The sequence below is a fragment of the Stenotrophomonas sp. STEN014 genome (assembly GCF_056760315.1).
In genome coordinates this window covers 1-114,362 of record NZ_JBRREN010000001.1, presented here as the reverse complement: position 1 = coordinate 114,362, position 114,362 = coordinate 1, and the positions used below count along the sequence as shown (strand labels likewise).

Annotated in this window: 93 protein-coding genes (1 of these 93 running past the window's edge); 41 read left to right on the top strand and 52 right to left on the bottom strand. The window is 67.6% G+C overall.

Annotated elements, in window-relative coordinates:
- Together ACVOMC_RS00465 and ACVOMC_RS00460 are read left to right on the top strand one after the other, a co-directional pair.
- Positions 1–871 carry the 3' portion of a TIGR00266 family protein gene (locus tag ACVOMC_RS00465; protein ID WP_481522409.1) on the top strand. Its footprint begins 143 nt before the window's first position, so the window shows 871 of its 1,014 coding nt (coding positions 144–1,014); its start codon lies beyond the left edge, outside the window; it ends in the stop codon at positions 869–871.
- A 76-nt stretch (positions 872–947) separates the two neighbouring features.
- Positions 948–1,982 (top strand): patatin-like phospholipase family protein, encoded by a 1,035-nt coding sequence (locus tag ACVOMC_RS00460; RefSeq protein ID WP_481522408.1) that lies wholly within the window; start codon positions 948–950, stop codon positions 1,980–1,982.
- A 46-nt stretch (positions 1,983–2,028) separates the two neighbouring features.
- Here ACVOMC_RS00460 and ACVOMC_RS00455 read toward each other — a convergent pair whose 3' ends face one another.
- Positions 2,029–2,514 carry an Lrp/AsnC family transcriptional regulator gene (locus ACVOMC_RS00455; protein WP_054660213.1) on the bottom strand — a complete coding sequence of 162 codons (486 nt, stop codon included), beginning with the start codon at positions 2,512–2,514 and terminating at the stop codon, positions 2,029–2,031.
- Positions 2,515–2,647: 133 nt separating this feature from the next.
- Between ACVOMC_RS00455 and phhA the strand changes: the two genes are divergently transcribed.
- Positions 2,648–3,538, top strand: coding sequence for a phenylalanine 4-monooxygenase (gene phhA, locus ACVOMC_RS00450; RefSeq protein WP_054660215.1), 891 nt, complete (start codon positions 2,648–2,650; stop codon positions 3,536–3,538).
- 87 nt (positions 3,539–3,625) lie between these two features.
- Here the strand turns inward: phhA and dmeF are convergent, their stop codons facing one another.
- Positions 3,626–4,576, bottom strand: a complete 951-nt coding sequence (gene dmeF / locus ACVOMC_RS00445; RefSeq protein WP_481522407.1) for a CDF family Co(II)/Ni(II) efflux transporter DmeF — start codon at positions 4,574–4,576, stop codon at positions 3,626–3,628.
- A 62-nt stretch (positions 4,577–4,638) separates the two neighbouring features.
- Here dmeF and ACVOMC_RS00440 point away from each other — a divergent pair, with 62 nt between their 5' ends.
- The 5 genes from ACVOMC_RS00440 to ACVOMC_RS00420 all read left to right on the top strand — a co-directional run bounded on the left by ACVOMC_RS00440 (position 4,639) and on the right by ACVOMC_RS00420 (position 9,508).
- Positions 4,639–4,911 carry a metal/formaldehyde-sensitive transcriptional repressor gene (locus tag ACVOMC_RS00440; protein ID WP_057505709.1) on the top strand — a complete coding sequence of 91 codons (273 nt, stop codon included), beginning with the start codon at positions 4,639–4,641 and terminating at the stop codon, positions 4,909–4,911.
- 96 nt (positions 4,912–5,007) lie between these two features.
- Complete coding sequence (locus ACVOMC_RS00435) at positions 5,008–5,736, top strand: DUF3348 domain-containing protein (protein WP_481522406.1); 729 nt, start codon at positions 5,008–5,010, stop codon at positions 5,734–5,736.
- Between the two features lie 10 nt (positions 5,737–5,746).
- Positions 5,747–8,140: a DUF802 domain-containing protein gene (locus ACVOMC_RS00430; RefSeq protein WP_481522405.1), complete on the top strand. Its 2,394-nt coding sequence runs from the start codon at positions 5,747–5,749 to the stop codon at positions 8,138–8,140.
- Positions 8,141–8,145: 5 nt separating this feature from the next.
- A complete protein-coding gene (locus tag ACVOMC_RS00425; RefSeq protein ID WP_481522404.1) occupies positions 8,146–8,793 on the top strand; it encodes an OmpA family protein in 648 nt (215 codons plus the stop codon).
- Positions 8,783–9,508, top strand: coding sequence for a DUF2894 domain-containing protein (locus tag ACVOMC_RS00420; protein ID WP_481522403.1), 726 nt, complete (start codon positions 8,783–8,785; stop codon positions 9,506–9,508). The genes ACVOMC_RS00425 and ACVOMC_RS00420 overlap by 11 nt, the downstream gene beginning before the upstream one ends.
- An 87-nt stretch (positions 9,509–9,595) precedes the next feature.
- Here ACVOMC_RS00420 and ACVOMC_RS00415 read toward each other — a convergent pair whose 3' ends face one another.
- Positions 9,596–10,300 (bottom strand): pirin family protein, encoded by a 705-nt coding sequence (locus ACVOMC_RS00415; protein WP_481522402.1) that lies wholly within the window; start codon positions 10,298–10,300, stop codon positions 9,596–9,598.
- Between the two features lie 179 nt (positions 10,301–10,479).
- Here ACVOMC_RS00415 and ACVOMC_RS00410 point away from each other — a divergent pair, with 179 nt between their 5' ends.
- Entirely contained in the window at positions 10,480–10,878 is a 399-nt protein-coding gene (locus tag ACVOMC_RS00410) for a hypothetical protein (protein WP_481522401.1), read from the top strand.
- A 14-nt stretch (positions 10,879–10,892) separates the two neighbouring features.
- On the opposite strand, the gene ACVOMC_RS00405 is transcribed toward ACVOMC_RS00410, so the two are convergent.
- From ACVOMC_RS00405 to ACVOMC_RS00365, 9 genes are all read right to left on the bottom strand, one after another.
- On the bottom strand, positions 10,893–12,092 hold the full coding sequence (locus ACVOMC_RS00405; RefSeq protein WP_481522400.1) for a GDSL-type esterase/lipase family protein: 1,200 nt from the start codon (positions 12,090–12,092) through the stop codon (positions 10,893–10,895).
- Positions 12,093–12,178: 86 nt separating this feature from the next.
- Positions 12,179–12,817 (bottom strand): RpiB/LacA/LacB family sugar-phosphate isomerase, encoded by a 639-nt coding sequence (locus tag ACVOMC_RS00400; protein ID WP_481522399.1) that lies wholly within the window; start codon positions 12,815–12,817, stop codon positions 12,179–12,181.
- A 72-nt stretch (positions 12,818–12,889) separates the two neighbouring features.
- The gene (kduD, locus tag ACVOMC_RS00395) at positions 12,890–13,645 is read right to left on the bottom strand and encodes a 2-dehydro-3-deoxy-D-gluconate 5-dehydrogenase KduD (RefSeq protein WP_054658439.1); all 756 of its coding nucleotides are present in this window, start codon (positions 13,643–13,645) and stop codon (positions 12,890–12,892) included.
- Between the two features lie 214 nt (positions 13,646–13,859).
- A complete protein-coding gene (locus tag ACVOMC_RS00390; protein WP_241772641.1) occupies positions 13,860–14,945 on the bottom strand; it encodes a LacI family DNA-binding transcriptional regulator in 1,086 nt (361 codons plus the stop codon).
- 15 nt (positions 14,946–14,960) lie between these two features.
- The gene (locus ACVOMC_RS00385; protein WP_481522398.1) at positions 14,961–16,550 is read right to left on the bottom strand and encodes a family 43 glycosylhydrolase; all 1,590 of its coding nucleotides are present in this window, start codon (positions 16,548–16,550) and stop codon (positions 14,961–14,963) included.
- 88 nt (positions 16,551–16,638) lie between these two features.
- Entirely contained in the window at positions 16,639–17,922 is a 1,284-nt protein-coding gene (locus ACVOMC_RS00380; RefSeq protein ID WP_054658435.1) for a TRAP transporter large permease, read from the bottom strand.
- Between the two features lie 3 nt (positions 17,923–17,925).
- On the bottom strand, positions 17,926–18,462 hold the full coding sequence (locus ACVOMC_RS00375) for a TRAP transporter small permease (RefSeq protein WP_054658433.1): 537 nt from the start codon (positions 18,460–18,462) through the stop codon (positions 17,926–17,928).
- 11 nt (positions 18,463–18,473) lie between these two features.
- Entirely contained in the window at positions 18,474–19,478 is a 1,005-nt protein-coding gene (locus ACVOMC_RS00370) for a TRAP transporter substrate-binding protein (protein WP_481522397.1), read from the bottom strand.
- A 34-nt stretch (positions 19,479–19,512) separates the two neighbouring features.
- Complete coding sequence (locus tag ACVOMC_RS00365; RefSeq protein ID WP_481522396.1) at positions 19,513–20,340, bottom strand: 2-keto-4-pentenoate hydratase; 828 nt, start codon at positions 20,338–20,340, stop codon at positions 19,513–19,515.
- A 131-nt stretch (positions 20,341–20,471) separates the two neighbouring features.
- Here ACVOMC_RS00365 and ACVOMC_RS00360 point away from each other — a divergent pair, with 131 nt between their 5' ends.
- The 4 genes from ACVOMC_RS00360 (at position 20,472) to ACVOMC_RS00345 (ending at position 24,671) form a co-directional block, all read left to right on the top strand.
- Positions 20,472–21,470, top strand: a complete 999-nt coding sequence (locus tag ACVOMC_RS00360) for an alpha/beta hydrolase (protein WP_481522395.1) — start codon at positions 20,472–20,474, stop codon at positions 21,468–21,470.
- A complete protein-coding gene (locus ACVOMC_RS00355; RefSeq protein WP_481522394.1) occupies positions 21,467–23,068 on the top strand; it encodes a carboxylesterase/lipase family protein in 1,602 nt (533 codons plus the stop codon). The genes ACVOMC_RS00360 and ACVOMC_RS00355 overlap by 4 nt, the downstream gene beginning before the upstream one ends.
- Positions 23,069–23,076: 8 nt before the next feature.
- Positions 23,077–23,946: a rhamnogalacturonan acetylesterase gene (locus ACVOMC_RS00350; protein ID WP_481522393.1), complete on the top strand. Its 870-nt coding sequence runs from the start codon at positions 23,077–23,079 to the stop codon at positions 23,944–23,946.
- Between the two features lie 80 nt (positions 23,947–24,026).
- Complete coding sequence (locus ACVOMC_RS00345) at positions 24,027–24,671, top strand: cysteine dioxygenase family protein (RefSeq protein WP_481522392.1); 645 nt, start codon at positions 24,027–24,029, stop codon at positions 24,669–24,671.
- A 52-nt stretch (positions 24,672–24,723) separates the two neighbouring features.
- Here the strand turns inward: ACVOMC_RS00345 and ACVOMC_RS00340 are convergent, their stop codons facing one another.
- From ACVOMC_RS00340 to ACVOMC_RS00325, 4 genes are all read right to left on the bottom strand, one after another.
- The gene (locus ACVOMC_RS00340) at positions 24,724–28,461 is read right to left on the bottom strand and encodes a LamG-like jellyroll fold domain-containing protein (RefSeq protein ID WP_481522710.1); all 3,738 of its coding nucleotides are present in this window, start codon (positions 28,459–28,461) and stop codon (positions 24,724–24,726) included.
- An 87-nt stretch (positions 28,462–28,548) separates the two neighbouring features.
- Positions 28,549–29,628: a pectate lyase gene (pelA, locus tag ACVOMC_RS00335; protein WP_481522391.1), complete on the bottom strand. Its 1,080-nt coding sequence runs from the start codon at positions 29,626–29,628 to the stop codon at positions 28,549–28,551.
- 181 nt (positions 29,629–29,809) lie between these two features.
- Complete coding sequence (locus tag ACVOMC_RS00330) at positions 29,810–32,971, bottom strand: TonB-dependent receptor (RefSeq protein WP_481522390.1); 3,162 nt, start codon at positions 32,969–32,971, stop codon at positions 29,810–29,812.
- A 264-nt stretch (positions 32,972–33,235) separates the two neighbouring features.
- On the bottom strand, positions 33,236–35,986 hold the full coding sequence (locus ACVOMC_RS00325; RefSeq protein ID WP_054659144.1) for a TonB-dependent receptor: 2,751 nt from the start codon (positions 35,984–35,986) through the stop codon (positions 33,236–33,238).
- A gap of 270 nt (positions 35,987–36,256) precedes the next feature.
- On the opposite strand from ACVOMC_RS00325, the gene ACVOMC_RS00320 reads away from it, so the two are divergent.
- On the top strand, positions 36,257–37,279 hold the full coding sequence (locus tag ACVOMC_RS00320) for a sugar kinase (protein WP_057505719.1): 1,023 nt from the start codon (positions 36,257–36,259) through the stop codon (positions 37,277–37,279).
- A complete protein-coding gene (gene eda / locus ACVOMC_RS00315; RefSeq protein ID WP_481522389.1) occupies positions 37,266–37,904 on the top strand; it encodes a bifunctional 4-hydroxy-2-oxoglutarate aldolase/2-dehydro-3-deoxy-phosphogluconate aldolase in 639 nt (212 codons plus the stop codon). Before ACVOMC_RS00320 ends, eda begins: the two co-directional genes overlap by 14 nt.
- A gap of 27 nt (positions 37,905–37,931) precedes the next feature.
- Here the strand turns inward: eda and ACVOMC_RS00310 are convergent, their stop codons facing one another.
- A complete protein-coding gene (locus tag ACVOMC_RS00310) occupies positions 37,932–38,330 on the bottom strand; it encodes a hypothetical protein (protein WP_481522388.1) in 399 nt (132 codons plus the stop codon).
- An 86-nt stretch (positions 38,331–38,416) separates the two neighbouring features.
- A complete protein-coding gene (locus ACVOMC_RS00305) occupies positions 38,417–40,549 on the bottom strand; it encodes a TonB-dependent receptor family protein (RefSeq protein ID WP_481522387.1) in 2,133 nt (710 codons plus the stop codon).
- 175 nt (positions 40,550–40,724) lie between these two features.
- Here ACVOMC_RS00305 and ACVOMC_RS00300 point away from each other — a divergent pair, with 175 nt between their 5' ends.
- Entirely contained in the window at positions 40,725–41,927 is a 1,203-nt protein-coding gene (locus ACVOMC_RS00300; RefSeq protein WP_481522386.1) for an amino acid aminotransferase, read from the top strand.
- Between the two features lie 139 nt (positions 41,928–42,066).
- Here the strand turns inward: ACVOMC_RS00300 and ACVOMC_RS00295 are convergent, their stop codons facing one another.
- A complete protein-coding gene (locus tag ACVOMC_RS00295) occupies positions 42,067–43,299 on the bottom strand; it encodes an MgtC/SapB family protein (RefSeq protein WP_481522385.1) in 1,233 nt (410 codons plus the stop codon).
- Between the two features lie 168 nt (positions 43,300–43,467).
- Between ACVOMC_RS00295 and ACVOMC_RS00290 the strand changes: the two genes are divergently transcribed.
- Positions 43,468–44,478, top strand: coding sequence for a class 1 fructose-bisphosphatase (locus ACVOMC_RS00290; RefSeq protein ID WP_481522384.1), 1,011 nt, complete (start codon positions 43,468–43,470; stop codon positions 44,476–44,478).
- 69 nt (positions 44,479–44,547) lie between these two features.
- Here ACVOMC_RS00290 and ACVOMC_RS00285 read toward each other — a convergent pair whose 3' ends face one another.
- The 5 genes from ACVOMC_RS00285 to ACVOMC_RS00265 form a co-directional block, all read right to left on the bottom strand.
- Positions 44,548–45,645 (bottom strand): PA0069 family radical SAM protein, encoded by a 1,098-nt coding sequence (locus ACVOMC_RS00285; RefSeq protein WP_481522383.1) that lies wholly within the window; start codon positions 45,643–45,645, stop codon positions 44,548–44,550.
- A gap of 64 nt (positions 45,646–45,709) precedes the next feature.
- Positions 45,710–46,723 (bottom strand): HlyD family secretion protein, encoded by a 1,014-nt coding sequence (locus tag ACVOMC_RS00280; protein ID WP_481522382.1) that lies wholly within the window; start codon positions 46,721–46,723, stop codon positions 45,710–45,712.
- 12 nt (positions 46,724–46,735) lie between these two features.
- Positions 46,736–46,945: a DUF1656 domain-containing protein gene (locus ACVOMC_RS00275; protein ID WP_054660780.1), complete on the bottom strand. Its 210-nt coding sequence runs from the start codon at positions 46,943–46,945 to the stop codon at positions 46,736–46,738.
- Positions 46,935–49,097 carry an FUSC family protein gene (locus ACVOMC_RS00270; protein WP_481522381.1) on the bottom strand — a complete coding sequence of 721 codons (2,163 nt, stop codon included), beginning with the start codon at positions 49,095–49,097 and terminating at the stop codon, positions 46,935–46,937. The genes ACVOMC_RS00275 and ACVOMC_RS00270 overlap by 11 nt, the downstream gene beginning before the upstream one ends.
- Positions 49,094–49,609 carry a MarR family winged helix-turn-helix transcriptional regulator gene (locus ACVOMC_RS00265; RefSeq protein WP_481522380.1) on the bottom strand — a complete coding sequence of 172 codons (516 nt, stop codon included), beginning with the start codon at positions 49,607–49,609 and terminating at the stop codon, positions 49,094–49,096. Before ACVOMC_RS00265 ends, ACVOMC_RS00270 begins: the two co-directional genes overlap by 4 nt.
- Before the next feature lie 86 nt (positions 49,610–49,695).
- Between ACVOMC_RS00265 and cls the strand changes: the two genes are divergently transcribed.
- The 3 genes from cls (at position 49,696) to ACVOMC_RS00250 (ending at position 52,289) form a co-directional block, all read left to right on the top strand.
- The gene (gene cls / locus ACVOMC_RS00260) at positions 49,696–51,156 is read left to right on the top strand and encodes a cardiolipin synthase (protein WP_481522379.1); all 1,461 of its coding nucleotides are present in this window, start codon (positions 49,696–49,698) and stop codon (positions 51,154–51,156) included.
- Positions 51,157–51,228: 72 nt separating this feature from the next.
- The gene (locus ACVOMC_RS00255) at positions 51,229–51,525 is read left to right on the top strand and encodes a hypothetical protein (protein WP_481522378.1); all 297 of its coding nucleotides are present in this window, start codon (positions 51,229–51,231) and stop codon (positions 51,523–51,525) included.
- Entirely contained in the window at positions 51,522–52,289 is a 768-nt protein-coding gene (locus ACVOMC_RS00250) for a pyridoxine 5'-phosphate synthase (protein WP_481522377.1), read from the top strand. The genes ACVOMC_RS00255 and ACVOMC_RS00250 overlap by 4 nt, the downstream gene beginning before the upstream one ends.
- 664 nt (positions 52,290–52,953) lie before the next feature.
- Here the strand turns inward: ACVOMC_RS00250 and ACVOMC_RS00245 are convergent.
- The 11 genes from ACVOMC_RS00245 to dnaA all read right to left on the bottom strand — a co-directional run bounded on the left by ACVOMC_RS00245 (position 52,954) and on the right by dnaA (position 65,938).
- Positions 52,954–53,364 carry an ExbD/TolR family protein gene (locus ACVOMC_RS00245; RefSeq protein WP_054659085.1) on the bottom strand — a complete coding sequence of 137 codons (411 nt, stop codon included), beginning with the start codon at positions 53,362–53,364 and terminating at the stop codon, positions 52,954–52,956.
- A 3-nt stretch (positions 53,365–53,367) separates the two neighbouring features.
- Positions 53,368–53,793 carry an ExbD/TolR family protein gene (locus ACVOMC_RS00240; RefSeq protein ID WP_054659087.1) on the bottom strand — a complete coding sequence of 142 codons (426 nt, stop codon included), beginning with the start codon at positions 53,791–53,793 and terminating at the stop codon, positions 53,368–53,370.
- Positions 53,794–53,839: 46 nt separating this feature from the next.
- Complete coding sequence (exbB, locus tag ACVOMC_RS00235) at positions 53,840–54,583, bottom strand: TonB-system energizer ExbB (RefSeq protein WP_054659089.1); 744 nt, start codon at positions 54,581–54,583, stop codon at positions 53,840–53,842.
- A gap of 90 nt (positions 54,584–54,673) precedes the next feature.
- Positions 54,674–55,345: an energy transducer TonB gene (locus ACVOMC_RS00230; RefSeq protein WP_481522376.1), complete on the bottom strand. Its 672-nt coding sequence runs from the start codon at positions 55,343–55,345 to the stop codon at positions 54,674–54,676.
- Between the two features lie 146 nt (positions 55,346–55,491).
- Entirely contained in the window at positions 55,492–56,682 is a 1,191-nt protein-coding gene (locus ACVOMC_RS00225; RefSeq protein WP_481522375.1) for a tetratricopeptide repeat protein, read from the bottom strand.
- A 156-nt stretch (positions 56,683–56,838) separates the two neighbouring features.
- Positions 56,839–57,663: a M48 family metallopeptidase gene (locus ACVOMC_RS00220; protein ID WP_481522374.1), complete on the bottom strand. Its 825-nt coding sequence runs from the start codon at positions 57,661–57,663 to the stop codon at positions 56,839–56,841.
- Positions 57,664–57,716: 53 nt separating this feature from the next.
- Positions 57,717–58,565, bottom strand: a complete 849-nt coding sequence (locus ACVOMC_RS00215) for a CPBP family intramembrane glutamic endopeptidase (RefSeq protein WP_481522373.1) — start codon at positions 58,563–58,565, stop codon at positions 57,717–57,719.
- 71 nt (positions 58,566–58,636) lie between these two features.
- Positions 58,637–61,096, bottom strand: a complete 2,460-nt coding sequence (gene gyrB, locus ACVOMC_RS00210) for a DNA topoisomerase (ATP-hydrolyzing) subunit B (RefSeq protein ID WP_481522372.1) — start codon at positions 61,094–61,096, stop codon at positions 58,637–58,639.
- 110 nt (positions 61,097–61,206) lie between these two features.
- Positions 61,207–62,307 (bottom strand): DNA replication/repair protein RecF, encoded by a 1,101-nt coding sequence (gene recF / locus ACVOMC_RS00205; protein ID WP_481522371.1) that lies wholly within the window; start codon positions 62,305–62,307, stop codon positions 61,207–61,209.
- Between the two features lie 827 nt (positions 62,308–63,134).
- A complete protein-coding gene (gene dnaN, locus ACVOMC_RS00200) occupies positions 63,135–64,235 on the bottom strand; it encodes a DNA polymerase III subunit beta (RefSeq protein ID WP_057506194.1) in 1,101 nt (366 codons plus the stop codon).
- Positions 64,236–64,609: 374 nt separating this feature from the next.
- On the bottom strand, positions 64,610–65,938 hold the full coding sequence (dnaA, locus tag ACVOMC_RS00195) for a chromosomal replication initiator protein DnaA (protein WP_481522370.1): 1,329 nt from the start codon (positions 65,936–65,938) through the stop codon (positions 64,610–64,612).
- A gap of 253 nt (positions 65,939–66,191) precedes the next feature.
- Between dnaA and rpmH the strand changes: the two genes are divergently transcribed.
- From rpmH to ACVOMC_RS00155, 8 genes are all read left to right on the top strand, one after another.
- Positions 66,192–66,332: a 50S ribosomal protein L34 gene (gene rpmH / locus ACVOMC_RS00190; RefSeq protein WP_006404565.1), complete on the top strand. Its 141-nt coding sequence runs from the start codon at positions 66,192–66,194 to the stop codon at positions 66,330–66,332.
- Positions 66,333–66,337: 5 nt separating this feature from the next.
- Positions 66,338–66,829, top strand: a complete 492-nt coding sequence (gene rnpA / locus ACVOMC_RS00185; RefSeq protein ID WP_481522709.1) for a ribonuclease P protein component — start codon at positions 66,338–66,340, stop codon at positions 66,827–66,829.
- Positions 66,829–68,535, top strand: a complete 1,707-nt coding sequence (yidC, locus tag ACVOMC_RS00180) for a membrane protein insertase YidC (RefSeq protein WP_481522369.1) — start codon at positions 66,829–66,831, stop codon at positions 68,533–68,535. Before rnpA ends, yidC begins: the two co-directional genes overlap by 1 nt.
- A gap of 88 nt (positions 68,536–68,623) precedes the next feature.
- Positions 68,624–71,311, top strand: coding sequence for a polysaccharide deacetylase family protein (locus ACVOMC_RS00175; RefSeq protein WP_481522368.1), 2,688 nt, complete (start codon positions 68,624–68,626; stop codon positions 71,309–71,311).
- Positions 71,312–71,314: 3 nt separating this feature from the next.
- Positions 71,315–72,664, top strand: a complete 1,350-nt coding sequence (mnmE, locus tag ACVOMC_RS00170; RefSeq protein WP_481522367.1) for a tRNA uridine-5-carboxymethylaminomethyl(34) synthesis GTPase MnmE — start codon at positions 71,315–71,317, stop codon at positions 72,662–72,664.
- 45 nt (positions 72,665–72,709) lie between these two features.
- On the top strand, positions 72,710–73,102 hold the full coding sequence (locus ACVOMC_RS00165) for a VOC family protein (protein WP_481522366.1): 393 nt from the start codon (positions 72,710–72,712) through the stop codon (positions 73,100–73,102).
- 217 nt (positions 73,103–73,319) lie between these two features.
- Positions 73,320–74,933 carry an ATP-binding cassette domain-containing protein gene (locus ACVOMC_RS00160; protein ID WP_481522365.1) on the top strand — a complete coding sequence of 538 codons (1,614 nt, stop codon included), beginning with the start codon at positions 73,320–73,322 and terminating at the stop codon, positions 74,931–74,933.
- A gap of 131 nt (positions 74,934–75,064) precedes the next feature.
- Positions 75,065–76,135: a glycerophosphodiester phosphodiesterase family protein gene (locus ACVOMC_RS00155; RefSeq protein WP_481522708.1), complete on the top strand. Its 1,071-nt coding sequence runs from the start codon at positions 75,065–75,067 to the stop codon at positions 76,133–76,135.
- Positions 76,136–76,170: 35 nt separating this feature from the next.
- Here the strand turns inward: ACVOMC_RS00155 and ACVOMC_RS00150 are convergent, their stop codons facing one another.
- Together ACVOMC_RS00150 and ACVOMC_RS00145 are read right to left on the bottom strand one after the other, a co-directional pair.
- Positions 76,171–76,962 carry a rhomboid family intramembrane serine protease gene (locus tag ACVOMC_RS00150; RefSeq protein ID WP_057506187.1) on the bottom strand — a complete coding sequence of 264 codons (792 nt, stop codon included), beginning with the start codon at positions 76,960–76,962 and terminating at the stop codon, positions 76,171–76,173.
- Between the two features lie 97 nt (positions 76,963–77,059).
- A complete protein-coding gene (locus ACVOMC_RS00145; protein ID WP_054659568.1) occupies positions 77,060–78,016 on the bottom strand; it encodes a TerC family protein in 957 nt (318 codons plus the stop codon).
- A gap of 280 nt (positions 78,017–78,296) precedes the next feature.
- On the opposite strand from ACVOMC_RS00145, the gene ACVOMC_RS00140 reads away from it, so the two are divergent.
- Positions 78,297–79,466 carry a class I SAM-dependent rRNA methyltransferase gene (locus ACVOMC_RS00140; protein ID WP_054659570.1) on the top strand — a complete coding sequence of 390 codons (1,170 nt, stop codon included), beginning with the start codon at positions 78,297–78,299 and terminating at the stop codon, positions 79,464–79,466.
- A gap of 286 nt (positions 79,467–79,752) precedes the next feature.
- Positions 79,753–80,994 carry a dipeptidase gene (locus ACVOMC_RS00135; RefSeq protein WP_481522364.1) on the top strand — a complete coding sequence of 414 codons (1,242 nt, stop codon included), beginning with the start codon at positions 79,753–79,755 and terminating at the stop codon, positions 80,992–80,994.
- A gap of 205 nt (positions 80,995–81,199) precedes the next feature.
- On the opposite strand, the gene ACVOMC_RS00130 is transcribed toward ACVOMC_RS00135, so the two are convergent.
- From ACVOMC_RS00130 to ACVOMC_RS00115, 4 genes are all read right to left on the bottom strand, one after another.
- Positions 81,200–82,633 carry an amino acid permease gene (locus tag ACVOMC_RS00130; RefSeq protein WP_481522363.1) on the bottom strand — a complete coding sequence of 478 codons (1,434 nt, stop codon included), beginning with the start codon at positions 82,631–82,633 and terminating at the stop codon, positions 81,200–81,202.
- 148 nt (positions 82,634–82,781) lie between these two features.
- Complete coding sequence (locus ACVOMC_RS00125; protein ID WP_481522362.1) at positions 82,782–83,141, bottom strand: DUF488 domain-containing protein; 360 nt, start codon at positions 83,139–83,141, stop codon at positions 82,782–82,784.
- Positions 83,142–83,167: 26 nt separating this feature from the next.
- On the bottom strand, positions 83,168–83,791 hold the full coding sequence (gene leuE, locus ACVOMC_RS00120) for a leucine efflux protein LeuE (RefSeq protein ID WP_057506184.1): 624 nt from the start codon (positions 83,789–83,791) through the stop codon (positions 83,168–83,170).
- 15 nt (positions 83,792–83,806) lie between these two features.
- Positions 83,807–83,986 carry a hypothetical protein gene (locus ACVOMC_RS00115; protein WP_481522361.1) on the bottom strand — a complete coding sequence of 60 codons (180 nt, stop codon included), beginning with the start codon at positions 83,984–83,986 and terminating at the stop codon, positions 83,807–83,809.
- 62 nt (positions 83,987–84,048) lie between these two features.
- Between ACVOMC_RS00115 and ACVOMC_RS00110 the strand changes: the two genes are divergently transcribed.
- Entirely contained in the window at positions 84,049–85,620 is a 1,572-nt protein-coding gene (locus tag ACVOMC_RS00110) for a DNA recombination protein RmuC (protein WP_481522360.1), read from the top strand.
- A 153-nt stretch (positions 85,621–85,773) separates the two neighbouring features.
- Positions 85,774–86,319, top strand: a complete 546-nt coding sequence (locus ACVOMC_RS00105; RefSeq protein WP_481522359.1) for a glutathione peroxidase — start codon at positions 85,774–85,776, stop codon at positions 86,317–86,319.
- Between the two features lie 78 nt (positions 86,320–86,397).
- On the opposite strand, the gene ACVOMC_RS00100 is transcribed toward ACVOMC_RS00105, so the two are convergent.
- The 6 genes from ACVOMC_RS00100 to ACVOMC_RS00075 form a co-directional block, all read right to left on the bottom strand.
- Entirely contained in the window at positions 86,398–87,402 is a 1,005-nt protein-coding gene (locus ACVOMC_RS00100; RefSeq protein WP_057506182.1) for an MlaA family lipoprotein, read from the bottom strand.
- A 1-nt stretch (position 87,403) separates the two neighbouring features.
- Positions 87,404–87,712, bottom strand: a complete 309-nt coding sequence (locus tag ACVOMC_RS00095; protein ID WP_057506181.1) for an STAS domain-containing protein — start codon at positions 87,710–87,712, stop codon at positions 87,404–87,406.
- Positions 87,702–88,370, bottom strand: coding sequence for an MlaC/ttg2D family ABC transporter substrate-binding protein (locus ACVOMC_RS00090; RefSeq protein ID WP_057506180.1), 669 nt, complete (start codon positions 88,368–88,370; stop codon positions 87,702–87,704). The genes ACVOMC_RS00095 and ACVOMC_RS00090 overlap by 11 nt, the downstream gene beginning before the upstream one ends.
- The gene (gene mlaD / locus ACVOMC_RS00085) at positions 88,367–88,888 is read right to left on the bottom strand and encodes an outer membrane lipid asymmetry maintenance protein MlaD (protein ID WP_054660674.1); all 522 of its coding nucleotides are present in this window, start codon (positions 88,886–88,888) and stop codon (positions 88,367–88,369) included. The genes ACVOMC_RS00090 and mlaD overlap by 4 nt, the downstream gene beginning before the upstream one ends.
- Before the next feature lie 100 nt (positions 88,889–88,988).
- Positions 88,989–89,738: an MlaE family lipid ABC transporter permease subunit gene (locus ACVOMC_RS00080; RefSeq protein WP_481522358.1), complete on the bottom strand. Its 750-nt coding sequence runs from the start codon at positions 89,736–89,738 to the stop codon at positions 88,989–88,991.
- Positions 89,738–90,526, bottom strand: coding sequence for an ABC transporter ATP-binding protein (locus ACVOMC_RS00075; RefSeq protein WP_481522357.1), 789 nt, complete (start codon positions 90,524–90,526; stop codon positions 89,738–89,740). The genes ACVOMC_RS00080 and ACVOMC_RS00075 overlap by 1 nt, the downstream gene beginning before the upstream one ends.
- 226 nt (positions 90,527–90,752) lie before the next feature.
- Between ACVOMC_RS00075 and recC the strand changes: the two genes are divergently transcribed.
- The 5 genes from recC to ACVOMC_RS00050 all read left to right on the top strand — a co-directional run bounded on the left by recC (position 90,753) and on the right by ACVOMC_RS00050 (position 101,036).
- Positions 90,753–94,112, top strand: a complete 3,360-nt coding sequence (recC, locus tag ACVOMC_RS00070) for an exodeoxyribonuclease V subunit gamma (RefSeq protein ID WP_481522356.1) — start codon at positions 90,753–90,755, stop codon at positions 94,110–94,112.
- A complete protein-coding gene (locus ACVOMC_RS00065) occupies positions 94,109–97,756 on the top strand; it encodes a UvrD-helicase domain-containing protein (RefSeq protein ID WP_481522355.1) in 3,648 nt (1,215 codons plus the stop codon). The genes recC and ACVOMC_RS00065 overlap by 4 nt, the downstream gene beginning before the upstream one ends.
- Complete coding sequence (gene recD, locus ACVOMC_RS00060; RefSeq protein ID WP_481522354.1) at positions 97,753–99,687, top strand: exodeoxyribonuclease V subunit alpha; 1,935 nt, start codon at positions 97,753–97,755, stop codon at positions 99,685–99,687. Before ACVOMC_RS00065 ends, recD begins: the two co-directional genes overlap by 4 nt.
- Positions 99,688–99,823: 136 nt before the next feature.
- Entirely contained in the window at positions 99,824–100,423 is a 600-nt protein-coding gene (folE, locus tag ACVOMC_RS00055) for a GTP cyclohydrolase I FolE (protein ID WP_054660942.1), read from the top strand.
- Positions 100,424–100,589: 166 nt separating this feature from the next.
- Positions 100,590–101,036 carry an MAPEG family protein gene (locus ACVOMC_RS00050; RefSeq protein WP_481522353.1) on the top strand — a complete coding sequence of 149 codons (447 nt, stop codon included), beginning with the start codon at positions 100,590–100,592 and terminating at the stop codon, positions 101,034–101,036.
- A 65-nt stretch (positions 101,037–101,101) separates the two neighbouring features.
- Here ACVOMC_RS00050 and ACVOMC_RS00045 read toward each other — a convergent pair whose 3' ends face one another.
- From ACVOMC_RS00045 to ACVOMC_RS00030, 4 genes are all read right to left on the bottom strand, one after another.
- A complete protein-coding gene (locus tag ACVOMC_RS00045) occupies positions 101,102–104,029 on the bottom strand; it encodes a TonB-dependent receptor (RefSeq protein WP_481522352.1) in 2,928 nt (975 codons plus the stop codon).
- Between the two features lie 218 nt (positions 104,030–104,247).
- Positions 104,248–104,991: an SDR family NAD(P)-dependent oxidoreductase gene (locus ACVOMC_RS00040; protein ID WP_481522351.1), complete on the bottom strand. Its 744-nt coding sequence runs from the start codon at positions 104,989–104,991 to the stop codon at positions 104,248–104,250.
- Between the two features lie 105 nt (positions 104,992–105,096).
- Positions 105,097–106,692 (bottom strand): EAL domain-containing protein, encoded by a 1,596-nt coding sequence (locus ACVOMC_RS00035; protein WP_481522350.1) that lies wholly within the window; start codon positions 106,690–106,692, stop codon positions 105,097–105,099.
- Positions 106,693–106,809: 117 nt separating this feature from the next.
- Positions 106,810–107,586, bottom strand: coding sequence for a sulfite exporter TauE/SafE family protein (locus ACVOMC_RS00030; RefSeq protein WP_481522349.1), 777 nt, complete (start codon positions 107,584–107,586; stop codon positions 106,810–106,812).
- Between the two features lie 92 nt (positions 107,587–107,678).
- Between ACVOMC_RS00030 and ACVOMC_RS00025 the strand changes: the two genes are divergently transcribed.
- The 4 genes from ACVOMC_RS00025 to ACVOMC_RS00010 all read left to right on the top strand — a co-directional run bounded on the left by ACVOMC_RS00025 (position 107,679) and on the right by ACVOMC_RS00010 (position 112,614).
- Entirely contained in the window at positions 107,679–108,074 is a 396-nt protein-coding gene (locus ACVOMC_RS00025; protein ID WP_481522348.1) for a YchJ family metal-binding protein, read from the top strand.
- 62 nt (positions 108,075–108,136) lie between these two features.
- Positions 108,137–109,432, top strand: a complete 1,296-nt coding sequence (gene egtB / locus ACVOMC_RS00020; protein ID WP_481522347.1) for an ergothioneine biosynthesis protein EgtB — start codon at positions 108,137–108,139, stop codon at positions 109,430–109,432.
- Complete coding sequence (egtD, locus tag ACVOMC_RS00015) at positions 109,429–110,403, top strand: L-histidine N(alpha)-methyltransferase (RefSeq protein ID WP_481522346.1); 975 nt, start codon at positions 109,429–109,431, stop codon at positions 110,401–110,403. The genes egtB and egtD overlap by 4 nt, the downstream gene beginning before the upstream one ends.
- A gap of 60 nt (positions 110,404–110,463) precedes the next feature.
- On the top strand, positions 110,464–112,614 hold the full coding sequence (locus ACVOMC_RS00010; RefSeq protein ID WP_481522345.1) for a lytic murein transglycosylase: 2,151 nt from the start codon (positions 110,464–110,466) through the stop codon (positions 112,612–112,614).
- Positions 112,615–112,686: 72 nt separating this feature from the next.
- Here ACVOMC_RS00010 and ACVOMC_RS00005 read toward each other — a convergent pair whose 3' ends face one another.
- On the bottom strand, positions 112,687–113,877 hold the full coding sequence (locus ACVOMC_RS00005) for a benzoate/H(+) symporter BenE family transporter (RefSeq protein ID WP_481522344.1): 1,191 nt from the start codon (positions 113,875–113,877) through the stop codon (positions 112,687–112,689).
- Between the last annotated feature and the right edge of the window lie 485 nt (positions 113,878–114,362).

Here is a 114,362-nt window from a genome sequence, read left to right as displayed (position 1 = left end):
GTTGCCCGAGTTGGGCGGCCAGGCCGCGCCGCCGCCGATGCCGCCGCCGCTGGGGGGCAGCCGCCCGCGCGCCGACGACATCGACTTCCGCATCGTCGGCCATGAGATGCAGTTCGTCGAAATCGAGCTGGATCCGGGCGAAAGCGCGATCGCCGAAGCCGGCGCGCTGATGTTCAAGGATGCGGCGGTGCAGATGGACACCGTGTTCGGCGACGGCCGCCACGAGGGCCAGGGCGGCGGCTTCATGGACAAGCTGATGAGCGCCGGCAAACGCGTGATCACCGGCGAAAGCCTGTTCGCCACGCTCTACACCCACACCGGCCAGGGCAAGGCGAAGGTGGCCTTTGCCGCGCCCTATCCCGGCACCGTGCTGCCGATGAAGCTGGACGAACACGGCGGTAAGCTGATCTGCCAGAAGGACAGCTTCCTGGCCGGTGCGCGCGGCGTGCAGGTCGGTGTGCAGCTGCAGCGCAAGGTGATGACCGGCCTGTTCGGCGGCGAGGGTTTCATCATGCAGAAGCTCGAAGGCGATGGTTGGGTGTTCGTGCATGCCGGTGGCTGCGTGGTCGAACGCGAACTGGCTGCCGGCGAGCGGCTGGATGTGGATACCGGCTGCGTGGTCGCCTATCACGCCAGCGTGGACATGGACGTGCGCCGCGTGGCCGGCATCAAAAGCATGGTCTTCGGTGGCGAGGGCGTGTTCCTGGCCACCCTCACCGGACCGGGCAAGGTGTGGTTGCAGTCGCTGCCGTTCTCGCGCCTGGCCGGTCGCATGTTCGCCGCCGCGCCGCAGGGCGGTGGCCAGAGCCGCGGCGAAGGCTCGGTGCTGGGCGGCCTGGGGCGGCTGCTGGACGGCGACAACCGGTTCTAAACGGGGAGCACGGGGGCCGGCGTCGGCAAGGCGCGAAGCGCTATGCTGGCGCCCTTTCCGACGCCCCCTGTTAATCATGAAAGCGCGCACTTCCCGCCTGCTGCTGTCCCTTTCCCTGCTTGGCCTGCTGGCCGCCTGCGGCGGTGAGAACGTCAAACCCGCCGCACCGGCGGTGGCCGCGCCGGTGACCCCGGTCAAGCCGGTGAAGATTGGCGTGGCGCTGGGCGGCGGCGCGGCCAAGGGTTTTGCCCATATCGGCGTGATCAAGATGCTTGAGGCCAACGGCTTCGAGCCGGTGGTGGTGTCCGGCACCAGCGCCGGCAGCGTGGTCGGCGCGCTCTATGCCAGCGGCATGAACGCGTTCCAGATGCAGCAGAAGGCGGTGGCGCTGGATGAAGCCAGCATCCGCGACATCCGACTGTTCTCCGGTGGCCTGGTGCAGGGCCAGAAGCTGCAGGACTACGTCAACACCCAGGTCGGCAACAAGCCGGCCGAGCAGCTGAAGAAACCGTTCGCCGCGGTCGCCACCCAGCTGGAGACCGGCGACCGCGCGGTGTTCGTGCGCGGCAATGTCGGCCAGGCGGTGCGCGCCTCCAGCTCGATTCCCGGCGTATTCGAGCCGGTCAGCATCGGCGGCAAGACCTTCGTCGATGGCGGCGTGGTCAGCCCGGTGCCGGTGGACGCGGCACGCCAGCTCGGTGCCGAGTTCGTGATCGCGGTGGATATCTCCAGCCGCGCCACCGGCCAGCGCCCGAGCGGCCTGCTCGGCGCGGTTGGCCAGTCGATCACCATCATGGGCCAGCGGCTGGGCGAGCAGGAACTGGCGCGCGCCGATGTGATCATCCGCCCGCAGGTGCTGGATATCGGTGCGGCCGATTTCGAGCAGCGCGGCCGCGCCATTCTGGAAGGCGAGAAGGCCGCCATGGCGGCGATGCCGCAGATCCGGGCCGGGGTCGCCCGCCTGCAGCAGGCGCGTGTCGCCAGCGCACGCAGCGCCGATGCCCGCGCCGCGGCGCTGCAGGCCGAGGCCGTGCAGCGCTGCCAGGACAGCCGCTCGCGCATCGACAAACTGCGCGGCAAGGAAAAGGATTGCGGCGAGCAGGCGCGCTGAGTCCAACCGCCGGCGGGGCGATCATGTGCGTCCCGGGTACCGCCGCTCAGCCCCGTCCCAGCTGTGACAGTGGCAGCGCGCGGAATTCCTTCACCGCGCGCAGCACGAAGCTGGAATTGACGTCGGCCACACCGGCGGCGTTGAGAAGCTTGTCCAGCAGGAACGCGGAGAAGTGGTCCAGATCGCGCACGTAGACGTGCAGCAGGTAATCCATGTCGCCGGTCAGCGCGTGGCAGGCCACCACTTCATCCCACAGCAGCACCGCCTCGACGAAGTGGTCGATCGCCTCCTTTCCATGTTTGGACAGCTGCACCCGTACGAACGCTTGCAGTCCCAGCCCGATCGCGCGCGGCTCCAGGCGGGCGCCGTAGCCGCCGATCACCCCTTCGCTTTCCAGCCGCTGGATCCGGCGCAGACACGCCGACGGTGAAAGGTTCACCAGGGCCGCCAGCTCGGCGTTGGTGGCGCGGCCCTGCTGCTGGATTTCGGCCAACAGCCGAAGATCCGTTCGGTCAAACATGACTGGACCCATCTTTGTTGCTCCGCAACATTGGATACGCGCAACAATATTGCGTCACAAAGCCGCAGGGTCGCAACTTTGCACACCTGTTGCGCGGCCTCGTCCCTACCATCGATGGATTCCCTCGTTACCCGGAACCACCGTCATGGAAGCCACCCCGCGCCGCGTCGAACACCAGCAGACCGACAAGGGTTACGTGCCGGTCTATACCACCGCGGTGGTGGAGCAACCCTGGGACGGCTACAGCGCCGATGACCACGCCACCTGGAGCACCTTGTACCAGCGCCAGCGCGAGCTGCTGGTCGGCCGTGCCTGCCAGGAATTCCTCGATGCCCAGGACGCGATGGGCATGAGCGCGCACATGATTCCGCGTTTCGACCAGCTCAACGAAGTGCTGGGTGCGGCCACCGGCTGGACCCTGGTCGGGGTCGAAGGCCTGCTGCCGGAGCTGGATTTCTTCGACCATCTGGCGCACCGCCGCTTTCCGGTGACCTGGTGGATCCGTCGGCCGGACCAGATCGACTACATCGCCGAACCCGACCTGTTCCACGACCTGTTCGGCCATGTGCCGCTGCTGATGAACCCGGTGTTCGCCGACTACATGGCCGCCTATGGCCGTGGCGGCGTCAAGGCGCATGCGATCGGCCCGGACGCACTACAGAACCTGACCCGGCTGTACTGGTACACAGTGGAATTCGGCCTGATCAATACCGCCGATGGCCTGCGCATCTACGGCGCCGGCATCGTCTCGTCGAAGGGCGAATCGCTGTACTCGCTGGAATCCGCCGCGCCCAACCGGATTGGCTTCGACCTGGAGCGGATCATGCGCACCCGCTACCGCATCGACACCTTCCAGAAAACCTACTTCGTCATCGACAGCTTCGAGCAGCTGATGGCGGCGACCGGACCGGACTTCACCCCCATCTACGCGCGTCTGGCCGATACCGCGCACCTGCCGGCCGGCCAGGTGCACGAGGGCGATATCGTGTTCCAGCGCGGCAGTGGCGAGGGCTGGGCCGAGGGCGGCGACGTCTGAGACGTCTTGCCCTTCGCGCCGCAACGGAGCAGCCGCCCCGGGCGGCTGTTCGGTCTCAAGCCACGCGATGCACGCCGCCGGCAGAGCTCACCCCGCGGCGTGGCGCACCTCCACCGTCACATGCACGATTTCCTCGTGGACGGACAGCGCGCGGTGGAAGGTTTCCGCCGCAATACCCGGCACGGTGACCACCTCCATTGCGCAGGCGAAACGGCCACGGCCGACCTGCCAGACATGCAGATCGGCCAGCCGCGCCGGCACCGCGCCCTGCTCCACCGCCTCGCGGATCTCGGCCACCACCGGGGCGTCCATTTCCGCATCCAGCAGCACCCGGCCGGTCTGGCGGATCAGGCCAACGGCCCACACCGACACCAGCACCGCGCCGACGATGCCCATCAGCGGGTCCAGCCATGAAGCGCCGAAGTACAGGCCGCCCAGCAGCGCGATGATCGCCAGCACCGAGGTGGCCGCATCGGCCAGCACGTGCAGGTAGGCCGAACGCTGGTTGAGGTCATGGTGATGGCCGTGGTGGTGGCCATGATCGTGGTGATCGCCATGGGCGTGGTCATGACCGTGATGGTGCTGGTCGCGCAGCCACCAGGCGCACAGCAGGTTCACCGCCAGCCCCACCACGGCGATGGCGATGGCCTGCGGGTAATGGATAGGGCTGGGCTTGAACACGCGCGCGATCGACTCGAACGCCATCAACCCGGCCACGCCCAGCAGCAGGATCGCACTGGTGTAGCCGGCCAGGATCTCGATCTTCCAGGTGCCGAAGGCGAAGCGCGGATCGTCGCGGTAGCGCCGCGCGCAGGCATAGGCGAACGCGGCCAGGCCCAGCGCCAGCGCATGCGAGCTCATGTGCCAGCCGTCGGCCAGCACCGCCATCGAGTTGAACCACCAGCCGCCGGCGATCTCCACCCCCATCATCAGCACGGTCAGGATCATGGCGCGACGGGTGTTCTTTTCGGCCATCGGATTGCCTTCGCTGAAGGCATGGCGGTGGCGGCGGGCGGCGGCAAGGGCGTCCAGGGACATGACGGCGGCTTCGGAGAAAAGTGGCGCGCATCATATACCCCCCATGGGTATATGATGCGCGCATGGCCCATATCCAGCGCGACAGGAAGAAACTGCTCACCCGGGTGCGCCGCATCGCCGGCCAGGTGGCGGCGCTGGAACAGGCGCTGGAGACCGGCGACGACTGCGATGCGGTGCTGGTGCAGATAGCCGCGGCCAAGGGCGCCATGCACGGGCTGATGCTGGAGGTGATGGCCGGCCACCTCAGCGACCATCTGGTGGCCGAACCGGATCAGGCCCGGCGCGAAGCCGAGGCCGCGGTGCTGCTGGACCTGCTCAAGCGCCATGCCCGCTGAATGCGGCCTTTCGCGCGGCCGGTGCCGCCGCTGAACCGGGCCGGTCCGGCGGTGCGGGGCCGGCCATGTAAAATGCCCCGTTTTTAGTCAGGAACCATGGCGAAAGCTTCCCAACGGGCGTCCCTGCAAGGCCCGGCGTTCATCCGCCTGCTGGCGCGCTTCGCGGACGCGGAGCTTTCCCGTGCGCCGCCGGCCCTGTCCGAGCGGCTGAACCAGTGGTTCGACTGGAACCGGGCGATCACGCTTTCCAGGGCCCTGGAGGGCCGGCTTCCGGCGGCGCTGGACGGGCCTGGTTTCGACAGCCATGAAGACGCCGAGTGCGCGCGGCTGCGGGCCACGCTGCTGGACACGATCCACGCGGGGCTGCCGGCGACACCGGCCCGACGCATCGGCGCGGCCGAAATCCAGACCCATGGAGCCTACGCGCCCTACCACCAGCACTACCTGGGCGTGCAGCGCTCGATGCAGATCACCACGGGCACCCTGCGTGGACGCCTGCGCGACATGCTCGCGCTGCAATCGCCCGCCAAGGCACGGCTGGCCGAAGTGGACGCGGTGATGGAGGCCACCCTGAGCCCGCGCGAGCACAGCCTGCTGTCGCGCGTGCCCGCCCTGCTGGGTATGCATTTCTCCCGCCTGCACGATGCCTGGCGGCACGACCTGGCGGCCCCTGCTTGCCCCGATATATCCGAAGATGCCGCAGCGGTGCCGTGCGGCCCCTGGCTGGCCGTGTTCGAACAGGACCTGCGCACTGCGCTGCTGGCCGAACTGGATGTCCGTTTCCACCCCATTGAAGGCCTGCTTGCAGCGCTTCGTAGCCGGTAAACCGAACCTCATGTCCAAGACCTTGCTCCGTGTCGCCGTATTTGTTGTCGGTCTGCTCGCCATCTGCTGGATCGGCGCGGGCTATGTCACCAGCAATCTGCTGGGACTGGGGATCACCGCGGTGATCGCCGCCTGCTATCTCGCCGGCGCACTGGAGCTGCGCCGCTACCGGCAGGCCACGCTTACCCTGGAGCAGGCCCTTGCCGATGTCGCGCCGGCCCAGTCCGACCTGGGCGCCTGGCTGGCACGCCTGCATCCGGGCCTGCGCAACGCAGTACGGCTGCGCGTGGAAGGCGAACGCGTGCCGCTGCCGGCACCGGCGCTGACCCCGTATCTGGTCGGTCTGCTGGTGTTGCTGGGCATGCTGGGCACGCTGCTGGGCATGATGGCGACCCTGCGCGGTACCGGCCTGGCGCTGGAAAGCGCGACCGATCTGGAAGCCATCCGTGGCTCGCTCGGGGCGCCGGTCAAGGGTCTGGCATTCGCCTTCGGCACCTCCATTGCCGGTGTCGCCGGTTCGGCCATGCTCGGCCTGCTGTCAGCGCTGTGCCGGCGCGAACGCGTGGACGCGGTGCAGCGCCTGGACCTGCAACTGGCCACCGCCCTGCGTCCGTACTCGCACGCCCACCAGCGCGAAGAAGCCTTCCGCCTGCTGCAGCAGCAGACCGGCTTGATGCCGGCCCTGGTCGATCGCCTGCAGTCGATGATGGCCACGCTGGAACAGCACAACCTCAGCGCCGCCGAACGTCTGGCCAGCAGCCAGCAGGAGTTCCACCGCCGCACCGAAGCCAGCCATCTGCAACTGGCCAGCTCGCTGCAGCAGTCCCTCACCGCCGGCATGGCCGAGAGCGCCAGGACCGTGGGCAACGCGCTGCAGCCGGTGGTGGAAACCACGCTGGCCGGGCTCGCCCGCGAAACCGCGGCGATGCAGGCCAGCGTCAGCCACGCCGTGCAGCAGCAGCTCGATGGTCTGGCCGGCAATCTGCAGGCCACCACCCGCGCGGCCGCCGAGACCTGGAATGCGGCCACACAGCAGCAACAGCAGACCAATGATGCGTTGCTGCAGCACCTGCGCGACAGCCTGCAGCAGTTCACCCAGACCTTCGCGCAACGCTCCGACGATCTGCTGGCCAGCGTGTCGTCGCACCTGCAGCAGAGCAGCCAGGCCACCACGCGGGCCTGGAACGAATCGCTGTCGCATCAGCAGGACATCAACAAGCAGCTGGCCACGCGCAACGAGCAGGCCCTGACCCAGGTGGCACACAGTTTCGAACAGCGCGCCAGCGCGCTGCTGGAAGTGATGCGGCACTCGCATGCCGAACTGCAGGCCACGCTGGAAGCGCGCGATCAGCAGCGCCTGACACAGTGGGCCGACAGCTTCGCTGCGATGACCGCCACGCTCGACCAGCAGTGGCAGCACAGTGGCGAGCAGATCGCCAACCGCCAGCAGGCCATCTGCGACACCCTGGTAAAGACGGCCGGCGACGTTTCCGCCCAGCTGCAGGGCAACGCGACCGACACCCTGGCCGAGCTCTCGCGCCACGCGCAGCAGCTCACCACCGCGGCGGAACGTTTCGATACGCGCACCGGCACCGTGCTGGACGCGATGCAGCAATCGCATGGCCAGCTGCAGGCCACGCTGGAAGCGCGCGATACGCAGCGTCTGGCGCAATGGTCCGAGGCCCTGTCGGCCATCACCACGACGCTGAGCCGGAGCTGGCAGCAAAGCAGTGACCATGTCGCCAGCCGCCAGCAGGAGATCTGCGACACGCTGGCGCGGACCGCCAACGCGATGTCCGAGCAGTCACAGGCACATGCCCGCGACACCATTGCCGAGATTTCGCGCCTGGTACAGAGCGCCTCCGAAGCCCCGCGCGCGGCCGCCGAAGTGGTGGCCGAGCTGCGCCAGAAACTGTCCGACAGCATGGTGCGCGATACCGCCATGCTGGAGGAACGCAGCCGCCTGCTAGCCACGCTGGAAACGCTGCTCGATGCGGTCAACCATGCCTCCACCGAACAGCGCTCCGCGGTGGAGGCGCTGCTCAGCACCTCGGCCGATCTGCTCGAACGCGTCGGCAGCCGTTTCTCCTCCCAGATAGAAAGCCAGACCGGCAAGCTCGACCATGCCGCCGCACACGTCACCAGCAGCGCGATGGAAGTGGCCAGCCTGGGCGAAGCCTTCGGCACCGCGGTACAGGTGTTCGGCAGCTCCACCGAAGCATTGAACGCGCGCCTGCAGGGGATCGAATCGGCACTGGAGAAATCGCTCACCCGCAGTGACGAGCAGCTCGCCTACTACGTCGCCCAAGCGCGTGAAGTGATCGATCTGAGCATGCTCTCGCAGAAGCAGATCATCGGTGAGCTGCAGCAGCTGACCGGACAGCGCGCCGCGGTCGGGGCATAAACCGGATGAGCGACGAGATCGAGCTCGATTCCGAATCCACCGCCACCACCTGGGCCGCCTTCGGTGACCTGATGTCGGTGCTGCTCGGTGCGTTCGTGCTGATCCTGGCCGGTGTGATCGGCATCCAGTTGCAGCTGTCCCGCCAGCTGGATGAGGAGGTCAAACAGCGCCAGGCTGAAGCGGCCAAACTCAAGACGCTGGAGCAGGCTCTGGCCGCCCCCCTGGCGGCCGGCCGGGTGACCGTGATCAACGGCCGCATCGGCATCAGCGGCAGCGTGCTGTTCGCGTTGAACTCCGACCAGTTGCAGCCTGACGGCCGCGCGCTGCTGCAGAGCCTGGCTGCGCCGCTGCGCGACTATCTGGGCACGCGCGAGGAGGTGCTGATGGTCAGCGGTTTCACCGATGATCAGCCGGTGCGGGTGAGCAACGGCCGTTTTGCCGACAACTGGGAACTGTCCGCCGCACGCGCCCTGACCGTGACGCGCACCCTGATCGCCGACGGGGTGCCGTCGGCGTCGGTGTTCGCTGCCGCATTCGGCGCCGAACAACCGGTCAGCTCCAACGCCGATGAAGCCGGGCGGGCCAGGAACCGGCGCGTGGAGATCGCGCCGATTCCGCGCCCCAAGGTGGACAGCACCGGCAATGGCCGATAAACCGACCTCACCGTGGCTGCAGCTGCAGGCGTGGCGCGAACAGGGCGCCGACCGCATCGATCCGCTGCGCTTCAGCCTCATCGACGGCCTGGCACGGCGCGCGGCAGCGCACGACGGCCAGGTCACCCAGCTGCTGCACGCGCGACTGGCGCAGCTGGTCGCCGACTATGCCCGCGTCGTGGCGGCCTCGCCACCGGCCACGGCGGCGGTGAATACCGGCATGAGCCCTCCCACGCCACTGCGTGCGCTGCTTGCGCATATCGGCGGTGCGGCGCAACCGGCGCTGTCGGCCTGGCCACCCCGTACAGCGGCGGCACCGGCGGGTGCCACCACCGCCACCGCGGCGGCCACCACGGCGCGGGAACCGCTCGCGGTGCTGGACGAGTTCCAGCAGCTGTGGGGCCGCATCCGTATCGACAGCCTGCTGCGGCAGTCGCAGGAGGCGATCTCCGAAGACGCCGGTCCGCTGCACTCGAGCGTGCTGCTGCACCGCGCGATGACGCTGATGCGCGATATCTCGCCCGAGTACCTGCAGCACTTTCTGGCCTACAGCGATGCGCTGTCGTGGCTGGAGCAGCTGCATACCGCTGGCGGCGCGCAGGGCGCGGAGCCGGCCCGTACCGGCACCGCCCGCAAGGCCGCGCGCCGTTCCGCTCCGCGTCGCCGCAAGGCGTCTGCGGCGGCGGAACAGATCCCGGACGCAGCGCCGGAGTGACGTCCGCTGGGAGGCCTGCGGCAACCGGCAGACAGACGGCGCGGTGTCCCGCGCCGTTGTCCTGGTGCCCCGGGCAATGCCCTGTGATCAGGCCGCGGTATCGACCAGCACCAGCTCGGCATCTTCCAGCGCGCGCACCACGATCGTGTCCACGCCGCTGATCGCGGCGCCGTCGCGGGCCTCGATCAGCACGCCGTCGACTTCGACCTTGCCGGTGCTCGGCACCAGGTAGCCGCAGCGGCTGGCATCGCTGAAACGGTATTCGGTGCTCTCCCCGGCCTTGAGCGTGGCGCCGGACACCCGCGCGTTGGCCCGGATCGGCAGCGCCTCGTCATCGCCGGGCAGGCCGCTGGCCAGCGCCACGAAACGGCCGGAACGCTCACCGCGCGGGAACGGCTTCGCGCCCCAGGCCGGGGTACCGCCGCGCTGCTCCGGGAAGATCCAGATCTGGAAAATGCGGGTGATGCCCGGCTCCTGGTTGTACTCGGCGTGGCGGATGCCGCTGCCGGCACTCATCACCTGCACATCGCCGGCCACGGTGCGGCCGCGGTTGCCCTGGTCGTCCTGGTGGCTGATCGCGCCTTCGCGCACGTAGGTGATGATCTCCATGTCCGCATGCGGATGCGGCGGGAAGCCGGCGCCGGCGGCGATGGTGTCGTCGTTCCACACCCGCAATGCGCCCCAGTGCATGCGCGCCGGATCGTGGTAACCGGCAAACGAAAAATGGTGCTTGGCATCGAGCCAGCCGTGATTGGCTCCCCCAAGGCTGGCGAACGGGCGACGTTCAATCATGGCGTGCTCCTGTGGAACGATGGCTGTGAGGGGAGCAGTCTAGGGCGCGGTGCGTCCGGCAAAAACGCGCCCGGCGGCAAAGGATCATTTCCCTTTGCGAGATGATGTGCCGGACCGGCGGGACGCCTCACCGGCGCCGGTAGTGCCGCCCGGCCCTGCCCGCTCTGGGATCCGCCCGCATGCGCCCGGCACATGATCGCGACGAAACCTTGCTGCGCGAAGCCGCCGCCACTCGGCAGCGCGGCAGCGAAACCGTCGGTGGCCGGCGGTTCCCGACCGACCGGCGCCTGCACGTCATCGCGCACGGGTTCAATGGGAAAACCGGGAAAACCGGGATTCCGCTGGCGGACATCCTCCGGCGGCGGCGGTGCTGGACCCGGCTGTTCAATGTGGTTCCGCTGCTGCTCCATTCGCTGGCAATGGAAACCGGCGACGGTGCTGGGCACTGTTTTGTGCCTCAGGGCCGCAAACCCTGGGCCCGGGCGATCCAGGGCACTGCTGCAACGGCAGGCAGTTTGAACAGTGCGGCCACCGGCGCGAGGTGGTCACGCAAGCGTGGCGTTGCCGGCGCAGCCTGAGCGCTGCGCCGGTCTCAGCGCGGCGCGATCGCCGGATAGGCCAGCAGCAGCACCAGATCCGCCTCGCCGTGCTGCTGCAGTGCATGCGTGCTGCCGGCGCGGGTCAGCAGCGCGTGACCCGCGCCGACGTCATAGTGCGTGCCATCGAGCACATAGCGGCCACGGCCGCTGACGATGTAGTAGATCTCGTCCTTGTGCTGCGGATGCAGGCCGATGCCGGCGCCTTTGTGCAGCACCCGCTTGCGCAGCACGAACGGCAGATCGGCCACGTCGGCAAAGAACGAATAGGCGGTGGTCGGACCGGCGCCGCCGTGCGGACCGGGTTGTTCGCGGGCGATGTCCTGTTCACGGATCACCTGTGAGCCGTGCGGGTTCGTCACCTCGATCTTCGGTACTGCTGCAGGCGAGGACAAAGCCAGGGCGGTTGCAGCGCTGCGGGGCGCTGTCGTTGTCGGCGACGAGGTGACCGCACCGCAATCGATATCGCGCTTCAGCATGGCCTTCATTTCCGGCTGCAGCTCCACCCAGCCCCGCATCACCAGACAGGCCACCGCGGTGGCACCGGCCGCGCTGAAATGGGTGCCATCGGCCTTGCCCTGTTCGGGCACGAACATGAAGTACGGCTGCGCGCCCTGCTCGCCCAGCGCGCGGATCCAGGCCATCGAGCTGGCATTGAGATCGATCAGCGGCACATTCTGCTCGCGCGCCAGCCGCTGCATTGACCGGGTGTAAAGCCCATGGGTGTCCAGCAGCGCGCCGAAGTCGTACAGCAGCCGCGCGACCGGGGTTATCAGCACCGGCGTGGCGCCCTTGGCACGCGCGGTTGCCACATAGCGCGACAGCAACGCCGGGTAGTCGGTATCCGGATCGGTGTACCGCGTGGGGTCCTCGAACTTGGCGTCGTTGTGGCCGAACTGGATCAGCAGCACGTCGCCGGGCCGCAGTTCCTTTTCAATGGCCTGCAGGCGCCCTTCATTGAGGAAGCTGCGCGTGCTGCGCCCGCCGATGGCATGGTTGCGTACCTGCCACTGCCCCGGGTCCAGCCAGCTCTGCAGCATCTGCCCCCAGCCGGCCTGCGGCGCGCGCTCCGGGCCATACGTGGCGGCGGTGGAATCGGCGGCGATAAAGACCCGCTGCGCGGGAGGGGCGGCGCTGGCGAGGCCGGCCAGCGACAGCAGCGCAAGCAGCAAGGGGACGTGGCGTTTCATCGGCATGGGCTCCGGCGGTGGAAGGTGAAACAACAAGGGCGCCGTTGGGCGCCCTTGTCTGCCCTGCAAGGGCGATACAGCTGCGGGCCGGCTTACTTGCCCAGCACGCCCTTCACGTAGGCGACGATGTCCGCGTCCTGCGCGTTGTCGAAGAACGCCTTCTGGAAGCGCTCGCCACCGACGGCCTGCTTCACCAGCTCCGGGTCGATCGCCTTCAGGCCTTCGATGAAGTCCTTCGAAGCGCCCTGCTTGACCTGCGCCAGGATGCCGGCATTGGCCATCTGCGATTCGCGACGCTCGGCCGGGTACCCCTGGCCGCGCTCACCGGCGAACGCTTTCTCGAAGATGTAACGGATGTTGATTTCCGCGCCCCAGCCGAAGCCCTTGGCGAACGGCAGCGCCAGCGCATTGCCGCTGTTGACCTGGGCGAACAGGAACGCGTCGGTCGGCTCGATGCAGTAGCCGCAGAACACGCCCGGCCATGCGTTGAGCGACATCATCGCGCCCTGGCCGGTACCGCAGCCGGCGACGACGAAATCCACGGCCTTGGAATTCAGCAGCAGCGCCGCGCAAATGCCCAGGTGGATGTAGGTCAGGCGGTGGTCGTTGTCACCGTCCATGCCGACGTTGAACACGGTGTGGCCCTGCGCGGCAGCCACCGTGTTGAGCTGTTCCAGCACCACCGGGTTCTTGGCGGCCTGGCTGAACTCCTGCATCAATGCGATTTTCATTGCGGAACTCTCTATTCAGTACGGGATTGCATGAAGCGTGCACGGCGGCGGCCAGCACGCGGGAAACGGGAATCAGCGCGCCAACCAGCCGCCATCAACCGGGATGATCGCGCCATTGACGTAGTCCGAGGCGCTGGACGCCAGGAACACCGCGGTGCCGCCGAGGTCTTCCGGCTTGCCCCAGCGACCGGCCGGGATGCGGTCCAGGATCGCCTTGTTGCGGTCTTCATCGGCGCGCAGCTGCGCGGTGTTGTCGGTGGCCATGTAGCCCGGGGCGATGGCGTTGATGGTCACGCCCTTGCCCGCCCACTCGTTGGCCAGCAGGCGGGTGATGCCGGCGATGCCGCTCTTGGAAGCGGTGTAGGACGGCACCCGCACGCCGCCCTGGAAGGACAGCATCGAGGCAATGTTGATGATCTTGCCGCTGCCCTGGGCGATGAAATGCTTGCCGGCGGCCTGCGACATGAAGAACGCGGACTTGATGTTGACGTTCATCACGTCGTCCCAGTCCTTCTCGCTGAAGTCCACCGCGTCGGCGCGACGGATCAGGCCGGCGTTGTTGACCAGGATGTCCAGCCGGCCGAGGCCGGCGAGGGTTTCGGCCACCACCCGCTCGACCGGCTCGATGCTGATCAGGTTGGCCTCGATATTGAGGAAGCGGCGGCCCAGCGCACGCACCTTCTCGGCGGTTTCATCGGCCGGCACGATGCCCGCGCCGGCGATGTCGGCGCCGGCGGCGGCCAGTGCCAGCGCGATGCCCTGGCCCAGGCCGGTATTGGCGCCGGTGACCAGCGCGACCTTGCCTTCAAGACTGAATGGATTCGTCATGGTGTTCCTCTCCCTGAAGCGGTGGTTCGGGTTCTTGATGCCGGCGGGGTCGCCGGAGGGGGTGCGCCGGCATTGCAGCCGCCGGTGCGGGCGTAGGCCAGGGCCTGACGGTGAGGTTCCGGCCCGTTCGTGGCCATTCTAGCCAATTATGGAAACCGGTGTCATTTTGCAGCGCAAGATCGCACAAATCCATTGAAAACAAACTGTTGGGGGTTCAGTCCTGCGGCGGCTGGCAGGAATCGCGCACGATCAGGTGCGGACGCACACTGGCCATCGGCAGCGGGCTGTGGCCCTCGGGCTGGATCAGCATCGCGGCCGCTGTTCTCCCGGTGTCACGGGTATTGCGGCGCACCGAGGTCAGCGACGGCCACAGCCGCGAGGCCAGCGGGCTGTCGTCGTAGCCCACGATCGACAGTTCCCGGGGAATGCTGATGCCGGCGCGCATGGCCACCTTGTACACGCCGGCGGCCATTTCATCGTTTCCGGTGAAGATCGCGGTCGGTCGCTGTTTGCCCAGCAACAGCTTCTCGGCCGCGGCCACACCCGATTCGAAGGTGTAGCCGGCCTCGATGATGCGCGCCGGCGGCAGTTCGATGCCGCGGTTGTGCAGGGCCTCGATGAAGCCGGCGGTGCGTTCGTGCGCCGAGCGGTAGGCGGTCGGGCCGGTGATCAGCGCGATGTCGCGATGGCCCAGCGAGAGCAGGTAGTCGGCCGCCTCGGCCGCGCCATCGCGGTCGTGGGTGATCACCATCTGCGAGGTGTCATCCAGCGGCAGTGCGGCGATGCGGGTGAAGCGGCAGCCGATCTCCTCGAGCATGTCCGCCAGCGCCTGGTCTTCGGAGGCACGCGGCACCAGGATCACCCCATGCAGCTTCTGCTGCTGCACGAAACGCTTCACGCCTTCGATATAGCCGGGACTGCGCGTATCGCACGGATGCACCACCAGCTCGAAGCTGGAGCCGCGCAGCGCGTCCAGCGCACCGTTCTGCATGTCCACCACGTACTGCGCGGTGGGGTTGTCATAGACCATGCCGATCAGGAACGAGCGCCGGAACGCCAGCCCGCGGGCCAGCGGATCGGGCGCGTAACCGACCTCGCGCATCAGCGCCTCGACCTTGTCGCGGGTGTCTTTGCGCACCAGCGGCGAGTTGTTGATGATCCGGGACACCGTCTTTTTGGAAACCCCGGACAGCCGCGCGATGTCATTGATCGTGGCGGGTCGTCCTACCGGGCGGGAGGTGGGGTCGGTGTCGGCTTTCTTGCGCAAGGCGATGTCCTTGAAACCGTTCAATACAGGCATTCTAGCGATCCGCGTTCAATCAAGAGCGCGGTAGCGGAACTGGCGGAAGTGCACCTTGCCGTCCCCCGCGGCGTAGATCGCCGGCTTCAGGGCAAGGAAGCCACCGGAGACATTGTGATGGTAGCCGGAGACTTCCATCTGAACGGGATACTTTTCCCAGTTCGTACCGTCGCGGGAGCTGTGCACGGTGAGGATATGGCGGTTGTTGGTGACCCGCAGCCACAGTTTGCCGCCGGTGGCACTGGGCCGGGGCCGGGTGGGGCGCTCATCGCCGTAGCGGTGCAGGATGAAATCCTCGCCGTTGCTGCCGACCCCGGCATACAGGCGGTCGCTGTAGAACAGCAGCGCGCCGCCGAAGGCGCCCGGTTCGATCTCCATTTCCACCTCGAACTGGTAGGCCACATCCCCGGCGATGGCGGTCAGCGGCGAGGCATCGCGCGGGGTGCGGCCCTTGCCCTGCAGGGTCAGGCCGTCCTTGCCGAAGCCCAGCCGCTGGTACTCGTCCTGCGCCGGGTTGAAGAACGACCACTGCGCGCCGAGCGTGTCGCCGCGGAAGTCGTCCGACAACGCCATGCCATGGGCCTGCGACTGGCCGGCCGGCTTGGCCAGCGGACGGCCCAGATCGCCGCCCTTGGCCACGAACCAGCCGTCCTTTGTCCATTCGATAGGCTCCAGCAGCATCTGCCGGCCCAGCGTCCAGTAACCGTTCTCGTAGCCGTGATAGACCATCCAGTCGCGGCCGTCCGTGCCTTCGACAATCGTGGCGTGGCCGCGCGACCACCACGGCTCGGCGCGGCTGACGGTGCGCGTGATCGGATTGTGCGGCGAGTTCTCCCATGGCCCGTGGATCGAACGCGAACGCGCGGTGATCACCATGTGTCCGGTCGGCGGGCCGGCGGTGCCGCCCACCGCGGTGGTCATGTAGTACCAGCCGTCGCGGAAGCTGATCTTCGGGCCTTCCTGGGCGTAGGCTTCCACGTCCCAGCTTTGCGGATAACGCCAGCCGTCATAGACGTGCTTCGGTTGCCCGACCACGCTCAGGCCGTCGTCGGCCAGCTGCACGTAATCACCGCCGGACAGGAACAGGTAGCGCTTGCCGTCTTCGCCCACCGCGTGGCCCGGGTCGATGTACTTGCCCAGGCCGATCTCGACCGGCTCGCTCCACGGGCCGCGGATGTCATCGGCCCACACCACCCAGTTGCTGCGCAGGTTGCCTTCGGTGCCGCCCACGCGTGCCGGGAAATAGATGAAGTAGCGGCCCTGGTGCTTGACGATGTCCGGCGCCCAGATCGAGCCGACATTCGTGCGGATCGCATGGCCCAGCGGCTGCCAGTTAACCAGGTCGCGCGAGTGCCAGATCGGCAGGCCGGGATAGGCATCGAACGAGGACAGGGTGAGGTAGTAGTCGTCACCATCCTTGAGCACCGACGGATCGGGACGGTCGCCGGCCAGTACCGGATTGAGGAAACTGCCATTGCCCAGATCGGCCTGGCGCTGGTGTTCGATGCCGCGCTTCCAGGGGGAGGGCGCCTCCTGGGCCAGCGCCGGGGCGGCGGCCAGCAGGCAACCGAGGGCCAGCGCGGCCAGGCTACGGGTCACGTTCATTCACTTCTCCACAGGCAGGGGGCCGGGGCTCCCGATCATCAGACAGCCGGAACGGTGCGCCCGCAGGCACGCCCGCCCCGTCGTTGCATCAGCTGCGCAGCAGCGCCGGCAGCCACAGCGACATGCCGGGGAACAGCGTCACCACCAGCAGCACCGCCAGCCCGGCCAGCCAGAACGGCCAGATGGTCTTCATGCTTTCACCGACGCTGATCTTGCCGATCGCGGTGCCGATGAACAGCACCGAGCCCACCGGCGGCGTGACCAGCCCCAGGCCACCGGTCAGCACCAGCACCAGGCCGAAGTGGATCGGATCGATGCCATAGGCCTTGGCCACCGGCAGGAAGATCGGCGTGCAGATCAGGATCAGCGGCGCCAGGTCCATGAAGGTGCCCAGCAGCAGCAGCATCACCACGATCATCAGCAGCACCGCGTACTTGCTGTGGGCGAAGGACTGCAGGAACTCAACCGCGGCGGCCGGCACCTGCAGGTAGGCCAGCAGCCAGCCGAACACGGCGGCGGTGGCGATCACGAACAGGATCACACCGGTACTGCGTGCGGCATGCACCACCGTTTCCATGAACTCCTTGATGCGCAGCTGGCGGTACAGCACGGCGGTGACCAGCAGCGCGTAGACCACCGCGATCGCCGCCGATTCGACCGCGGTGAAGATGCCGGCGCGGATGCCGAAGAAGATCAGCCCCACCAGCCCCAGGCCGGGCAGGGCGGCGATCAGGCGGGTGAACACCGCACGCATGCCCGGGAACGGCTCCACGCCGTAGCCGCGGCTGCGCGCCACCGCATAGCCGGTGACCATCAGCACCACGGTCATCAGCAGCGCCGGCACGATGCCGGCCGCGAACAGGTCGGCGATGGACAGGCCGCCGCCGGCCGCGGCCGAGAACAGGATCAGGTTGTGCGAGGGCGGCACCAGCAGCGCCACCAGCGCCGCGGTGATGCTGACGTTGACCGCGAAGTCGCGGTCGTAACCGCGCTTGACCATCTGCGGGATCATCGTGCCGCCGACCGCCGAGACATCGGCGATGGCCGAACCGGAGACACCGCCGAAGAACAGCGAGGACAGGATCGAGACCTGGCCCAGGCCGCCGCGCAGGCGCCCGACCAGCGAGGAGGCCAGCGCGATCAGGCGCTCGGAGATACCGCCGCGCATCATGATTTCACCGGCGAAGATGAACAGCGGAATGGCGATCAGCGAGGCCGAACCGGTACCGGCGGAGATCTGCTGCACCAGCACGATGCTGGGCAGGTCCAGGTACAGCAGGGTGGCCAGCGAGGCCGCGGCCAGCGCATAGGCCACCGGCACGCCGATCAGCAGCAGCACGCCGAACACGGCAAACAGGATTGCGATACCCATGGTTCAGCGGTCTCCTTCAACAGCGGCGGCGGCCATGGCCACGTCCACGCGCAGCGACAGCAGCAGGCGGTTGAGCGCGAACACCGCCATCAGCGCCCCGCCGAGGCTCAGCGGCAGGTAGTTCACGCTTTGCGGCAACGCGGCGCCAGCGGTCTTGATGTGCAGGCCGTCGCTCCACAGCAGCCAGCCCCAGACGGCGATGAAACCGCCGATGGTGGCGATGATCAGCGGCACCAGCGCCTCGACCAGGCGCCGGAACAGCGGGTTCATGTGCTCGGCCAGCAGGTAGAAGCCGAAGTGGCGGTTGGTGTGCACGCCGGCGGCGGCGCCCATGCTCATCGTCGTGCTCAGCAGCAGCAGCGTCACCGGCTCGGTCCAGCTGGGCGAATCGTTGATCACGTAGCGGGCGAACACCTGCCAGCCCTGCACCACGACCAGCCCGAGCAGGGCGAGCACGGCGATATGGATGACCACCGTGGCCAACTGCTCGAGCAGCTTCTGCGGGCCGGTCAGGATCGGAGTTGCGTTGGAATCGGACATCAGGACGGACCTCAGGCGAAATCGCGGATGCGGCGGTGGAGGGCGGCGATCTCCGGCTGCTGCAGGTACTGCCGCAGCAACGGCGCGGCCGCCGCACGGAAGGCCGCCATATCCACCGCGTTGGCCTCCACTCCAGCCGCCAGCACCGCCTGCCGCGCCTTGTCCTCGGAGGCGTCCCAGGCGCTGCGCATCTGCTGCACCGACTGCCGCGCCAGCTCCAGCAGCAGGCCACGGTCGGCCGGGCTCAGCGCCTCCAGGCTGCGGCGCGACATCAGCAGGATGTCCGGCGCGTAGGAGTGCTCGCTCTGCGACCAGTAGCGGGCCGCCTCGAAATGGCGGCTGGAATGGAAGCTGCGCATGTTGTTCTCGGCGCCGTCGATCATGTGCGTCTCCATGCCGGAGAACGTGTCGCCCAGCGACATCGGCGTCGGGTTGGCGCCGAACAGGCGCATCAGCTGCAGGAAGATGTCCGAGCTGGCCACCCGCAGCTTCAGCCCGTGCAGCTGCCTGGGCTCCACGATCGGATGCTTGGTGTTGTAGAAGGAGCGTGCGCCGCAGTCGTAGATCGCCAGCCCGACCAGATCGCGGCTCTCGAAGCCGCGCAGCACGTCCTCGGCGATGCCGCTGTCCAGCGCGTGGCGCATGTGCGCGACCGAGTCGAACACGTACGGCAGGCACAGCGCGCGGGTCAGCGGGAAAGCGTTGTTGAGCGCACCCGAATACACCCGGGTGATATCGATCGCGCCGAACCGGGCCATGTCGATGGCCTCGGACTCGCGGCCGAGCTGGCCGGAGTGGTACTGGTTCAGGCGCAACCGGCCGCCGGTCTGCAGTTCGAGCTGCTGGCCGATCCATTTGACCGCGGTGACCGTGGGATAGTCGGCCACATGCACGTCGGTGGCGGTCAACAGCTGGCCGCCACGGCCGGCATTGCCGCCGCCGGCCGAACACGCCCCCAGCAGCGGCGCGGCCAGCGCGCCCAGGCCGGTGGTAAGAAAACCTCTGCGAGTGATCATTGCGCCCTCCGCGCGTACCCGCTGTACGGACCGGTCAGCCGGCCGCCACAGCCTTGCAGGAAATATCGCCATGGCCTTCAAAGCGGATCACCGCCTGCTGGCCCACCGCGATGTCATGGATGCCGGTGGCATTGCCGGTGGCGATCAGCTCGCCCTTCTTCAGCGGCCGCCCGCGCCTGGCCGAACGCGACAGCGCGAACGCATAGGCCGCGCGCAGGCCCCCGGGCAGATTACCCGCGCCGCCGGTGCCGACCACCTCACCGTCGATCTCGGTGCTGGCACGCAGCTGCGATTCGTCCAGCGCCGTCCAGTCGGGAATCTCCGCCGCCAGCACCAGGCCATTGTTGTTGCCGAAATCCGACACCACCACCCGCGGGCCGAGCTGGTTGATCGTGGCCAGCGGGCTGCTGGCCACTTCCACGCCGATGAACATCCGTGCCGGCAACGCCGCCGCTTCCTCCGGCGTCCACTCCAGCTTGTCGGCCGGGGCATCGGCCTGCAGCTGCAACACGTACTCGGCCTCGACCGCGGCAAAACCGCCGGCGCCGGAAAACACCGGAATGTCGTTGATGCCACCGGTAGCATTCCAGAGATGGCGCGAGAACACCGGGCCCAGCAGGCGCTCGTCACCGGACCCATCGCGGCGCTCCGGCGCGATGAAACCGACCTTCCAGCCCACCACCGCATCGTCCCAGCGGGCGATGGCCAGGTCCTGCACCCGGTAGGCGGTGACCAGATCCTCCGGGATCTCGCCCGGGAAGTCCGGAAGCGATGCGCCGTTGCGGCGGGCATCGACAAAGCTGCGGGCAATAGCGTCCAGCCCTGCGGTCTGCGGGTCCTGGCTGTCCTGGTCGTTGCTCAAGTGAGTCTCCTGATGGCTTTGCTGCACCGCGCATCGACAGTGCCGTGACTGGCTGTATATGGTAAACCGGTGTCATCTTGCAATGTGCAGTGCACCAGACCCGCCCGTCCCCTCCTTGCATGCCTCCCTCGATGCCGAACCGGAAACTCCCCAAACCCTTGCATTCAAAGCGTCTTGCGACTGTTCTGGCTTTTCTGTGGTCAATTCCGGGACTGGCCGCGGCCATCGAACCGGAGCCGGGATCGCCGGACCGGGTCGCGCTGTGGTCACAGGCGGTGCCACCGGGAGACAAGCCGCTGCCGCAAGCGACGCGCATCGTCGAGCGCAGCACCGATCCGGCGCTGCCGGACCGCTATATCGACCATGTCAGCGCGCCCTATCTGGTGGCCTACCGACCGGCCCGGCCCAACGGCAGCGCGCTGCTGGTGATCCCCGGTGGTGGCTACCAGCGGGTGGTGCTTGACAAGGAGGGCACCGCGCTGGTGCCGGCGTTCGTCGAACAGGGCGGGGTGACCCTGTTCGTGCTGCGTTACCGGCTGCCCGGCGAAGGCCGCGCCGACCGCGAGGCGGCACTGGCCGATGCGCAGCGCGCGCTGCGGCTGATCCGCCACCGCGCCGGCGGCTGGGGCATCGACCCGCGGCGGATCGGGGTGATGGGGTTTTCCGCCGGCGGCCACCTGGCCGCGCGGCTGGGCAACGGCTTCGATACGCCGGTATCCCCGGCCACCGATGCCATCGACACGGTCAGCGCCCGGCCGGATTTCCAGCTGCTGGTCTATCCGGTGATCGACATGGAAGGGCCCGACAGCCATGCCGGCTCGCGCGAACGGCTGCTCGGTGGCGCCGATACCCCTGCACTGCGGCAGCGCTATTCGATGCAGCAGCAGGTCAGCGCAAGCACGCCGCCGACCTTCCTGCTGCACGCCGCCGATGACGAGGTGGTGCCGGTCGGCAACAGCCTGCTGTTCTACCACCGCCTGCAACAGGCCGGCATCCCCAGCGAAATGCACCTGTTCCCGCGGGGTGGACATGGCTTTGGCACGCGTGGCACCGCCGGCCTGACCACCGCCGTCTGGCCGCAGCTGGCGCTGGCCTGGATCGCCGCACAATCGCCGGAGGCGAACCGATGAGCACGACTTCTTCTCCCCCGGCCCGGCGCGACTTCCTGCGCCGCAGCGCGCTGCTGGGTATCGCCGCCGGTCTGGGCAGCCCCGCCCTTGCAGGCACGCCGGCCAGCCCCAGCCCGATCGCACGACTGCGCAGCGGCAGGGTCGCCGGGCAGACCGAGCAGGGCATCCAGGTGTTCCGCGGCATTCCCTATGGCGGCGATACCGCACCGCGCCGGTTCCAGCCGGCGCTGCTGGAAGCACCGTGGCGTGGCATCCGCGATGCGCTGGACTACGGCCCGGCCGCACCGCAGGGCGGGGACGAAGGTCCGGGCAGCGAGGACTGCCTCTACCTCAATGTCTGGACCCCGGCGCTGCGCGACGGCGGCAAGCGGCCGATCCTGTTCTATATCCACGGCGGCGCCTACAACAACGGCTCCGGCAGCGATCCGCTGTACGACGGCGGCAATCTTTGCCGGCGCGGCGATGTGGTGGTGGTCACCGTCAACCACCGCCTCAACCTGTTCGGCTACCTCTATCTGGCCCAGCTCGGCGACGAGCGCTTTGCCGACTCCGGCAACGTCGGCCAGCTGGATCTGGTGCAGGCGCTGCAGTGGGTGCGCCAGCACGCCGCCGAATTTGGCGGCGATGCCGGCAACGTGACCGTGTTCGGCCAGTCCGGCGGCGGCGCCAAGATCGCCACGCTGATGGCGATGCCGGCCGCGCAGGGTCTGTTCCACAAGGCGTGGACGATGAGCGGGCAGCAGGTCACCGCCGCCGGCCCGCGCGCGGCCAGCCAGCGCGCGCAGCAGGTGCTGGACCATTTCCAGGGTGATGCCGAAACGCTGCGGCGCCTGCCGATGGCGCAGCTGCTCGAAGCGGTGAAGCTGCGCGATCCCTCGCGCGTGGAGAACACCGCGCTGTACTTGGGGCCGGTGCTCGATGCCCGCAACCTGCCGGTGCATCCGTTCTGGCCGCAGGCCCCCGCGCAGTCGGCCGGCATCCCGATGGTGATCGGCAACACCCGCGACGAGACCCGCGCCTTCCTCGGCAACGACCCCAAGCACCATGCGCTCAGCTGGGAAGAACTGCCGGCCAAACTGGAAACCCAGCAGTACGTCGACCTGCTGCCCTCGGTGGTGATCGCCGAATACCGGCGGCTGTACCCGCAGTACACGCCCTCGGAGGTGTTCTTTGCCGCCACCACCGCCGGCCGCTCGTGGCGCGGCGCGGTCGAGGAGCTGGAAGCGCGTGCCCGGCAGGGCGCACCGACCTGGGCCTACCAGCTGGACGGATACGACCGCGACGGTGACGCCGCGGCGCTGCGCGCCTTCCACACGCTGGATATTCCGCTGGTGTTCCACAACAACGCCCAGCCCGGCTCACGTACCGGCAGCGGGGCGGCGATGCAACAGCTGTCGGAGACGATGGGCGATGCGCTGCTGGCCTTGGCCCGCACCGGCGACCCCAACCATGCCGGCCTGCCGCGCTGGGACCGCTACGGACTGGCCCGCCGCCAGACCATGGTGTTCGACACGCCGAGCCGGCAGATGGACGACCCGCGCGGCGGCGAACGCCGGCTCTACCAGCAGGCCCCCTTCGTCCAGCGCGGTACCTTCTGAGCCCGATCATGACCTTGCGACCGTTGCTGTTTTCTCTCGCCCTGGCGCTGACGCCGGCAGTGGCCTGCGCCGCACTGGATCCGTCCATCACCGAGCGGCCCACGCCCACCCCGGTCCGCGCCAGCAAGATCGTGCTGGTCGGCGATTCCACCACGGCGGTGCAGGGCGGCTGGGGTGCGGCATTCTGCGCGCGCCACGTCAGCGCGTTCCTGAGCTGCGTGAACCTGGCCCGCGGCGGTCGCAGCAGTTACAACTACCGCGCCGAGGGTTCGTGGGACATCGCCCTGCAGGAGATGCGGCCCGGTGCCTACCGCGACGTGCATGTGCTGATCCAGTTCGGCCACAACGACCAGCCCGGCAAGCCGGGGCGCTCGACCGATCTGCAGCACGAATTCCCGGACAACCTGCGCCGCTACGTGCGCGAGGTCCGCGCCGCCGGCGCCGTGCCGGTGCTGCTAACACCGCTGACACGCCGCCAGTTCCGCACCGGGGTGCTGATCGACGATCTGGCGCCGTGGGCCGACGCCACCCGCCGTGTCGCCGCCGAGCTGGACGTGCCGCTGGTGGATCTGCACGCGCGCAGCACCGCCGCGGTGCAGGGCATGGGCCCGGTGCAGGCGATGCGCTTTGCCCAGGCGCCGGCGTTGCCGGTCCAGGTCAGCGCGGCGCAGGCCGGCACCACCATCGGCGTGCCGCCAGTACCCGGCACGCCGGCGCCCGGCGGGGTCGATGCCAACGCGGTCGAACCGATGGGCCAGGCCAAGATCGCCTTCGACTACACCCACCTCGGTCCGGAAGGCGCGGGTTTCTTCGCGGCGATGGTGGCCGACGAGCTGGCACAGCAGGTGCCGGCGCTGCGCCGCAACTTGATTCCCTGAGAACTCTCGGAAGGCGTCCATGCTCCACCCGGCTCGGGCCTCGGAACACAGCGATAACCGCTCTGGCTTAATATCGACTGATGCATGATGACCTCCACCGCTACCCGCCGTTCCCGGGCCGCCAGCGCCTGCTGGCCGCGCTCGACCAGGCCATCCAGCAGCCCGATATCGCGGCGATCACCCACAGCGTGCAGCAGGTGCTGCGCGAGGCGATCGCCGACGACCAGATCGTCCTGCCGGCGGGCGTCCACGAGCCCGTCCACGATCACTACGCCCGCCGCGAGCTGTATCGCAGCGCGGCGCACGGTTACAGCGTGGTGGCGATGACCTGGGGCCCGGGGCAGGCGACCCCGCTGCATGACCACAGCGGGCTGTGGTGCGTGGAAGGCGTGTGGAACGGCATGCTGCAGATCACCCAGTACGCGCTGCAGGCGCAGGCCGGCGAGCGGTTCCAGTTCCGGGCCGGGCGCGGGCTGCTGGCCGGACGCGGCAGCGCCGGCTGCCTGATCCCGCCGCACGAGTACCACACCATCTGCAACCCGAGCCCCGATCAGATCGCGGTGTCGGTGCACGTCTACCAGCAGGTGATGGAGCGCTGCACGGTGTTCCTGCCCGATCCGGCCCACCCGCACTGGTATCTGCGCGAAACCCGCGATCTGCAGACCGAGGCGGACCAGCCGCCGCAGGCCATGCCGCGCGACACGCCGGTGGCCATCAGCGGCTGAGCGCAGCGGCCGGCGCCCGAACCGCTCAGGTCCGGGCGCCAGGCAGCGGCGATCAGTGCAGCGGCAGGCTGTTGTTCAGCGCCGTCACCTCGGCCACCTCGCCGTCCTGCAGCACCTGCACGCGCGCCCCTGCGCGCACGAAACCGGCCGGTAACGGCAGCTGCACGGTCACCGTCTTGGGCAGCAGATCACTGGGCGCCGGCAGTGCCGGAATCACCGCCCGCGCCACTTCCCGGTCGCGGGCATCGCGCACCACGGCCACGCCGGGGACGGTGGCGACATGGCCCAGGCTGTGCACGGTCAGATGCAGCGTGTCGCCTTCGATGCGCAGATCGCCGCGGCCGATGCCCAGATCGGCACGCCCGCTGACCGGGGTGCCGGCCTGGATCCGTTCGAACTCGAAACGCTGGGTCTTGCCCGGCACGAATTCCAGTGGCGTGGCCATGCTCTTTTCGAAATCGATCTCACGCAGCTGCACCCGCCCGTCGATGCGGCCGTCGCCATCGGCATCGATGCCGCTGCGCACCTGCCAGCGGCCGGCGGCCACGTTCCAGCCGGTCATCTGCACCGCCTGCTTGCGGCCGCTGAGGTTGTAGGCGGTGACGCTGAAGCGCTCGGGCGAGGGCGCGTCCACCAGCAGCGCGACCTGCTCGGCGGCGGCAGCGTCGGCAAAGCTCCAGCTCACCGTGTGCCCCGGCCAGCTCTGGTTGCGCTTCAGCGCGATACCGCCCAGCCGCGCGCGCTGCAGGAACTCGCTCGGCGCCTCGACCCGGTCACTCCACCAGTGGCCTTCGGTGTTCATGTACTCGCGCTGTGCCTTGGCCTGGATGCCCTCGGCGTGCAGCTGCTCCAGGTACCGGGTGTCGCCGGTGAGCTGCCAGGCGGTGACGCTGGCGAAGCCGCTGCCACCGTTGTCGGCCTCGGCGATCAGCTGCTTGCCCCAGTCCTGTTCGCGGCCCAGCACCTGCACGAAGTTCTCGCCCAGGTTGGACAGCGCGCCGGGGCCACCACGCTGCACGCGGTAGTCCAGCCCCTGCAGATATCGGTCGTCACCACTCCAGCGCCACGCGGCCCAGAAGGTGTGCATCACATCGCCACTGCCCGAGCCCTGGTTCAACTCGCCGCCGCGGGTCTGCCCGGTCGCCCAGTTGATTTCATTGGGCAGGGTGAAGCGGCCCTTGTCGTCGGTGTAGGCGTGCGCCAACCAGCTGTCGGCCAGGCCGGTGACCAGCTTGCGACCGGTCGGATCGGCGTTGTACTCGCCGATCAGGAAGGCCGGATGCAACGCCGGGAACGAGTACGGCTTCTGCCACTGCCAGTTCGGCTCGCGGTAGACCTTGTTGCCGCCGAACCAGTTGCTGGAAAACAGCAGGTGGCCCTGCGGATTGGGCAGAATGATGCGCTCGTCGAAGGCCTTGACCGTTTCCATCAGCCGTTCGACGGTCAGCGGATCGCCCCAGTTGAGGTAGAGCATCGCGCTGTTGGCGTTGATGCCTTCCTCGTAGGAATGCAGCTCGTCGGTCTCGATCGTGCTCAGGCCGTTGGCGAACATGCCGTTGCGGTAGATCGCATCGGACAGCGCGGTCAGCGAGGCGTTGAGCTTGTCCGGCTGCACGCCCATCAAGGCCAGTCCCGGCCACTGCTGCACCAGGTCCGAATCATCGGACAGGCCACCGCCGAAATCGCCATAGGCGACCTGGCGGTTCTCGATCCACCAGTCGATGAAACGGCGCACGTACTTGAGGTCTTCGGTCTGCCGGAACGCCCACAGCGGCACGCCCTTGGGCGCGGCCGGCTGCGCGAACGGCGGCTTGCCCTGGCTGTTGTAGCTGATGTAGTTCCAGTACAGGCGGCCCAGTTCGTGGTCCGGATCCACCCGCAGCAGGTCGCTCAGATCCGCATAGACGCGCGCGTACAGGCGCTGGCGCTTGGAGGTGGTGTGCTCCTCGACCAGGAAACCCCAGTTGTCGCGTACCTGGTTGAAGCGGTCGGCCACGTGTTCACCGAGCGCCTGCTTGCGGTCCTTGAATACAAGGCGTACTTCGCCACCATCCAGTGATGCGGCATTGAAGCCCGGTGCCGCCGAGGCCACCGAGATCCACAGGCTGTCGGCGGTGAGGATGCGGTCACGCAGGTCCAGCCACAGCGTGCGCTTCTGCCCGGGTTTGACCGAGACCGATACGTCGATCATGTCGCGCGCCGGCCAGATCGGGTCCTTGATGCGGATGTTCAGCGGGATCAGTCCGTCGTGCGTGGCCGGCAGGTCCAGCGCCGGAATGTCGATGGCCACCCCGTCCAGGCCGTCATGCATGTTCTCCCAGCTGTGCGCCCAGCTGCGGATCAGCGGCTGCGCGGCCGGTGCATCACCCACGCCGGAGGGAATCAGCACATGCACGATCGGCAGCGGATCGGCCGGCAAGGTGCCGGCGCCGCGCTTGCGTGCCCCGGCCCCCTTGGGCAGCGCCATCACCGTGCTGCGTTCGGCCTGTGGATAACGGCCGTCGATATACGCCCGCAGCGCGGCGATGTTGGTGTAATCGGGCAGCACGCTGCTGTCGATCAGGTAGCGCTGCTTGACCGTGCCTGCCGGCTCGGCGGCGTCGCTGACGTGGTAGCCCCAGATCTCCTGGATCGGCGTTTCCTGCTCGGTGTTGCGGAAGTGCAGCTGACCGCCGCGCTGCGCGGCGAAGCTGTCGACACTGCGCACCACGCCCTGCGGCCGGGTGAACAGCGTTCCGGCGGTGCCAGCCAGGGTGCCGAATGCGGCGCCGCGGATCTCCACCCGGTTGATGGTTTCACCGTCGGGCACGGTCAGGTCCAGCTGCTGGCCGCCCTCGACATAGGTGTTCCAGTCCGGCAGCTGGAAATAGTCGTCACGCCCGGCCAACCGCGAGCGGTTGTAGACGCCCGGCCAGGTGGTCTCGGCGATACCGTCGGTGCCTTTCCACATCCACTGTTTGAGGTCCTTGACGTCGGCAAACTCGACCTTGCGGATCGTCGTGGTCGACGCAGCCAGTGCCGGTGGCGGCGCGCCGTCCCAGCCGTGGCGATGCCACCAGCTGCGCTGCGAGGGCGCGACGGTGGGCGCCACGGGCGGCTCGGCATGGCGGGCGAGGGCGGCCACCGCCTCGCCATCAAGCAGGCGGTCGTAGACGCGGATCTCGTCGAAGTCGCTGCCACGCAGGAAGTTGTAGCGGCTCTGCACCTGGTAGGGCGCCATCACCCGCCCGGCCAAGCCGAGCTGGTCCAGCGCCGCATCGTAGTCGCCGGTGGTCTGCGCACGCGCGACTTCCTTGCCATCGACAAAAAGTTTGACGCCGTGGTCTTCATCCCAGCCGAAGGCGATGTGCTGCCACTGCTGTGGCGACGGGTTTTTATCCAGCTTGAACGAGACGCGGGTGCGCGCCAGGTTGGCGTCGGTAACGAACGCATCGAAGCCGTGGCCGTTCCAGTCGATGCGCAGCCAGGCCATGTCCCAGCTGCTGTGGTCGGCATAGCCGACGCGGAAGATCACGAACGGCGCCTCGCCCACGGCATAACGCGAACGCCAGAAGAACGACAGCGTGCCGCGCTGGGCGTGGATGTTGCCCGGCGCATTCCACGACAGCACGCCATCATCGGCCCACTCGATCGCGCTGCCCCGCGCGCCGTCGGCGACGATCTTCACCTTGTCCTGGAAGTTGGGGGTGGCATCGCCCGCGGCGCGATCGGCGTCAAACCCCTCATCGGCGGACACCTGGAACAGCAACTGGGCCGGTGCCGCCCATGCCGTGGGCGCCTGCAGCAGCATGCCCAGCGCGCAGGCCAGAAGGGAGGGACGCAAACAAGTCTTCGGGTTCATCAGCTCACTCTTTCCACACATGTTTCTTCACTGCCGTCACTGCACCGCGGGTACCGGGGCGCCGTGCGGCGACACGCCCCAGCGCGCACGCCATGCCGGCCATTCGCTGCGCAGCAGTTTCTCCGGCCACACTCCATACCACGCATAGCCGACACGGCGCTCGTTGGGAATGGCCGCGAACTGCGCAACCTGCACGCCGTCACGATTGACGAACATCGGCTGCTGGTGCTGCAGGTCGTAGAACCGCGCCCACAGCGATGCGCCGGGCCGTTGCACGATCCGCACATCGCGTCCGCTTTCCTGTTCGGGCGCCTCGACCGTCTCCAGCGCCACATCCGGCAGCCGGTGCGCCTGCAACCAGCGTACGCCCGCCTCCACCGCGGCCACCTGTGCCGGTGAGGGATCGCGCTGGCGCATCAGCAACCGCAGCACCCCGACCGATTCGGCCACCGCCAGCGACGGCAGCTCGTAGGACCGCGCCTTGGCCGGCAGCAGCGTGACCTCGTCGTACTGCGCCGCCCAGAGGGTCGGGAGACCCTCGATGCGCACCTGGGTGGCCAGCACGCAGTCCAGCCCACGTGCCAGCGCGGCCTGTGCGGCGGAGCCGAACTCGGGCGCCAGCAGTGCCGTCTCATCGCGTGACTCGACGATGTCCTGCAGCAGCTCCAGCACCCGGGTCATGGCATCGTCGTTGAAGGTGATCTGGTGGCGGTAGAACGAACGGTCCGGGTAGTACTGCGGCCAGCCGCCGTTGGGATACTGCGCGGCCAGCAGATAGCTCACCCCGCGGCGCGCGGCCTGCAGATAGGCCGGGTTGCCGGTGCGGGCGTGGGCCTGCAGCAGATAGCGAATCTCCGACGTGGTGGCCTTGTTGTCGAGCGTGGCATCGTCCTTGCGCCCGGGCGCGCGCAGCGCGTCACGTTCGACCGCGCTAAGCGGGCGACGGTAGTCCACCGCCTTGCCGCGATAGTGCTTGGACCAGCCGCCGGAGGCGGTCTGCAGCAGCAGCATGGTCTCGGCCTGCGGATCGGTGCGGGCGGCCGCGTGCACGGTCGCGGCCGGTGTCAGCAGTGTCGCCAGCAGCAAAGCGCGGAGGAATCGAAGCACTGCATTCATCGGATAGGTCTCCAGTCGCCCGGGATCCGCGCACGGGAGGCGCCGCCGGCGTGCGCCTCCGTCAGGGTGCGCAGCCGGGGCGACAGACATCGGTAGCGGAAACACCCCCGGTGTCCCACACCGTCGCCACCGCAGCAGACCCGCGCGGCGCGGGCGCCTGCGCCGCGCGGCGGGCGCTTGCTCAGAACTTGTAGCGGGCACCGAGGTAGTACTGGCGGCCGGTGACGGTGTAGCGGTCGGCCAGCTGCAACGACGAATCGACGTAGCGGCTGTCCGGCGTATCGAGCAGGTTGATCGCCTCGAAGGTCAGCGAGAGCTTCTTGCTCAGGCGGTGGGACATGTTGAAGTCGACGTTGCGCACGCTGTCCTTGCCGGTCACATCGGCGGTGGTCAGCTGCTTGCCATCCAGGTCCCAGACGTTCTCGCGGCTGAGGATCTCGCCGATATAGCCGTCGCGGTAGCTGGTGGAGACACGCGCACTGAAGGTGCCGTCGTCGTAGTACAGGGTGGCGTTGTACGAGTTCGGCGACAGGTTGACCAGGTCGTTCTCGGTGAAGGTGGTGGTGACACTGGTGTTGCTGTTGGCCGCCGTGCTGAACATGTACTTGATGCTCGACTCGACGTGGGTGTAGTTCAGCTGGATGCCGAACTTGCTCCAGATGCCCGGCAGGAAGGTGAAGGGCTGCTGGTAGGTCAGCTCGTAGCCCTTCAGCGGGCCACCGGGGGTGTTGTAGTAGCTCTGCACGTTGAACAGCGTGTCGGCGGTGAAGCCGGCCGGCAGCAGATCCAGCGAGTAGCCCATGTCGCCCCAGGTGGTCAGCAGGCGGGTGCGCTGCACATAGCTTTCGATGTCCTTGTAGAACACCGCCGCCGATAGCAGCGCGCCTTCGGCGAAGTACCACTCCGCGCTCAGGTCGTAGTTGGTCGAACGGAACGGATCAAGCTTGGGATTGCCCAGGTTGATGGCGAACACGCGGCCGTCGTCGAAGTAGCCGGTGGGGCCTCCGCTGACGCTGGGCGAGAGGTAGGCCAGAGTCGGCCGCGCCATCGTCTTGGCCGCGCCAAAGCGCAGCACCACGTTCTCGGCCACGTCCCAGGCCAGGTTCAGCGAGGGCAGCACGTCCTGGTAGCTGTGGTTGACGATCGAGCGCACCAGCGAGCGCTCGCCGGCCGCGGCGGTGGCACTGGCCACGCCGAAGAACGACTCGCAGTTGGCCGAGTTGTTGCCCGTCGTGGCTGCGTTGCACGGCGCCCAGCCCGAGGCGCTGATCTGCGTATCGACCACGCGCACGCCCAGGTTGCCGCGGAACGCGCGATCCAGCAGCTCGGTGTTGAAATCCAGCTGCAGGTAGCCGCCCAGGCTCTTTTCGTTGACCTCGAAGTTGTTGTTGGACGCGCCGAAGTGGCCAACACCGGCCAACCGGTAGTCGCCCCCCTGCACTCCTTTGTCGCAGTTGCAGTTGATGTCCAGCAGCGTGGCGATCTTGTCGAAATCCGGCACCAGCCAGCCGCTGGGCACATTGCCCGACAGGTTCTTGCCGAAGCCGGTCAGCGTGGTGCTCAGGTCGGCGATGCTCACCCCGGCCGGCAGCGCCTGGGCCAGGCGGCCGTAGCTGATGTGTCGGTACTCTTCCGACGCCATGTCGTAGTCCTTGTAGGCAAGGCCGGTACGCAGGGTGAAGGTCGGATTGAGGTTGAACTGCAGGTCGAGCTTGGCGGTGTCGAAGGCGTTGCTGACGTAGCTCGGATTCAGGCGCACTTCGCTGATGTTGCTGCCGCGCGAGGTGCCATTGCTGTTGACCGGCACCGCGCCGTAGCCCAGCCACGACCACGCCGCCGGATCATTGAGCGCGAACGGCAGGGTCATTGCCGGCATGTCGCCGCCGTTGCGCATGTCCATCACGAAGCCGTCGATGTTGCTGTTGTCGAAGCTGACCAGCGAGAACACCGGGCGCTCGTAGTCGGAGCGGGAATGGCCGACCTGCGCCTCCAGCTTCACCGCATCGTTGAAGTGGTGGTCCAGGTTCAGGCTGTACTGCTGGAATCGGGTCGATTCCTGGATCTGGCTGGACTCGGTGCGGAAGTCGACGTTGTCGAACACGCCATAGACCAGCCGGTTCTGCGCATCCACCTCGGCCTCGCGCACCACGATCTGGGTCTTGCCACCGAGGTTGGCGGCACGGTGCAGGTTGGCGCCGAGCGAATCCTCGCGCTGGTCCTTGTCCAGCTGCGAGTACATCGCATCGAAGCTGAGCAGGGTGTCGTCGGAAACCTTGAACTGCAGCGCGCCGGTGACGCCCAGCCGCTCGATCTCGTGCGCGGTGCGGATATAGCGCGGGTAGCGCGGGATCCAGGCGTTGGTGGCGGTTTCGTAGGCGGCGATGTTCGCGGCGGTGGCCGTCGGGCGTGGCAGGCCGGTGCCGCAATGGGTGGCGCTGATGCCGTAGCTGCCCCAGCCGTTGTTGCGGTCCTGGTTGGCCTGGCTGCCGCTGCCGGCCGGGGTCTCGTTGGAGGCCGGATTGCGCGGCGTCTGCGGGTTGTAGCCCAGCGGTGAACAGAAGCCGTAGGTGCCGTTGTTGGCGGCGTTGGACTGGTTGGAGTTGCGGTGGTTGCCGTGCTCCCAGCGCACCGGGTTGTAGCCTTCCTCGTAGACGTTGCGCTTGCTGTAGGACGCCGACAGCAACGCGCCGAAGCGGTCATCGGCCCAGGTGTTGCTGATCAGCGCCGACACGCGCGGATCGTAGTCCCTGGCCAGCTCGCTGTATCCGGCCTGGGCGCTGGCCGAGGCCTGGAACCCGTCGAAATCGAACGGACGCGAGCCGCGCAGGTCCACCGTCGAGCCCAGCGAACCTTCGTCCATCTGCGCCGACTGGGTCTTGTTGACCTTGACCTGGGAAAACAGCTCCGAGGCGAAGGTGTTGAAGTCGAAGCCGCGGCTGCGGTTGACGCCGCTGCTGCCGTTGCCGGCGGTGGCCAGCGCCTCCAGTCCGTTCAGGCGCACCCGGGTGAAGTCCGAGCCCAGACCGCGGATCGAGATGCGCTGGCCTTCACCGCCCTCGCGGTCGATCGACACGCCGGCGATGCGCTGCAGCGACTCGGCCAGGTTCTGGTCGGGGAACTTGCCGATGTCCTCGGCATAGATGGCATCGACCTGTTCGGTCGAATAGCGCTTCTCGTCCAGCGATTTCTGCAGGCTCTGGCGGTAGCCGGTGACGGTCAACCCGTCCAGTTCGGTCGGGCTGGCCGGCACGGTGGCCTGTTGGGCCAGTGCGGCCGGGGTCGCCAGCACCGAAGTGATGGCGAGGGCAAGCAAGGTAACCGGTGTCTTTCTGATCTGGCGCATACGACGATCCATGTAATGGGCTCCTCCCCGGAGGGACTCGGTCAACGTGGCAACGAAGCAGGGGCGGTGGCGAGGGCTGATCGCGCTGGCAGCCCCGGCCAGCACGGGCCGGGGAGTGTTCGATACGCCAGCACAGGTCCAGCAGCGCACAGACGCAACCGCGCAGGAGCGGTCTGCCGGACGCCGGCAGCGCCGCGCTGTGGACAACGGAACAGGGCCGGGTCGGTGGGGGCGACCCGGCCCTTCACAGGCCCGGTGGAACGGTCAGAACTTGTAGCGCAGGCCCAGCGTGTACTGGCGGCCGGTTTCGCTGTATTCCAGCGGCAGCGAGACCGACGGATTGGCCACCCACGATTCCTGGGCTTCGTTGGTCAGGTTGGCGCCTTCCAGGCTGATCTCCAGCTGGTCGCTGATGCGGTAGTGGATCGAGGCATCGACGAAGGTGGTGCCGCTCTGGCCATGCACACCCAGGCCCTTGCTGTCGAAACCGGCTTCGGTGCCCGGCACCTGGATCAGGTAGTCGTCGCGGTTGGTCGCCGAGACGCGGCTGGACCACTTCTCGCCTTCATAGAACAGGGTGGCGTTCCACGAGTTGCGCGACAGACCGGTCAGGTCGGCCTTCTGCGCCAGGACGCCGGCGCCGGTGACGTACTGGATCTTGGATTCGACGTAGGTGTAGTTCAGCTGCGTGCCGAGGTTGGACCACTTGCCCGGCAGGAAGGTGAACGGCTGGGTGTAGTTGAACTCCACGCCGGTCAGGTCGCCACCGGGGGTGTTGACCGGGGTGCTGAACACGAAATCGTCGGTGACGGCGGCGTTGAGGTTCTCCAGCAGGCTGGCCGGCAGGCCGCTGCTCGCATACGGACGGGTTTCGCGGGTGTTCTGGATGAAGCTCTCGATGTCCTTGTAGAACAGGCCGACACCGAGCATCGCCCCTTCATTGAAGTACCACTCGAAGCCCAGGTCGGCGGTCTTGGCGCGCACCGGATCCAGCAGCGGGTTGCCGCCACTGACCGTCTTGGCACTGCCGCTGACGCTGACCGTCACACCCGGCGTCAGGCTGCCCAGGCCCGGACGCGACATCACCTTGGCCGCACCGAAGCGGACCAGGAAGTCCGGGGTGATCTCGGCCACCAGGTTCAGCGAGGGCAGGAAGTCGTTGTACTCACGGGTCACGGTGGTGGTGATCGGCGTACCGCTGGCCGTGGCCACGCCGGTGGAGGTCTGCTTGGTCTTGACGTAACGCGCGCCGAGGTTGCCCGAGACCGGCACCGCACCGATGTCGAAACCGAACTTACCCATCAGCCAGGCGCCGCGATCCTGCTCCTGCACGTTGCGGATGCTGGCGTTGTAGTCGGCCAGCGCGTAGATGCCTTCGCCGCTGAGGATGTCGAACTCGCTGGCGATGCCGTTGAAGTTCGGCACCACCCACTTGCCCGGTGCGCCGGTCATGCCCTGCAGCGCGGCCAGTTCGGTCATGTTGACCGGCACGATCTTGCTGCCGTTGAAGGTCGGCACCACGGTTTCGTTGCCGACGCGGCGACGCTCCATCGAATCGAAGCCGAAGTTCTTGGCCTGCACGCCGCCTTCCAGCGTGAACGAGGGCCCGATCACCCACGAGAACTCCAGCTGGCCGTTGTCGAACTCGTTGGTCACGTAGTTCTGGCGCAGGCGGATCGTGGACAGGGTCCAGCCATTGGGATCGGTCGGATCCACGCCGTAGTTGAACACCGGCTTGTTGACGTTGCCGCGGTAGTCGTAGCTGTAGCCCTGGACATTGAGCTTGTCCATCATGACCGTGGCCTGGACCGGGTTGTCGTGCTTGGAGCGCGAGGTACCCACCTTGCCGGTGATGGTGAAGTTGTCGCTCAGACGGTGCTCGCCATCCAGGCTGATCTGGTAGAAGTCCGTGCTCCACTCGTCGTGGCGGTTTTCGGCGCGGATATCGACGTTGTCCATCCTGGCGTAGACCAGCGCGCCGTTGCGCACCTCGCCATCGGTGACCAGGATTTCCTTTTTGCCGTCGTTGGACGACTTGCTCAGGCCGTTGGCCTCGATGTACTTCTCGTCGCGCTTGGCGTCGATCTTGGAGTACAGCGCATCCAGGCTGAAGGTGGTGCGGTCGGACGGCTTGAACTGCAGTGCACCGGTCACGCCCAGACGCTTCTGGTCATGCTCCATCAGCGTGTAGCGCGGGAAACGCGGCGCATACACATCCGTCTTCAGCGCGTCCTTGAACGGCGAGGCCGCGTTGAAGCCGCCATTGGTGCCGCCACCGGCCCAGCGCACGGTGCCGGAGCCTTCCTCGACGGTCTCCCGCTCCGAGTAGGCCACCGACAGCAGCGCGCCGAACTTGCCGTCGGCCCAGCTGTTGGCGATCAGGCCGGCAAAGCGCGGCATCGCCGACTGCGAGGCATCGTTGTAACCGGCCTGCACGTTGCCGACGATGGTCAGGCCGTCATAGTCGAACGGACGCGCGGTACGCAGATCGACCGTGGCACCGAGCGAGCCTTCCTCGACATCGGCCGAGGCGGTCTTGCGCGCGATCAGCTGCGAGAACAGGTCCGCGGCGAACACGTTGAAATCGAAACCGCGGCCGCGGTTGGTGCCGCCCTGGCCGTCGCTGCTGCCGACCGTGCTCAGCGCTTCCAGGCCGTTGATGCGCACGCGGGTGAAATCCGGACCCAGGCCACGCACCGAGATGTTGCGGCCTTCGCCGCCATCCCGGGTGATCACCACGCCGGGGATGCGCTGCAGCGACTCGGCCAGGTTGCTGTCGGGGAACTTGCCGATATCCTCGGCAACCACCGCATCGACCACGCCGCTCTCGCCGCGTTTGATGTCCAGCGCCTTCTCGACGCTGGCGCGGTAGCCGGTGACGGTGACGGTGTCCAGTTCGGTCGCGGCTGCGCCGCCGGCATCCTGCGCCAGCACGGCACCGGAGTGCAGGGCCAGGCTGATGCCCAAAGCGAGCAAGGTAACCGGTGTCTTTTTCTTCGCGTTACGTGGATCCATGTGCTTCCCCTCTCCAAGGTCTACATGTGATGCGGTGTTCTTGTTGTGTCATCCGCTGAATGACACCGCTAGTCAAAACGGAAAGTAGCAGCTGCGTGAAAGAGGAGCATCTTGCACTGCAGCAGGGGGAAAACGCGTGCCAAACCGTTGTCCAGGCACTGCTGGCGGGCAGTGCGGGACAGGACAGCAGGGACAGGATCCACTTATGACACCGATGGTCAAACTTCCGTGCCATCATTCCCGGAAATCGACTGCAAGCAGGAGCGCTTGATGAATTTCCCCCGTGTGGTCTGCTTTGGCGAGCTGCTGTTGCGGCTGGGCGCCCCCGGTAACCAGCTGCTGCTGCAGAGCCCGGCGCTGGAGGTGCATTGTGGCGGCGCCGAGGCCAATGTCGGCGTGTCGCTGGCCCACTTCGGCCACGACGTGGCGATGGTCAGCGTGGTCGCCGACAACCCGCTGGGCGCGGCGGTGACCGGCGAGCTGCGCCGGCACGGGCTCGACACCAGTCGCGTGCGACGCAGCGAGGGCCGCATGGGCCTGTACTTCCTGACCACCGGCGCCGGCCATCGGCCCAGCGAGGTGGTCTACGACCGCGCCGATTCGGCCTTCGCCAACGCCCGCGCCGACAGCCATGACTGGCCGGTGCTGCTGCACGGCGCGCAGTGGCTGCACCTGTCCGGGGTCAGCCCGGCGCTTGGCCCGGAGGCCGCACAGGCCACGCTGGATGCGGCCCGCGCGGCGGTGGCGATGGGGATCAAGGTGTCCTTCGATGGCAACTTCCGGCCCAAGCTGTGGGAGCGCTGGGGTGGCGATGCCACGGCGATCCTGCGCGACCTGTTCGACTGCGCGCATATCGGGTTCGCCGACTACCGCGACATCGGTGTGGTGCTCGGCGGGCAGTTCGCGCAGGCCGATGCCCAGGCGCGCGTGGATGCGGCCGCGGCGATGGCCTTTGCCGCCTTCCCGCGCCTGCAGTACATGGCGTGCACCCAGCGCACCGCGCACAGCGTGGACCGGCATTCGCTCGGCGCGATGCTGCTCGGCCGCGACGGCACCCGTGCCATCGCCCCGGAAGAGACGCTGACCGGCATCGTCGATCGCATCGGTGGCGGTGACGCGTTTGCCGCCGGCGTGCTGCACGGGCTGATCGAAGGCTTCGATGCCGGGGCCACGATCCGCTTCGGGTTGGCCGCCGGCTGCCTGAAACACTCCATTCCCGGTGACTTCAACCCGGTCGGCGTCGCCGACGTGATGGCCCTGGTGGGCGAAGGAAAATTCGATGTCCGGCGCTGATCCGCGCGTGCGCGCAATCCTGAAACTGGCACCGGTGATTCCGGTGTTCACCCCCAACGACATCGACGATGCGGTGCAGGTGGCCAACGCGCTGTTCCGCGGGGGTCTGCCGGTGATCGAGGTGACCCTGCGCACCCCGCGCGCGATGGACGCGATCAAGGCGATGGTCGAGGCCGTGCCCGAGGCGGTGATCGGCGCCGGCACCGTGCTCGAAGGCCGGCAGCTGGAGCAGCTCAAGGCCGTGGGTGGCCGCTTCGCGGTTTCGCCCGGCGCCACCGACCGGCTCTATGCCGCCGCGCGTGATGTCGACCTGCCGTTCCTGCCCGGCGTGGCCACCTCCTCGGAGCTGATGCGCGGACTGGAGCACGGCCTGGACACGTTCAAGTTCTTCCCGGCGGTGCAGGCCGGCGGCGCGGCGATGCTGTCGGCGTGGAACGGCCCGTTCGGCGATGTGCGCTTCTGTCCGACCGGCGGGATCAGCGCGCAGACCGCGCCACAGTTCCTGCACCTGCCCAACGTGCTGTGCGTGGGCGGCTCGTGGCTGACCACCGGCGAGCTGCTGCAGTCACGCGACTGGGCCCGGATCGAGCAGCTGGCGCGCGAAGCGGCCGTGCTGGCCGGCTGATCCACCCGCCGGCGCCTCCTGCGCCGGTTACAGCGGACGGCTGTGGACCGCGGCCGCCGGCATGCGGTCCAGGGCCAGCCACGCGTCCTCGATCACCGCCCGGGCCTGGTCCCACTTCAAGCGCGATTCGCCGCGCGCCTGCTCCCAGTACGCGGCCAGTTCGGCCTCGGTGTCCCCGGTGCCGCGCGGCCAGTCGGCGGCATGGCTGGCCAGCGCGAAGGCATAGGCCGGATAGACATCCCGCCAGCGGGTGAATCCTTGGCGGCGGCGTTTGGCGTAGTCGGCCAGGCTGTATTGCAGGAAGTCCTGCGCCACCTCGTCGGCATCGGCCGCGCGGCGTTTGAAAACACCGCGGCGTATCGCCCCCAGATGGGCATTGAACAGCCGGGGGGCGGAGCGGTGTTCCGGATGCTCTGGACGGTACATGGCACGAACCTCCCTGCGGGGTGGACACAGTTACCGCCACCGCCGTCAGCGGGTCGTGATCGCACCGTTACCCGGAGGTGAGCTGTTCACCGCTGCCGCGTCCACTGCCATTGCACGCCTACCGTGACGCTGCGGTCCGGGCCAGGCTCGTAGTAGCGCTGGTTGCCGTCGTTGACGATGACCGAGCCGATGTGGCGCTGGTCCAGCACATTGTCCAGCCGTGCGAACGCGCGCAGCGGGCCGTGCGGGGTGGACCACTGCCGGGCCGCCTCCAGGTTCACCAGAGCGTAGCCGGGCGCGCGCGCATCGCCCCGATCGTCGACGCCGAGGTCACTGGCGGCAACCAGTTCGGCCGCCCAGTGCCAGGTCCCCGGTTGCCACTGCCAGCGCGCGGACAGCTGCTGGCGCGGCACGCCCGGCAGGCGGGTTCCCGCGGCGACGCGGTTGCGCGGCGTGGTGCATGGCGCCGGCACGCCGGTGCAGGTCAAATAGCCCTCGCGCACCGTGGCCTGCAGCCAGGTCGCGGCCAGTTGCAGTTCCTGCGCTGCGCCGACCGGCTGGCGCCAGTCCAGCTCCACGCCCTGGCGGCGGGTGGCGCCGATATTGCGGTAGCTGCTGCGGCCGCCCACATTGGCCGCCACCGCCAGTTCGTCCTCGGTGTCGGCACGGAACAGCGCCAGTTCCAGCCGCGCCCCGCTGTGCCCGTGCCATTTGCCGCCCAGCTCGTAGCTGCGGCTGCGCGCCGCGGCCAGATCCAGCGCCAGCCCGGCACCGCCATCGGCGCGGTAGCCCAGCTCGTTGAAGGTCGGGGTCTCGAAGCCATGCCCGGCCGAGGCATACAGCCGCAGGGCGTCCGTGGCGCGGAACACCAGCCCGGCCACCGGCGTGGTCGCCGCATAGTCGCGCTGGCCGCTGTCGTCGGGGTTGGCCGCGGTGCGGTAGTGGTCACGCGAGGCGAACCGCACCCGGCTGTGGCGCGCGCCCAGCAATGCCGACCCGCGCGGACTGAACTGCCACCACGCCTGCGCGAACTGGTCGATATTCCGCACCCGGTCATGCTGATCGCGGCGCAGCCGCCCCTTGATCCCCACGGTGTCGCCGACAAAGTTCTCGTAGCCGGTCCGGTGCTGGCGCTGGCGGTCGGCATTGGCGCCCACCACCAGGTCCAGCGGCTGCCCGGCCAGCGTGCCCTGCCAGGCCCAGCGCGCGTCCAGGCCGCCGTAACCGCTGTCCAGATCGATCACCCCGCCCGCGTGCAGCGGGCTGTTCTGCGGCCCCGGCGGAATGGCCAGGAACTGCTCGACCGCGCGCTGCCCGGCATAGCCCATCAGCCGCCAGGTCTGCCGCCCGCGCTCACGCGTGTAGACCAGGCCGGCCTGCTGCTGGGCGACCGATTTGCGGGTGTTGTACTGGCGCGCCACCGCCGTGGCCTGGCGCGGGTTCTCGCGCACCTGCGCCGCGCTCAGGCCCAGCGGATCCTGCGCGTGCGGTGCCTCCAGCGCGTTGAACAGCAGCGCCAGGCGCTGGCCGGGGGCCAGATCGAAATCCAGCCGGGTATTGAGCGATTCGCGCCGCGCGGCGCTGTGCTGGCGCCAGCCCGCGGTGGAAAAGTGGTTGGCGGCCACGTTGTAGTGCATCGCCGCGGCCTGGCCCTTGAGCTGCACGCCGCTGCTGGACGTGGCATGGGCGCCATAGCTGCTGCGCAGCCGCCACGGATCACCGGGCTGGCCTTCTGCGCTCCACAGCTGCAACACGCCGCCGGAGGCGTTGCCATACAGCGCCGAGAACGGCCCGCGCAGCACCTCCACGCGCTCGGCACCGAGCAGGTTGAAATGCGACAGCTGGCCCTGGCCGTCGGGCATCGTCGCCGGCACCCCGTCGACCAGCAGCCGCACGCCGCGCACACCGAAGCTCGAACGCGCGCCAAAGCCACGGATCGACAGCTGCGTGTCTTGGGCCAGGTTCTGCCGTTCGCGCGCCAGCAGGCCGGGCACCCCGGCCAGCACTTCGGAAAGCAGCGCGCCCCGGCCGTTGTGGTTGCTGTCCACGTTCACCGTGGTGATGGCCGCCGGCAGTTCGACATCGGCCAGCGCCCGCACCCGGGCCGCCTGCACCTGCACGCGGTCCAGCGTCTGCGCTTCCGGCGCGGGCTCTTGCGCGGCGGCGGGCAGGGCCGCGAGCAGCCCGGAAAACAGGAAAAAACGCTTACATGCCGTCATCGCGCAATGATCGCCGATCCGGCACGGCGGCGGCAGCGCCGCGGAAGCGGAAGTTCCAGCTGAAACCCTGCCGTCAGCGGCTTCCAGCCCTGTTACGATGACGCGGTTCTGGCTGCCACTGCATGCTTTCGCGCCGGACCGCCCCCACTTCCCGCCACTTGATACGAGTACCGCCGTGTCCTTCTTTGCAACTGTGGAACAGGTTCCTGGCGACCCGATTCTGGGTCTGACCGACGCTTACAACGCCGATACCCGCCCGACCAAGGTCAACCTGGGCGTGGGCATCTACTACGACGAGAGCGGCCGTATTCCGCTGCTGCGCGCGGTCAAACAGATCGAACAGCAGCTGGCCGCCGAGGCCAAACCGCGCGGCTACCTGCCGATCGACGGCCTGGCCGCCTATACCTCGGCCACCCGCGAGCTGGTGTTCGGCAAGGACTCGGAACTGGTTGCCGCCGGCCGCGTCGCCACCACCCAGACCGTGGGCGGTTCGGGCGCGCTGCGCGTGGGCGCCGAGCTGCTGGCCCACACGCTGCCGCACGCCACCGTGGCCATCTCCAACCCGAGCTGGGAAAACCACCGTGCGGTGTTCACCGCGGCCGGTTTCAAGGTGGTCGATTACACCTACTTCGACGCCGCCCGCCACGGCCTGGACTTCGACGGCATGCTCGCCGACCTGGGCAGGCTGGCACCGGGCACCACGGTGCTGCTGCACGCCTGCTGCCACAATCCGACCGGCGCGGACCTGACCGAGGCGCAGTGGAAGCAGGTCGCCGCGCTGCTGAAGGAACGCCAGCTGTTCCCGTTCATCGACATGGCCTACCAGGGCTTTGACAAGGGCATCGCCGAGGACGGCGTGGCCGTGCGCATCGTCGCCGAGGCCGGCATCGACAGCTTCATCGTCGCCAACTCCTACTCCAAGTCGTTCTCGCTGTACGGCGAGCGCGTGGGCGCGCTGTCGGTGGTCGCGGCCGACGCCGCGCAGTCCAAGGCGGTGCAGTCGCACATCAAGCGCATCATCCGCACCATCTACTCCAGCCCGTCCACCCACGGTGCCGCGCTGGTGGCCGGGGTGCTGGGCAGCACCGAGCTGCGCGCGATGTGGGAAGAGGAACTGGGCCAGATGCGCACCCGCATCCACGCCCTGCGCGCCGGACTGGTGGCCAAACTGGCCGAACTGGGCGCACCGGAGTTCGCCTTCATCCAGCAGCAGGCCGGCATGTTCTCCTACTCGGGGCTGAGCCGCGCGCAGGTGGATACGCTGCGGGACGAGTACGGCATCTACGCCGTCGGCACCGGCCGCATCTGCGTGGCCGCACTGAACCAAGGCAACCTGGATTACGTGGCCAAGGCCGTGTGCGCGGTCAGCCGCGGCTGAGCACCGGCCATGCGCCAGTGACACAAAAAGCCCGGGGAAACCCGGGCTTTTTTGGTCTCCCGGCGGGCGTCACGCCCGAGGTCCGCAGCCCGGACAAGCCGGAGGCCGGGAACCGGCGCCTGTCCGTTTTCCCGCCGTCTCATCCCGTCCCCCAAGCCACCAGCGCCGCCCCGATCACCATCCCGCCCAGGCCGGCGCTGACGATGCCGCCATAGCGGGCCCCGCCACTGAGAAAGGCCAGCACCGACTTGGCCAGCGACGCCGACGCCAGCAGGGCGATCACCCCCCAGCGCGCCTTGCCCAGCTCCAGGCCACCGGAGGCGGTGAGGCTGGCGATGCTGGCCGCCGCCGCGTGCAGTTCGGCCAGCCCCGCCACCGTCGCCCCCACCAGCGCGCCGGCCTGCCCGAATACCCGGCGCAGCCCTTCAGACAGCAACAGCACCGCTGCGATGGCCACGGCGATCATCAGCGCGTGCTGCAACTGGAACGCCTTGGCGGTGGAGGTTTCCGGAACCGATTCATCCGGCACATGGCGCAGACCCAGCGCCGCAAAACCCAGCAGCACCAGCGCCGCGGTCAGCAGCGGCCAGGCACTGGCCTGCAACAGCGCAGGCGAGGTGGTACCGAGAATCGCGGCGAACAGCAGCAGCGAAGCCAGATTGGCCAGCAGCGCGGCCGATGCCGAGGGTGCCACCAGCATCGGTGAGGCACGGCTGCTGCGACCGAATCCGGCCACCGACGCGGTGGAGGACGCGAAGCCGGAAAGGAAACCGGCCACCGGCAGGCCCCAGCGCGCGCCCACCGCACGCAACCCGACATGGCCCAGCATTCCGGTGCCCATCACCAGCACGACGATCTGCCAGAGCTTGTACGGCACCAGCACTGCCCAGGGGTCCACCGCTGTCACCGGCAACATCGGCAGCACCACAAGCGCGCAGGCTGCCAGCAGCAGGGCATCGCGCATCTCCTGGTCGCTGATCAGCTCGCGGCTGAAACGTGCCAGCGGTGCCTTGGCCCACAGCAGGATCGCCACCACCACCCCCAGCGCGGCGGCCAGCGCGCGCTGTTGCAACGCCAATCCGCCCAGCAGCACGGTGGTCAGCATGGTGATCTCCCCCGTCAGGCCCGGGTCGTCGGCGGACGTGGCGCGGTAGCTGGTCCATGCCAGTGCCGCGGCGGCCAGCAGCGCCACCAGGAAAGCCGGCGGACCGAGCAGCATGGCCACTGTCCCCATCAGCGCCAGCAACGCATGGGTACGTACCCCCGCCTGCAGCGGGCGGCCGTTGCCATGCTGACGCTCGCGCACCGCGCCGATCAGCAGCCCGATACCCAGTGCCGACAGCAGCCCCTGTGTCACCTGATTCCAGTCCATGCCACTCCCCTTGCAGGTCCTGCCATGGTACGAGCCCTGTGGATAAAGCCAATGGCCGGCGCGCGGGTCGATCCTGTCCACAAACGGACATGGCATGACCGCTGGCTCGAAAAAAACAGCCCGACCCACGACAATGGCGCTCCTTTCGCCTGAAGGTGGTCCTTGCCCATGTCCCGCACGTCGTTGACCCGCTTCCTGATTGAAGAGCAGCACGCCCAGCGCATCAATGCCGACCTGCGCCAGCTGGTGGCGGTGGTGGCCCGCGCCTGCACCAGCATCTCGATCGCGGTGAGCAAGGGCGCCCTGGGCGGCGTGCTCGGCGATGCCGGTACCGGCAACGTGCAGGGCGAGGCGCAAAAGAAGCTGGACGTGATTTCCAACGAGATCCTGCTCGAAGCCAATGCCTGGGGCGGTCACCTGGCGGCGTGCGCCTCGGAGGAGATGGATCACAGCCAGCGGGTGCCCTCGGAATATCCACAGGGCGACTTCCTGCTGCTGTTCGATCCGCTGGACGGCAGCTCCAACATCGACGTGAACGTGTCCGTCGGCACCATTTTCTCGGTGCTGCGGGCACCGGAGGGTGTGGATAACCCTGGGGATGAACATTTCCTGCAGGCCGGCACCCGGCAGGTCGCGGCCGGCTACTGCATCTACGGACCGAGCACGATGCTGGTGCTGACCGTGGGCCACGGCACCCATGCCTTCACCCTGGACCGCGAAACCGGCGAGTTCGTGCTGACCCAGCGTGGCATGCAGATCCCGGCCGACACCCAGGAGTTCGCCATCAACATGTCCAACCAGCGCCACTGGGAGGCGCCGATGCAGGCCTATGTGACCGACCTGCTGGCCGGCAAGGACGGCGTGCGCGGCAAGAACTTCAACATGCGCTGGATCGCCTCGATGGTCGCCGACGTGCACCGCATCCTCACCCGCGGCGGCATCTTCATCTACCCGTGGGACAGGAAGGACCCGAGCAAGGCCGGCAAGCTGCGCCTGATGTACGAGGCCAACCCGATGGCGTTGCTGGTCGAGCAGGCCGGCGGCGCCGCCACCAATGGCCGTGAGCGCATCCTCGATATCGCCCCGGAGCAGCTGCACCAGCGCGTGCCGGTGTTCCTGGGCTCCAAACACGAAGTGGCCGAAGCCACCCGTTACCACCGCGAGCACGACGCCAGGTAATCCCGATTGCCGGCCACTGTGCGCCCGCGGCCACCGGCAACGTTCCGGTGGCCGTTTTCTTTGCCGCGCTCAGAACAGCTCGCCCTGCGGTGAGGGCTTCTTCGGCGGCAGCGGCGCGGTGAACTTGCCGCAGTCCAGCGCCGGCCATTGCTGGCGCGAGGCATGGAAGCCCAGCCGCTTGCTGGCCAGCTTGAAACGGTTGGCCAGCAGCTCGGCGTAGGCGCCCTGGCCGCGCATGCGCGTACCGAACCGGCTGTCGTAGTCCTTGCCGCCGCGCAGCTGGTTGATGGTGCTCATCACGTGCTCGGCGCGCTGTGGATAATGTGCCTGCAGCCAGTCGCGGAACAGCGGCGCCACCTCATAGGGCAGGCGCAGCAGCACGTAGCCGGCACTGCCGGCACCGGCCCCGCGCGCGGCCTCCAGCACCGCTTCCAGTTCGGCGTCATTGATCCACGGAATCACCGGCGCCACCATCACGCCCACCGGAATACCGGCCTCGCTCAGGCGGCGCATCGCGCGCAACCGGGCATGGGGGGCCGAGGCGCGCGGTTCGAGCTTGGCCGACAGGTGCGGGTCCAGCGAGGTCACCGAGAAGTGCACGCTGACCAGCTGCTGCGCGGCCAGTGGCGCCAGCAGATCGATGTCGCGCTCGACCAGCGCGTTCTTGGTGATCAGCGAAAACGGATGCCTGGTTTCGGCCAGCACCTCGATCAGCTGGCGGGTGATGCCAAGCTTGCGTTCGATCGGCTGGTAGGCATCGGTGTTGATGCCCAGCGCGATCGGCTGCGGCACGTAGCCCGGTTTGGCCAGTTCGCGCCGCAGCACCTCGGCGGCGTTGGTCTTGGCGAAGAGCTTGGTTTCGAAATCCAGGCCGGGGGACAAGTTGAGGTAGGCGTGGCTGGGCCGGGCGAAACAGTACGAGCAGCCGTGCTCGCAGCCGCGGTACGGATTGACCGACTGGCTGAAACCCACGTCCGGCGAGGTGTTGCGGCTGATGATGCTGCGCGCGATTTCCGGACGCACATCGGTACGCAGCCGTGGCGCGGCGAACTCCTCGCTCTCATCGGCCGACCAGCCGTCGTCGACGGCTTCGGCAATCCGGGTTTCGAAACGGCCGGCAAGGTGGCTGGTCGCACCGCGGCCTTTGATGGGGGTGGGTGTAGGCATGCGCCTACGCTAGCGCGCGGCCGTCGCAGCGGGCGCGACGGTCCGTATTCAGCGCCCGCGCGCTTCAGCCGGGCTTGTGCTTTGTGTCCACGCCCTGGATCACCAGCGTGGCGCTCATCCCGGCGCTGAGCACCGCGCCCTCGGGCACCGAACGCGGATCGATGCTGACCCGCACCGGCACGCGCTGGGCCAGCCGCACCCAGTTGAAGGTGGGCTCGACCTCGGCCAGCAGGTTGCTGCCGGTCGGGCCGGCCGCATCGGCGATGCCGGTGGCGATGCCTTCGACGGTGCCGCGCAGGTGCACGCCGCCGGCCATCAGGCGGATATCCACCGCATCGCCGCGATGGATCTTGGGCAGCTTGGTTTCCTCGAAGTAGCCGTAGACCCACAGGCCTTCACTGGCCACCAGCGCCATGCGCGGAACACCGGCGGCGGCATAGTCGCCCACCCGCACGTCCAGATTGGTGATGCTGCCGTCGGCGCTGGCCCGCACCTGCGTGCGCGCCAGGTCCAGCCGTGCACGCTCCAGGGCGACCTGGGCCTGCTGCAATGCGGCCACGGCCTGCTGGCGGCTGGCGCTGGCGGCATGGGTCCCGGCCTGGGCCTGTTTCCAGCTGGCCTGCGCGGCCTGGGCCAGGGCACGGGCGTCGGCCTGTGCTTCGCGCGAGACCACGCCGTCGAGCCGGGCACGACGCTGCGCCTGTTCCTGCCGCATCAGGTACTCGGCCTGGCTGGCGCTGGCCCCGGCCGCGGCGGCCGAGATGCTGGCGCCGGCGGCACGCGCGGCGGCTTCGGCGGCGCGCAGGTCGGCTTCGGCCTGGGCCACGGCCAGCTGGTAGCGCTGCGGATCGACCACGAACAGCAGCTCGCCTTTTTTCACCGGCTGGTTGTCCCGCACCGCGACTTCGGTGACCAGGCCGGACACGTCCGGCGCGATGCGCACCACTTCGGCCCGCAGGCGCGCATCGCGCGTCCACGGCGAGAGCATGTACTGGTGCCAGACCACGTAGGCCATCACTGCAGCCAGCAGCACAACCACGCAGGTGACACCGCCTCGGATCAGGCTGGCGGTCTTCATCGGGAACCTCGGTCAGGAAAAGGGGGGAAGAAACAGCAACAGCGCCGCGCAGTAGAGGCTGGCAAACAGCGCCACCCGTACCAGCGACGGATGCAGCGCGCGGCGATACAGGCCAACCCGGCCCAGCCCGAAATCGAGCAGGCCAAACACCGGCAACAACAGCACCACCAGCACCAGCGCACCGGGGAAGTAGATGTCGCCGATGGAAACTTCATACGGCATGGCGGGCCTCCTTCAGGCGGTGGTGGCGGCGCGAACGTTGCACGTAGGCGGCCAGCACGGTGGCGCTGTCTTCCAGGCTCATCTGCAGCAGCAAGAGGTGCTCGCGCACGCGGCGCAATGGCTGCGGTTGCGGGCCGGACAGTCCGCCCAGTGCCGCCTGCACACTGTCCTGGGCCGCCTGCAGGGTCTGCGCGCGCGGCGTGCGGTACAACTGGCCGAGGCGGGCCAGCGCCTGGCCGATCTGCCGTTGCAGGGCCGGCGGCAATGATTGTTCGGCCAGGTCATGCCGCAGGTCGATCGCACTGTGGCCGGCCTCGTGCACCAGCAGCGCCCATTCGAACAGCTGCCGCGAGGCGCGGCTGCCCGGGGTAGTACGGCTGGCCACCTGCTGGAACAGCTCGCGGCTGACGCTCTCGAACTTCGGCAGCAGGCCGGGCAGCGGCGCGCTCACCGCCAGCTGCACCTGCGCGCGCAGCCGTTCGAGCAGACGCCGCTGGCGCTGTTTGCCGCCCGGCAACCCCGGCACCAGCATGAACACCGCCATCGCCACGCACGCGCCGATGGCCAGCGTCAGCGAGTTGTCCAGATAGGCCTGCGCACTGGGGTGGAACGACGGTCCCAGGTTCCACGAGACCAGGATGCCGACATTGAGCGCCATGCCGGTCACCGCAAACCGGGGGCGGGTGGAGATGTACAGCGCGGCGATCATCGTCGGCAGGGTGACCGCCACCAGCATCGGGAAATCGGTCGCCAGCGCCATCGCGATGAAGCCGGGCAGGGCGAAGAACGGTGCCACCAGATGACCGAGGGTGGCCCGCCGTACCACCCACAGCGGATCCGGGGCGGCCGAGGCCATCGCCACCAGCGCGGACACGCCGAACACCGCCAGCCCGCCCTGGTTCCAGCTGCTGCACAACCACAGCAACGACAGCGCCAGCATCACCCCGAAGCAGCGCGTGGCCGCCAGGGCAATCGCGTACCCGTCCTGGGCACGGGTGAAGCGCACCTTGGACAGCCGCGGCGCACGCGCGCGCAACGCGCCCTTGCCGCGTTCCATCCGCGCCTTGGCCTGCACATAGGCATGCAGCTCCTCGGCGAAGCGGCGTACCAGCAGCGCGCTGGCATCAAAGCCGTCCGCGCGTGCGGGCGACAGCTGCCGCCGCTGTTGCGCCAATGCGCCTTCCAGCTGTTGGCCCCAGTGACGCAGGCGCGTGGCCAGTGCAAGCCGGTCGCCGCGCAGCGTCGGGTCCTCCAGCAGCAACGGCAGCGGCTGCAGCACGCTGCGCACCGCGGCGACCACCTCGTCCTCGCCGCGACGCCGCATTCGGTCCATGTGGTGGTGCAGCGCCTGGAACCGCGAGGTCGCGGCCATGAAGTGCTGGTTGATCAGCTTGAGCTGGCCGTTGCGGCTGCGCAGGATCGGATCGTCGAAATACGCGGTGGCCCGCAGCTCCTCGAACTGCAGCGCGCCCTGCACCACGCGGCTCTGGGTGCGTTCGATCACCTCGAAACCCTGCAGCCGCCCGCCGATCGCACCGGCAACGAAATCCAGGAAGTCGTTGAGGTTGCCGTCATCGGCCGCGCGCAGGCCGGCGCGCAGGCGGTTGGGCCACAGCACGTCGAACACGATACTGGTCACCGCCATGCCCAGCAGCACTTCACCGGTGCGTTCCAGCGCGCTGTTGAGGATGTGCTGGGGCTGGTGGATCACCGGCAGCATGATCATCGCCACCGTGTAGCCGGCCAACACGAAGCCATAGGAGGCCATGCCGCGGCTCCACACCGAGCCGCCGGCACAGAAGCCGGCCCACAGCGCCATCACCGTCACCAGCATCACCGGGCTCTGCGGAAACAGCGCCACGATCAGCACCGCCATCGCACAGCCGACCACGGTGCCGAGCCCGCGATAGAACGCCTTGGCCAGGACCATGCCGGTATTGCGGTTCATCACCACCAGCACGGTGATCATCGCCGTGCCCGGCGAACTCATCCCCAGCCGCATCGCGATCCAGCCGGACAGGTACAGGGCCACCAGCACCTTGCCGATGTAGGCCCAGACCGCCCCCTCGCCGGTCATGGCGTGGCGCAGCGTGCCGGTCCAGCGGGACAGCTTCCCGGCACCCGGCGCGCACTCAGCCGGATGCGTACTCATGCCCGGGTTTCCAGCCCCACCAGCACCCGCGTGAGCAGGGCTTCCATCTGCTGCAGCTCCTGTGCTTCCACTCCGCTGAAGAAGCGCTGCAGCTGCGCGATCACCGCCGGCATCACGGTTTCGATCAGCTGCTCGCCGGCGGCGGTAAGCCGCACCACCAGCTTGCGGCGGTCTTCCCCGCTGGGTTCACGGCTGACCAGGCCCTTGGCCAGCAGCTGGTCGATCAGGCGGGTGACGTTGGAGGACTTTTCGCTGGCGGCCTCGCTGATCTGCGACGGACTCAGGCCCGCTTCGGAGCCGTCGAGCATCATCAGCACGTTGTACTCGGGATGGCTGATGCCGTAATCGCGCAACAAGGCGTTGCCGTGATCGCAGAACAGCTTGTGCACCAGCTTGACCAGCCGCGCCAGCATGGCCTGGTCACGGGGAAAGCCGGGATGGCGAGCGCTGCTGATCGCCAGCTTCTCATCGATGCTGGCGTAGCCGCTGGCCGCCGGGAGCTGTTTATTCATCCCGGTATATTACACTTGTGTACAAATTGACGCAACGCAACATCAACTCCCCGCGCGCGCCTCCCGCCCGCGGCTAGAATCGGCCCATGCGCCAAACCCTCCAAGAGCTGTGGACAAGCCTGTCGAGCATTCCCCACTGGGGGCAGATCCTGGCGGTGGCCTATGTGGCCTATCTGCTGGTGCTGGCCGGCTACATCGTGCTGCAGAAGCGCGAGCCGGTCGCGACGCTGAGCTGGATCCTGTCGCTGGCGGCGCTGCCATACATCGGCCTGTTCGTGTTCTACCTGTTCGGTCCGCAGAAGATCGTGCGCCAGCGCCTGCGCCGCGGCCGTTCACGCGCGGGCATGGGCACCTACGAGGCGGTCTGTCCGCCCGATACCCGCTGCACCGAACTGGCGCGGGTAGGGCAGGCGACCACCGGGCTGGCGCCAAGCACCGCGACCGCGGTGGACTGGCTGGTGGATGGCGCGGCGACCTATGCGGCGATCCTGGCCGCCATCGGCGACGCCCGCCGCCATGTGAATCTGGAGTACTACATCTTCGAGCCCGACCACGCCGGCACCGCGATGCGCGATGCGCTGGTCGCGCGCGCCCGCGCCGGGGTCAAGGTACGGCTGCTGCTCGACGCGGTGGGTTCCTCGAAGATCCGGCGCCGCTTCCTGCAACCGCTGCTGGACGCTGGCGGCGAGGTGGCCTGGTTCCATCCGCGGCAGCTGCTCAAGCCGTTCAAACGGCCATGGCTGAACCTGCGCACCCACCGCAAGCTGGTGGTGGTCGATGGCGAGATCGCCTTCACCGGCGGCATCAACGTCACCGACGAGGAGGACGACAGCCGCAATGCCAACGCCTACCGTGACCTGCACATGCGCATCCGCGGCCATGTTGTCCACAGCCTGCAGCTGGTGTTTCTGGAGGACTGGATCTACGCCACCGACCAGGCGCCGGAACGCTTCGAGCGCGGCGACCTGTTCCCAGCCACGGTGCCGGCCCGCGAGTGCGGCCAGATCAACGCGCAGGTGCTGGTGTCCGGGCCGGATTCGGCCTGGGAGGCGATCCACCGCCTGCATGTGGCCGCCATCCAGGAAGCCAAGCGGCGCGTGTGGCTGGTGACGCCGTACTTTGTGCCGGGCGAGGCCGCGCGCATGGCGCTGACCTCGGCCGCACTCGGCGGGCTGGATACCCGGCTGATGGTGCCCAAGCTCAGCGACTCGCGATTCGTCACCTTTGCCGCGCGTTCCTATTTCGACGAGCTGCTCGAAGCGGGGGTGCGCATCTACGAGTACGGCCCGCGCATGCTGCACAGCAAGGCCTTCATCGCCGATGACAGCACCTGCATCGTCGGCACCGCCAATTTCGACCATCGCAGTTTCCGCCTGAATTTCGAGCTGTCGATGATGTACAGCGACCGCCAGCTGACCGCCGAACTGGACGCCATCCTGCAAGCCGAGTTCGACCGTGCCGTCGAGGTGCAGCCCAACCGCAGCCGTTCGCTGTGGCGCCAGCGTCTGCCCGAAGCATTCGCACGGCTGGCGTCCCCCTTGCTCTGATACGCGACGGCGGCACGTGGAACCGTGCCGGCTAGCCCCGTTACACTTCCTTCCCTCTACCGGGAGATCGTCATGTACTGGCTGTTCCTGCTGCTCGCGCTGGGTGCGTTCGTGCTCGCCATCTCGGCCACACAGACCTGGCTGCTGTTGCTCTCGCTGCTGGCATCGCTGGTGTTTGCGCTGCTGTGGGTGAAGGGCCTCTATGCCGCCCGTATCGGCGGCGCTCTGACCGATGCGCCGCGTGCGTTGCATCCGGCGGAACTGCAGGCGCTGCGCGAACAATTCCGCGTCGATGCCGCCGCGCCGACCGTCGCTCCGCCCCCCCCAGTGCAGCCGGCAAAGCCGGATCGGGAATCCCCGCAGCCATGACTTTCCTCAGCGTCAACGTCAACAAGATCGCGGTGCTGCGTAATTCGCGCGGCGGGGGGGAGCCTGACGTGGTACGGGCGGCGATGACCTGTCTGCGCGCCGGTGCGCACGGCATCACCGTGCATCCGCGCCCGGACCAGCGCCATATCCGCGCCGACGACGTGCTGGCGTTGTCCGCACTGACCCAGCAGCACGGGGTTGAATTCAATATCGAAGGCAATCCGTTCGCCCCGCCGCGCGAGGGCTATCCGGGCCTGCTGCCGCTGTGCGAGCAGACCCGCCCGGCCCAGGCTACCTTGGTACCCGATGGGGATGGCCAGCTGACCTCCGATCACGGCTTCGACTTCACCCGGGATGGGGAACGCCTGCGCCCGCTGATCGCCGCACTCAAAAGCTACGGCTGCCGGGTCAGCCTGTTCGTCGATGCCGGCAATCCCGACATCGCCCAGGCCGCCGCGCTCGGCGCCGACCGCGTCGAGCTGTACACCGGCCCCTACGCCGAAGCCTTTGCCGAAGGCGATCCAACCGCCACACTTGCGGTGTTTGCCGACGCCGCGCGCCGCGCGCAGGCCGCCGGTCTTGGGGTCAATGCCGGCCATGATCTGTCGCAGGCCAACCTGGCCACGTTCCTGCGCCACGTGCCCGGCGTGCAGGAAGTCTCCATCGGCCATGCGCTGATCAGCGAAGCCCTGTACGAGGGGCTGGAGACCACCGTCGGCGGCTATCTCGCCGCGATCAGCGGGGTCGCATCCGGCAACGCCTGAGGGTCGCCCCGGCACGCAGGCGTTCCACCGGACTGCCGCTCACCGCACCAGCGCGGCAGCGCTTCTACCTCGTCCACCACTGGTGGGCGGGGATTCCTCGCACTTTGGAGCAGATCTTTTTCGCCGTCTCTGCGGGCTGCGCGCGTCCCTCAAAGCGACTGGCGGCCAGGCGGTGCAGGAAAGGCACGTGCTGCGCGCAGGTTGCTTCACCTGCCACGGAGAAAGAAGTGCTCCCCGCCGCTGCGTGTACGCGTGCGCCCGGCCACGTGGTGGGTGCGCACGTCCGTACTGCCGTTGCGAAGCATCTGAAAAGGCCGCGCTCCCGGGGCTCTCCAAGCCACCCGCGCCAAGGGTGGGGGCACCTGTGTCCCGCAACCGCACCACACAGGCGGCCCCGCGCAGCACCTTGTCGGGTGCGTATAAAGCAAGAGGGCGGCTCCGCCGGCTACCGCAGGAGCGTCATTGCGCGCCCTCGGCATGTCCAACAACAGCCATCGCACCAGGCGGCAGCACGGTGCCCGGCTTGCCCACAGCGCCGGGGTTTCATTAGGGACAGCTGCGAGTGCCAGCCACTGCGCACGCGGGCGAAGAACGCCGGGCAGAAAAAAACGCCCCCGATTGCTCGAGGGCGTTTTCCAGTCGCGTCATGACTTGGTGTTGCGTATTACTGTACGAAACCGATCTTGAGCATGCGGGCGTTCTTGGCCTGGGCCAGAATCTTGGCCATGACCTCGTACTCCGAATCCGGATTGGCGTCGATGCGAAGTTCCGGCTGGTTGGTCGGATCCTTCTGTACTTCCTCTTCCATGCGCTGCTGCAGCTCAGCCACGTTGACCGGACTGTTGTTCCAGTACACCTGGTTGCTGGCATCCACACGCAGCTCGATCGGCGGCGGCGGCTCCTTGAGCTGCGGCGGCGGGTTGATCACCCGCTGCGGCAGATCCACGGCGATCGGGTAGGTCATGATCGGCGCGGTCACAATGAAGATGATCAGCAGCACCAGCATCACGTCCACGAGGGGCGTGACGTTGATGTCGGCCATGGGGCCCTTGTTACCACCACTACTGAAAGCCATCGCTTATTGCCCCTTTTCTTTGGTGGCAACGAAACCGACGTCCAACATGCCCTGGCCCTGCGCGATCTTGGTGACTTCGTTGATCACCTTCATCTTGGTGGTCTTGTCACCACGCAAGTTGAGCGGAGGCTGGGGGGTCTGCTGGGCAGCCGTGGCGAAACGCGACTCCAAGGTCTCCTTGGAGACCTCTTCGTCGTTCCAGTAGAGCGAACCGTCTTCCTTGACTGCCACCGTAATCGGGCTCGGGCGCTTTTCGGCGTCGTCCGGATTGATGACCAGGTTGGCCTCTGGCAGCTCGACCTTGACCTTGTGGGACATCAGGGGAGCCGTGATGATGAAGATGATCAGCAGCACCAGCATCACGTCCACGAGGGGCGTCACGTTGATGTCGGCCATGGGGCCGCTGCTGTTGTCACTACTGAAAGCCATAACGGGCTCCGTCTATATCGTTGCGAGGACTGCTTGGCTTGCCGGATTAGCGGACGCGCGAACCGGTGGCGAAGAAGTCGTGCAGATCGTGGGCGAAGGTGTCGAACTTGCTGACCGTCGCGCTGTTGATCTTGCTGAAGAAGTTGAAGGCGAACACGGCCGGGATAGCCACGAACAGACCGATGGCGGTCATGATCAGGGCTTCCCCCACCGGGCCGGCAACGGCGTCGATCGAGGCCGAACCGGTGGCACCGATCTTGATCAGCGCGCCGTAGATGCCCCACACGGTACCCAGCAGACCCACGAACGGAGCGGTCGCACCGACGGTGGCCAGCAGGATCATACCACCCTGCAGCTTGTTGGATTCGCGGGTCACGGCCTGACGCAGGGCGCGGTCCACAAACTCAGAACGGCTCAGGGTTTCGCCGGCACCAGCCTGCTGGTGATGGGCGGCCGCCTGGGCAGCGTCCAGGGCAATCTTGGAGAACGGCTCCGAAGCGGCCTGCTCTTCCATCGCACGGACAGCTTCCTGCGCGTTCGGGGCATCCCAGAACAGGCTCGGCACGCGGTCAGAAGCGGACTTCAGGCGCGCGGTGCGGAAGGTGTTGATGACCGTCCAGTACCAGGACATGGCCGACATCACCACCAGGGTGATCAGCACGACCCAAGAGACGGCGAAGTCGCCCGGCTGGGAGGTCATCTCGTGGATCAGGTGCTCGAAGCCCATCTGCGAGAGCGCGTTGTTTGCGTTGCCCCCGGCAGCAGCGGCGATGAAAATTTCCTGCAGCATGACGCTTACCTTTGTTGTGTGTGGTGTTAAAGGGTGTAGCTAAGTACGAAAAACGTTCCGCGGGGGCGGCCGTCAGGGCCGCCGCCGGGATCAGCTCAGCGCAAAGTTGACCGGGACGCGGACGCGACCAGCTGCCTTCGCCCCACCGCTCTGGGCGGGGTTGAACTTCCACTTGCGCGCCGCTTCCATTGCAGCCCGGTCGAGATCGCGATTGCGACTGGACTTCTCGACAGACACATTGGTGACATTGCCGTTGGCATCGACATCAATGATCAGGATGACCTCGCCCTGGATACCGGCGCGGAAAGCGGCCGGCGGATAACGCGGCGGGTTCATGTTCTTGGACGAGATGTCCACGCTGGCCTGGATGTCGACCGGAGGCGCCGGCGGGGCCGGCGGCGACGGTGGCGTCACCACGTCGGTCGGACGCGGTTCAGCGACGTCGATCGGCGGTGCTTCCGGCGGCGGCGGCAACGGCGAGGGCTTCGGCGGCGCGAGGTTCTTGACCGGCGGCGGCGGGGTATCCGTCGGCGGCGGCGGCGGCGGCGGTGGCGGAGGCGGCGGCGGCGCGTCGACCAGCGTCACCATGACATTGCGTTCCTTTTCCGCGGCGGCCTTGGGAGCCACGGCAGGAATCAGAAGCATCATCAGGGCTGCAAGATGCAGTGCGATTACAAAGGCGATACCGGCGATACGGGGCCAGCTCAGACCCTTATCTTTCTCGCCGTCATACCTGTGGTGGAAGACCAGTTGTTCCGTCATGCGCCAAGAGCTCTTTAGTGGGGTCGGGACGACGCTGTTATGGCGCCCCTGATTCAGCGGTGCATGACACCGCAGGAACCTCCAAGCTTATACCAATCCTGACCAGCTGCGCATCACAAATGCAGCTGTTCAGGCGTTATTCCTGCTTACTTCAGGTTGATGATTTTGTTTGCATCAGCCGGGTTTTTGACACCCTTGGCCAACGCGTCCCGCGCGGCCTGCTTGGCCTCCGGAATACGCCCCTCCGAGTGCAGCACACGTGCCAGATTCAGGTACGTCTCGCCATCCTTGGAAAGCGGCGCCGCCTTGCGCCACGCGTCAATCGCCTGCGGTACCTGGTCGCTGTAGTAGTACGACTGCGCCAGTGCCAGGTAGACCTGGTGGTCCGGCTTGAGGATGCCCTTCTCCAGGCCCTCGTTGATCACCGCAATGACGTCCCGTTCCTTGTTGTCGGTGTTGGCATAGATCGAGTACAGCTGCTTGTACTCGCGCTCTTCTGTGAGCTGGCCAGCGGCGCGCAGTTTGTCCATCACCGCGGCCGCCTTGTCCATCTGGTCAGCCTGCATGTACATGCTGGCCAGATTCAATTGCGCCTTCTTGTCGGCCGGATTCTTGGCCGCCAGTGCTTCGGCTTCCTTGACCGCTTCAGCGGTCTGGCCCGCTTCGGCGTAGGCGGCCATCAGCAGCTGGTTCCAGTTGTCCTTGGGCTCGGGCGAAGCGGCGATGGCCGCCTTCAGCACCGGAATGGCTTCGGCATACTTTTCAGTCTGGTACAGCGCCTGGCCCTTGATGACCAGTTCTTCCGGCTTGGCCGACTTGGACTCGGCAAAGTACTTGTCCAGAGTGGCCAGCCCCTCGGCGTACTGCTCGTCCTGCAGCTGCAGCTGGGCCAGCATCAACATCGCCTGGAAGTGGCCGTTGTTGTCCAGCTGGTTCAGCGCGATGGCCTGCTGCAGATACTGCTTGGTGGCGGCGCCATCATCCAGGTTGTAGGCCGCCTGTGAGGCGAGCTGGTTGGCAACGGCCTTGTCGTAATCGTTGGCATCGGCCGAGGCGATGATTTCATCGGCCAGCGTGCGGGTCTGCGCGTAGTCGTCCTTGTTGTACGCGGCGAACAGCTTCTGCAGCTTGCCGCCCATCTTCGAAGAAGGCTTGCCGTTCGGCTCGGTGCGGGTGGCTTCCGGAAAGAGCACTTCAGCCTTGGCGCTCCCCTTGCTGCGACGCTCGTTGCGATCAGACGAACGCGCCTGGGCAAAGGCATCGGCAACCACAACACCGCCGAGCAGGGTCGCAATCAGAACGGAAAGCACTGCTTTCTTGGGGCTGTGGGAAATCATGGTTCACCTCGTTGAAACCGCCAGGGCGGCACTGAAAACGGACGGTCTGGAAAAAGCAGAGCCGGCAAACGTACCAGAAAATATTTGATGGAGAAATCACTTCCGATGCTGTATTGCACCAATGTCCAGGGGACTGCCCGCATCGGTCGCCCCGGGTCAACCGCAGCGCGGGATGCGGCCCGCCTGGCGCGCCTGCTGGTAAACGGGCTGCAACATCGGGATATCGCGTTGCAGTTGGCGGATGCGGTTGGCCGGATCGGGATGGGTGGAGAGCCACTGCGGCGAACGGTTGCCGCCGGCCGCCATCATGTTCTGCCACAGATCCACCGCCTGGGCCGGGTCAAAACCGGCCTGCGCCATCAACCGCTGGCCTACCTCATCGGCTTCACCTTCCTGGGTGCGTGAGCCCGGCAGCAGGATCAGCCCCTGCGCGCCGAGGCCGCCGAACTGGTTGACCACGCTAGTTCCCGCATCGCCATAGGCCGCGCCGGCCAATGCGCCGATGATGCCCAGTCCGATCTGGGTGCCCTGCTGGCGGGTCAGGCGCTCTTCGTGGTGACGCGAGATCACATGGCCGATTTCGTGGCCGATCACCGCGGCCAGCTGATCCTGGTTTTTGGCGGCACTGAAAATGCCGGTATTGACGCCCACTTTTCCGCCTGGCAATGCGAAGGCGTTGGGCTCCTTGTCGACGAACAGCGCGGTTTCCCAACGTACGCCACGGTACTGGGCAGGCAGCTGCGCGACCAGGGCATTGACCACGCACTGCACATAGCCGTTCTGGGTGCCGTCGCGGCTCAGGGTCTGCTTGGCCTTGATCTCGGAAAATGCCTGCGCGCCGAGTTGATCCAGCTGCTGCTGGGACACGCCACCGACCACCTGGCGGCGCCCGGTGGGCGAGGTGGTGGTGGCGCAGGCGCTCAGCAGCAAACCGATGGTCAACGCACAAAGAATCGATTTCACGCAAGCCCCCTTATTCATGCCCGCAGTGTGCGGGCGGCTGGCTTAATTTTCCGTCAATCCGACGTGCAGATTTAGCCGGTACCGAACACCACCAGCGCGCCCAGAGCGATGGCATTGTTGATCGCATGGGCGGCGATGGCAGCCCACAGCGTGCCGGTCTTGCGGTACAGCCACGCGAAGGCCGCGCCCATGCCGCCGTAGATGAGCCAGAGCTGGAGAATCTCGGGCAGGCCGTTGGCGCTGGTGCCGGGGACCTCGTGCATCAACGCGAAGGCGGCACTGCTCAGGACAATACCCAGTGCAGGGCGACCGGCAGCCCACAGGCGTCCGAACAGCACCCGGCGGAACAGCAGCTCCTCGTAGGCCGGCGCCAGGAACACTGCGAACAGCAGCAGAAACAGCGGAAAATTGGCCAGCGCCTGTTCCATCAACGGCAGATTGGTCGGCACCGGCTCGATGCCGAGCTGCTTGGCGCTCCAGCCGATGAAACTGCTGCCGGCAAAGACCAGCGCAGCCACCAGCAGTGTCCAGCCCCAGGTCGATCCGCGCCGGAGCGCGTGGGCGGAGATGCCGCGTTCGGCCGAGGTGGCACGGCGCCGCCAGACATACACCAGCAGTGCGGCCCCCCCGGTGGAGATCAACGCCATCAGCATCTGCGCCAGGGCGCCGGGTTGGCCGAGCAACTGCGCCATGTCGGCGGCCGCGGACAGGCTGGTCCCGCTGCGGGCGGCCTCCCGGCCGACCTCCACCCCGCGCCATAGCCCCCAGACCACACTGCACAGCAGGCTCAGGCCCAGCAGTGTGGCCGCGGCGATCAGCAGATCGAGAAAGAACCCTGCAACCGGCGAACCGGCCTGGCGGATACCCGCTGCGGAGCGTGCAACGGCGGGAGCGGACGGAAGCGGGGGCTGGGCGGACATCGCGATCCTTGGCAGAGCGGTAAAAAAAAACGGGCGCTGCGCGATGCAACGCCCGTCTTGGGACTGGTGGGTCAGATATCCAGGTTCATGACCTTCAGCGCGTTGTCCTCGATGAAGTCACGACGCGGTTCCACCACATCGCCCATCAGGGTGCTGAAGATCTGGTCGGCCGCCACCGCATCTTCGATGCGGACCTGCAGCAGACGCCGGGTATCCGGATTCACCGTGGTGTCCCACAGCTGTTCCGGGTTCATTTCACCCAGGCCCTTGAAGCGCTGGATCTGGCGGCCCTTCTTGGCTTCCTCCAGCAACCAGGCCTGGGCCTGGGCAAACCCGCTGACTTCGGCCGATTTGTTGCCACGGCTGATCCGTGCGCCTTCCCGTACCAGACCGTGCAGCAACTGCGAGGCCTTGTGCAGGGCGCGCAGTTCCCCCGATTCGAACGCCGCCAGCGGCAGCACCTGGATCAACTCCTCGCCCATGTGGCGACGGGTGACCAGCACCGCGGCCGGGCGCTGTTCGGTGGGTTCCTGCAGTTCCAGCGTATAGCGCGGCGTTCCCAGGCTGCCCCGGTTCAGGTGCTTGGCCAGTGCATCCAGGCCTTCGTCCTCGCCCGCGGTACGCAGGTGTTCCAGGTCCATCGGCGTGAAATCGACCAGCGCTTCGAGCAGGCTGCGGTCGTAGCGATGGGCATTGCGGTCGATCGCGTCCTGCGCCGCCGCGTAGGCCAGCAGCAGGCTTTCCAGCGCCACGCCTTCGATCGGCGGCTCACCATTGGCCGGAATCAACGCGGCGTTTTCCACCGCGCTGTTGGCCAGATAGGCGTCCAGTGCCGGGTCGTCCTTCAGGTACAGCTCGGTCTTGCCCTGCTTGATCTTGTACAGCGGCGGCAGGCCGATATACACGTAACCGCGCTCGATCAGCTCCGGCATCTGCCGGTAGAAGAACGTCAACAGCAGCGTGCGGATGTGCGCGCCGTCGACGTCGGCGTCGGTCATGATGATGATCTTGTGGTAACGCAGCTTGTCCGGGTTGTACTCGTCGCGGCCGATGCCGGTACCCAGCGCGGTGATCAGCGTGCCGACCTGGTCGGAGGCCAGCATGCGGTCGAAGCGGGCACGTTCGACATTGAGTATCTTGCCGCGCAGCGGCAGCACCGCCTGGTTCTTGCGGTTGCGGCCCTGCTTGGCCGAGCCACCGGCCGAGTCACCCTCGACGATGAACAGTTCCGACAGGGCCGGATCCTTTTCCTGGCAGTCGGCCAGCTTGCCGGGCAGGCCGGCGATATCCAGCGCACCCTTGCGGCGGGTCAGATCGCGCGCCTTGCGCGCGGCCTCACGGGCACGGGCGGCATCGACGATCTTGCCGGTGATGGCCTTGGCTTCGTTCGGGTTTTCCTGCAGGAACGCTTCCAGCCGCTGGCCGAAGGCGTTTTCCACCGCCGGTCGCACATCCGAACTGACCAGCTTTTCCTTGGTCTGGCTGGAGAAGCTCGGGTCCGGCACCTTCACCGAGAGCACCGCGATCATGCCTTCGCGCATGTCATCACCGGTCAGGCTGATCTTGGCCTGCTTGGCGATGCCGTTCTGCTCGATGTAGTTGCTCAGCACCCGGGTCAGCGCGCCGCGGAAACCGGCCAGGTGGGTACCGCCATCCTTCTGCGGGATGTTGTTGGTGAAGCAGTACATCGTTTCCTGGTAGGAATCGGTCCACTGCAGCGCCACTTCCACGGTGATGCCGTTGTGCTCACCGGTCACCGCGATGACGTTGGGGTGCAACGGGGTCTTGAGCTGCGCCAGATGCTCCACGAAGCTCTTGATGCCGCCTTCGTAGTGGAAGTCGTCGCGCCGGCCTTCGCCGCGCTCATCGACCAGAACGATCTTGACGCCGGAGTTCAGGAAGGAGAGCTCGCGCAGGCGGCGCGCCAGGATTTCGTAATGGAATTCGACGTTGTCGTGGAACGCCTTGAGCGAGGGCCAGAAACGCAGGGTCGTACCGCGCTTGCTGCTGGCTTCGAGCTGCCGCAGCGGGCCGCACGGAGCGCCATCGGCGTATTCCTGCTGGTAGTGGAAACCGCCCTGGTAGATGTCCAGCAACAGTTTCTGCGACAGCGCGTTGACCACGCTGACACCGACGCCGTGCAGACCACCGGAGACCTTGTAGCTGTTGTCATCGAACTTGCCGCCGGCGTGCAGCACGGTCATCACCACCTCGGCGGCGGAGACTTCGCGGCCCAGCTTGGCGCTCATCTGTTCGTGCTTGCCGGTCGGAATACCCCGCCCATTGTCCGAGACCGCGACCGAGCCGTCGGCGTGGATCGTGACCGAGACCTGGTCCGCATGACCGGCCAAGGCTTCGTCGATGGAGTTGTCGACCACCTCGAACACCATGTGGTGCAGACCGGTGCCGTCATGGACGTCACCGATGTACATACCAGGACGCTTACGGACAGCCTCCAAGCCCTCCAGGGCGGTAATGCTGTTGGCGTCGTAGTTGCCGTTGTTTGCCGGGGTGTTCTGTTTTTCAGTCATTGCGCTTGCCGTAGGCTCCGCAGGTCGTACGCCCGCCATCATGGCCGGGTACGAGAGATAGGGGATTGCCGCCAAATTATACCAGCCGGGCCATTGAGCGCCCGGGACGGTCAATCGAGGCGCTGAACCACGCCATGTTCCACGTGGAACCGGGTCGGCGCGGTGGGGGAATCTGCCAGCGCTGCCGGCGGTTCGGTGGCGGTGATGAACACCTGCGCCGGGGTCTGCGCCAGCCACCCCAGGACGCGCTGCTGGTGTCTGCCGTCCAGCTCCGATGCCAGATCATCCAGGGCGATCACCGGCCATTCGCCCCGCTGGTCCGCGTAATCCTCGGCTTGCGCCAACAGACACGCCAGCGCGGTCAGCTTGGCCTGCCCGCGGGACAGCGCGTCCCGGCCCGGAATCTGGGCAAAACGGGTACTCCAGTCGGCCCGATGCGGCCCGACCGAGGTGTAGCCGGCCATCCGGTCACGATCCCGGCCAAGCAGCAGTGCGTCGGCCAGGGCCATTTCCTGGCGGCGCCAGCCCGGTTGCAGCTCCAGCGCCTGCAATTGCAGGGACGGCGCCAGGTCGGCGGCGATCCGGATGGCCCGATCCTGCAAGCGTTCCAGGTAGTGCTGGCGGCGGGAGGTCAGCGGGGTACCGGATTCGGCCAGCTCGTGATCCCACGCATCCAGTGCCGTGGCGCTGGCCCCGCTTTTGAGCAGGGCGTTGCGTTGCTTCAGCGCCCGTGTGTAGCGCCGCCAAAGCGGAAGAAAATCGGGTTCCACGTGGAACAATCCCCAATCCACGAAGCGCCGGCGCGGTTCACTGCCGCCACTGACCAGCGCATGGCTACCCGGTTCGAACGTGACCACCGCCAGGGCCGCGCACAGCGTTCCCAGTTGCGAGACGTCTTCGCCATCCAGACGGCCTCGCCAGGTATGGCCGCTATGGGCCAGTCCGGCACGACGTCGCTGTACGGCACTGCCCGCAGGGCCCCGTTCCTCCCATTCCACGAACACATCCAGGCCTTCAGCCTGTTTCTGCACCAGACCATCGCGTACCCGCCCGCGGAAACTGCGGCCATAGGCCATCAAGTGCAGTGCCTCCAAGAGACTGGTTTTTCCGGCGCCATTGTCACCGGTGATCAGGTTGATGCCGGGGCGGGGGGCCAGTTCCACGGAATCGAACCGGCGAACACGGTTCAGGGCCACACGGACGATATGCATTGACGCTCTGCTGAAAAACCCGATGCCGCTGCGCCATCCGCAACGAACAGAGGCTCAGCTTAAAGCATCTGGCCCTGTACCCCGTGCGCAGTGTCCGCGTCACCGGCAGGACGGAATGACGAACACCCGCAATTCTTTGAAATCTGAAACGCCGTGGCGGGAATACCCGTGCAGATTTCACGAAATCACAGCCTAATCCGGGCAAGGACAGAACAGGGCACAAAGCTTGTGTATAAGTAGGGCAACCTGTGGATAAAAACAGCTCTTTTACCCCTGTCGCGACTTATGCACAGCTATCCACAGGCTAGACCCCGGGTTCTACAGGGGGTTTCAATGCCATCAAATCCATATAAAACAATAACTTGATAGAGTTCTACATGAAATCTGCCCCTACCATCACCACCAAGCTTTTGATTTATCTTCTAATTTAAAAGCTTTGATAGAAGCAGAAAACGCGTCCAGCCTTGAGGAACGAGGCAGGTAACGGTTTTGCTGGGCGCAACGTCTTAGCTGCCTGATCTCACGGTCACAACCCACGGCAAGCGCTACAGGAAAAAGCGCGTGCCGCCTCGGGAGCAGAGGAACTCGATCTCGGCGTTTCTCCGGCTCGTCGGCTGCAACGACTGACCAGAAAAATTTCCACGACAAGGGATATCACCACGTTCCACGGGGAAGGCGCTGTGCTTGATGCAAGAAAACGGCAGGCCTTGGGAAGCTGGCTGCCTTGACGTGGTCGGCCTGAAATCCAGCTATCACCAATGAGCACGAAAAACGCAAAAAAAAGCCCGGCGATGCCGGGCTTTTTCGTGTTCCACGTGGAACATCGGTCAGAGGCGCAGCGGCATCACCACGTGACGCGACTTCTCGCTGCTGGCTTCACGCACCAGGGCCGAGGAGTTTGAATCGCGCAGCTGGATCACCACATGCTCGTCGCGCAACGCCGACAGCGCATCCAGCAGGTAGTTGACGTTGAAGCCAATGGCCAGATCACTGACCGTGGTATCGGCTTCGATCTCTTCCTGGGCTTCTTCCTGCTCCGGGTTGTGCGCGCTGATCTTCAGCTGGCCCGGGCTCACTTCCACACGCACACCGCGGTACTTCTCGTTGGACAGGATCGCCGCACGCTGAAGGGAAGCGCGCAGGGTTTCACGCTCGACTTTCACTTCCCGATCGGCGCCGATCGGAATGACGGCTTCGTAATCCGGGAAACGGCCATCGATCAGCTTGGAAGTGAAGGTCACATCGTCGCGTTTGACACGCACGTGGCTGCGGCCGACTTCCAGCTCGACTTCGCGCTCGCCGCCTTCCAGCAGACGCTGCAATTCGGTCACGCCCTTGCGCGGCACGATGATCTGGCGCTTGGCTCCGTTGCTGTTTTCCAGCGCGGTTTCACACAGCGCCAGACGGTGGCCATCAGTAGCCACGCAGCGCAGCGTCTTGTCGCGCAGGTCGAACAGCAGACCGTTGAGGTAATATCGCACGTCCTGCTGCGCCATCGCGAACGCGGTGCGTTCGATCAGTTCCTTCAGTGCCGCTTCCGGCACCACCACGCGCTCGGTGGCTTCCACTTCATCCACCGACGGGAAGTCGTTGGCCGGCAGGGTGGCCAGCGTGAAACGGCTGCGCCCGGCCTGCACGGTGATCTTGTCACTGGTCTGCGAGACCGTGATACGGCTGCCATCGGGCAGGGCGCGGATGATTTCGAACAGCTTTCGCGCCGGAATGGTGGTTTCGCCGTCCTGGGCATCGTCAACGGCGATGCGGGAGACCATTTCCACTTCCAGATCGGTACCGGTCAACGACAACTGGCCCTCCTGGACCTGGACCAGGAAATTGGCCAGAACCGGCAGAGTCTGGCGGCGTTCTACCACGTTGACGACCTGGGCCAACGGCTTGAGAAAGGCTTCGCGCTGCAGTGTGAAACGCATGTGGTTTCGTGCCCCTATGCTTTAAAAGATGTGGTTTAAATCAAAAGCTTGGTGGTGATGGTAGAGCCAGATTTCGTTTAAAACACACCTAAGTGTTTGTTATTCAAAGGTTTTCAATACCTGAAACCCTCTGTATTACTGACCCCGAGCAGGGGGATGAACCTGTGGATAGATTTGCGCCTGAAATAACCGGCCTTTTTATCCACAGATTCTCCCGTGCTTACCCCGGAATGATGCACCGTTTTGTGCGATGACGCCCGCTTGGTGTGCAGGCATCATTGCCGCACTTCCAGCAACGACACGACGGCGGCAACCGGTGGTGAATGAGGTGATCAACCGGCGCAAGCCCGCGGCCGGCGCAGCCGGTCGGCCACTCACTCGCTGAGCTTGCGGATGAGCTTGTCCCAGTCCTCGCGCAGCTTGCCGTCGGTTTCCATCAGATGCTTGATCTGGCGGACCGCGTGCAGCACGGTGGTGTGGTCGCGACCGGCAAAGGCATCGCCGATTTCCGGCAGGCTGTGCTCGGTCAATTCCTTGGTCAACGCCATGGCCACCTGGCGCGGACGGGCCAGCGACCGGGTGCGGCGCTTGGACAGCAGATCTTTCATCTGCAGGCCGTAGTAGTCGCCGACCACCTTCTGGATGTTGGGAATGCTGATGGCCTGCTGCTGGGCGCGCAGCAGATCGCGCAGGGTTTCCTGGGCGAATTCGGTGGTGATCGCCCGGCCGGTGAAATTGGCGCGGGCGGTGAGCGTATTGAGCGCACCTTCCAGATCGCGGACGTTGGAACGCATCTTCTTGGCGATCAGGAACGCGACATCATCGGGGATGTCAGCGCCACGTTCGCGGGCTTTTGCCAGCACGATCGCTGCACGGGTTTCGAAATCCGGCGGCTCGATCGCCACCGACAGGCCCCACGCCAGACGCGATTTAAGGCGGGCTTCCAGGCCTTCGACTTCGCGCGGATAGCGGTCGCAGGTCAGGATGATCTGCTGCTTGCCGTCGAACAATGCGTTGAAGGTGTGGAAAAACTCTTCCTGGGTACGGTCCTTGCCGGCAAAGAACTGGATATCGTCGATCAGCAGCGCGTCCACCTGCTGGAACTGGCGCTTGAACTGGTCCATGGTCTTTTCCTGCAGCGCCCGGATCATCGCGCTGAAGAACTGTTCCGAGCGCAGATACAGCACCTTGGCGGCCGGATTGGCCTGGCGCATCGCATTGCCGGCGGCAAACATCAGGTGGGTTTTGCCCAGACCGGTGCCGCCGTACAGCAACAGCGGGTTGTGCGCGCGGTCGCCTGGTTTCTGCGCGGCCTGGAAGGCGGCGGCCAGACCCAACTGGTTGCTGCGGCCTTCGACGAAGTTGGCAAAGGTGTAATGCGAATCCATGTTGCCGTTGAACGGCACCGCCGGGGCGGCTGGCGCCGGCGCGCTGGCCACGGGAGCCAGCGGCGCCGGGTCCGCTGCGCGCGGGCGCGAGCCGACCTCCAGCACCACCTCGCCAAAACCGGCGAAATAGGTCAGCAATTCGGCGATGCGCGGCAGGTAATGTTCGCGCACCTGATCGACGATAAAGGCATTGGGCGCATACAGCACGAGGCTGTCGGCGCGCTGGTCGGCCTGCAACGGCTTCAACCAGGTGTGGACATCTTCCGGCGGAAATTCCGCCTCCAGACGTTCAAGACAACGGGACCAGGCATCCATCAGAAATAGTCATCAAAGGCTTGTCAGCCGGGCGCAGAAAGCCGCCGGGCCACAGGCCGGAAAGGGGGGAAGTGGATGGCGCAGACTACCACCGCCGGGCCGGGCCGGGAATGCTTGTCCCGTATTTATTCACAGGATCATCCACAAGTTACGCACCGCCGCCGTACCGCCCGTTGAATCTGGGGTTTGACGGGAGGGGGTAACCCTCTATAGAATTTCCGGTTCTTTCCGTCCACTTCATACAGGTGCCCCCATGGCCACCAAGCGCACGTTCCAACCCAGCAACCTCAAGCGCAAGCGCGACCACGGCTTCCGTGCTCGTATGAAGACCGCTGACGGCCGCAAGATTCTGTCGCGTCGCCGCGCCAAGGGCCGCAAAGTCCTCAGCGCTTGATTGCGTTGCCGCGTGATGCGGCAAATGCAACTCCGATCGTGAGCAGTGCCTTCCCGCGCAAGCGATTTCCTCGCTCTGCGCGGGTTCGTACGCGTGCCGAATATACATCGGTCTTCAACGGCGCCCGCCGTGTGTCCGACCCGCTGATGACACTCCACTGGCTGAACGGGGATACCCCCGCCCGGCTGGGACTGGCAGTGTCACGGAAGGTCGACACGCGTGCGGTCGGTCGTAACCGTATCAAGCGTGTGTTGCGCAATGCAACACGCCATCTCCGGTCGTGTCTGGCCGGTGGCGACTATGTGATAGTCGCCCGTGCGGCGGCCAAGACCGCCAGCAACCAACAGATCCACGAGGCGTTCGAGCGCCTGCTGCGCCGTGCTGGCGCATTGCCCCCTGCTGGCGTGAGCGGCACAATGCCGCCGCGCGAGGGTGTTGGACCCTTTCCTTTGAACGCGCCGGAAGCCGCTTCCGGTCGAGCCGAGCCTGCCTGCTGATGAACCAGACCCGTGTATTCCTGATTTTCGCCTGGCTGATGGTGGCCGTGCTGCTGTGGATGGAATGGGGTCGGGAAAAGGCGGCGCCGGATCCGGCCACCGTGGCCGCGACCCAGCCGGCTGTACCCCGCGCCAATGATGTCGATCTGGCCCCGCCGCCGGCCGGCAATGTGCCGCAGGCCACCGTGCCCGGCCAGGCCGGTGCCGCGCCGGTAGCCGCTATGGAGGCAGCCACCACCGCACCGCGGGTGACGGTCACCACCGACGTGCTCAAGCTGGTGCTCGACGGCCGCAGCGTGCTCGATGCCGATCTGCTGCAGTTCCCGCAGACCAAGGCTGCCGGCAGCCCGCCGGTGCAGTTGCTGACCGAAGACGCCGCCCATCCGTACAGTGCCACCGCCGGCTGGGCCGGTCAGGGCGGCTCGCCGGTGCCCGGTGCCAACGGCTTCCAGCCGGCACAACCGGTCACCGAGGTGGTGCTGGCCGAAGGCCAGGACAGCGTCCAGGTGCCGTTCGTCTGGAATGGCCCCAATGGCGTCAGCATCCACCGCACCTACACCTTCAAGCGTGGCGACTACGCCATCGGCGTGAAGGATGAAGTGGTCAATGCCGGCACCGCGCCGTGGCAGGGCTATGTGTTCCGCAAGCTCGACCGCGTGCCGCCGGTGATCAGCAAGGGCATGACCAACCCGGATTCGTTCAGCTTCAACGGTGCCACCTGGTACAGCGCCGCCGATGGCTACCAGCGCCGCGCCTTCTCCGACTATCTGGACGACGGCAACGTCAACCAGACCATCACCGGCGGCTGGCTGGCGATGCTGCAGCACCACTTCTTCACCGCGTGGATTCCGCAGGCCGACCAGTCGGCGCTGTACCTGCTCTCGCAGAACGGCCCGCGCCATGTGATCGAAGCGCGCGGTCCGGGCTTCAGCGTGGCCCCGGGGCAGAAGGTCAGCACCGAGGCGCGCCTGTGGGTGGGCCCGAAGCTGGTCAACCAGATCGCCAAGGAAGACGTGAAGGGTCTGGACCGCGTGGTCGACTACAGCCGTTTCTCGCTGATGGCGGTGATCGGCCAGGGCCTGTTCTGGGTGCTCAACCAGGTGCACAAACTGGTCGGCAACTGGGGCTGGGCGATTGTCGGCCTGGTGATCCTGCTGAAGCTGGCGCTGTTCCCGCTGGCCAACGCGCAGTTCAAGTCGCAAGCCAAGATGCGCAAGTTCCAGCCGCGCATCGCCCAGCTCAAGGAACGCTACGGCGACGACAAGCAAAAGTTCCAGGTCGCCATGATGGAGCTGTACAAGAAGGAGAAGATCAATCCGCTGGGCGGCTGCCTGCCGCTGCTGATCCAGATGCCGATCTTCTTCGCGCTGTACTGGGTGCTGGTCGAATCGGTGGAGCTGCGCCAGGCACCGTGGTTCGGCTGGATCCAGGACCTGACCGCGCGTGACCCGTACTTCATCCTGCCGGTGATCAACGTGGCGGTGATGTGGTTCACGCAGAAGCTGACCCCGGCCGTGGGCATGGACCCGATGCAGCAGAAGATGATGCAGTTCATGCCGCTGGTGTTCGGCGTGATGATGGCCTTCATGCCGTCCGGTCTGGTGCTGTACTGGGTGGTCAACGGCGGCCTGAGCCTGGCCCAGCAGTGGTGGATGATCAAAAAGCACGGCGAAGACACGCCGAGCAAGGTCATCGAAGCCAAGTAACCAAAAGCCCGCCGCAAGGCGGGCTTTTCGCATGCGGCGCTAGAATCGCCGGCAGCTGCGTTCAGTCTCCTTTTTCCCGAGTTTGCCCATGCCCTGCGTGCCTTCGCGATCCCGTCTGCTGCTGCTTTCACTGGTGTTGGCCGCCTCCAGCCTCAGCGGTTGCACTGATCGGAGCGAGGCCGAGAACCCGGCGGCAACCGCCGCTGCGGTCCCTGCCGATGCAGTCACCGGGCCGGCGGCGGCGGCGCCGCTGCTGGCGGCACTGCGCGGACAGCTCGAGGGCCATCGCCGCATCATCGTGCTGCTGGCCGACGAGGCGCAGCAGTCGGCGGCGGATCGCAGTACCTCCAGCCGCATCGGCCAGCAGCTGTTCCATGACGGGCTGGCGCAGCGCGAGGCCATCGCCACCCAGTTCGACCGCCTGCTGCGCGGGGCCAGTCCACAACGTGTCGCCACGCTGTCGGCGGTGCTCGATTACATCGAATCGGCGCCGGAGCTGTTTGATGCCGATCGCCTGGCTTTTCGCGAAGTGTTGCGCGAGCTGCAGGTGCGCGTCGGTGCCGATTCCTCGCTGCCGGCGGTGAAGCTGCACCAGCGTATCGGCGAGGACCTAGAGGCACTCGATGCGATCGAGCGCAACTACAACCAGGAAATCACCCGCATCTTCAGCCGCTTCGAGCGCACCCGCGCCATCGACCTGAAGCGTGAGAAGTGGGAGGACTACATCGCCCACCTGCGCAAGCAGTACAGCCGTGAGGCGATCCTGCGCGACTACGGCGTGATCGAGCCGTACCCGATGTCGATGCGCGACAGCGAACGCGAGATTTTCGGCCGCGACCTGCCGGCCAAGACCGTGGTGCTCACCTTCGATGACGGTCCGCACAAGGCCTACACCGAGGAGGTGGTCGCCATCCTCAAGCGCTACGACGTGCCCGGCGTGTTCTTCGAGGTGGGCCGCAACCTGGGCACGGTGCAGGCCGATGGCAGCGTCGCGCTGGGACCGATGGCCGGTATCAGCCGCAACCTGATGGAACAGGGGTACGCGGTGGGCAACCACAGCCTGACCCACGCGCAGCTCTCGCGCACCAGTGGTGATGCGCTGCGCGAGCAGGTGCTGGCCACCGATACCCTGCTCAAGGGGGTGGATAGCCGGCGCGCGCCGCTGTTCCGCTTCCCCTATGGCGCGCGCAACGCCGAAGGCCTGCAGCTGCTGGGCGAAGCCGGGCTGAAGTCGATCATGTGGAACATCGATTCGATGGACTGGGCCGATCCGGTGCCCGAGTCGATCGTGCAGCGCGTGCTCGAGCAGGTGCACAAGGAGCAGAAGGGCATCATCCTGTTCCATGACATCCACGACCGCGCGGTCAAGGCATTGCCGCAGATCCTGGACCGGTTGATCGCCGACGGTTACCAGTTCGCCGGCTGGAACGGCCGGGATTTCACCGTCAGCCGCGCGCGCACGGGCGCCAGCAGCGATGCCACCGTCACCACCGGCTACGGAAAATCCTGGGCGATCGTCATCGGCATCGATGAGTACGCCAAGTGGCCGAAGCTCGAATACGCCGGGCGCGATGCGCAATCCATCGCCGATACGTTGACCGGGCAGTTCGGTTTCCCGTCGTCGCAGGTGATCGTGCTGAAGAACGAGCAGGCCACGCGCAACAACATCCTGGCCGCCTTCCATGATCGTCTGGCCGATGACCGCACCGGCAAGAACGACCGCGTGTTCGTGTTCTTCGCCGGCCATGGCGCCACCCGCCAGCTCGCCTCCGGTCGCGACCTGGGCTACATCATCCCGGTGGATTCGGATCCCAACGAGTTCGCCACCGATGCCATTGCGATGACCGACATCCAGAACATTGCCGAGAGCCTGCAGGCCAAGCACGTGCTGTTCGTGATGGATGCCTGCTACAGCGGGCTGGGGCTGACCCGTGGCGGTGGCAGTTCCTCGACGTTCCTGCGCGAGAACGCCCGTCGCAGCGCGCGGCAGATGCTCACCGCCGGTGGTGCCGACCAGCAGGTGGCCGACAGCGGCCCGAACGGGCATTCGGTGTTCACCTGGGTGCTGCTGCAGGCGCTGGGCGGCAAGGGCGACCTCAATGGTGATGGTCTGATCACCGGGACCGAACTGGCCGCGTATGTGGCGCCGGCGGTGTCGGCAGTGTCAAAGCAGACCCCGGCCTTCGGCAGCCTGCCGGGTTCGCAGGGCGGCGAATTCGTGTTCCAGGTACCCGACAGCCAGGAATTCCTGACCGCCGACACGCGCCAGCTCTCGGCCGATGCGATCGCGCTCAACAGTCGCGTGGAAGCCGTGCAGGAAACCAGGCCCGGCGGCGACGCCAAGGCCCCGGTGACAGTGGCCGATCTGCAAGGGGGACGCAGCACGCTGCAAGTGCCGGCGGCAGTGCCGTTGTCCGAGCGCCAGCGCGCGCAGCAGGCCAACGACCGCGGCCTGCAGTTGTACCGTGAGAAGCGCTACGACGAGGCGGTTGCGCAGTTCACCGAAGCGCTGAAACTGCGCCCGGACTTCGCGCTGGCGGCCAACAACCTGGGCTTCGTCTACTACCGCCAGCAGCGCTACGCCGAGGCGGCGCGCTGGCTGGAAAACACCTTGAAGATCGACCCCTCGCGGGCAGTGGCCTATCTGAACCTGGGCGATGCCTATTTCCATCTGGGCGACACCGCCAGGGCCCGGCAGGCCTACACCACCTATCTGGAGCTGCAGCCCACCGGCGGCAGCGCCGCCCAGGCCCGCGCCCAACTGCAGAAGCTGTAAGCCATGAATGAACTGTCCACCGGTCAGACCATTGTCGCCATTGCCAGCGGCGCCGCCGCCGGTGGTGTCGGCATGCTGCGCATCTCCGGCCCGCTGTCGCTGCGCCTCGCCGCTGCCCTGGGGTGTCCACCGCTCAAGCCGCGGCATGCGCATTACGCCAGATTCCGCGATGCGGCCGGGGAGGTGATCGACGATGGCATCGCGCTGTATTTCCCCGGTCCGCGCAGTTTCACCGGCGAGGATGTGGTGGAGCTGCAGGGCCATGGCAGCCCGGTGGTGCTGCGCCAGTTGCTGGCGCGCTGCATCGAACTGGGCGCGCGCCAGGCCCGCGCCGGTGAATTCAGCGAGCGGGCATTCCTCAACGGCAAACTAGACCTGGCCCAGGCCGAGGCGATTGCCGATCTGATCGCCGCCGGTGATGTGCGCGCCGCGCGGGCCGCGCGCCGGTCGCTCGACGGCGTGTTCTCGCAACGCGTGGACGAGGTGGCCGAGCAGCTGGTGCGGCTGCGCATCCATGTGGAGGCGGCGATCGATTTCGCCGATGAACCGCTCGATACGCTGGGCGGTGCGCAGGTGCGGGCCGGCGTGGAACAGGCGCGCGCGCTGCTGGGCCAGCTGCGTCTCGATGCCGAGCGCGGCCGCAAGCTGCGCGATGGCCTGCATGCGGTGCTGATCGGCCCGCCCAACGCCGGCAAGAGTTCGCTGCTCAATGCGCTGGCCGGCAGTGAACGGGCGATCGTCACCGATATCGCCGGCACCACCCGCGACACCCTGCGCGAGACCATCCGCATCGACGGGCTGGAGCTGGAACTGGTGGACACCGCCGGTCTGCGCGAAGGCGGCGATGCCATCGAACGCGAAGGCATGCGCCGCGCTCGCGCGGAAATGCAGCGCGCGGATCTGGCCATCGTGGTGCTGGATGCCCGTGACCCCGAAGCGGGGCGCCTGGCCATTGGCGATGCCGCCACACAGGCGGCGCGCCAGCTGTGGATCCACAACAAGTGCGATCTGCTACCGCAATGGCCGCAGGAGCTGGGCGCCGACCGCATCGCGCTGTCGGCGGCCAGTGGCCAGGGGCTGGAACAGCTGCACGCGCGCCTGCGCGAGATCGCCAGCGAGGGCGCGGGCGAGGGCCAGCAGGGCGAGTTCTCCGCGCGCCTGCGCCATGTCGAGGCGATCGCGCGTGCGGCCGAGCATCTGGAGATCGCCGCCGAGCAGTTGCGCTTTGATCAGCTGGAACTGGCGGCCGAGGAACTGCGGCTGGCGCACGATGCCCTCGGCGAGATCACCGGCCGGATGACCGCCGACGACCTGCTGGGGAAGATCTTCTCCAGTTTCTGTATCGGCAAATAACCGCGGCGGCGATGGTCCGCACCGCACAATCGGCAGGAGCAACACATGTTTTCGCACATCGTGGTGGGTGCCAACGACATCACCGCCTCCAGGCGGTTCTATGACGCCGTGCTGGCCGCACTCGGCGCAAAGCCCGGTTTCATCGACCCCAAGGGCAACGTGGTCTACCGCCACCAGGGCGCGCTGCTGATCGTGGGGCATCCGCGCAACGGCGAGCCGGCAACGCCTGCCAATGGCGGCACCATCGGTTTCACCTGTGGCAGCCCCGGAGACGTGGACGCGTGGCATGCCGCGGGCGTCGATCATGGCGGTACCAGCATTGAAGATCCGCCGGGCCTGCGGCAGACACCGTTCGGGCCGCTGTATCTGGCCTATCTGCGGGATCCGGCCGGGAACAAGCTGTGTGCCGCCGGTCGCCCGGCGGCCGCCACGGGGTGAAACACCGCCGCCGCTGATTCCGGTGGCGCAGTGCCGGTGGGTGCTGCGCTGTTACTGGCAGGTTCGGCGGCAGGCCGCTAGCCTGTTGGCTGTTACGGGATCCCCCGTGTGCCGGAGCCAGTCCAATGCGCCATTGATGCCCCCGTCGTGATGACGGTCCCTTTCCGTCCCTGCTGCCGCTGGCGGCCGGGTGCTTCGGGCATCGATGGAAACCTGCATGACCTGTTCTGTATCCGTGACGCTGGATGGCGCCAGTTGGCACGCGCCCGATGGGCGCTGCCTTTTCTCCGATCTCAGCCTTCACCTCGATGCCCGGCCGACCGCGCTGGTCGGGCGCAACGGCGTGGGCAAATCCGTACTGGCGCAACTGCTGGCAGGGCAGCGGATGCCCAGCACCGGGCAGATCCGGCGTATCGGCCAGGTGCACTACCTGCCGCAGCAGATCCAGCCCGCCCCCGGACAGCGCGTCGCCGAACTGGCGGCTGTGGATAACGTCCTGCAGGCGCTGCGCCGGATCGAACAGGGCAGCATCACCCCTGCCGATTTCGAGCGGGTGGGCGAGCAGTGGAGCCTGCGCGAGACCTTGCAGCACGCCTTGGCGCAGGCCGGGCTGGAAGGCGTGGATGCCGATACCCCGGTGGATACGCTCAGCGGCGGTCAGCGCATGCGGGTGGCGTTGGCTGGCGCATTGCTGCAACCAGCCGCACTGCTGATCCTCGATGAGCCGAGCAATCACCTGGACCGCGCTGGCCGGCAATGGCTGGCCCGGCAGCTGCAGGCGCGTGGCAAGGGGGTGCTGCTGGTCAGTCACGACCGCCCGCTGCTGCACGGTGTGGAACGGGTGCTGGAACTGTCGGCGCAGGGGCTGCGCAGCTACGGCGGCAACCATGAAAGTTATGCACAGGCCCGCACAGCCGAACGGGCCGCAATCCACGCGCTGCAGCAGCAACGCCAGCAGGAACAGCGCAAGGGCGAGCAGGCGCTGCAGCAGCAACGGCAACGGCTGGAGCAACGCCGCGCGCGCGGAAGCCGGGCCGCGGCCAGTGCCAATCAGGCGCCGATCCTGCTTGGCGGGCAGCGCCAGCGCGCCCAGGCCAGCGCCGGCAAGGCACGCCAGCAGTTGCAGCTGCGTCACCAGCAGCTGCAGGACAACCTGCAGCAGGCGCGCGCGCTGGGCGAGCCGGCCGCGCCGGTGCTGCTGGCGCCGGTCGTCGACGCCGCCGCGCCGCCGTGGGTCGCCCGTTTTGAGCAGGTGCAGCTGCCGCATGTGGCCGCGCCGCTACGCGATCTGGATTTCGCACTGCGTCGCGGCGAGCGGCTGGCGATCAGTGGCTGCAATGGCGCGGGCAAATCGACCTTGTTGAAGGTGCTCGCCGGGCAGCTGGCGCCGTTGCACGGCAACGTGCAGATATCGGTGCCGCTGGCGCTGCTGGATCAGCAGCTGCAGGTGCTGCCGCCCGGTCGCACCGCGCTGGCGGCGCTGCAGGCCTGCAACCCGCTGCTGGACGAGGCCGAGTTGCGCAGCCGTCTGGCCCTGCTGGGGCTGGATGCCCGGCAGCTGCGATTGCCTGCCGCGCAGCTCAGCGGCGGACAGCGGCTGATCGCGGCGCTGGCCTGCGCGCTCTATGCCGATCCCCCTGCGCGGCTGCTGCTGCTCGATGAGCCGGGCAATCACCTCGATCTGGAAGCGCTGACAGCACTGGAAACCGTGCTGTGCCAGTACCACGGCACCCTGGTGGTGGTCTCGCACGATGAGGCCCTGCTGCAGGCCATCGGCATCAGCGCGCGGCTGCAGGCCGATGCCGATGGCTGGCGCTGGTCGGCGTGCTGAGCCGGCCCGCCGTTCTTATGCATGTCATCCAGCGCGACGATACTGCGCGCCTTTCCAGATCAGGGCGCGTTGTGGCGCCCACAGGAGCAACGGTGTCCAGGTGGTCGAGGGTGATGACAGTGGTGGCGGGCATGGCATGCTGCTGGGCGATGGAAACCGCTGCCGCTCCGGCTTATCCACACGCCCAGGTCTATGCGCATCGCGGCGCCAGCGCCCTGCTGCCCGAACACACCCTGGCCAGTTATGCACAGGCCATCGCCGATGGCGCGGACTACATCGAACCGGATCTGGTGATGACCCGCGACGGAGTGCTGGTGGCGCGGCATGAGAACGAGATCGGCAGCACCACCGATGTCGCCACGCGGCCGGAGTTCGCCGATCGCCGCACCGTCAAGTGGATCGACGGGCAGAGGGTGGACGGCTGGTTCAGCGAGGACTTCACCGCCGCCGAGCTCAAGACCCTGTACGTGCGCGAGCGCCTGCCGCAGATCCGTAGCACCGCGTTCGATGACCAGTTCCGGATCGCCACGCTGGAGGAGATCATCGCCTTCCTGGTCCAGCAGGCCGCGCGGGCGAACCGCGGCATCGGGCTGGTGCCGGAGATCAAGCACGGCAGCTATTTCCGCGGAATCGGCCTGCCGATGGAGGAAAAACTGCTCACCGCGTTGCGCGCCGACTCCTATACCAACGTCGCGCCGGTGCTGATCCAGTCCTTTGAGGTGGCCAACCTGCGCGCGCTGCGGGCGCAGCTGGGAGATGCCTCCAACATCCGCCTGCTGCAGCTGATCGGCGCGCCCGGGCAGCGGCCGGCCGATATCGCACTGGCCGGAGGCGCACTGACTTATGCACAGATGGGTACCGCGGAGGGATTGCGGGAAATCGCCCAGTACGCCGAGGCCATTGGCGTGGAGCGGCGCGCGCTGCGGCCATGGGATGACCAGGGGCGGCCGGGTGCTCCCACGGCGCTGATTGCCGATGCGCATGCGGCCGGCTTGCAGGTGGTGGCCTACAGTTTCCGCCCGGAGAACCCGTTCCTGCCGCCGGCGTTGCGCGCCGGTGACGCCAACGCGCGCAATCCCGATGGCGCGGTGGCGGAGATGCGTGGCTACCTGCAGGCGGGTGTCGATGCGCTGTTCACCGACGATCCGGCACTGGGCCGGCGCGCGGTCGATGGCGACGGCGTGGCACCTGCCTCGCCGTAACCCAACCGGCCGGCCTCGGCGCGGCGGCGCGGGGCTCACTCGCGTGGAGGCTGGTCCGGATCGCGGCGGCGCAACGGCACCACCACCTCGTAGTCGCGGCCCTGGCGCGGCTGCCACAACACCGGCACGTCGTGCGGCGCGCGCTGTTCCAGCTCGTGGTCGAGCACAGCGTCCTCGGCCAGGGCTTCTTCTTCCTCGTCCTCCCAGCTGTAGCGCTTGCGCGGTGCGCGCGGGTCGGCGTTGCGGAACAGCAGCGCGGCGATCACCCCGGCCGCGGCGCCGCCCATATGGGATTGCCAGGACACCCCCGGCTCGTGCGGCAGGATGGTGATCAGCATGCTGCCGTAGAACAAAAAGCCGATCAGGCTGGCGGCAATGGCCGGGCGGTCGCGGCGCAACAGGCCCAGCACGAACACCAGGAACATCAGGCCGTGGGTGACGCCGCTGGCGCCCAGATGGTGGCTGCCGATATCGCCCAGCAGCCAGGCGCCCAGCCCGGAACCTGCCCACAGCAGCGGCAGCGCGCGCACGGTGGCCTGTGGATAAACGCTGCCGGCCAGCGTGCCCAGGATCAGCAGGGCCACCGCATTGGCGCCCAGGTGCTCGATCGAGCCGTGCAGCAGCGGTGCGCCAAGCAGGCCCAGCAGCCCATGGCTGTCCAGCGGGGCGACCGACCACGGCCGCCAGTCCCAGCCACTGCGCTGCACGGTGAACATCACCACCAGCAGCAGCACGAAACCCAGGCTCAGGTTGAAAGCGCGCAGCACGCGGCGGCGGTCGTGGGTGGCCGGGTTGTCGCCGGCGTCAGGCGCGGTAGGCGTATCCATGACCTCAGACCTTGCGGCAGCCCCGCCGATTGCAAGGGCGCCGCGGGTGGGAACCGGTGTGCCGGCGACAGGACAATCCCGCCGCCGGCAGGGCGGATCAGCCGTGCTTGTGCTTGGCCGGGATCTTCAGGCTCAGGATCACCGTGGTGACCAGGATCGCGGCGACCACGCCCAGCGACACCGGCACCGGGATCTTGAAGATGTCGATCAGCAGCATCTTGGTACCGATGAAGGCCAGGATCACCGCCAGCCCGTACGGCAGCAGGTGGAAGCGGTCGGCCATGCCGGCCAGCAGGAAGAACATCGCGCGCAGGCCCAGCACCGCGAACACGTTGGAGGTCAGCACGATGAACGGGTCGGTGGTGATGGCGAAGATCGCCGGGATCGAGTCCACCGCGAAGATCACGTCGGTCACCGCGATCAGGATCAGTACCACGAACATCGGGGTGAACCAGCGCACGCCGTTCTTCTCGGCCATCAGCCGGTTGCCGTTGTACTCGTGGGTGATGCGCAGGTGCTTGCGCATGAACTTCAGCACCGGGTTGTCATCCAGGCTGGGTTCCTGGCCGGCGGCGAACCACATCTTCCAGCCGGTGAACAGCAGGAACGCGCCGAACACGTACAGCAGCCAGTGGAACTGGTTCACCAGCACGGTGCCGGCGAAGATCATCACCGTACGGAGCGCGATGGCACCCAGGATGCCGATGATCAATACGCGTTGCCGCGCCGTCTCGGGTACCGCGAAGTAGCCCATGATCAGCAGGAACACGAAGATGTTGTCCACCGCCAGGGCTTTTTCGATCAGGTAGCCGGTCAGGAACTGCAGGCCCACTTCATTGGCCACCGCCGCGCCGGCGGTTTCGTTCAGGTAGTACCAGAGGCCGGCGTTGAAGGCCAAGGCCAGCGCCACCCAGCCCAGCGACCACAGCAGGGCTTCTTTGAACGTGACCTTGTGCGGACCGCCGTGGCGCATCAGCACCAGGTCGATCAGCAGGGCGGCGATGACGACGGCGATGAAGCCGCCCCACAGCCAGGGATTACCGATTGTCTGGATCATGGAAAATTCCGGTCATAAGAGGGTTCTTTGGACCACACAGGCCAAGAGCTGGACGCGGAATCGAAGGGAGACCGGGACAGAGCTTCGCCAATGCGGCGAAGGTCTTGCTCACAGTTCCGGTGATTGGAACTGCCGTTGCACCGGAACCTTGCGGCTCGAACTGACGGCGACAACGTCTGGGAGCTACTCCCCTTCTGCGCCAGATACTGCGGCCTGCAGGCGTTGCAGTCAATGAATACGTGACGGGCAGGGGCCGGTGCGCGGCTACAATAGCGCCATGAATACCCCACTTCCCGTCGTACGCCTGAAGAACGCGTGGCGCTCCAGCCACCCGTGGATTTTCCAGAAGCTGGTCGAAAAGCCTGCCGTCAAGCCCAAGTCGGGCACCATCGTCGACGTGGTCGGCGTGGACGGGGAGTGGATCGGTCGTGGTTTCTACAACGGCCACTCGCGCATCGCCGTGCGCATCCTGGAAACCCATCCGGACGTGGCGGTAGACCAGGCCTGGTTCGCGCGCAAGATCGCCGCGGCCGTGTCGCTGCGCCGGGACGTGCTCAAGCTCGATGACACCACCAACGCCTGGCGGGTTGTCCACAGCGAAGGCGATGGTCTGTCCGGGCTGGTGGTGGACCGCTATGACGACCTGATCGTGGTCGAGTTCTTCGCCGCCGGCATGTTCCGCCACCGCGAGTGGATCTACGAGGCGCTGCGCGAGCAGTTCCCGGGCTGCCGTTTCCACAGCTTCGCCGACGAGCACGTGCAGAAGCAGGAAAGCTTCGATTTCCACGGCAATACCACCACCGAACCGGCGGTGATCACCGAGTACGGCATCAAGTTCCGCGCCGACCCGGCCGGCGCGCACAAGACCGGTTTCTTCGCCGACCAGCGCGAGAACCGGCAGTGGCTGAGCCAGCAGGTCGAAGGCAAGTCGGTGCTGGACCTGTGCTGCAACACCGGCGGCTTTGCGGTGTATGCCGCCGCCCGTGGCGCCAGTGAAGTGCTGGGCGTGGACATCGACCAGGACGTGATCCAGATCGCCAAGGGCAATGCGCGGTTGAACAACGCCAAGCCCCGGTTCGTGCAGGCCGATATCTTCCCGTGGCTGCGTGATGCGGCCAACCGCGGCGACCAGTACGACGTGGTGATCCTGGACCCGGCCAAGATGACCCGCGACCGCGACCAGGTGATCACCGCGCTGAAGAAGTACCTGGACATGAACAAGCTGGCGCTGGGCGTGGTCAAGCCCGGTGGCCTGTTCGCCACGTTCTCCTGCACCGGCCTGGTCGGCGAGCAGGAGTTCCTGGACATGCTGCGCCGCGCCTCGTACTTCTCCGGTCGCACCATCCAGATCCTGAAGGTGGCCGGTGCCGGCCCGGACCATCCGTTCATGGCCCACGTGCAGGAATCGCGTTACCTCAAGGCGGTGTTCTGCCGCGTGCTGGACTGACGCCGCAGCACGGCCGTTGCCCGTGGCAGCGGCCACTGCCGAAAAGGCGGGCCCTGGGCTCGCCTTTTTGTTATCCACACCCGCTTGTGGATGAAATTCCCTGTTGACCGGCAAGGTCGCGGCCGCGGCCACATCGCGGGGTCGGTCTACGTTGCGATAGGGCGACAGGCGGCGTGCTTTCCCGGCGGCGGGTGCCAGCAGGCCGGCGCCAGGCATGCCGTCCGTCACTGGCCGGCGGCGGCCCTGCGGCGCTATGGTCGGGCCTTTCCGTCGAAGGTGAGGCCTGATGATGCTGCGTCCGCTGTCCCTGCTGGTATCCCTGTCGCTGTGCGTTCCGCTGGCGGCTTCGGCCGTGGAGTTCAGCGCCGCCGAACTGGCCAAGGCCAGCACCTTGCAGCGCACGCTGCTGACCCTGGATTCGCATCTGGACACCCCGGCCAACTTCGCCCGGGCCGATTTCAACATCATGCGGCGCCATGACCACAACGCGCTGTCGCAGGTGGACTACCCGCGCATGGTCGAGGGGGCGCTCGATGGCGGTTTCTTCGCCATCTATACCGACCAGGGCGACCGCAGCCGCGCCGCGCACCTGGCCGAGCGCGACCACGGCCTGCAGCGGATGTTGCAGATCCACGAAATGCTGGCCGCCAATCCGGACACGTTCCAGCTGGCGTTGAGCGCCGATGATGCGGCGAAGATCAAGGCCGCCGGCAAGCGCGTGGTCTATATCAGCATGGAGAACGCCAGCCCGCTGGTGGCCGACCCCAGCTTGCTCAGCTACTACCACAAGGCCGGCCTGCGCCTGCTGTCCACGGTGCATTTTGCCAACAACGAGTTCGCCGATTCGGCCACCGATCCCAAGGGCGCCGAGTGGAAGGGCCTGAGCCCGGCCGGCAAGGCGCTGGTCAACGAGGCGGTGAAGCTGGGCATCGTGATCGACCAGTCGCACGCCTCCGATGCGGTGTTCGATGACCTGATCGCGATGATGCCGGTGCCGTTCATCCTTTCGCACAGCTCGGCCAAGGCGATCTACCACCACCCGCGCAATCTCGATGACGCGCGCCTGCGCCAGCTGGCGGCCAAGGGCGGGGTGATCCAGGCCAACGCCTATGGCGGCTACCTGGTCGACGAGACCAAGAGTGCCGAGCGCAAGCAGGCCGAGGAAGAACTGGAAAAGCGCCTGGGCGGCTGGGAGCACATGACCATGGCCAAGGGCGTGGAACTGCGCAAGGCGATGGCCGAGCTCGACCAGAAATATCCACAGCGCAAAGCCGCGCTGGAGGATTTCTTCGCGCACTTTGGCCACATGCTGGACGTGGTCGGCCCGGACCATGTCGGCATCGGCATGGACTGGGACGGCGGCGGCGGCGTGACCGGCATGGAAGACGCCGCCGACCTGCCCAAGATCACCGCCTGGATGCAGCGCCGGGGCCTGAGCGAGGCGCAGATCGCCAACATCTGGAGCGGCAACGTGCTGCGGGTGATGCGCCAGGCGCAGGAGTACGCGGCCACGCACGCCACACCCTGAGCCGCGGGCACGGCGGGCCGCCGGGGGTTATCCACAACCGGCCGTGGACAAGGCCTTTGCCGGTCCGGTCGCGCGCTGTGCAGGGCGCCGCCGGCTGCGGTTATCCACAGCGCGATGGGGATAACCGTTGTCGGTGCGTGACCGCGACAACCAAAAAGGCGGGCCCATGGCCCGCCTTTCTATTTATCCACAAACAGGCTGTGGATTACGGCTTGCCCAGCACCGCGTTGCGGCGGCTGTACAGCGCATAGACCACCAGGCCGATCGCGTTCCACGCCAGGAACCACAGCTGGGTGCGGGTGGGCAGGCTGAAGAACAGGTAGACGCAGCCGGCGATCGCGACCGGACCGATGAGCCACGCCAGCGGCGCGCGGAACTTGCGCTCGCGGCCCGGCTCGCGCCGGCGCAGCACCAGCAGGCACAACCCCACCGCGGTGAATGCGGCCAGCGTGCCGGCATTGGCCAGCGCGGCGATCTCGTCCAGGCGCGCCACACCGGCCAGCGCCGCTACCAGCACCGCGGTGAACAGGGTGATGGTGACCGGGGTGCCGGTACGCTTGTTCACCAGCGACAGACTGCGCGGCAGCAGGCCGTCACGCGACATCACGAAGAAGATGCGGCTCTGGCCGTAGAAGAACGCCAGCAGCACGGTCGGCAGGGCGATGATGGCGACGATGCCGATCACCAGCGCGGCTGTGCCGTGGCCCAGTTCGCGCATGATCAGCGCCAGCGGTTCGGCGCTCTTGCCGAACACCGTGTAGCTCATCGCCCCGACCGCGGCCAGCGCCACCAGCAGGTAGATGATGGTGCAGCCGACCATCGAGCCGATGATGCCGATGGACAGGTCGCGCCTGGGATTCTTGGTTTCCTCGGCCGCGGTGGAGATCGCGTCGAAACCGTAGAAGGCGAAGAAGATGATCGCCGCCGCCGCCATCACCCCGCGTTCGACGCCATCCGGGCCGAGCGACTTGGGGAAGCCGTAGGGCATGAACGGCTGCAGGTTCTCGACGTTGAACGCCGGCAGCGCCACGGCCACGAACACCGCCAGCGCGATCAGCTTGAGCACCACCAGTACCGCGTTGAGCGTGGCGCTTTCCTTGGTACCGGCCATCAGCATGCCGGCCACCAGGAAGGTGATCACGATCGCCGGGACGTTGAGGAAGCCGCCTTCCACGTGCGGGCCGGCGGCCAGCGCCTGCGGCAGCACCACGTTCCAGCCGAAGGAGCTGTGCAGCCATTCCAGGAAGCCGACGAAGTAGCCGGACCAGCCCACCGCCACGGTGCTGACCACCAGCGAGTACTCCAGGATCAGGCTCCAGCCCACCACCCAGGCGATGGTCTCGCCCAGCGCGCTGTAGCTGTAGGTGTAGGCGCTGCCGGCGGCCGGCATCATTGTCGACAGCTCGGCATAGGCCAGCGCCGCGCAGGCGCAGATCACCCCGGCGATGATGAACGACAGCAGCACCGCCGGGCCGGCCTTGTCGGCGCCCACGCCGATCAGCGTGTAGATACCGGTGCCGACGATGGCGCCAATGCCCAACGCGATCAGATGGGGCCAACTCAGCGAGGGAATCAGCCGGCGGCCTTCCTCGTGTTCGGTGAGTTGGTCGATGGATTTGCGCCGGAGCCAGGACTGCATGCGGACCTCACGGTTCGTGGTGATTCGGGAAAGGGGGCGAGTGTGGGCGAACGCAGTGCAGCAAAGCCAGAAAAACCCGCCGATCCACGGGGTTGTACGTCCAGGGCGCGGTCAGGTGACGGAACCGGCACAAAAAAACACAAGGCCGTCAGGTGCTTCGGCGCGGGTGGGCCAGCAGGTAGTCGCGCAGTGCCACCGCCTGGTTGTGCTGCTCATCGCGTGCGCCGAACACCAGCGTCACCGGGCCGGCATCGAGTGCATCTCGCAGCGGTGCCAGCCGTTGTGGCTGCGCGGCCAGTTCCTGCCAGTAGCGCCGGCGGAACGCATCCCAATGCTCGGCGCGGTGGTCGAACCACTGGCGCAGTTCATCGCTGGGCGCGACCTCCTTCAGCCAGGTCGCCTGCAGCCGTTCGCGGCTTACCCCGCGCGGCCACAGGCGGTCGACCAGGAAGCGCTGGCCGTCGTCGGCCGTGGCCGGTTCATAGGCGCGTTTGCAATGGATGAGCATGCCGACCTCCGCAGCGCCGGAGCGTTTCAGCCTTCCAGACCCAGCCGCACCCCGAACCCGATCAAGCATACGCCGACCGCGCGGCGCAGCCACACGCCCACCCGCGGGTAGCCGGCCAGCCGCCGGGCGATGAACTGGCCGCCGAAGATCAGCACCGAGCACCAGCCGATGCTCAGCAGCGCGATCAACAGCGCCATGGTCGCCAGCGTCAGGGCGCCGCGCTGCCGCGCCGGGTCGATGAACAGCGGGAAGAACGCCATGTAGAACAGGATCGCCTTCGGGTTCAGCACGCCGACCAGGAGCGCCTGGCGGAACCAGCGGCGGCCGTGTTGGGCCGGGCTGGCGCTATCGGGGGTGGCCGGCTCGCGCAGCAGCTGGGCGCCGACCCACACCAGATAGCCGGCACCGACATAGCGCAGGCCCGCGAACAGCAGCGGGTGGGCCTGCAGCAGCGCGGCCACGCCGGTGGCAGCGATCGCGATCAGGATCTGGTCGCCCAGCATCAGCCCGGCCAGCGTCGCATAGCCGGCACGCACGCCGCCGCGCGCGGTGGCGGTGAGCAGGGTGAAGGTGCCCGGGCCCGGTAGCATCAGAAACAGGATGACGGCCACCACGAAGGTGCCCAGATCGTTGATACCCATCCACGGCATGGGGGGGCCCCGGGCTCAGCGCGCGCGCTGCTGGGCCAGACGCTGCCCGAGCGCGTCGACCAGCGCCGGCAGGCGGTCGCGGTCGCCGGATATGTCCAGCTTGCCCGTGCGCCAGTAGCCACCTGGAACCGGCGCGGTGGCGGTGAACGGCCGCATGGCCAACAGGCGGGACAACAGCAGCGACAGCGGCTTCATGGCGGAGGACAACGGGTGGGGGCGCACATGATCGCAGATGCGGCGCAGCTGCTGAGACCGGGATGGCTACACTTTCCGCCATGCATACTGAAACCCTGATCCTGGCCAGCCTGCTGGTCGCCGTCATCGTCCTTCTGGTGTTCCTGTTCCGTCGTACTGGCGATGCGGGACAAACGGAGGCACTCAATCGCGAACTGGATGGCCAACGGCAACGCACGACCGCCGCCGCGGTGGAAGCGGGGCAGCTGCGGGGCCGCCTGGAGTCGTTGGTCGCCGAGCTTGAGCACGAACGCAGCCAACAGGCCGAGCAGCAACGCTCGCTGTCGGGGTTGAGCCAACGCATCGAGCGCGAAGCGGCGACGGTGGCGGAGCTGGAGGCCAAGTTGTTCGAGCGCGATCAGGCGCTTGCCGATGCACGTGGCCAAAGCGCGGAGCTGATGGCCGCTGCGGAGCGGCAGCGCGATGTGCTGCAGAAAGTACAAACCGAAAACTCGCGCCTGCATGCCGAGCTGCTGCATGCGCGCCAGTCACAGGAGGAACTGCGTAGCTGGGTGGGTTCGGCAAAGGAAAACCTCTCCAGCGCGTTCGCTGAACTGGCCGGCAAGGTGTTCGAGGAGCGCGGTCAGCAGTTTGAAAAGAACGTGCGTGTGGCCACGGGACAATCGCGCGTTGACCTTGAAGCCATGCTCAAGCCGTTCTCGGAAAAACTCAGCGAATTCCGCCAGCGTGTGGACACGCTGTACAACGACGAAGCCCGTGAACGAGCCAGCCTGCTCGGTGCGGTGGGCGAGCTCAAGACCCTGAACCAGGACATGGCGCAGCAGGCCGCCGCGCTCACCAGCGCGCTCAAGGGCAGCGCAAAGGTACGCGGCGACTGGGGCGAGCTGATGCTCGACAACGTGCTGCGTGGTTCTGGACTGGAAGAAGGCGTGCACTACGAGCGGCAAGCCCACGTCACCAATGACGATGGCGACAGCTTGCGCCCGGACGTGGTGGTGCGTTTTCCGGACCAGCGCAGTGTCGTGATCGACAGCAAGGTCAACCTGATCGCATGGCAGGAAGCGATGAACTCAGGCTCTCCGGAGCAGCAGGAAGATGCGTTGCGTCGCCACGCCGTGGCGCTGCGTCAGCACGTCAAGGATCTGGGCGACAAGAACTACCCCAAAGCGCTGGGCGGTGATGCGCTGGATGTGACCATCGCCTTCGTTCCGATCGAGGGCGCGCTGTCTGCGGCACTGGGTGCAGATATGGATCTGCAATCCTTCGCCTTCGACCGCCGTGTGGTGTTTGCTTCACCCAACACCTTGATGGCGCTGCTGCGGGTAACCGAACGCCTGTGGACGCGCGACAAGGTCCAGCGGCAGGCACTGGAAATCAGCGATACCGGCGGCAAGGTGTTGGATGCGATGGTCGCCTTCCTGGCCGATTTCGACGCGGTGGGCAAAAAACTGGACGAGGCCAATCAGTCCTTCGCCAAGGCACGCAACCGGCTCACCGATTCTCCGCAATCACTGTCCAACCGCGCACGGCGCCTGGCCGAACTGGGCGCCAAGGCCAAGAAGGCACTGCCACCGGAACTGCAGCCTGACACCATCCGTAGCCTGGCTGACGATGCCGACCAATCTGCTGACTGAGTAGCTGTTGTGCACAGCCCGGTCACATTGAGGCCGGCCGGGCCATCCGAGGGCGGCGGTGATGAAAATGAAAAACAGAGTGTTGATACCAGCGGCACGCAACGGACCGGTTGCCGATCTATGCTTGCGCTCCATTCCCCCTCAGGATCTGCCATGACCGCTTCCGTGTATGACATCCCGCTGACCACCATCGACGGCGCTCCGGCCTCGCTGGGCGACTACCGCGGCAAGGTGCTGCTGGTGGTCAACACCGCCTCCAAGTGCGGCCTGACCCCGCAGTACGAAGGCCTGGAAAAGCTCTATCGCGAAAAGAAGGACGCCGGCCTGGAAGTGCTGGGTTTCCCGGCCAACAACTTCAACGGCCAGGAGCCGGGCAGCGAGGAGGAGATCAAGCAGTTCTGCGCGCTGACCTATGACGTGAGTTTTCCGATGTTCGCCAAGATCAGCGTCGCCGGTGCCGACGTGCATCCGCTGTACCGTCAGCTCATCGCGGCCCAGCCGGTGGCGACCGGCGAAGGCCCGATGCGCGAGAAGCTGCTCGGCTTCAATATCGAACCCAACCCGGCACCGGGCATCCTGTGGAACTTCGAGAAGTTCCTGATCGGCAAGGACGGCAAGGTGATCGGCCGCTTCGCGCCGGATACCGCCGCCGATGATGCCGGCCTGCGCCAGGCCATCGACGCGGCCCTGGCGGCCTGATCAGGCCGCGGCTTCGGCAAAAAAGCACAAAAAAAGCCCGGGAATACCGGGCTTTTTTTTTTGTTCTGGCGTTGCCGGTCAGTTGCCCCAGTCGGGCATCGGCATGGCGTCGACCGGGATGGTCGGCTGCTCTTCGTCATCGCGCTGACGGGCACCACGCAGATCCTTCTCGATCTGGTAGTTGCGGCGTTGCAGCCACGCATCGCGGGTAAGGGCGTACTCGTCCACCGCGGTATCGCGCAGCGCGTCCACCGCCATCAACTGCACGCGCATGTCCACCAGCTGCAGGCCCTGCAGGCCGATGCGGACCTTGTCCGACTCGATCGTGCGCACCGGTGAGAGCGGAATATCACCGGCCATGCCGAACACGTCGCGCACGGTGCGCGGACCGAAGAACGGCAGCTCCACATAGCGTGAGCCACGCCAGCCCCAGGCCCCCAGGGTCTGGCCGAAGTCCTCGCTGCGGCGCGGCACCATCGCCTTGCTGGCCGGATCGAACAGACCGCCGATGCCGAACGTGGAGTTCATCAAGAAGCGGCCCAGCGTGTCCCAGGCATCGTCCGGGTGGCCCTGCAGCAGCTGGTTGACCAAGGTCAGCGGCGAGCGCAGGTTGCTGAAGAAATTGGTCACGCCGGTGCGCGCGAAACGGGGCACCACGTTGACGTAGGCGGTGGCGATCGGCCGCGCCACCGCACGGTCCACCACCATGTTGAAGTGGTGCACCTTGCGGTTGTACTTCTCCCACGGGTCGTAGCTGGACCGGGCGTTGCCGCCCGCCCCGGACTCGGCCGGGGCACCGGGAGCAGGACCACCGTACAGCGCCGCGAAATCGTCCTCGGCATCGGTAGGGGCGGCGGTCTGGCCGGTACCGGTGTCCGCCACCACCGGGGAGGGGGCGGGAGCGGGCGACGCCGGTGCGGTGTCTGCGGTCTGCGCGCCGGGTACCGGCACGATCGCGACCTCCGGGGTCGCCGCCGGGGAGACCAGGCGGTCTGCCGGTCCGGCATCGCGGACCGGTTTGCCGGCACAGGCGGCAAGCACGGCCACGCAGGCCAGCAGGGGGAGTGTGCGTAACAGGCTCATATCAGCGTCCAGCCGGGGAGGCGTTGAAATCCAGGTCCGGCAGCAGCCGGTAGGCGGCGCGCAGTTCGTCCAGTCCGGGCGGCGTGCCGGTTATGGCACCTCCGCCGTTGGCACGCAGGCGCGCGGCGATCTCGCCCAGCAGCGCCAGCCCGGCGCTGTCGACGCGTTCCACCGCTTGCAGATCGAGCTGGCGCAGCGGGCCCAGCGCGCGCGCCAGCTGGGGCCACAGCTCCACCACCGCGGCGCGGTCAAGCGCGCCCGCCAGGTGCAGCGTGCCATTCTCGATGCGGCAGGTGGCGTCACTTGCCACGGGGAGTCGGTCCTGTCGCGGGCTGCATGTTGCCGCTGCGCAGATCGGCGGCGACCTGCTTGATCGACTTCTGCCGCAGCGGAGTGTCGAACTGGTTCTTGAAGGTCTGCACGTAGGAGATGCCTTCGATCATCACGTCGAAGATCTTCCACTGGCCGTTGACGTTGCGCATCAGGTATTCAACCGGGGTCGGCTCGCTGCCGGCGCGCACCAGCTCGGTGGAGACCTTGACGCCGCGACCGCCCGGCAGCGCGGTTTCGCTCTTGTAGCGGAAGCTGGGCTTGCCCTGGATATCCAGCAGGGTCGAGCCGTAGCGCGCCATCAGGTTGTCGGCCATCGCATCGGCGAACAGCTTCACATCGGCATCGGCGGCGCCGCGGCCATGTACGCCCAGCACCAGCCGCGCGGCGTAGTCACGGTCGAAACCGCGGCTCAGCTCGCCATCGATGAAGCTGCGCAGCGCCGCCGGGTTGGTGCGGAACTCGCTGCGCCGTGTTTCCAGCGTGGTGAGGATGCGGGTGCTCGCGTCCAGCACGGTCCGGCCGGCGGCGCTGGGCTGGGCGGCGGTGGCGGCCGGACGCGCCTGCGCCATCAGCAGCGACGGTGCGCTGGCAAGCAGGGCCGAAGCGAGAAGGGCGGTCAGCAGTTTCACTTTCATTGTTGCGGTTCCGTTGCAGGCGCGTCGGCGCCGGTGGAGTCGTTGTCGCCGGCGGTCGTCCCGCCGCCACTGAACATGTATTTGCCGACCAGCTGGATCAGGTCCACCGCCGGCTGGGTGAAGACGATCTCGTCGCCGGACTTGAGCACGTCCGGATCACCGCCCGGCTGCAGGCCGATATAGCTTTCGCCCAGCAGGCCGCTGGTGAAAATACCGGCCGAGGTATCGGCGGGCAGATCCTTGAACTTGCTGTCCAGCGCCAGGGTGACGATGGAATCGTATTTAACCGGATCGAGCTGAATATCAGCCACTTGGCCGATGGTCACCCCGCCGACCTTCACTGGCGCCTGCGCGCGCAGCTGGCCGATCTGGCTGAAACGCGCCTTCAGCACGTAGTCGCCGCCGCCCAGGCCGAAGCGCTGGTTGGTCGAGGCCACCGCCAGCACCAGCAGCGAGGCCAGCGCCAGCAGCAGGAAGGCGCCGACGGAAAATTCAAGTCTGGGTCCACGGATGGCCATTGGTTATCTCACTCCTGATCCAGCAGATGCTTCGCAGCGCGAAGCGGGTTGTTCGTTTGATCCTGCAGATGGACGTGCAGGTTTTTGCGAGGGACTCGCGTTATTGAAACAGCAGCGCCGACAGCACGAAATTGAACATCAGCACCAGCAGCGAGGCGTTGACCACCGCGCGGGTGGTGGCCACCGAGGTGCCTTCGATGGTCGGCTCGGCGTGGAAGCCCACGTAGGCCGCCACCAGCGCCGCGGTGCCGCCGAAGATCGCCGACTTGAGCAGGGCCACGACGAAGTCTTCCCAGAAATCGACACTGCCGCGCAGCCCCGACCAGAACGTGCCGTTGTCCTGGCCCAGGATGTGCACCGCTTCGAACCAGCCGCCGGCGATGGCCAGCGAGCAGAAGATGCCGGTCAGCAGCGGCACGGTCAGCACCGCCGCCCAGAAGCGTGGCGCCACCGCCTTGGCGATCGGATCGATGGCCATCAGCTCCAGCGCCTTGATCTGGTCGGTGGCACGCATCAACCCCAGTTCGGCGGCGATCGAGCTGCCGGCGCGGCCGATGAACAGCAGCGCGGTCAGCACCGGCGCCAGCTCGCGGTACAGCGACAGGCCCAGCAGGGTGGACAGCGCATCGGCCGCGCCGAAGGTGGTCAGCGTGCGGTAGCCCTGCAGGGTCAGCACCAGGCCGACGAAGGCGCCACCCACGGCGATGATCGGCAGCGAGCGCGCGCCGATCTTGTAGACCTCGCGGGTCAGCTCGGCCAGGAAGTCGCGGGTCGGCAGCGAGCCGCGCAGCACGGTCAGCGAGAACAGGCCGGCACGGCCGAGCGAACGGATCGAGGCAACAAACGGCATCAGGCAGTCCTCGCGCGCGGGGCGGCATCGAACGGGATCGGGCCATCCGGCTGGCCATGCAGGAACTGCCGCACCAGCGGATCGGCGCTGGCCTGCAGCGCGTCCGGGGTGCCGGAGAACACGATGCCGCCATTGGCGATCACCACCGCCTGGTCGCAGATCGGCAGGGTTTCGTGGACGTGGTGGCTGACGATGATGCTGGTCAGGCCCAGATTGTCGTTCAGGCGCTGGATCAGGCTCATGATCACCCCCGAGGCGATCGGGTCCAGCCCGGTCAGCGGCTCGTCGTAGATCATCAGCGGCGGGTCCAGCGCCAGCGCGCGGGCCAGCGCCACGCGCCGGGCCATGCCGCCGGACAGCTCGCGCGGCCAGGCGTCGGCGGCGGCCAGCAGGCCCACCGCGTGCAGTTTCATCTCCACCAGGCGGCGCAGCACCGGCTCGGGCAGACGGGTATGTGCGCGCAGCGGCAGGGCCACGTTCTCGGCCACGCTCAGGTCGGTCAGCAGGCCGTTGCCCTGCAGCAGCACGCCGATGTTCTTGCGCATCTCCAGCAGTGCGCGGCTGCCCTGTGGCAGGTCCTGCCCGAACAGGCGCACGCTGCCGGCCACCGGCCGCAGTTCACCGGTCAGTGCCGCCAGCATCGTCGACTTGCCGCTGCCCGAAGGGCCGAGCACGGCGGTGATGCTGCCGCGCGGCACCTGCAGCGAAACATCGCGCAGGATCGTGCGCCCGCCGCGGTCGATGCGCACGTTGGACAACTGCACCAGGGGTGTCCGGGAAGCGGGCATGGTGGCCTTTAACGGAAAAACAACGTTGCAGGATTGCCAGAGACACCTGAACAAAAGCGTACTGGGCCGTGCAGTATTGTCGCATCGCCGGCTCCGGTTGCGCGTGGCCGGGCCCACGCCGTAACGGCAACAGTGTGTGCGGACGATGGGGGTGCACAGGCGCCGCGGCTTTGTACCGGCGTGATGGATCTCGCCGTCTGCGATGTGGCTGCGGCAAGATGGTGTGATGACCGACGCGCCCGACTTCCGCCTGTACCACTCCAATTCGCTTGATGTGCTGGCCTCGTTGCTGGCCCACGCCCTGCGCGAACCGGCGCCGGGGCAGCCGCTGCTGGCGGCCGATACCGTGCTGATCCCGCAGGTGGCGATGCGCCGTTGGCTGCAGTCCACGCTGGCCGCCGAATACGGCATCGCCGCCAACCTGGAGTTCCTGACCCCCGGCGAGTTCGTCGCCAGGGCGCTGAAGGCCAATGTCGCCGGCGAACGTGATGACCTGGGCGCGGTCGGATTGCACTGGCGTCTGTATGCGGCATTGACTGACCCGGCGGTGATGCAAAATCCGGCGCTGGCCGGGTTGTATTCCTACCTTGAGCATGGCGATCCCCTGCGGCCGTGGGCGCTGGCCGCCGAGCTGGGCAGCGTGTTCGAGAAGTACCAGGCCTGGCGCCGTGACTGGCTGCTGCGCTGGGAAGACGGTGCCGAGCCGGATGATCCGCAGGCGATCCTGTGGCGGCATATCGCCGCCGGCCAGCACTATCGCGCGCGCCGCATCAACGACTACCTGGCCCGCTTCGAAGGTGCCGGGCAGCCGTTGCCACAGGGCCTGCCGGGGCGGCTGTTCGCCTTTGCCACGCTCAATGTCTCGCCCGACGTGTTGCGGGTGATCGCCACCCAGGCGCGGGTCGGTACGCTGCATTTCTATATGCCCACGCCCACCCAGTCGTACTGGGGCGATCTGCAGACGCTGGCCGAGAAGCTGCGCAGCGGCCTGGACGATCCCTTCGGTAGCGCCGCCGGCGAGAACCCGTTGCTGCAGGCCTGGGGCGCGGCCGGTCGCGATTTCATGGCGGTGCTGGGCAGCTATGAGGTGGTGCACCCGACCGGCGAGATCGCCGCCTATGTCGACCCGGAAGACGAACCCGGCGCCGGGCTGGATGACGGCGGACTGGCCGACAGCCTGCTGCAGCGGCTGCAGGCCGACCTGTTCCACCGCCGCGCGCTGCCCTCGCCCCCGTTGTTGCCGGCGCTGCGGCTGGACGACCCCAGCCTGCAGGTCCACGCCTGCCACACCCGCCTGCGCGAGATGCAGGTGCTGCACGACCAGCTGCGCGCGCTGCTGGACGATGCGCGCTTTGATCCACCGCTGCAGCCGCGCGAAATCGCGGTGCTGGCGCCGGATATCGATCCCTATGTGCCGTACCTGGAATCGGTGTTCGGCGGCCGTGGCGGCGAGGAACACCTGCCGTGGGCGCTGGCCGATGCCAGTCCGCTGCAGGGCGAGCCGCTGGCCGAGGTGTTCGTGCAGCTGCTGGGGTTGCCGGTGTCGCGCTTCGGCCTGAACGAGATCCTGGACCTGCTGCAAAGTGCGCCGCTGGCCACTGCCGCCGGGCTGGATGCGGCCGCGTTCGAGCGCCTGCACGGCTGGCTGCAGGCCGCCGGCGCGCGCTGGGGGCTGGATGCCGCACATCGCCAGCAGCATCTGGCCCCGGCCGATGACGCCTACACCTGGCAGTTCGCGCTGGACCGGTTGCTGCTGGGCTATGCCAGCGGCAGCGACCAGGACATCGCCGGGGTCGCGCCCTGGCCGGAGCTGGAAGGCGGTGCGCTAGCCGCGCTGGATGCGCTGGTACGGCTGCTGCGGGTGCTGGCGCGGCACCAGAAGACCCTGGCCGAAGCGCTGAGCCCGTCGCAATGGCGCGAGCGCCTGCTCGGTCTGCTGGCCGCGCTGCTGCCCGAAACACCCACCGAACCGGCCGCGCTGCGCGCGCTGGAACGGCTGCGCAAGCTGATCAACGAATTCGCCGAGGAAGCCGAAAAGGCCGGGTTCGCCGCGCCGGTGCCGGCGGAAGTGGTGCGCGCGCATTTTGCCGCGGTGCTGTCCGAGGCCGATACCCGCGCCCCGCTGCTCACCGGTGGCATCAGCTTCGGCCGCATGGTGCCGATGCGGCTGCTGCCGTTCCGGGTGATCTGCGTGCTGGGCCTGAACGATGGCGATTTCCCGCGGCGTGACCCGGCCGCCGGCCTGAGCCGGTTGACCGCCGAACTGGGCACGCAGCGCCGGCGCCACGGCGACCGCTCGCTGCGCGAGGACGACCGCTTCCTGTTCCTGCAGCTGTTCGCCTCGGCGCAGGACGTGTTCTACCTGAGCTACCTCGGTGCCGATGCGCGTGATGGCAGTGTGCGCGAGCCCTCGGTGCTAGTCAGCGAACTGGTCGATGCCGCCGCCGCGTATCACGCCGATCCGGCCGCCGCGCGCAGACAGCTGGTGGTGCGCCATCCGCTGCAACCGTTTGCCCCGGCCGCGTTCGGCGATGCGCAGGAGCCGCGCCGTTTCAGTTATCGCCGCCAGTGGCGGCCCGCTGCCGGCGCCATGGGCGGCCGCCGGCAGCGCTTGCCGGCGTGGATCGAGGGGCCGCTCGGCGCGCCGCTGCCGCAGGCCCTCACCGAGGAGCGTCTGGCCCTGGAGGCGCTGCGCCGGTTCCTCGCCGATCCGGCCGGGCAGTTCCTGCAGCAGCGCCTGGGCCTGCGTCTGGCCGGCGAGATCGACCGCAGCGAGGACATCGAGCCGCTGGTGGTGCCGGGCGGCGGTCGCGAGCACGCGGCGTTGCAGCAGCAGGTGCTGGCCGCGTTGCTGGACGGGCAGGAAAACGGGTTGTACCTGCGGCTGCGGGCGCGCGCGCAGCTGCCGTCCGGGACGCTGGGACGACAGCAGTTCGAACGGCTGCTGGCCCGCATCCGGCCGTGTGCCGAGGCGTTCTCGCAGTGGTACGACGGCGCGCCGTTGTCCTCGCAGCGCTTCGAAGTTGAACTCGATGGCATGCAGCTGCACGGACGGGTCGATCAAATCCATCCACAGGGACTGCTGCGCCTGCAGGCCGGTACCGCAGGGGTGGCCTACGTGCTGCGCAGCGGGCTGGACTGGCTGCTGGCCAACGCCGCCGGCGCGCAGCTGCCGCTGCTGCAGTTCCATGACGATGGCGAGGCCCGCTACGGTCCCCACGGGTTGCCGGCACTGCCGGTGGAACCGGCCAAAGCTGCCTTGAAAGCCTTGCTGCAGCTGCGTCTGCAAGGATTGCAGGAACCCCTGCTGTTCGCTCCTTACACCGGCTGGGAGATCTACAACAGCGATGCCGAGGGCCGCGAAAAAGCCGCGCGCGCCCGCTGGTACCGCTCCGATTTCAGCTGGGGCGAAGGCGAGGGCGAAGCGCTGCAACTGGCGCTGCGCGGCACCGATCCGTTCGCGTCGGAAACCACTGCACACAGATTTATCCACAACAGCCTGTTGATATTCACCGCGTTGCGCGAGGGCCGCGTGTTGCCGGATTTCGACACCGAACACGACGCGGCAAACGGAGGGGCGGCATGAACGGGGAACAGATCAATGAGGACCCTTATCTGCAGTTGCCGCTCGATGGCCTGCGCCTGATCGAGGCCAGCGCCGGTACCGGCAAGACCTTCACCCTGGCCACGCTGTTCACCCGGCTGGTGGTGGAACAGGGCCTGCGCATGGGCCAGATCCTGGCGGTGACCTTCACCGATGCGGCCACCCAGGAGCTGCGCAAACGCATCCGCGAGCGGCTGGATCTGGCCGCGCGGCTGGTCGGCGAACCGCCCGGCGAGGGCGACAGCCCGGAAACCCTGCTTACCCACCGCATCCTGCACCGGCATCTGCAGCAGGGCGGCGAAACGGACGTGCAGCTGGGCCGGCGCCTGCGCGTGGCGGCCGAGGAAACCGATCTGGCGGCGATCTTCACCATCCACGGGTTCTGCACCCGGGTGCTGGGCGAATACGCGCTGGAAAGCGGTCACAGTTTCGCCACGCCGGAACTGCTGGCCAACACCGGCGAGCTGTATGCCGAACTGGCCGCGGACCTGTGGCGGCTGCATGCCGGCCAGGGCGAGCAGCTCGAAGCGCTGCTGGGGTTGTGGAAAAGTCCCGAGGCATTGGCCACGGACCTGCCGGCGCTGGTTGCCGACCTGCCGCTTTATCCAGCGCCCGCGCAGACACCGGTCGACGACCCGCGGGCGTTGCGCGACGCCGCCGTGCAGCGGCTGGCGGCCGGTATTGCCGCGCACGGTGAAACGTATCTGCAGCAGTTGCGCGGCGCGCTGGACGGCGGCGTGCTCAACAAAGCCAGCTACCGGTCCGACTGGATCGAGCCGCTGTTCGTGCAGCTGCGGCAGTGGAGCCGCCATCCGGATCCCAACGCCGGGCTGGACGAGAAGCTGGAGCGGCTCACCCTGGAGGTGCTTACCGCCAAGACCAACAAGGCCAAGACCGGCAGCACGCCGCTTTCGCCCCTGCAGCCGCTGATCGCCGATTACCTGCAGGCGCTGGCGCAGGTGACGCGCTGGCAGCGCCAGCAATCGGTCGCGCTGCTGCACCAGCTGCGCGAGGACGTGCGCCAGCGCCTGGCCCGGCTCAAGCAGCTGCGGCGGCTGCAGACCTATGACGATCTGATCGACAACGTCGCCCACGCCCTGCAGGGTGAACACGGTGACGTGCTGGCCGCGCGGCTGCGCGCGCAATACCGCTTCGCGCTGGTGGACGAATTCCAGGACACCGATCCCCGCCAGTGGGACATCTTCCGCCGTGTGTTCGCCGAACCCGGGCGCGACGGCGGCGACGCCGCGCTGTTCCTGATCGGCGATCCCAAGCAGGCTATCTACGGCTTCCGCGGCGGCGATGTGCACACCTATCTGCAGGCCAAGGCGCTGGCCGCCCTGGCCCCGCCGCTGGACCGCAATTTCCGCTCGCGCCCGGGCGTGCTGCGCGCGATCCAGGCGCTGTACGACAACGCCGGCGAGCAGGCCTTCCTCGATCCGCGTATCCGTTTCGAACCGGTCCTGCCGGGCAGCAAACGCAGCGATGCGGACTATCTGCTGGACGGGCGGCCGGCGCCGGCGTTGACCGTGCACCGGATCGGGGCCGGCGAAGACGGCAAACCGCTCAAGGCCGACGCCTCGCGCGAGGCGGCCACCGCCGCCTGTGTGGCCGATATCCACAAGGTGCTCAGCGCCGCCCGCGAAGAGCGCGCGCTGATCGACGGCAAACCGGTGCAGCCGGGCGATATCGCGGTGCTGGTGCGTTCGCACAAGGAGGCCGCGCGCATCCAGCAGGCGCTGGCGGCGCTGGGTATTCCGGCGGTGGCGGCGGGCAAGCAGAGTCTGTTCGCCAGTGCCGAGGCGCATGAACTGCGCGTGCTGCTGCTGGCGCTGTTGCAGCCGGCCGATGACGGCCGCCTGCGCGCCGCGCTGGCCACGGTGTTGCTGGGCGAAAGCGCCGCGGCGATCGCGGCGATGGAACACGAAGGCGATGCCCAGCGCGCGCACCAGCAGCGGCTGGCGCAGTGGCGCGAGCGCTGGCAGCGTGGCGGCGTGCTGGCGCTGCTGTCGGAGCTGTGCGCCGAACAGGCCGAACGCCTGCTGGCGCTGGTCGATGGCGAGCGCCGGCTGACCAACTACCTGCAGCTGGCCGAACAGCTGCAGGAGGCCAGTCACCGCAGCATCGGCCTGCACGGCCTGCTGGACTGGCTGCAGACCCGGATCGCCCACGCCGACGAGGGCGACGAGGCGCAGCTGCTGCGGCTGGAGTCGGACGCGCGCCGGGTGCAGATCATCACCCTGCACAAGAGCAAGGGCCTGGAATACCCGCTGGTGTACCTGCCGTTCGTCGGCATCGCCACCAGCGCCCCGGACAGCAGCAACCACCGTACCGTGCACGACGGGCAGCAGCGCGTGCTGCATTGGAAGATCGACAAGGACGATGCCGACTGGAAGGCCATCGGCCAGCAGGTCGGCGCCGAGGACGCGGCCGAAACCGCGCGGCTGCTCTACGTCGGGTTGACCCGCGCCGAACACGCGTTGTGGATAAGTGGCGGCGCGCTGGCCGGGCTGGCGTCCTCGCGGCTGGGGCCGATGGTGGAAGCGCTGCCGGCGCATGCCGATATCGCGGTGGTCGACGCTGACGCCGGTCCGGTGCCGGCGCGGCTGCCGGCGGAACGCGAGCCGGCGCTGCCGCCGGTGCGGGTGATCGGCCGCGTGGTGCCGCACGACTGGTGGGTCTACAGCTTCACCCAGCTGGCGCATGCCGACGGCCGTCAGGACACCACCGCGGCGGCCACCGAAGACGCTGGCGGCGCCGCCGACGAACCGCTGCAGGCCACGATCGACGACGCGCTGGAGAGCGGGGCGGACAGCGCGGTGGTGGCCACCGCCGCGGACGTGTTCGATCCGCGTTTTGCCGGCAGCCGCTTCGGCAACGTCTTGCATGCCGCGCTGGAGAATGTCGACTTTGGCGCCTGGGGTGACTGGCGCCCTGCCGATCCGGCGCCGGACGGTCAGGCCGGGATCATTGAAAAAACGCTGCGTGCCGAGGGCTATGTCGACGAGGAGATCGCCGATGGTGTGGACCTGCTGACCCGGCTGATCGGCCAGACCCTGACCGTGACCCTGCCTGAGGGCGGTGCGTTGCACATGCTGGGCGAGGGCGAGCGTCGCGCCGAAATCGAATTCCATTTCGCGATGCAGCCGACCACGGTGCCGGCGCTGCTGCGGGTGCTGCATCAGCATGGCGTGGTGCGGGGCCGCCAGGGCTTCGGCCTGCGCCGCCAGCTGGAAGGGCTGATGACCGGCAAGATCGATCTGACCTACGTCCGCGACGGGCGCTGGTACGTGCTGGACTACAAGTCCAACCGGCTGCCCGATTACAGCGCCGCGCAACTGGAGGCGGCCATGCGCCACAGCGAGTACGACCTGCAGGCGTTGATCTACACCGTGGCGCTGCACCGTTGGCTGCGCTTCCGGATCGGCGCCGGTTACGACTACGCCCGCGATTTCGGCGGCATCCGCTACCTGTTCTGCCGTGGCCTGGATGCCGGCCGGGCGTCCTCGCCCGGGATGTACGCGCATACCTTCGCCCCGGCACTGGTGGCCGCGGTGGATGAACTGTTTGCCGGGGGCCGTGAGGGCCACGCGGCGTTGCTGGCACGACTGGGAGGCACGGCATGAGCCTGCTGGCCGCACTGACCAAGGCTGGCGCGCTGCGCTCGCTCGACCACGCCCTGGCGCAGAGCCTGCGCCGGCTCGATCCGGACACGCCCGACGCGGTGCTGGCCGCCGCCGCGCTGGCCTCGCTGGCAGTGGCGCAGGGCCACGCCGGTTTCGATCCGGCGCAGCCGCAGCGGCTGGTGGATGCCGGCATCGTCTGGCCGGCGGCGGCGGACTGGCATGCGCAGCTGGCCGCCTCGCGCTGGGTCGCCACCCCTGTGGATAACCGGACCGCCGCCGAACCGGCGCCACTGGTCTGGGAAAACGGCCTGCTGTACCTGCGCCGTTATCGCGAATACGAGCGGCGGCTGGCGGAAGGCTTGCAGCGCATCGGCCGCGCGCCGGTGGCCGATGGCGATCCGGCCGTGCTGGCGCCGGTGTTCGCGCGGCTGTTCCCCGGGGCGGCGGCCCCCGCCTCGCCGCAACAGGATCTGTTCGGGGCTGCCATCGCGCAGACCGCCGAGCGCCTGCCGGCCCATTCCGATCTGCAGGCGCGCGCGGCGGCGATGGCGCTGTGCCACGCGCTGCTGCTGGTCACCGGCGGCCCCGGCACCGGCAAGACCACCACCATCACCCGGTTGCTGGTGCTGCTGGCCGCACAGGCCCAGGCCGCCGGCCGGCCCGCGCCACGCGTCGCGCTGGCCGCGCCCACCGGCCGCGCCGCCGAGCGCATGGCCGAAAGCCTGCGTCACGCCCTGCAGCAACTGCCCGCCGCCGGCATCGATGCCGAGCTGTGCGCACAACTGCCCAGCACCGGCACCACCTTGCACCGCCTGCTCGGGGTGATCCCCGATTCCCCGCGCTTCCGCCACCACACCGACAATCCCTTGCCTTACGACGTGATCGTCGTCGATGAAGCCTCAATGATCGATCTGCCGCTGATGGCCAAGCTGGTGGAGGCGATCGCCGACGGCACCCGGCTGATCCTGCTGGGCGATCCGGACCAGCTGCCGTCGGTGGAGGCAGGCGACGTGCTCAGCGCGATCCTGCGCGCGGCCGGCGACGGCACCCGCATCGGCGCCGCCGCTGCCGGCGCGCTGCAGCCGCTGCTGGGCACCTTGCCGGCGGATGCGTGCCAAACCACCGCCAGCGCCTTTGCCGGGGCCCGCGTGCAGCTGCAACGCGGTTACCGGCAGAGCGAGGCGTTGCAGCTGGCGCCGCTGGCCGCGGCGATGCGTGAGGGGGAGGCCGGTCAGGCGCTGGCCCTGCTGCGCGAGGGCCAGCTGCCGGGCGTGCAGTTCCACGAAGACCAGTTCGACCCGCTGGGCGCATGGCGCGGGCCGCTGCAGCAGTACTGGCAGGCACTGGCCGACGCCACCACGCCGGCCGATGCGCTGGCACTGGCCGGGCGCATGCGCCTGCTCACGGCCGTGCGCGAAGGTCCGCAGGGCGCACGCGGACTCAATGCGCGCATCGAGGAACTGCTCGCCGGCGGCCCGCGCCGCGGCGCCGGCCCGGGCTGGTTCCACGGCCGGCTGCTGCTCATCACCGAGAACAGCTACCGCCACCGTCTGTTCAACGGCGACGTCGGCCTCTGTCTCGCCGATGGCAGCGGCGGCGGCATCACGGCGTGGTTCCCCGGTGACGACCCGGCCCATCCGCGCGGTTTCCACCCGGCCGCCTTGCCCGCCCACGAAAGCGCGTTCGCGATGACCGTGCACAAGGCGCAGGGCTCGGAGTTCGACCAGGTCTGGCTGCAGCTGCCCCGGAACGACAACCGGGTGCTGTCGCGCGAACTGCTCTACACCGGCATCACCCGGGCCCGCCACGGCCTGCATCTGGCCGGCAGCGCCGCGGTGATCGAAGCGGCGCTGGCGCGCCATGCCAGCCGCTGTTCGGGCTTGGCGTGGCGGCTGCTGGCCCCGGCCGCCGCGGCAGGCGGGGCCGGCTGATCCACCGGCCGGCGCCTGCAACCGGGTGTCCGCACCGTGCGCCCGCGGGGGACGGGCCCGGCGCCGGGCCATCGCCGGTGCCCTGCCGGCAGCTGGCTGGTAGCATATCGGCCCCGTAATACAGGCGCCGTCCCCCATGGCCGAGTCCCCCAAATCCCCCGTCACCCAGGCCCAGGCCGAAGCGGCCGTGCGCACGCTGCTGGAATGGGCCGGCGAGGATCCCACCCGTGAAGGCCTGCTGGATACCCCGCGCCGGGTGGCCGAGGCCTATGGCGACTGGTTCAGCGGCTACCGCGAGGACCCGCGCGCCTACATGGCGCGGACCTTCGAGGAAGTGGCCGGCTATGACGAGATGATCGTGCTGCGCGACATCGAGTATGAAAGCCACTGCGAGCACCACATGGCGCCGATCATCGGCCGCGTGCATGTCGGCTATGTGCCCAACGGCCGCGTGGTCGGCATCTCCAAGCTGGCGCGCGTGGTGGAAGCCTATGCGCGCCGCTTCCAGGTGCAGGAGAAGATGACCGCGCAGATCGCCGACTGCATCCAGGACGTGCTGCAGCCGCTGGGCGTGGGCGTGGTGGTGGAAGGTGCGCACGAGTGCATGACCACCCGCGGCATCCACAAGCGCGGCGTGAGCATGGTGACCTCGCGCATGCGTGGCAGCTTCCATGACGATGCCCGCACCCGCGCCGAGTTCCTGCGTTTCATCGAAGTCGGCCAGGCGCGCCGCTGAGCCGTCGCTGCGGGCGCTGCCGGTAGCAGCGTCCGCCCCCAAAGTCCGCGCCGCGCGCCCGGCGCATTGCCGGTTGCACGGCTTACCCGCCAGGATGTGCCGGCAGCGATGCGCCCGGCCCAGCGGCACAGGTTGCAGATCCCGTCCCCGTTTCCAGGAGAAGTGCATGCACTACGTCGAATTGGTCGCCATGCTGGTGGTGTTGCAGTACCTGTTCTTCATCGTGCTGGTGGGTCGCGCGCGTGGCCACACCGGGCTGAAAGCACCGGCGGTCAGTGGCAACGAGACCTTCGAGCGCATCTACCGGGTGCAGATGAACACCCTGGAACTGATGGTGATGCTGCTGCCGGCGCTGTTCGTGGCCGCGCGCTACTGGCCGGCGAGCTGGGTGGCGGCCCTGGGCGGGGTTTACCTGGTGGGCCGCTTCCTCTACTGGCGCGCCTACGTGAAGGCACCGTCCGCGCGCGCGCTGGGTTTCGGCCTGTCGATGCTGCCGGTACTGGCGCTGCTGCTGATGGCGCTGGCCGGCGCGGTGCTGGGCAAGAACCTGGTTGAGATCCGCGCCGCCGCCGGGCAGGCCGACGCCGCGCTGGACGCCGACCACACCCGCTGAGCCGCGCGGGAGGTGCAACGAAAAGGGAGCCTTGCGGCTCCCTTTTCTGTTGCCGGTAAGGCGACTCAGAAATCCAGGCTGAGCCGGGCGTAGGTGTAGCGGCCGGGCAGGTCATAGGTGCCCGGGTCGTAGCCGTTGAGGGTGCAGCTCAGGCAGATCGGCGGGTTCTTGTCGAATACGTTGTTCACCCCGAGGCTGACTTTCACGCCCTTCATCCATGCGTCGGTGCGCCAGCTCAGCTGGGCGTCGTGGTAGGTGGTGGCGCCGAGCCAGTGCAGGTCGTTGGCGCTGTCGGTGCAGATGTCGAAGCCGTTGGCGCCGGCGCAGCTCTCGCGCAGGCGGTCGATGTAGCGCAGCGTCCAGCTGGCGTTCCAGTTGCGGAAATCCCAGTTGGCGGCCAGGGTCGAGCTCCACTCCGGAATCGCGCTGTCATTGGTCTCCACGCCCGGGCCCTTGGGCTCGGCCTGGCCGGACTCGTTGACCAGCTCGTAGCGCGTCACCCAGGTCGCCTTCCAGTCAAAGCCCAGCTGGCCCCAGCCGGTTTCCGGCAGCAGCCAGTGCGCGCTGAAATCCCAGCCGCTGGTGTTGATCGTGCCGAGGTTGGCGAGGATGTCCTCGAAGCGGATGATCTGGCCGCGGTCGTTGCGGGTGTAGCTGGCGCAGGCCACCGGATCGCGGCTGTCGATGCAGCGGTCCATGATCGCCTGCGCGTCCGGGGCCTGGATCGCCTTGTCGATGGTGTGGCGGTAGAAGGTCACCCCCAGGTCCAGCTTGCTGGCCCAGCCGCTGTCCTCGGCCCAGCCCGGGCTCCACACCGCGCCGGCCATGAACGAACGGCTTTCCTCCGGTTCCAGCGCGCGGTTGCCCGAGGTCACCACCGAGATCTGCGGGTTGGCCTGCTCGTAGCCCGGCGGCACGCCGTCGGTCACGCATTTGGGGGTGGTGGAGGCGGCGTTGTTGCAGGGGTCCACGATAGTGGCGTCAAAGCGGCTCAACGTGCCGTACAGCTCGCCGATGGACGGGGCGCGGAAGCCCTGGGCGAAGGACATGCGCAGCAGCAGTTCATCGGCCGGCTGCCAGCGCAGGCCGAGCTTGCCGGTGTTGGTGCCGCCGAAGGTGGAGTAGTCCGAGTAGCGCCCGGCAATGCTCAGGTCCAGGCTCTTGCCCCAGAAACCTTCGCGCGCCAGCGGCACGTCGAATTCGACATAGGCCTCCTTCACCGAATAGCTGCCGATGGTCACTCCCGAGGGCACGCCGTTGTACTCGCCGGCGATGGTGATCGGGTCGGGGTGGTATTCGCCCTTGTAGTGGCGCCATTCGGCACCGGCGGCGAAGGACACCGCGCCGGCCCAGTTGTCGAACAGCTCGCCGGTGAGGTTGGCCGAGGCCTGGCTCAGGGTGTTCTTGCTGCGGTCGCGCACGATCGGCGAGATCCACGCCAGCATCTCCGGGGTGATGGTGCCCGGCCCGCCGAACAGGTTCAGCGGCACGCAGCCGGCAATGGCCGCGCAGGCGGCCGGATCGCCCAGGGCCTGGTTGATGTACTTGATGTTGTAGCTGCCGGTATTGGTCTGGGTGGCCTTGCTTTCACTGGTCATCGCGTTGATGTCCCAGTTCCAGGTGCGCTGGTTGACCTCGAAGGTGCCGTCCAGCCCGGCGGCGGCGTACCAGGTTTTCACCTCCTGCTCGTAGCGGCGCGGGCCGCCCTCCACCGGACGCCGGCCCAGCAGGAACAGGTTGGGGTTGGCGCCCATCGTGGTCAGGTCGAAACCGAACGGGTTGTACGGGTTGTTGGCGGCGATCACCAGTTTCGTTTCGGCCCACTCGTTGTAGACGCCGGCATCGGTGCCCAGGAAGATCGGTTCGGGCGCGGCCTGGTTGGCCGAGTCGCGCTCGCTGTACAGGCCGCGGGCCCAGCCGCTGAGCGTGGGGGTGAACTCGAAGCGCACCTGGCCGAACACGGATTTGCGCTCGTTCGGGGTCAGCAGCAGGTTGTACGGGGCGAAGTTGAAGCGGTTGGCGGTGCCGAAGCGGATGAAGTCGTCGGGAAAGCGGGCGCCGCCGGCAAAGCTGGCGTCGTTGGGCAGGGTGATGTTGCAGGTCGCCGAGCCGGGAATGGCAACGCCGTCGGCGTCGCGGGCCAGCGGACACAGGCCGCCATAGGTGTTGTTGCCGTCGGCCGGCGCGAACACGGTGCGGCCACCGGGGGTGGCCGAGCTGCCGTTGGCCAGACCGGTACCGGGTACCGGCACGCGTGCCCATTCGTACTCGGCCGAGGAGATCTCCTTCTGCTTGAACCACGCGCCGCCGCCGATCCACTGCGCGCGCTCGCCACTGCGCCCGAAGCTGAAATCCACGCTGGAGGTGTCGCCGCCCTTGAGGTTGTGGTCGCCGTGCTGCACCTCGACATGGCCGCCGTCGGCGTTCTTCTTGGTGATGATGTTGACCACCCCGGCGATCGCGTCGGAGCCGTAGATCGAGGAGGCGCCGTCTTCGAGCACCTCGATGCGGTCCACCAGCGCCAGCGGAATGGTGTTCAGATCCACCGAGGAACCCACGCCGGAACCGGAGGACTCGTTGACCCAGCGGATGCCGTCCACCAGCACCAGTACACGCTTGGGACCGAGATGGCGCAGGTCCACCGTGGCCGCACCGGCGCCGACGCCGCCGCCATCGGGCGGGAAACCGAAGTTGCCGCTGGAGTTGAGCTTGGTGCTCAGCGAGGTGCCGCTGGCGGTCAGGTGCTGCACCACGTCGGCCACCGAGCTGTAACCGGTGCGGTCGATGGCTTCGCGGGTCAGCACCTGCACCGGCACCTGGGTTTCCAGTTCGGCCTTCTTGATGCGGGTACCGGTGACCTGGATGGCGTCCAGGGTGCGCGCCGGGCTGGCGGGCGGGGATTCCTGCGCGAGCGCGACGGCGGGCAGCAGGCACAACAGGGAGATACGGATTGCGTGGGTCAGGCGGTGCGGGCGCAACGATAACGACGTCATCGGGAAGCTCCTCTGATAGCCGGACTATCTCGCCGGTCGGGACGACGGGCGTGGGCTCCTTGTAAACGTTCCGTTAGCGGTGGACAAGGGGTGGCCACGCCTTGTCCGTTCGTTGTCCGATCGACCGTGGAAATTCAGCCAGATCAATCACTTGGCTGTGACAAAGGTGAATTGAGGTAGCGGCTTCCGGCATCGCCCACGCACCCGCGGGCGGAGATTCAGCGGGCGGAGAAGCCGCCGTCGACCAGGTGGTAGCTGCCGGTGATGAACGAGGCTTTTTCCGAGAGCAGGAAGCAGGTCAGCGCGGCGACCTCGTCGGCGGTGCCCAGGCGTCCGGCCGGATGCAGGGCCACCAGGCCGGCATAGGCCTGGCGGTCCATGCCGTCCAGCATGGGGGTGTCGATGAAGCCCGGGCCGACGGCGTTGATGCGCAGCCCGCGCGCGGAATACTCCAGCGCCGCGCTCTTGGTCATGCCCACCAGCGCGTGCTTGGCCGCGACATAGGCCGCCGAGCCGGCCCAGCCATTGCTGCCCAGGATCGAGGCCATGTTGACGATGGCGCCGCCGCCGGTAGCGAGGATGGCCGGAATCTCATATTTCATCGAATAGAACACGCCGTGCAGGTTGACCCCGAGCACGCGGTGCCATTCGTCCAGCGGGTAGTCGGCCGTCTCCAGGCTGGCGCCGCCGATGCCGGCGTTGTTGACCGCCAAATGCAGGCCGCCGAAACGTTCCACGCAGTGCCGCACCATGTGACGGACCGCGTCCGGATCGCTGACATCCATGGCGAACGGCAGCACCTGCGGCCCCAGCGCGCTGGCCAGCGCGGCGGCGGCATCGCCGTCGATATCGGCCGCCAGCACCTGCGCGCCGGCCTGGGCCAGCTGCCGCACCACCGCCTCGCCAATCCCCGAGGCGGCGCCGGTGACCACGGCGATCTTGCCGGAAAGATCCAGGGACATGTTGCGCGAACTCCAGAACGCGGAACTCCCGCGACCGTGCCAGCATGCGCGCGGCACGGCGCGGCCGCATTGAGCCAAATCAAGGCCGGCCCGGGCGTGGGCGACTCAGGGCCCGCCGCGGTGCTGCTCCGGGGTGGAATGCAGCGGCACGAAATTGACCAGTTCCGCGGCGGTCATCGGCTGCCCGAACAGGTAACCCTGGCCATAGTTCACGCCCTTGCTGCGGAACAGCTCGGCCTGCTCCGGCGTCTCGATGCCCTCCACCAGCGTGCGCATGCCCAGGGTGTTGGCCAGCTCGATGATGTGCAGCGCCACCTGGCTGGTCACCGAGTCGGTGCAGGCCGTGCAGGTGAAGCTCTTGTCGATCTTGAGGATGTCGAACGGATAGGTGGTCAGATACGCCAGACTGGAGTAGCCGGTGCCGAAATCGTCGATCGCCACTTCCACGCCCAGCGCCCGGATCGCATTGACCACGGCCAGCGTGCTCTCCTGTTCCAGCAGGCCGCGCTCGGTGGCTTCGATCACGAACTTGCCTGCCCCCGGGCCGATCGTCCGGATCATCTGCTCGATCTGACCGACCGTGTCGGGCGACTGCAGGTCCTGCGGGGACAGGTTTATGCTGAGGTGGAAGTCGGGATTGCGCCGCAGGAACGGCGTCAGGTCCTTGCATACCAGTTCCATCACCCGTCGGGTCACCAGCTGGATCAGCCCCGAATCCTCGGCCACAGGAATGAAACGGTCCGGCGACACCACCGCGCCGTCCTCATGGCGCCATCGCAGCAACGCCTCGGCGCCAATGCAGGTATTGGTCGGCAGCTCGAAGATGGGCTGGTAGAGCAGGAACAGCTGGCTCTTGCGCAGCGCGTGCAGCAGTTCGGCGCGGGCGGAGAAACGGTGACGGGTAAGCCCGTAGGCAATGGCGAAGATCACCAGGCCGGCGGTGATACCCAGCGGGATGAACCAGCGGGCGAACTGGGCCATGCGGGTATCGATGGACGCGCGTGGGGTGGCGGCGACCGCCGCGGTGCCGCCGGGGAGGACGACCCGCCTGACCACCAGCGAGTCACTGTCCTCATCGAGGAACCGTTCATAGTGTTGTCCGTTCTCGAACGGACCGGCCCACCGGTCCTGCAGTTTTCCGGCCCTGGCGGCAAACCGGTGCGTCCGGGTATTGAACAGGCCCAGGGCGACATCCGGACGGGCGAACGGTGCGATCAGCCCGTCCGGGTAGATCAACAGCGCATAGCCGTTGTTCTCCACCACCACATAACGGTTTTCAGCGACCCCGGGCACCTGCACCTGGGTATAGATGGCGGTGCCGTCGGATTCCACGATGCTGGGGGCGCCCTGCAACAGGTTGCTCAACCACGCACCGCCGGACGAGCACTCCACCTTCCCTCCGGACAGATACAGCGAACTTTTCACCGCCTGGGAGCGTAGTCCAAAGCGTTGCAGCCGGGCGATCCCGCCAGCGCTGCACGGGGCATCACCACTGCTTTCCATTTCCTGGCGCAGCAGCGCGAGCAGGTCCCGGATCGAACGCACCTGGCCCTCCATGCGCAGGGTCAGATCATCGAGCATCGCGTACTTTTCCTGCAGCGCCTGCTTGCGCGCCTGCTGCAGGGAGTACACCACCGGCACGCAGGCCAGCAGCGCGCCGCACGCCAGCAGCAGAAAAGCGATGCGGTGCCGGTTCTTCATCTGCGCGGTGCGTCCGTGGACAGGAATACTGCGACCGGCTTGGCGCGCACGCTGCTGCACGCTGCGGTGCCGGGATCAGGCGGTGGCCCTGGATTCAGGGTCCAGCAGCTTCTGTCGTCAGACAGTGAAAATATCCCAGGCCATGCGCGCGATCAGCACCACCACCAGCGCCACGAACAGCTTGCGGATCACCGGGGTGCCGCCGCGCAGCGCCAGCCGGGTGCCCACCAGCGCGCCGCTGACATTGGCTGCGGCCATCGGTATGGCCAGCGCCAGCAGCACATTGCCGCTGGGCACGAAAAAAGCCAGCGCGGCGAGGTTGGTGGCCAGGTTCACCACCTTGGAGGCGGCCGAGGCGCGCAGGAAATCCAGGCCGAAAAAGCGCACGAACAGGAAGATCAGGAAGCTGCCGGTACCGGGGCCGAAGAAGCCGTCATAGAAGCCGATCACCCCGCCCATCAGCAGCGCGATGCCCAGCTCGCGGCGGCCGACCTGGCGCGGCGTGTGCAGCGCGCCGAACTCCTTCTTGGCCAGCGTGTAGCCCAGCATCACGATCAGCAGGGTCAGCACCAGCGGTCGCACCGCATCCTTGGACAGCAGGCTCACCGCGGTGGCGCCGAGGAACGAACAGGCGAACGCGGCGGCCGCAGCCAGCAGCACCGGCCGCCACGGGATGCGGATCGAACGGGCGTAGCGCCATGCCGAAACGCCGGTACCGAACACCGAGCTGAACTTGTTGGTACCCAGCAACGCGGCCGGGGACTGCTGCGGCAGGGCGGTGAACAGCCCCGGCAGCTGGATCAGGCCGCCTCCGCCGACCGCCGCATCCACCAGCCCGGCGATGAAGGCGATCAGCAGCAGCCAGGGCAGCTCCGGCGGCAACAGTTCCAGCATGACGACTCCTGACCAGGGCGCGACAGGATACGCGCAGCCGTTGCCAGCGGCGCTGCTTGGAGCGTGGTGCCGGGGAATGGGAAAATGCGCGCATGCAGATCTCCCCGACCACGCCGTGCCCCTGTGGCCGCGGCCCCGCCTACAGCCGCTGCTGCGGCCCGTATCACGCCGGCCAGGCCGCGCCCGATGCCGAAGCGCTGATGCGCTCGCGCTACAGCGCCTATGTGCTGCAGGACGTCGATTACCTGATGGCCAGCTGGCATCCGCAGACGCGACCGCAGCAGTTGTCGCTGGATGACGCTCCGGGCCAGCGCACGCAGTGGCTGGGATTGAGCGTCAAACAGCATGTGGTCACCGGTGCGGACACCGCCGAGGTGCACTTTGTCGCGCGCTACAAAGTGGGGGGCGGCAGCGCGGTGAAGATGGCCGAGCACAGCCGTTTCCAGCGTATCGACGGGCGCTGGTACTACCGCGACGCGGTGGTCTGAGCACGGCGCCGCGTGTGGCGGCCATGACATCGCGCTAACCGCGTGTCCGTAAGCTCGGGCCGATGCATATCTCCACTGCCGCGTTGCTGCGTTCGACCACCGCCGGCGCCGTGCCCGCCACCCTGGCGCAGCGTTTTTCCACCGTGCGAGCACGCAGCGTGGCCCTGGCCGCGCCGCTGTCGGCCGAAGATGCGATGCTGCAGAGCATGCCCGACGCCAGTCCGGCCAAATGGCATCTGGCCCACACCAGCTGGTTCTTCGAGCACTTCGTGCTGGCCGCGCAGCCCGGTTACCAGCCCTTGCAGCCGCACTGGCAGGTGCTGTTCAACAGTTATTACCAGAGCATCGGCCCGGCCCACGCCCGGGCGCGACGCGGGCTGCTGTCGCGGCCGTCACTGGCGCAGGTGCTCGACTACCGCACCGCGGTCGATGCGCGCATCGCCGCCCGCTTTGACGAGGGGTCGATGGACGCCCAGGCGCGCCGCCACCTGATCCTGGGCCTGCAGCACGAGCAGCAGCACCAGGAGCTGCTGCTGACCGACATCAAGCACGCGCTGTGGTCCAACCCGCTGCAACCGGCCTACCGCCAACTGCAGGTGCCGGCCAGCGCCGCGCTGCCGCTGGGCTGGATCGACAATGCCGAGCGCATCGTCGAGATCGGCGCCCCGGCCTGGCCGCAGCATGCGCCCTTCGCCTACGACAACGAATCGCCGCGGCACCGGGTGCTGGTGGCCGCGCACCGGCTGGCCAATCGCCCGGTCAACAACCACGAGTACCGGCAGTTTGTCGAAGCCGGCGGCTACCGGGAGCCCGGTTGCTGGCTGAGCCAGGGCTGGGAGCTGTGCCAGGCCGAAGGCTGGCAACAGCCGCTGTACTGGGACGCGCGTTGCCAGCGCGAGTTCACCCTGGGTGGCTGGCGCGCGCTGGACCCGCATGCGCCGGTCTGCCACCTGAGCTACTACGAGGCCGACGCCTACGCACGCTGGGCCGGTGCGCGGTTGCCGACCGAGTTCGAATGGGAGGCCGCGGCGGCCACTGTGCCGCCGGCCGGCCATTTCGCCGATGACGACCACCTGCATCCCTGCACCGCGGCGGCCGCTGCCGGCAGCGGGCCAGTGCAGCTGTTCGGCGATGTCTGGGAGTGGACCAGCAGCGCCTATGCCGCCTACCCGGGGTTCCGGCCGTTGCCGGGCAGCCTGGGCGAATACAACGGCAAGTTCATGTGCGGCCAGTACGTGCTGCGCGGGGGCAGCTGCGCCACCGCCCGCGGCCATGTGCGCGCCAGCTACCGCAATTTCTTCGCGCCGTCCGCGCGCTGGCAGTTCGCCGGCCTGCGCTTGGCCCGGGATGGCGCATGAGCGGCGCCGAGGCCGCACTGGCCGCGTTGACCGACCTGACTCCCGACCGCGCCACGATCACCGCGCAGGTGCTGGCCGGGCTGGCGCAGCGGCCCAGGACCCTGCCGTCGAAATACTTCTATGACGCGCGCGGCTCGGCGCTGTTCGAACAGATCACCCGCCAGCCGGAGTACTACCTGACCCGCACCGAGCTGGCATTGCTGGAGCGCGAATTGCCGGCGATCGCGCAGCAGGTGGGAGCGCAGGCGCGGGTGGTCGAATACGGCAGCGGCAGCGGCCGCAAGACCCGGTTGCTGCTGCGCGCGCTGCCCGAGGTGGTGGCCTACACCCCGATCGAGATCTCGCGGGCGGCACTGGTGGCCAGCATCCATGCGCTGGCTGGCGATTTCCCGGCACTGGAAATGCTGCCGGTATGCGCCGATTTCACCGATGCGGTGGCTCTGCCGCAGCCGCAACAGCCGGCGCGGCGCACGTTGCTGTTCTTTCCCGGCTCCACCCTGGGCAACTTCACCGATGGCGAGGCGGTGCGGCTGCTGCGCGGCATGCACCGGACCATGGGCGCAACCGGGCTGGCGCTGGTCGGCATCGACCTGGTCAAGGAGCCGGCCCGGATCGAAGCGGCCTACAACGATGCCGCCGGCATCACCGCCGCGTTCACGCTCAACCTGCTCGAACGCCTGAATCGGGAGATCGGCAGCGATTTCGCGCTGGACCGGTTCCGCCATCGCGCCCGCTACGACCCGCTGCACGAGCGCATCCAGACCGAACTGGTCAGCGAGGTCGCGCAGCGGGTGCAGGTGGCCGGCCAGCGTTTCGATTTCGCCGCGGGGGAGCCCATCCAGGTCGAATACAGCCACAAATACAGCGATGCCCGGTTCGCCGCGTTGGCCGCCGCCGCCGGATTGCGCGTGGTGGCGCACTGGACCGCGCAGCCCTGCAGCTATGGCCTGCGTCTGTTGCAATGGCAATGAAGGCACCGCATCGCGGCGCCGCGTTTATGATCGACAGCCCCCGTCTGTCAGGAACTGCCGATGAGAGCGATTGCCGTAGTGCTGGGATTGGGCGCGTGGGGCTTGGCTGCCACCGCTTCGGCGGGTATCGCCGACTTCGGCAGCTGCGGGGTCGGGCTCAAGAACGCGGCGGTGGCGCAGGGTATTGGCGCCGAGCGCGTGGAACAGGTGTTCACCGCCATCACCCCGGACCTTGGAGTGCTGCCGCTGCTCGATGCGCAGCCCGAGTTCACCACGCCGATCTGGGACTATCTGGCGGCGCTCGTGGATCGCCAGCGTGTTGCGGACGGCCGCGCGCAGCTTCAGCAGCATCGCGCGCTACTCGATCAGGTCAGCGTGCAATACGGGGTCGACTCGGCCACCATCGTCGCGGTGTGGGGCGTGGAGAGTGACTACGGCCGCGTGTTCGGCAGGCGCCCGCTGCTGCAGTCGCTGGCCACGCTGGCCTGCAACGGCCGCCGCCAGCCGTTTTTCAAAGGGGAGCTGCTGGCGCTGCTGAAACTGATCGACCAGGGCGACCTGCAGGCCGAGGGCTTGACCGGCTCGTGGGCCGGCGCGTTCGGCCATACCCAGTTCATGCCCTCCACCTATGCGCGCATTGCCGTGGATGGCGATGGCGATGGCCGTCGCGATCTGGTCGCCAGCATTCCCGACGCGCTGGCCTCCACCGCCAACTACCTCAAGCAGGCCGGTTGGCGGACGGGCCAGCCGTGGGGCGTGGAAGTGCGGATTCCGGCCGGTTTCAACGCGGCGCTGGCCGGCCGCACCAAGCGCAAGCCGCTGGCCAACTGGCGCGCGCTGGGCATCACCGGCGTCGACGGCGCGCCGCTGCAGGTGCCGGCGATCGCCGACGATGCCAATGCCGCGCTGCTGCTGCCGGCCGGTACCAGCGGTCCGGCGCTGCTGGTGTTCCGCAACTACGACGCGATCTATTCCTACAACGCCGCCGAGAGCTACGCGCTGGCTATCGCCACGCTGGCCGACCGCCTGCGCGGCGGCAGTGGCCTCCGCGCCGTCTGGCCGACCGATGATCCGGGCCTCGGCCGCGAGCAGCGGCGGGAACTGCAGACCCTGTTGCTGGCCCGCGGCCACGCCATTGGCGCCGCCGACGGCATGGTCGGCAGCGCCACCCGCCGCGCCATCCAGACCGAACAGCAGCGCCTGGGCTGGAAAAACGCCGATGGCCGCGCCGGCACCCGCATCCTGCAGGCGCTGCGCGCTGCCAAACCGGCATCGCCCACGGCGTTCCGCCTGCCGGCCAACTACCCGCAACTTGTCCAGTCACCAATCGTACGGAGCAGCGTTTCAATGAAGGATGTGCAGGGCCTGAGCACAGGCGATTTCAACGGCTTCACCGCGTGGAAGGTGGAAACGCCGTTCTCCACCGCCGCGATCAGCGTGTTCGGCGGCCAACTGCTGTCCTTTGTGCCCACCGGCAGCCAGGACGTGATGTGGCTGTCGCCCAGCGCCAGACAGCCGCCCACGCCGATCCGCGGCGGCGCGCCGGTGTGCTGGCCATACTTCTCGCGTCAGGGGCAGAGCAACGAGGTGCCTGCGCACGGTTTCGTCCGTACCGTGGCCTGGGAGTTGCGCGAGGCCCGCCGCGAAGCCGATGGCAGCATGGTGCTGACCCTGGCGCCGCCGGTGATGGACAACCTGGATCTGCGCATGCACATGGTCCTGCGCATCGGCCGCACCCTGGAGCAGGAACTGGTCACCGAGAACCGGGGTAGCCAGCCGGTCAGTTTCACCCAGGCGCTGCACAACTACTTCAACGTCAGCGATGCGTTGCAGGTGGAGGTCAGCGGCCTGGACGGCCTGACCTATCTGGACAAGCTCGATGGCGGCAACGCCCATGTGCAGCGCGGCGACTGGAACCTGCGCGATCCGCGCGACCCGGGCCGCAGCGATCGTCTGTACACCCAGGCCGGTGGCCGCTATGTGCTGCGTGACCCCGGCTTCCAGCGGGCGATTGCCATCAGCACCAGTGGCAGCCGCACCGCGGTGGTCTGGAACGCCGGCGAAGTGGCGGCGGCGAAGATGGAGGACATCGGCGCGGCGTGGCGCAACTACGTCTGTATCGAAGCGGCCAACGCCGGCCCGGACGTGATCGAACTGGCGCCGGGCGGGCGCCATGTCCTCAAGCAGGTGCTGGAGGTCAAAGCGCTGTAAGCCGGTATCTGCCCCGCGCATGCCGGAGCGGGGCGGTTCTTTTCTATATGGGGAGCTGCGGCCGGATGACAGTCAGCGGGCGGCGGCTGGCCGGCGCAGCACCAGCAGGGTCAGCACGCCGGCCACCAGCCCCCAGAACGCCGAGCCGATGCCGGCCAGCGACAGGCCCGAGGCGGTAACCAGGAAGGTCACCAGCGCCGGCTCGCGTTCGGTTTCCTCCTTCAGCGCCACGGCCAGGCTGTTGCCGATCGTGCCCAGCAGCGCGATACCGGCCAGCGTTGCCACCAGTTCTTTCGGGAATGCGGCGAACACGGCCGCCACGGTCGCACCGAACAGGCCGATCACCAGGTAGAACACGCCAGCGCTGACCGCCGCGGTATAGCGGCGCGCCGGATCTTCGTGCACATCCCGGCCCATGCAGATGGCCGCGGTGATCGCCGCCAGATTGAGTGCGTAGCCGCCAAAGGGTGCCAGCAGCGTATTGGTCACGCCAATCCAGCCCACCACCGGCGAGACCGGCGCGTCATAGCCGGAGGCTTTCAGCACCGCCACCCCCGGCACGTTCTGCGAGGCCATGGTCACGATGAACAGGGGCAGGGCGATGCCGAACACCGCCGTCCACGACAGCGTCGGCACGGTGAAGACCGGCAACGCCAGCTGCAGCTGCACCTGCTCCATATGCATCAGTCCTTGGCCGGCGGCGATGGCCACGCCTACCAGCAAGGTGGCGATCACCGCATAGCGCGGCAGCCACCGGCGTCCACCCAGATAGGTGGCAAACATCACCAGCACCAGCAGCGGCTGCGTGCCGACCGAGACAGACACATCCAGCCCGAAGCGCAGGAGCACGCCGGCCAGCATGCCCGAGGCCAGCGATACCGGAATCCGCCGCATCGCTTTTTCGAACACCCCGGAGAAGCCGGCCAGCGCCGCCATCACCGCGGCCAGCACGAATGCACCGATGGCATCGGACAGCGGCAGGACGGTGGTGCCCACCACCAGCATCGCCGCACCGGGCGTGGACCAGGCCGTGACCACCGGCATCCGGTAGCGCAGCGACAGGCCGATGCAAGTCACCCCCATGCCGATCCCCAGCGCCCACATCCAGGAAGCGATCTCCGCCTGCCCGGCGCCCACGCGCTGCGCCGCCTGGAACACGATCACCGCCGAGCTGGCGAAGCCGACCAGCACCGTGATGAACCCGGCAATGACGGCCGGCAATGAAAGGTCACGGAAGAACGAGCGCGATGCGGAGTCGGTCATGGTCAGCAGCGAGGGTAGCAACCCGCATTGTGGCCCAGCATCCCTATGCGGACTCACCGGACTGGAGAAACAGGACTGGCGAACAGCGCAGTTGCCCGGTCAGACCTTGCCGGATCTGGCGCCAGCGGCCGATTTGCTGCGATGTCACAGAAATGCATTGCACATTTCACAAAGATGTCTAGAATTCGCTCCCTTGCTTCACGGCGCCCGTCACACCAGTGGCTGCACCGAAAAGCGTCGTCAACAGCCCCCTCAAAAAGCTGTTGACGAAGATCAAAAGCCTGCGCATAATGTGTGGCTTGCTTCAACGAAAAGCCCTTGGGCCTGACGCGGAAGCAGCTGAATCAACCGCCTCGAAAAAAGGTGTTGACGAAGCAGAAAAGCCGGCTATAATGGGCGGCTCGCTACGACGGAAACGTCGCAGCTTACGAAGATGGCGCTGAGGCCTGATTCGAAGTTCTTTGAAAGTATGCGCAGGTATCTTG

What these genes read in the sequence shown, in the direction of transcription:
- ACVOMC_RS00460 (WP_481522408.1), top strand. Translation starts at nt 948, where the DNA reads ATGAAAGCGCGCACTTCCCGCCTGCTGCTGTCCCTTTCCCTGCTTGGC.
- ACVOMC_RS00455 (WP_054660213.1), bottom strand. Translation starts at nt 2,514, where the DNA reads ATGGGTCCAGTCATGTTTGACCGAACGGATCTTCGGCTGTTGGCCGAA.
- phhA (WP_054660215.1), top strand. Translation starts at nt 2,648, where the DNA reads ATGGAAGCCACCCCGCGCCGCGTCGAACACCAGCAGACCGACAAGGGT.
- dmeF (WP_481522407.1), bottom strand. Translation starts at nt 4,576, where the DNA reads ATGTCCCTGGACGCCCTTGCCGCCGCCCGCCGCCACCGCCATGCCTTC.
- ACVOMC_RS00440 (WP_057505709.1), top strand. Translation starts at nt 4,639, where the DNA reads ATGGCCCATATCCAGCGCGACAGGAAGAAACTGCTCACCCGGGTGCGC.
- ACVOMC_RS00435 (WP_481522406.1), top strand. Translation starts at nt 5,008, where the DNA reads ATGGCGAAAGCTTCCCAACGGGCGTCCCTGCAAGGCCCGGCGTTCATC.
- ACVOMC_RS00430 (WP_481522405.1), top strand. Translation starts at nt 5,747, where the DNA reads ATGTCCAAGACCTTGCTCCGTGTCGCCGTATTTGTTGTCGGTCTGCTC.
- ACVOMC_RS00425 (WP_481522404.1), top strand. Translation starts at nt 8,146, where the DNA reads ATGAGCGACGAGATCGAGCTCGATTCCGAATCCACCGCCACCACCTGG.
- ACVOMC_RS00420 (WP_481522403.1), top strand. Translation starts at nt 8,783, where the DNA reads ATGGCCGATAAACCGACCTCACCGTGGCTGCAGCTGCAGGCGTGGCGC.
- ACVOMC_RS00415 (WP_481522402.1), bottom strand. Translation starts at nt 10,300, where the DNA reads ATGATTGAACGTCGCCCGTTCGCCAGCCTTGGGGGAGCCAATCACGGC.
- ACVOMC_RS00410 (WP_481522401.1), top strand. Translation starts at nt 10,480, where the DNA reads ATGCGCCCGGCACATGATCGCGACGAAACCTTGCTGCGCGAAGCCGCC.
- ACVOMC_RS00405 (WP_481522400.1), bottom strand. Translation starts at nt 12,092, where the DNA reads ATGCCGATGAAACGCCACGTCCCCTTGCTGCTTGCGCTGCTGTCGCTG.
- ACVOMC_RS00400 (WP_481522399.1), bottom strand. Translation starts at nt 12,817, where the DNA reads ATGAAAATCGCATTGATGCAGGAGTTCAGCCAGGCCGCCAAGAACCCG.
- kduD (WP_054658439.1), bottom strand. Translation starts at nt 13,645, where the DNA reads ATGACGAATCCATTCAGTCTTGAAGGCAAGGTCGCGCTGGTCACCGGC.
- ACVOMC_RS00390 (WP_241772641.1), bottom strand. Translation starts at nt 14,945, where the DNA reads ATGCCTGTATTGAACGGTTTCAAGGACATCGCCTTGCGCAAGAAAGCC.
- ACVOMC_RS00385 (WP_481522398.1), bottom strand. Translation starts at nt 16,550, where the DNA reads ATGAACGTGACCCGTAGCCTGGCCGCGCTGGCCCTCGGTTGCCTGCTG.
- ACVOMC_RS00380 (WP_054658435.1), bottom strand. Translation starts at nt 17,922, where the DNA reads ATGGGTATCGCAATCCTGTTTGCCGTGTTCGGCGTGCTGCTGCTGATC.
- ACVOMC_RS00375 (WP_054658433.1), bottom strand. Translation starts at nt 18,462, where the DNA reads ATGTCCGATTCCAACGCAACTCCGATCCTGACCGGCCCGCAGAAGCTG.
- ACVOMC_RS00370 (WP_481522397.1), bottom strand. Translation starts at nt 19,478, where the DNA reads ATGATCACTCGCAGAGGTTTTCTTACCACCGGCCTGGGCGCGCTGGCC.
- ACVOMC_RS00360 (WP_481522395.1), top strand. Translation starts at nt 20,472, where the DNA reads ATGCCGAACCGGAAACTCCCCAAACCCTTGCATTCAAAGCGTCTTGCG.
- ACVOMC_RS00355 (WP_481522394.1), top strand. Translation starts at nt 21,467, where the DNA reads ATGAGCACGACTTCTTCTCCCCCGGCCCGGCGCGACTTCCTGCGCCGC.
- ACVOMC_RS00350 (WP_481522393.1), top strand. Translation starts at nt 23,077, where the DNA reads ATGACCTTGCGACCGTTGCTGTTTTCTCTCGCCCTGGCGCTGACGCCG.
- ACVOMC_RS00345 (WP_481522392.1), top strand. Translation starts at nt 24,027, where the DNA reads ATGCATGATGACCTCCACCGCTACCCGCCGTTCCCGGGCCGCCAGCGC.
- ACVOMC_RS00340 (WP_481522710.1), bottom strand. Translation starts at nt 28,461, where the DNA reads ATGCTGCTGCAGGCGCCCACGGCATGGGCGGCACCGGCCCAGTTGCTG.
- pelA (WP_481522391.1), bottom strand. Translation starts at nt 29,628, where the DNA reads ATGAATGCAGTGCTTCGATTCCTCCGCGCTTTGCTGCTGGCGACACTG.
- ACVOMC_RS00330 (WP_481522390.1), bottom strand. Translation starts at nt 32,971, where the DNA reads ATGCGCCAGATCAGAAAGACACCGGTTACCTTGCTTGCCCTCGCCATC.
- ACVOMC_RS00325 (WP_054659144.1), bottom strand. Translation starts at nt 35,986, where the DNA reads ATGGATCCACGTAACGCGAAGAAAAAGACACCGGTTACCTTGCTCGCT.
- ACVOMC_RS00320 (WP_057505719.1), top strand. Translation starts at nt 36,257, where the DNA reads ATGAATTTCCCCCGTGTGGTCTGCTTTGGCGAGCTGCTGTTGCGGCTG.
- eda (WP_481522389.1), top strand. Translation starts at nt 37,266, where the DNA reads ATGTCCGGCGCTGATCCGCGCGTGCGCGCAATCCTGAAACTGGCACCG.
- ACVOMC_RS00310 (WP_481522388.1), bottom strand. Translation starts at nt 38,330, where the DNA reads ATGTACCGTCCAGAGCATCCGGAACACCGCTCCGCCCCCCGGCTGTTC.
- ACVOMC_RS00305 (WP_481522387.1), bottom strand. Translation starts at nt 40,549, where the DNA reads ATGACGGCATGTAAGCGTTTTTTCCTGTTTTCCGGGCTGCTCGCGGCC.
- ACVOMC_RS00295 (WP_481522385.1), bottom strand. Translation starts at nt 43,299, where the DNA reads ATGGACTGGAATCAGGTGACACAGGGGCTGCTGTCGGCACTGGGTATC.
- ACVOMC_RS00290 (WP_481522384.1), top strand. Translation starts at nt 43,468, where the DNA reads ATGTCCCGCACGTCGTTGACCCGCTTCCTGATTGAAGAGCAGCACGCC.
- ACVOMC_RS00285 (WP_481522383.1), bottom strand. Translation starts at nt 45,645, where the DNA reads ATGCCTACACCCACCCCCATCAAAGGCCGCGGTGCGACCAGCCACCTT.
- ACVOMC_RS00280 (WP_481522382.1), bottom strand. Translation starts at nt 46,723, where the DNA reads ATGAAGACCGCCAGCCTGATCCGAGGCGGTGTCACCTGCGTGGTTGTG.
- ACVOMC_RS00275 (WP_054660780.1), bottom strand. Translation starts at nt 46,945, where the DNA reads ATGCCGTATGAAGTTTCCATCGGCGACATCTACTTCCCCGGTGCGCTG.
- ACVOMC_RS00270 (WP_481522381.1), bottom strand. Translation starts at nt 49,097, where the DNA reads ATGAGTACGCATCCGGCTGAGTGCGCGCCGGGTGCCGGGAAGCTGTCC.
- ACVOMC_RS00265 (WP_481522380.1), bottom strand. Translation starts at nt 49,609, where the DNA reads ATGAATAAACAGCTCCCGGCGGCCAGCGGCTACGCCAGCATCGATGAG.
- cls (WP_481522379.1), top strand. Translation starts at nt 49,696, where the DNA reads ATGCGCCAAACCCTCCAAGAGCTGTGGACAAGCCTGTCGAGCATTCCC.
- ACVOMC_RS00255 (WP_481522378.1), top strand. Translation starts at nt 51,229, where the DNA reads ATGTACTGGCTGTTCCTGCTGCTCGCGCTGGGTGCGTTCGTGCTCGCC.
- ACVOMC_RS00250 (WP_481522377.1), top strand. Translation starts at nt 51,522, where the DNA reads ATGACTTTCCTCAGCGTCAACGTCAACAAGATCGCGGTGCTGCGTAAT.
- ACVOMC_RS00245 (WP_054659085.1), bottom strand. Translation starts at nt 53,364, where the DNA reads ATGGCTTTCAGTAGTGGTGGTAACAAGGGCCCCATGGCCGACATCAAC.
- ACVOMC_RS00240 (WP_054659087.1), bottom strand. Translation starts at nt 53,793, where the DNA reads ATGGCTTTCAGTAGTGACAACAGCAGCGGCCCCATGGCCGACATCAAC.
- exbB (WP_054659089.1), bottom strand. Translation starts at nt 54,583, where the DNA reads ATGCTGCAGGAAATTTTCATCGCCGCTGCTGCCGGGGGCAACGCAAAC.
- ACVOMC_RS00230 (WP_481522376.1), bottom strand. Translation starts at nt 55,345, where the DNA reads ATGACGGAACAACTGGTCTTCCACCACAGGTATGACGGCGAGAAAGAT.
- ACVOMC_RS00225 (WP_481522375.1), bottom strand. Translation starts at nt 56,682, where the DNA reads ATGATTTCCCACAGCCCCAAGAAAGCAGTGCTTTCCGTTCTGATTGCG.
- ACVOMC_RS00220 (WP_481522374.1), bottom strand. Translation starts at nt 57,663, where the DNA reads ATGAATAAGGGGGCTTGCGTGAAATCGATTCTTTGTGCGTTGACCATC.
- ACVOMC_RS00215 (WP_481522373.1), bottom strand. Translation starts at nt 58,565, where the DNA reads ATGTCCGCCCAGCCCCCGCTTCCGTCCGCTCCCGCCGTTGCACGCTCC.
- gyrB (WP_481522372.1), bottom strand. Translation starts at nt 61,096, where the DNA reads ATGACTGAAAAACAGAACACCCCGGCAAACAACGGCAACTACGACGCC.
- recF (WP_481522371.1), bottom strand. Translation starts at nt 62,307, where the DNA reads ATGCATATCGTCCGTGTGGCCCTGAACCGTGTTCGCCGGTTCGATTCC.
- dnaN (WP_057506194.1), bottom strand. Translation starts at nt 64,235, where the DNA reads ATGCGTTTCACACTGCAGCGCGAAGCCTTTCTCAAGCCGTTGGCCCAG.
- dnaA (WP_481522370.1), bottom strand. Translation starts at nt 65,938, where the DNA reads ATGGATGCCTGGTCCCGTTGTCTTGAACGTCTGGAGGCGGAATTTCCG.
- rpmH (WP_006404565.1), top strand. Translation starts at nt 66,192, where the DNA reads ATGGCCACCAAGCGCACGTTCCAACCCAGCAACCTCAAGCGCAAGCGC.
- yidC (WP_481522369.1), top strand. Translation starts at nt 66,829, where the DNA reads ATGAACCAGACCCGTGTATTCCTGATTTTCGCCTGGCTGATGGTGGCC.
- ACVOMC_RS00175 (WP_481522368.1), top strand. Translation starts at nt 68,624, where the DNA reads ATGCCCTGCGTGCCTTCGCGATCCCGTCTGCTGCTGCTTTCACTGGTG.
- mnmE (WP_481522367.1), top strand. Translation starts at nt 71,315, where the DNA reads ATGAATGAACTGTCCACCGGTCAGACCATTGTCGCCATTGCCAGCGGC.
- ACVOMC_RS00165 (WP_481522366.1), top strand. Translation starts at nt 72,710, where the DNA reads ATGTTTTCGCACATCGTGGTGGGTGCCAACGACATCACCGCCTCCAGG.
- ACVOMC_RS00160 (WP_481522365.1), top strand. Translation starts at nt 73,320, where the DNA reads ATGACCTGTTCTGTATCCGTGACGCTGGATGGCGCCAGTTGGCACGCG.
- ACVOMC_RS00155 (WP_481522708.1), top strand. Translation starts at nt 75,065, where the DNA reads ATGGCATGCTGCTGGGCGATGGAAACCGCTGCCGCTCCGGCTTATCCA.
- ACVOMC_RS00150 (WP_057506187.1), bottom strand. Translation starts at nt 76,962, where the DNA reads ATGGATACGCCTACCGCGCCTGACGCCGGCGACAACCCGGCCACCCAC.
- ACVOMC_RS00140 (WP_054659570.1), top strand. Translation starts at nt 78,297, where the DNA reads ATGAATACCCCACTTCCCGTCGTACGCCTGAAGAACGCGTGGCGCTCC.
- ACVOMC_RS00135 (WP_481522364.1), top strand. Translation starts at nt 79,753, where the DNA reads ATGATGCTGCGTCCGCTGTCCCTGCTGGTATCCCTGTCGCTGTGCGTT.
- ACVOMC_RS00130 (WP_481522363.1), bottom strand. Translation starts at nt 82,633, where the DNA reads ATGCAGTCCTGGCTCCGGCGCAAATCCATCGACCAACTCACCGAACAC.
- ACVOMC_RS00125 (WP_481522362.1), bottom strand. Translation starts at nt 83,141, where the DNA reads ATGCTCATCCATTGCAAACGCGCCTATGAACCGGCCACGGCCGACGAC.
- leuE (WP_057506184.1), bottom strand. Translation starts at nt 83,791, where the DNA reads ATGCCGTGGATGGGTATCAACGATCTGGGCACCTTCGTGGTGGCCGTC.
- ACVOMC_RS00115 (WP_481522361.1), bottom strand. Translation starts at nt 83,986, where the DNA reads ATGAAGCCGCTGTCGCTGCTGTTGTCCCGCCTGTTGGCCATGCGGCCG.
- ACVOMC_RS00110 (WP_481522360.1), top strand. Translation starts at nt 84,049, where the DNA reads ATGGCTACACTTTCCGCCATGCATACTGAAACCCTGATCCTGGCCAGC.
- ACVOMC_RS00105 (WP_481522359.1), top strand. Translation starts at nt 85,774, where the DNA reads ATGACCGCTTCCGTGTATGACATCCCGCTGACCACCATCGACGGCGCT.
- ACVOMC_RS00100 (WP_057506182.1), bottom strand. Translation starts at nt 87,402, where the DNA reads ATGAGCCTGTTACGCACACTCCCCCTGCTGGCCTGCGTGGCCGTGCTT.
- ACVOMC_RS00090 (WP_057506180.1), bottom strand. Translation starts at nt 88,370, where the DNA reads ATGAAAGTGAAACTGCTGACCGCCCTTCTCGCTTCGGCCCTGCTTGCC.
- mlaD (WP_054660674.1), bottom strand. Translation starts at nt 88,888, where the DNA reads ATGGCCATCCGTGGACCCAGACTTGAATTTTCCGTCGGCGCCTTCCTG.
- ACVOMC_RS00080 (WP_481522358.1), bottom strand. Translation starts at nt 89,738, where the DNA reads ATGCCGTTTGTTGCCTCGATCCGTTCGCTCGGCCGTGCCGGCCTGTTC.
- ACVOMC_RS00075 (WP_481522357.1), bottom strand. Translation starts at nt 90,526, where the DNA reads ATGCCCGCTTCCCGGACACCCCTGGTGCAGTTGTCCAACGTGCGCATC.
- recC (WP_481522356.1), top strand. Translation starts at nt 90,753, where the DNA reads ATGACCGACGCGCCCGACTTCCGCCTGTACCACTCCAATTCGCTTGAT.
- ACVOMC_RS00065 (WP_481522355.1), top strand. Translation starts at nt 94,109, where the DNA reads ATGAACGGGGAACAGATCAATGAGGACCCTTATCTGCAGTTGCCGCTC.
- recD (WP_481522354.1), top strand. Translation starts at nt 97,753, where the DNA reads ATGAGCCTGCTGGCCGCACTGACCAAGGCTGGCGCGCTGCGCTCGCTC.
- folE (WP_054660942.1), top strand. Translation starts at nt 99,824, where the DNA reads ATGGCCGAGTCCCCCAAATCCCCCGTCACCCAGGCCCAGGCCGAAGCG.
- ACVOMC_RS00050 (WP_481522353.1), top strand. Translation starts at nt 100,590, where the DNA reads ATGCACTACGTCGAATTGGTCGCCATGCTGGTGGTGTTGCAGTACCTG.
- ACVOMC_RS00045 (WP_481522352.1), bottom strand. Translation starts at nt 104,029, where the DNA reads ATGACGTCGTTATCGTTGCGCCCGCACCGCCTGACCCACGCAATCCGT.
- ACVOMC_RS00040 (WP_481522351.1), bottom strand. Translation starts at nt 104,991, where the DNA reads ATGTCCCTGGATCTTTCCGGCAAGATCGCCGTGGTCACCGGCGCCGCC.
- ACVOMC_RS00035 (WP_481522350.1), bottom strand. Translation starts at nt 106,692, where the DNA reads ATGAAGAACCGGCACCGCATCGCTTTTCTGCTGCTGGCGTGCGGCGCG.
- ACVOMC_RS00030 (WP_481522349.1), bottom strand. Translation starts at nt 107,586, where the DNA reads ATGCTGGAACTGTTGCCGCCGGAGCTGCCCTGGCTGCTGCTGATCGCC.
- ACVOMC_RS00025 (WP_481522348.1), top strand. Translation starts at nt 107,679, where the DNA reads ATGCAGATCTCCCCGACCACGCCGTGCCCCTGTGGCCGCGGCCCCGCC.
- egtB (WP_481522347.1), top strand. Translation starts at nt 108,137, where the DNA reads ATGCATATCTCCACTGCCGCGTTGCTGCGTTCGACCACCGCCGGCGCC.
- egtD (WP_481522346.1), top strand. Translation starts at nt 109,429, where the DNA reads ATGAGCGGCGCCGAGGCCGCACTGGCCGCGTTGACCGACCTGACTCCC.
- ACVOMC_RS00010 (WP_481522345.1), top strand. Translation starts at nt 110,464, where the DNA reads ATGAGAGCGATTGCCGTAGTGCTGGGATTGGGCGCGTGGGGCTTGGCT.
- ACVOMC_RS00005 (WP_481522344.1), bottom strand. Translation starts at nt 113,877, where the DNA reads ATGACCGACTCCGCATCGCGCTCGTTCTTCCGTGACCTTTCATTGCCG.